This window comes from Intestinicryptomonas porci (assembly GCF_033971905.1).
In the GTDB taxonomy this organism is placed as follows: domain Bacteria; phylum Verrucomicrobiota; class Verrucomicrobiia; order Opitutales; family Intestinicryptomonadaceae; genus Intestinicryptomonas; species Intestinicryptomonas porci.
This window is the reverse complement of record NZ_JALBUT010000008.1, coordinates 1-115343: the sequence shown is the minus strand read 5'-3', so window position 1 is coordinate 115343 and position 115343 is coordinate 1. Positions and strand designations below refer to the sequence as shown.

Sequence of the window (115343 nt, the reverse complement as noted above, 5' to 3'; positions counted from 1 at the left end):
TTTCGGCACAACCTTAGGCGCGGGAGAATTTGCAGTGCGCATTCCTATTTCCAAAGTCAAGTCTTCGACAGCCCTTGCGGAATCCTTGTCGCCCTGCGCGGCAGACGCCTGAAAGAGAACAAGCGCGGTATTCTTGTCCTGCTCGACACCCTTTCCGTAATAGTATGAAAAGCCCAAAAACCTCTGCGCGTCGGCATCTCCCTCTTCGGAGGCGGCAGTCCAAATATTCGCCGCCATTTTCATGTCTTTTGCTACCCCTTCGCCCGAAAAGTAGCAAAGCCCAAGCATCGTCTTTGCGGGCAGATAATTTTCCAGCGCCGCCCGCTTCCACAGCTCAAACGCGAACTTGGGGTCCTGCTTTACGCCCTCACCCCTCGCATAGCAAAACGCGAGATTATGAACCGCCCTTATGTTGTTTTGGCGCGCCGACTTCTGCCACCAGTATGCCGCCTGCTCCATGTTCTTAAATATGCCGTTGCCGCCGACCGAATAACATGTGCCCAAAAAATACTGCGCCTGCGCGTTGCCCGCAACCGACGCCGCCTTCCAGTATTCGACCGCCTTGTGCCTGTTGCGCTTCATGATTCCGCCCTCGAAATAAAGCTCTCCCAACCTGCACATGGCTTCGGGATTTTTTCGCGTTGCCGCCTCATACCACCAGTAGGCGGCAGTGCGCATGTTTTTTTCGATAATGTCGCCTTCGGCATAAGCGTCGCCGACTTTGTTTTGCGCGACAGGGTCTCCCTTTGCGGCAAGCTCCAAATTCTTTTCAAACTCCTGAACTTTGACGCGCTTTTCATCTTTAAACCTAACCGCCTTGTTATAGGCAATGTCCGCCAATGCCTGGGCAGACAAGGGTTTGCCGTCGGCGTCCAAAATCTCTCCCCCGTCTTGAGCATGCGCAAAAGACGAACATGCCAATATCACAAATGGAATTATTCTTTTCATCAATTAAACATATAGATTTTTTGTTTTCAATAATCAAGCCTTTGATTTCCCGCCGCTCCCATTTTTTCGGGACTTCAAAAGCTCCTCGATATTTCCGAAAGCGGCGGTGCTTTCGCGCCACTTTTTTCCGCTTTCGCTTTTTACGTCTTCAAATTTCCGCGCCAGCATCCTTGAAGCACTTTCCGCCCAGCCGAAAAGCTGAAAGCTCGTAATGCTTTCGACCTTGAACCCCATGGCAGTCAACCTTATCAAATTGTCCCTGCTTGCAACAGTAATGTTGCGCGGATTTTTTGAAGTCGCGCACATCTGTTCTATCAGCTCGTCGGCAGTCATGCAAGACGGAGTGTAAACTTCGGAAAATGTTTTTGAAAGCCCGATTTTTTCCACGTTGATGTCGTCGCCCCTGCCGTCGTAAACGATTGTGACGCGGTAGCCCAAAATGTCGTGAATAGGAGATAGCATGTCGGAAAGCATTCTCTTTGCCGCGTCCTGCCCAAGCTCCTCAAAGGCGCGCGCCATATCCTTGTGAGCGCGGATGATATTCCAGCCGTCCACCAAAAGATGCTTGCGCTTTATGTCGGGAACACTCATTTTATTTTCAATTTGAATGTTGAAAGTTGGGCTTGGGTTATTTTATAAATGAAGATGTAATTTTTTTATAAACATGAAAAGACTTTCAAATATTTTCGCTTTTGCAATTTTTATTTTTACGGCGGCATTTTTTTCGGGGTGCCAAAGTCCACGCTACAAGCCGACAAAAGAGCCGCAAATAATGGAAGGCAAAATGAAATGCACCATAAGCCGCTTTACCCATGAAAAATACGCCAAGCCGTATCTTTACGCATTTTACGACACCGACGGCAATTTTGTCTCCTACATAGACTTTTCAAACATGGTAATGTCGAATGTTGAGCAATACATGGATAGAAACGTCGTAATCCGCGGGGTGCTTACCGGAACGCAGGACGGCAATGTCCTAAAAGCCGACATGATTAAATTTTCAAGATAAACATTATGCCAAACTTAATAGACGGAAACAAAATTTCGGAAGAAATACACGCAGAACTTAGCGAAAAGCTCGCAAATATTTCGGGGCGCAAGCCGTGCGTCGCGCTAATCAGGGTCGGAGACGATCCCGCATCGGTGTCTTACGTCGCAAAGAAGAGCAAGGTCGCCGCAAAAATCGGAATAGAAAGCAGGCTCAACATCCTGCCCGAAACGACAACCCAGTCTGAGCTTGACGCGCTCATCGACAAACTTAATTCAGACGACGGGGTTGACGCGATTTTGGTTCAGGCTCCGCTTCCAAAACATTTAAACGAGCAAGCCACATTCAACAGGGTCGCGGCATCGAAAGACGTTGACGGATTCAGCTTCTCGAATTTGGGCAAGCTCTGCCAGGAAAACAAAACTGCGTTCGTCGCATGCACTCCTGCGGGGATTATCGAGCTTATAAAGCGTTCGGGAGTTGAAACAAAAGGCAAAAAGGCGGTTGTCATAGGAAGAAGCCTGATTGTCGGCAAGCCCCTCGCGCTTCTTCTGATGCAAAAAGGCATAGACGCAACCGTCACCGTCTGCCACTCAAAAAGCGAAAACTTGAAGGAAATTTGCAAAGAGGCTGACATTCTGATAGCGGCGGTAGGCAGACCCCTGACTGTAACCGAAGACATGGTAAAGGAAGGCGCGTGCGTAATAGATGTCGGCATAAACCGCATTCCTTGCGCCGAAAAGAAGTCGGGCTACCGCCTCGTCGGAGACGTCGATTTTGAAAACGTGGCTTCAAAATGCTCGTTCATAACTCCCGTGCCGGGAGGCGTCGGACCGATGACAGTCGCAATGCTTATGTCGAACACGGTAAAAAGTTTCCTTTTAAAGCAGGATAAACATTAAAAATCGGCTCTTATCGGAAATTTGAAAAAAAATATAAAGAAAATTTACGGAAAAGCTTGACAGATTTTGCCATATAGCATTTTGTTTTAACTTTTCCTCAAAATCAAAGTTGAAGAATCATGAAAGTAGTATCATCCATTAAATCTTTGAAGACCCGTCATCCGGACTGCAAAGTAGTGCGCAGAAAGGGTCGTGTGTACGTAATCAACAAGACAAATCCTCGCTACAAGGCAAAGCAGGGTTAATTAAATAACGGAGAGGTTTTTACAAATGAAAGACAAAATTCATCCAGATTACAAGCCTGTTTGCTTTGTTGACGTTTCGACAGGCGCGCGTTTTTTGACCCGCTCCACAATGAGAAGCAAGCAGGTTGAAACCATCGACGGCGTTGAATACCAAATGATTGTGCGCGACATCACCGCAGACTCTCACCCAGCATACACGGGTGAAAAACGCTTCGTTGACACCGCCGGCCGCGTTGAAAAGTTCCAAAAGAAGTTCGGTCGCCGCCGCGCATAATTTTCTACTTTCATGCTTTTAAACCGACGCCTGCTTGAAGCGGGCGTTTTTTGTTTACACAAACAAAATTTTGTTGCAACCGCGCCAAAATGCGGCAATTTTTTTAATCGTGAAAATTTTAGACTTCAATTCAAAAAATTTCTGGAAAAGCCTCGCCGAAGCGGCAAAACCCGTAATGCAGCTAAAAGATGTCTCCGAAATAGTGGAGAAAGTTCTAAGCGACATCAAAGAAAACGGCGACAAGGCTCTAATCGAATATACTCATAAGTTCGACAAGGCGTCACTCACCCCGAAAACTTTGAAAGTCAGCGAAGACGAAATAAAAGACGCCCTTAAAAAAGTTCCCGCAAGCGACAAGCGGGAAATCAAAAACGCGATTAAATGCGTGAGATTTTTCCATAAGCACACAATGCCGAAGAATTGGAGGGCTAAAAACCCGCACGGCGCAATCATAGGCGAAAATTTCTATCCGATTAAGCGCGTGGGGTTGTACATTCCGGGAGGTCAAGTTCCTCTCGTATCGACAGTGGTAATGACCGCAACTTTGGCAAATCTCGCGGGATGTCCCGAAATATGCGTCTGCACCCCTCCATCGCCCGAAGGCAAAATAAACGCGCACCTTCTGACCGCGCTTTACTTTTCGGGAGTGAAAGAAATCTACAAAGTCGGCGGGGCGCAAGCAATCGCCGCAATGGGCTATGGTACAAAAACAATAAGGCAGGTCGAAAAGCTTTTCGGACCGGGCAACGCTTTTGTGATGGAAGCCAAGCGCAGGCTCTTCGGGGAAGCGGGCGTTGACTTGCTCCCGGGTCCAAGCGAAGTAATGATTATAGCCGACGAAACCGCAACCGCAAAGAACGTCGCGGCAGACTTGCTTTCGCAAGCCGAACACGGTAGCGGCAAAGAAAAAATTTACCTTGCAACAACCTCAAAAAAGCTTGTCGAAGAAATCCCGAGCGAATTGAAGAGGCAGTCAAAGCCGCTTTCGCACGCCGACAAACTCGCGAAAATAATCGAAAACGGTTGCTTTGTAATCTTCGTGCCAAACCTCGAAGCGGCAGCCGAAGTCGCGAACTTCATCGCCCCCGAACACCTTGAATTGCAAGTCGAAAAAAGCAAAATAGAAACCCTAACAAAGGCAATCACCACAGCAGGGGCAATCCTGCAAACGGAAATGACCCCGACAGTTTTGGGCGACTTCACCGCAGGTCCGAGCCACACCTTGCCTACTGGAAGGACTGGCAGATTTTCGAGCGGCTTGCAGCTCGTTGACTTCATGCGCCGCTCCTCCGTCGTGAGATACGACGCAAAATCAATAAAAAAAGCGCGACCGACCGTCAAGGCGTTTTCAAAGATGGAGTCGCTCGACGCGCACGGCAACAGCCTTTTCATCAGGGAAGAGCAATGAGATTGCGGAAATTTCCGCAGGAAAAGCTTTCGATAAAATCTTGCGGAATTGCCGCAAGATTTTCTTTTGCAAACTCGCGCATTTCCGCAACCTTAAACTTGCGCGGATAGAGCCTGAGCGGATAGTCGGAACCGAACGCGATTTTTTCAAGGACGCTTTCAGGCAATTTCTCGTAGGCTTTAAATCCATATAAAAAAGTGTTTGCGGCGCAATCGTAATAAACATTGGAAGGCGGGCTGAAATTCTGCTCAAAAACATCGCCGCCGCCAAAATGGGCAAACAAGAATTTTGTTTTGCCGTTTCGCCTTGCCGCCTCATAAGCAGAAGAATTGCGGGTCAAAACCTTGTTTGGATAATCCTTTGTGCGAAAGTCCGACAAATGCAAAGACACGCACCAGCCATGCTCCCCGCAAAAGCGGCATAATTCGTCAAATTCGGGAGTGTCGAAGCCAAACCCCTGAACGCCGTCATGAAGCTCGCCAACGCCCGAAAACCCCATATCGAAAGCTTCCCGCAAAACTTTCTCAAAACCTTTTTCGGCACAATTTAATGACGCCAAGGCCGAAAGCCTGTCCCTGTGTTTTTCGATGGCTTTTGCCGTCTGCAAATTCCAATGCCTGCAACTTTCCAAGCGCAAAAAATACCAGCCTTGAATTGCCGCCCTCTCGACTTGCGCCTCGTCCATTTTGCGCAAAAAATCGTCAATGCTCGGAAACGATTGCAAACTCGGCTTTAAATCAGGCCGCCTGCCCATGAGCGCACCCCAATGCAATTCCCCGTTTTGCGCCGCCCAAGAGGACGGGTCAAGCGACATGTCCTGAGGATACCAATGCGTATGTGCGTCAAAAAGCATTAAAGTAAAAATATGCGACAAGAATAGCCGCAAGTAAAATTCTGTACCACGCAAAAGGCGCAAGCCCCCTTCGGTTTAAAAATCCGACAAGCCATTTAGCCGCAACAACCGAACTTGCAAAAGCCACGGCAAAGCCTATTGCAAGAGGCATTACAGGCAGAGCCGCAAACATATTAACCCCGTCTGAATAAATTTTGAAAACACTTGCGGCAGAAAGCGTTATAAGCCCAAGCAGAAAACTGAATTTCGCCGCCTCCACCGGTCTTAGCCCAACCATATACGCGCCGATTATGGTAACCATCGATCTGCTTGTGCCGGGCCATAGCGCAATACATTGAAACATCCCCACCAAAAAAGATTTTTTTACCGACAATTCGTGAAGCTCAACGGCGCGAGTTGCAGTATTGAAAGACTTGCCGTATTTGTCCTGCACAAAAAACATCGCAAGCGCGCCCATAATAAGCGCGTAAATAACGGGCCAAACAGAAAACAAATAATTCTCGATTGCCCTATGCAGCAAAAGCCCGGCAACCACTGCCGGAATAAACGCCACAGTCAAGTTGCGCAAAAGCTTAAAGCCTACAACGCTCTTGCCGACAAGCCCAAGGAGCATGCTTGAAACGTCTTTCCAATACACGAACAAAACAGCGGCAATCGCGGCAATCTGTATTACAATGCAATACGCGTCAACAGCGTCTTTTACAGTGTAATATCCGTCGCCGCTTTCGCTTTTTATGAACTTGCCGTTTCCGTCAACGGCAGGCTCGTCGGAATTTAGCCCCAAGAGATTTCCCGCAAGAATCAAATGCCCCGTGGAGGATACGGGAAGAAACTCCGTAAGCCCCTCAACAAGCCCCAAAACCGCACCGTCAAAGTTCGACATGGGGCTTTCAAAAACAACCAATTCCTCTGCCTTTATTTCAGGTTCATTTCCCGAAATTTCAACGGATTGGGAAAACAAAAAAGCGGGCGAAAGTATAAAAAAAAGGATAAGTAAAAATCTCATGGCAAACCATTCTAAAAGACCTTGCGAGATGCAAGCGCGCTTTTTATAGTTCCCGTATCGGCAAAGCCAAGCTGACTTCCGTTCGGAAGACCGAAACCTATTCTCGAAAGGCTTATTCCGAACTTTTCGGCAATAGCCTTGGAGATGTAATGGCAAGTCGCCTCGCCTTCCATGTCGTTTGAAAGAGCCAAAACAATTTCCGAAATTTCACCCCTCTGCGCCCGTTCTTCAAGAACTTTGAAATTTAAATCATTTGGAGTTATGTTTTTTATGGGCGATATTTTTCCGCCCAAAACATGATAAGACCCTCTCCATGCCCCCGATTTTTCGATGGCAGCCATGTCGGCGGCAGTCTCCACCAAACAAACGCTCGAAAGATTGCGGGAAGAGTCGGAACAAATTTCGCAAAGAGCGTTGTTTTCGGAAATCCCGCAACATTTGGGGCAAGGCGTGAGAACGTCGAGCGCGCGGCGAAGATTTTCAATCAAAATCTCCGCCTGCTTTCTGTCGGCAAAAGCAAGATGAAGCGCGGCACGCTCCGCACTCTTGCGCCCCATGCCGGGAAGCCGCGCAAAACTTGCGCACAAACTTTCAAACGCCTTGTTCATTCAATCAGAATAAGCCGGGCATTGAAAATCCGCCCGTGATTTTCGACATTTCGGCTTCGCTTTCGCTCTTTGCCTTTGCGCAAGCCTCGTTTATGGCTTCCAAAATCGCGCTTTCGACAACTTCCGCGCCCTCTTTCAAAAACTCTCCGTCAAGCTTCAAGCTTTTTACCGCGCCATGCCCGTCAACCACGACTTTAACCGCGCCGCCGCCCGACGACACTTCTATTTCCTTTGCGGACAAGTCGGCTTGAACCGCCTCCATTGCCTTTTGCATTTTCTGAGCCTGTTTTAATAATTTACCTACACCCGGCATAATGTTTATCCATTCTATTTTGAGTTTTAACTAAAAAAAATCAACCAACGCGCTTTATTGTAAGAAGAGTGAAATCGTCGTCCGTCGGACGCGATTTGCAGGAGAATTTTGCGACTTCGCGCGTTACAAATTCGTTTATCTCGTCCGCCGCAAGCGATGCGGTTTTTTCGAGAACGTTTTTCAAACGCCCCGTTGAAAATTCTTCGCCGTCGGGATTTACGGCTTCGGTCACTCCGTCCGAATAAAGCATCATCACGTCCCCAACGCCGAACGGTCGCTCCACGTCGTAAATCGCGCAATCAAAAATTTCGGAAGAAACCATTCCGATTGCAATGCCCTTCGACTTCACAAAGTCCGCAACGCCTGCTTCCGCGCTGAAAACAAGGGGCTTCTCATGCCCCGCCCTCGCAATAGACACCTTATTTTTGGTGGTGTCGAAAATTGCGTAAACCATTGTGACGAACATATCGGAACGCATTGCAACCACCATTTCGGAATTAAGTGCTTTCAGCGTTTCGGATGGCGAAGAATAACGGCTTGCCAAATAGCGCAGTTTTGACTGGCATATCGCCATAATGATTGCGGCTGAAACGCCCTTTCCTGAAACATCTCCGATAACAGCCCCGATTTTCCCCCTGCCCAAATCAAAGGTGTCGTAAAAATCCCCTCCGACTTTCTGCTGGGGCATATATCTTGCCGCGCTGTCAAAACCGTTTATGCTACACAATTTTTCGGGAAGAATGTAGCTTTGCACGCTTTTTGCAAGAGTCAGGTCGCTATCCATTTTGCTCTTTTCGACAAGCTGGTTAAAGGCGTTTATACTGTAAAGAGAAAGCGCGGACTGGTCGGCAATGGAGCAAGCGATGGAAAAATCGAGATCTGAAAAATACTCGCCGCCTATCGGGTTCGCCAACGCCAAAACGCCGTAAAACTCGCCCCTGAACATCATCGGAATTGCCATAATCGAGGTAATTCTCAAAGCCGCGTCCTTGTGGTTTACGACCCTTGCACTGCTCTCCGCGCGCTTGATGAAAACAGGCTCACCGCTTTCCGACGCCTGCCCGATTATGCCCTCATAGGGCTCAAGCTCCTCGCCCTTTAAAATTTTGTCTATGAAATCCGCCCTCGATCTTGCGGTTTTCAGCATTAGCGGATTTATCTCGCGCTGGGGCGGGAACAAGCCGTCGCTTTCGACAGCCACCAAATTATTTTTTGAGTTACGCTCGTAAATGCACGCGCTCGTCGCGCCGCAAGCCAAAGTAATCGAGCGCAAAATGCGCAAATACACCGAGTGCTTGTCAGCCCCCGAAGCGACTTCGGCAACGATTTTGTGCATGAAGTCAAGCACGATGTCATTTTCTTCGCCAACCGATTCAAGCTCTTTTCTAAGATCGCGCACTTCCTTGTCTTTGCGCCACAACATCCACGCAAAGAGGATTGCAAAAACCAAAACCGTGCAGTAAGCCCCCGTCGTCATTGGCCGCCGCGCTCCAACTCTTTTTGCATAAACTTTACAATGTCCTGAAAGTCTTTCGCGTTTGCGGGATTTGCCTCTATCAGGTTTTTGTGGGCATCCAATATTTCAGGCTTTGAAACGGGATTTGGTGTCAAGCCTTCCCTGCCTGAATTAAAATCCGCGCAGTCAGAAATCTTAACGATGCTATCAAGACCGAGATTTTCAATAAGCTCCAAATTGCGCCCCTCCAAAGAGCAGAGATTTACGGCGTCAGGCTTGCCGTTTTTTGCAAGCTTTAAGGCAAGACCTGCAATCATACCCATAAAGGTGCTGTCCATTCCGGTGCATTTTGAAAAATCAATGAAAAACTCGTCGCAACCGCGCGACTGCGCAAAGTCGAAAAACTCCCCGACAGGCTTGCAGTTCAAATATGTGGCGCGACCTACAACCTCCAAGCAAGCCTTGCAGGAATCAATCTTGACCAAATATTTTGCGGAGTTCTCCATAGACTTCTACTTTTCCAAAATCTTTTTGAGGACATACGGCAAAATGCCGCCGCGCTTGTAGTATTCAACTTCAACAGGCGTATCAATTCTAAGGAGCAGATTTGCAAAATCGACAGTTCCGTCCTTACGCTCGATTTTAAGCTTCGCGCTCATAGCCGGCGTTATGCCGCCTTCCAAACCGGAAATCGAGAAAGTTTCAGTGCCGTCAAGCTTAAGCGTTGAAGCGTCCTCTCCTGACGCGAACTCAAAGGGAAGGATACCCATTCCAATAAGATTGCTGCGGTGTATTCTTTCAAATGACTTTGCCACAACAGCGCGAACCCCAAGCAAAGACGTACCCTTTGCCGCCCAGTCGCGCGAAGACCCCATGCCGTAGTCGCGCCCGCCGAAAACAATAAGCCCGCGGTTTTGAGCCGCATAAGCTTGGCATGCGTCAAAAATGTAAACATTTTCGCCCTCTCCGTCGATTTTCGTGTAGCCGCCTTCAACGCCGCCTGCAATCAAGTTTTTAATTCTTACGTTTGCGAAAGTTCCGCGCGCCATTACCCTGTCATTGCCGCGCCTCGAACCGAAGGAATTAAAGTCCTTCACTTCCACGCCGTTTTCGCGCAAATACCTGCCTGCGGGGCTTTCGGGCAAAATCGACCCTGCGGGAGAAATGTGGTCGGTAGTAACCGAATCCCCGAAAATTGCAAGCGCGCGCAAGGAATTCAAGCTGGGCAAGGTCGTCTCGCCCATGGTGAAGGCGTCAAAGAACGGCGGATTTTGAATGTAAGTGCTTTTTTCGTTCCACTTGTAAAGCGCACCTTCGGGGCTTTCGACAGCCTGCCAAAGCTTGGGGCCCGACATGTCAGAGTAGCGTTTTGCAAACATCTCTTTTTTTATGCAGTTTGCCATGCACTCTTCGACTTCCCTGCTTGAAGGCATTATATCCTTCAAATAAACAGCCTTGCCGTCTTTTGAAACGCCGACAGGCTCGCTTTCCATGTCAATATCGACCCTGCCCGCAAGGGCGAAAGCCACGACAAGCTGCGGACTCATCAGATAGTTTGCCTTGATTTGCGCATGGACGCGGGCTTCAAAATTGCGGTTGCCGCTCAAAACGCTCGCGCAAAGCAAATCGTTTTCCTTGACCGCTTTCGAAACGCTTTCTTCAAGAGGTCCCGAATTTCCGATGCAAGTCGCGCACCCATAGCCCGCGAGATTAAATCCGATTTCATCCAAATATTTTTGCAGACCCGCGCATTCAAGATAGTCGGAAACCACCCTCGACCCGGGAGCAAACGAAGTCTTTACATAGCTCGGAGGCTTCAATCCGAATTCGCACGCCTTCTTTGCAAGCAACGCCGCCGCGATTATAACCGACGGGTTTGAAGTGTTCGTGCAGCTTGTGATTGCCGCAATCAAAACGCTTCCGTTTGAAATTTCGCCCTTGTTGGTGGAAACTTTTTGGGAGGAGCTTTTCCCCGACTGCTCCAAAAGCGCGGAAACGCTCTTTTTCAGGTCGGGCAATTCTATTCTGTCCTGCGGGCGTTTATGACCCGCGACGCACGGGCGTATTTTTGACAAGTCCAAATCGACAACTTTCGTATAGTCGCATTCGCCGTCTTCGCGGATGCCGAATATGCCTTGCTCTTCAAAATAGTCTTTGATGAGCGAAATTTGCTCTTCGCTCCTGCCCGAAAGGCGCATGTATTCGAGCGTTTTTTCATCGACGGGGAAGTAGCCCATCGTAGCCCCGTATTCGGGAGCCATGTTTGCGATTGTCGCCCTGTCTGCAAGAGGAAGCATCTTCGCACCTTCGCCGAAAAATTCAACGAACTTGCCTACGACTTTTTCATTTCTTAAAATCTGCGTCACGGTAAGGGCGATGTCCGTCGCGCTCACGCCGTCATTTAACTTTCCGAAAACGCGCACGCCGATGACTTCGGGAACTTTGAATGAAACAGGCTGACCCAGCATTCCCGCTTCCGCCTCAATGCCGCCCACACCCCAGCCGACAACGCCCAAGCCGTTAATCATTGTCGTATGCGAATCCGTACCTACGAGAGTGTCGGGGTAAAACAAAGTCTTGCCATCGACTTGGCTTTCAAAAACAAGCCTTGCAAGATATTCCAAATTTACCTGGTGGATAATTCCTGTTGACGGGGGAACCACTGAAAACGTCTTAAACGCCTGCTGACCCCATTTCAAAAATTCATAACGCTCAGAATTGCGCTTAAATTCCAAGTCCAAATTGATGTTGTAAGAATTTGCACTGCCCGCGCTATCCATTTGTACGGAGTGGTCCACAACCAAATCAACGGGAACGAGAGGCTCGACAACCGATGGGTCTTTGCCCTGTCGCGCCGCGGCGTCGCGCATTGCCGCCAAATCCACCAAAAGGGGAACGCCCGTAAAATCCTGCAATACAATTCGCGAAACGACAAAAGGCACTTCATAGTCGCCCGGCTGTTTTGCGTTCCAGTTTGCCAAACGCTTTACGTCGCCTTCATTTGCCAAAACCCCGTCGCAGTTGCGAAGCACGCTTTCAAGAACGATTTTTATACTTACGGGCAATCTCTTCAAATTGCCGATACCCTGCTTTTCAAGCTCTTTTAAACTGTAAATATAACCCGATTTGCCCGAAGACAAAGATTTAAATTCCTTTAAACAATTAAGTGGATTTTTCATAAATAATTTTTTGCAAATTTATTGAGACAAAATATTGCCAAAAGCCCCCAAAAAATCAAACAATATTTGATATTTTTTTGCGCAATGAAAATGGGGCAAACTTCAAAAAAATTCGGCAAAAATAAACTAAAAAAATTCTAAAAATTTCAAGTTCTTCTATGCGGTTGTTTTTTCTGAAATAAATTAAAAATTTTTAAACAAAAAATATTTTTCAAGGCTCTTCCCATATCTCCAAATAGAAGATATAAAAAAAGACTCCCCAAAAGAGGAGTCTTTTTATAAAATTCTTTTTCAATTAAGCTTCGGGAGAAATACCCTTACCGTCTCCAACTGTATCGTTTACCGAATCATTGGTGGTTGAAATTGCTTCCTGTGCGTCGGGAACTGAAACGGGAGCCGCTTCAGTCTGCGAAACAGAAGGCGTGGAAGCTGTTACGTTTGAACCGCCAACCGTGCCTGAAACACCTGCAGGAGTTGACTTGACATCAACAGCAGTCGATGTTTTTGCGCCGCGTTCGTCAGTTACGACAACATCGCCCTTAACTTCGCCCGCAGTTGTGATTTCCGGAGCAAATTCAACAACGGACTTGCCAACCAAAAGTTCCAAATTCGGATTGCCCGCTTTCGGGAATGTTGCGTTCAAAGTTACGGATTTTCCACCCATTTCACCCAAGTTCAAAGTCGAAACGGAAGCCGCAAAAGCCTTCAAGGCGTCTTGATGCTTAATATCGTCAGTAATAGACATTACAACGGCAACCAAAGTGTGTACAAGTTCAACTTCATTTACTTTTGCGGGCAAGTTCGGAGTTACGACAGAAATGACGTCAGAATCGACGCCTTTAATAGTCGTAATTTTGAGTTTACCGAATTTTGTATTTACTGTAGTTGAAACCGCATTGGAAGCGGGCTGGACAGCCGAAGCTTCGGGAGCCGCTGCCGCAGGCTGAGCCTGCTCCTGCGCAAAAGAAGTGAAAGCAGCAGCAGAAAGAGCCGCCATCGATACCAAAGTAGTTTTTAAGTTTTTCATTTTATTCCTTTCAAAAATATTTCGTCTTTAAGACTAATTTTGATAAAAGATTAGTTGCTTGAGCTTAAATATTCAAGTTTTTTTTTCAAAAAAATCAACTTTCCGATTTTGCGAAATCGATTTGCCGCTTAAACAAATCGACAGATTCCACATAAACCTTAATTTTATCGCCTGCCTTTATGGTTTTGCCCGTCTTGCGCCCGCGCATTACAGTGCCTTCGGCATTCAGGCGGTAAATATCATCGTGCAAGGTGTGGGTATGCACGAAACCATAAGCCATCGACTCCGTAAGCTCGACGAAAAATCCGTGCGAAGACATTGCCGTCACCACCGCCTCGAAAGTTTCATTGGTTCCTATCTTGCGCTCGAAAAATTCCAAAAGCTTTACTTTTTTGGATTCGCGTTCGGCGTCCGTGGAATTTTGCTCCGTCTTTGAAATATGGTTTGCAATGCCTTCGAGAGCGGCTTGGGAGTCCATAGACATTCTGCCTTTCGGCGCAGTCGCAAGCTTCATTTTCTGCATGTAAAAGTTCAACGCCCTGTGGACGGTAAAATCGGCATATCGTCTTATCGGAGAGGTAAAATGGGCGTAATAGTGCTTCATAAGCCCGAAGTGCCCGTCGGGAGATGCCCTGTACACTGCCCTTTTTAAGCTCTTTAAGAACTGCGTCTTTAAAATATAGCTTTGCGGATGGCTTGAAATTGCCGCAAGCGTTTTCACGATTTCCCTGCGCCTTGTCAAATCCCCGCAAAAAATTCCGAAAGGCTCCAAATATTCGCGCAAGTCCAAAAGCTTCTCCTCTTCGGGGTCGTCGTGGACGCGCGATATGAACGGAATATGAAATTCAAACAGTTCGCGGGCAACCGCCTCGTTTGCCGCAAGCATAAACTCTTCGACAAGCTGGTGGCTTTCGTCATTTTCCCTGCGGACGATTTTTTGGGCATAGCCCTGCTCATCGCAGAAAATCCTGATTTCGGGCATTTCCAAGTCAAAGCTTCCCTTGCGCATACGTTTCTTGCGAAGAATGGAAGCCAAGCCCCACATCTGCCTTATGGTTGTGCGCAATTTCTGCAAAAACGCGTCATCAAACTCGTCCAATGGCTTTCCCGTCGAACCCGTGGAATATTCCGCAGGCGGGCGGACTGCCTTTATTATGTTTAAGTCGTTTTCCTTCAAGAAAGCGTAAGCCTGCTCGTAAGTCAAACGCTTGGAGCTTCGTATCACGGAATTTGCAAAGCGTACTTTCTTGCAGTCCCCCGCGGCGTCAAACTCCAAAAAGACGCTCTTTACAAGCCTGTCCTTGTCTTCGACCAAACTGCATAATCCGTTTGAAAGCTCGAATGGCAGCATCGGCAAAACCGTGCCAACGAGATATGTCGAGTTGCCCCTGTTGCGCGCTTCCTTGTCAAGCGCGGTCTTTGGCTTTACATAGTAAGAGACGTCGGCAATGTGGACGCCTATTTCCAATATGCCGTTTGGCAGGCGCTTGAATGAAAGGGCGTCGTCGAAGTCCTTTGCATCGCTCGGGTCGATGGTAATTACAAACTCGTTTCGCAAGTCCAGCCTGCCCTCGATGTCTTTTTCAGAAACTTCTTGCGGAAGAGCTTTCACTTCGTCCAAAACTTCGCTCGGAAATTCCGTTTCAAGCGCGTACTTAATCAAAATCGCCTTGTATTCCGACATCGGAGTGTGGCTCTTGCCCAAATTTTCTACAATTTCCCCCGAAGGATTTATGTGCTTTTGCGTCCATTCAAAAAGCTTCACCACAACCTTGTCGCCCTCTTCGGGAACAGGTTTTATGCCGCTTTTTTTGGGGTCTGCCACTATAATGTCGTAAAAGAATTTGGGGTCGTCAGCCACAACGTGCCAGAAATTCATCGAACGCGCCAAAGTGCCGATTACGGTCGTGAGCTTGCGCTCGATTATGCGGATTACCCTCGCATATTTCTGCGAAACGGGCATTTCCTTTTCCCTGTTGCGGAACTTGCGGCGCGAACCGAACCGCTCGTCCAAAATTCGCGCAAGCACTTTGTCTCCGTTTAGCGCGACACCCGTGTCTTCGCTTCTCACTGAAATTGTTTCGCCGTTTTCAAGACGGATTTGCGCCCTGCCGCTCTGCTTGAATTCTATCGTTCCCGCGACAAGCCCCAAGTCTTTTGTGGCGCAGTACCTGTCTCCTTTGACGTGGGCGACGGTGCCTTCTTTTACCATTTTTTCGATGGTGTCGCGAAAAACAGGAAAATCCTTGCGCTTCAATTTGAGCGCGGCGGCTATGCCCGCGAGATTGGACGGAGCGTAGCTCTTGCTTTTTAGAAGCGACAAAATATTTAAAGATAGCATTTCCCTGTTCATTGCATTGTCCTCATTTCAATTGGAATTAAAAGCAGTATTGAAACCGCGAAAAGCAAAACGCAAAGCCTTGCGTTTGTAATATCGGTCAAAAATTTCGAAAAAAAGCTCAAAAGAAGCATCATCAAAAACAAGACGCCCCCCGCCGCCAACTTCAGCGCGGCAAGATTTTCACTCCCAGCGCCCAAAGCCGCAAAGCCTCCCGCCAAAATCGAAAAAAACATAAGAAACGTTGCCGAAAACAAAGCCTGCTTGCCAAGCCTCGCCACTTTTTCAAGAGAAAGATTTCCCCGCGCCGCAAGGCTGTTTGACTTTCCCTTTATAAGCCGACGCGAAAGCATGTACATTCCGCCAAGCGACGCCGAAAATGCCAAGAGCGCGTAGCTTGAAACCGCCAAAACGACATGCACAGAAGACAATGCGCCCATCGCGCGCCCCGCCGAAACGCCCTCGAAAAACTTTGGGCATAATACGGGCAAAACCGAAAACGCCGCCGCAAACAAATAGAACAAAAACGCGCCTATCTTCATCCTGAAAAAAAGAGATGACGCCATGAAAAAGAAAACCGAAACACAAACTATCGCCTCCGACAATTCGTAAGAGGTCGCAACGGGCATTCGCCCGAACTTAAAGGCAATAAAGCCCAAGCCGAAAGTCTGCGCCAAAAATCCCGCAACCGAAAAGCCCCACACGGCGGCGCGGGTTTTCTTCAAGTCGGAAAAGCTCCCCGACGCCGAAAGCAAATAGCAGATTGCGGCGGCGCAAAAAAGGAAAATCATAATTTCTGGCATTATAAAAAACTTTCTCTTTTTATGATTTCGGCAAACAGTTTAAGCTGGTTTTCCGAAGAGTTCAAGCAGTTTATGTATGAAAATTTTTCTCCGCCGCATTTCAGGAAATGCGAGCGCAAGTCTTTGTTTATATCAAGCAAAGTTTCAATGCAGTCGCAAAAGAACCCGGGGCAGACAACCGCAATGTTTTTCGCGCCCTCTTTCGCGAGTTTTTCGGCAACGCAAAAAACGTCGGGGCCAAGCCATTTTCCGAATTTCATTGCGGACTGGTAGGCAAGCTCGACCCTGAAATTAGCAAGCCTTTCGCGTATTTTTAAATGCGATTTTTGGCATTCATCTTCATAGTCAAAAATTTTAAGCTGTGATTTCGGAACAGAATGAAAGCTTGTTATGACGGCGTCGAAATTTTCCTTTTTTTCCAAGACGGAATTTGCGATTGCCGACGCATACTCCGACATTTCCGCATAACTTGCGGCGATTTTAAAATCGACAGCATTAAAGTGTTTTTTAATTTCTCTAATGGCGGGGAAAACCGTCGAGCTTGCAACCTGCGGATAACACGGGATAAAAAGTATTCTGCCTTTTGATAAATTTTGCGCGTCCATTTTTTTACGCAAAGACGCAAGGTTTTCGCCGCCGTAAACGCCCGCTTCAAAAACCCTGACGCCCAAATTGGCGGAAAGCTTTTTTGCCAAACTCTTGGCGTGGGAAAGCGACGCGGGCAAGACCCCGAAATCGTCGGAATTTTCCGCACAAGCCTTCAACTTTTCTGAAAAACTCCCCGCGCGTTTTTTCGCGATGCGCCAAGCCAAAAATTTGCGAAGGGGATATGGAAGGCTCAACACATTCCCGTCCCCCAAAAATTCGCGCAGGAAAATTTCACACTCTCCGCGCTCCATCGCGCGCGGGCAACCCAAATGCACAAGGACTGCCGCGTCGAAACTCATTGGCTTATTTTGCCTGCAAGCGCAAGAGCGTTTTCAATGCAGGAGCTTACGCCGACGCCACCGCGGTACGCGCCCAAAAGCTTGATTGTGGGAAAATCTTTTTCAACTTCGCGCATTTCTTCCAATATGTCTCCATAGCCCACATTGTACTGCGCGATTGCGTTTTTGTGGCGGAAAATCCTCTTAAAAATAGGTTTTCCTTTCAAGCCTATAAGGGCTTCCAAATCCTCCATTGCAATGGACTCCAATTCCTCGTCGCTCTTGTCGAAAAGCGAAGGATTGCGCATTCCGCCGATATAGCAGGTAATGGTTGCGCAATCTGCGGGCGCGCGCCCCTCAAAGACGCTCGAAACAAACAATGCCCCCAAAATTCTGTACTTGCTTTCAAGCGCGGGAACAAGCGCGCCAAAACCGTCGAGTTTGTGAGAAATGCCGCTTTTTTTAAAACCGAGAGTAAGCGACACCACGGGCGCGTATTCGATTTTATCCAAAAACGCCAAACGCGACGAAAGCGCGCCCGGAAGCGGAAGTTTTGAAATCTCCTTTGCGGGTACGGCAAAAACAATTTCGTTAAACACGTCGCAGTCGTCGGAGCTTTCGTTTGTCCAGCAAACCTGCCACGAACCCATGTCGTAATCTACGCTCGCGATTTTCGCGTTCAGAACAATGTCGTCCTTCAAGCTATCCTTGATTTTATCGACAAGCTCGACAAGCCCGTTTTTAAAGGAAATCATTATGGGCTTAAAGAAGTTCCCCGCGGCGATTTTTTCCTTCCGCGCCTTCATCGCGCCCTTGATTATCGAGCCATACTTCTGCTCCAAATTCCAAAACGGGGGAAAGGCGTGCTTCATCGAAAGCTTTTCGGGGTTGCCGCCGTAAATTCCCGCCATGAAAGGATTCATTCCGTAATCCAACGCTTCCTGCCCCAAGCGGTCTATGGTAAACTGCGCGACACTCGGATCTGAATCAGGGCTATGCTTTGCGATTTTCGGCTCCTTCAAAAAGCGCAATTTTCCCGCAAGCGAAAACAAGGGGCTTAGAAGCATTTTCAAGGGGCCCATAGGGACTTCGCAAATTTTTCCGTTTTTTACGAAAAAACGCTTCTTTGAAACTTCGCTCGAATTTGCGATGCGCGGAGCCAAACCGAGCTCTTCGATGAAATCCAAAGTTTTTTCGCTCTGCACCATGACGGAATTTGAACCGCTTTCAGCCCTGAATCCGCTTTCGTTGAAAGTGTTGATGACGCCGCCCGCCCTGCTCTTGGATTCCAAAACGACGACCTCAAAGCCTTTTTTCTTCAATGCGTAAGCCGCGCAAAGCCCCGAAATGCCCGCGCCGACAATTAAAATTTTCTTAGCCATAAAACACCTTGTTTTCTCTATTTTAAGATGACACCAAAAAAAGAATGTTCAATATAAAAATAAAATTCCCAAATGCCGAAACGCGCAATAAAATCGAATGTCTCGGAAATGAAATTTCTTATTTGCATCATCGTCAAAAAAGGCGGAATAAAAAGCTTTTTACAACTCGCTCGGGGAAAGCCACCTGAATGAAACGATTTTGAATTTGCGCCCGAAAGCCCCATGGGGGGAAAGCTTGTCGTCGCCGCTTTCAACGGGTTCGACCGAACGCTGGACAACGGCCTCGCAATACATTTTTGCGGAAGAGTCGGACATCGGGTTTTTGTATTCGCCAAACGCCCTGACAGTGAAAGTGTCCCCTCTCGCCGTTATGATGGGGCCTATCGCGTTTAAAATTTGCGACTGCTTCAAAACCGCGCCGGGAAGCCCCATGAAACGCTGGTATTTCTTGCCCAAAACGGTGCTGAATGAATTTTCCGCAAACTCCTCGCTGTTTTCGTACTCCTTAAAAACCTTGTTCACATTTGTAAGAGATGTGAGGGCTTCTCTTTTTTGGTAATTGAAATCGGTGTAAAAAGTACCCTTTTTGTTTGAATTTAAGTCATCGTTTTCCAGACGGTCGATTGCGGCGGATATGGTTCCCATGAGCGACTGGTAATTCAAACTCTCGTCGGACTTTGCCTGTGAATACGGGATAAGGCGGCGGTTCACAAAGTCGGCAAGGCTGAAAAACGGCGCCCTGCGCTTGACTTCGGCGACAATCTCGCGCGCAAGGCGGTCGATGTCGGACTTGCTGATGTTGCGCCCTGCCTGTGCGTCTCTAAATCCGAAGTTGAAAGTTTCATCTTGCGGAGACAAGAGCGGATTTAGGTTGCCGGGATTCGGCATGTAATATTCGTCGGGATTGGAAGAATTTACCGACTTTGGATAATCGCCTTCAAGGACAGATTTTTTTTGAGTTCCCAAAAGCCCGCCAAGCAGTGCCCTCCACGCCTCGTACGAAGTTGAATTTACGTTGAACGCGCCGTCAACCGCAATAAATCTCGCGGCGTTTTTAAGAGCGTCCTCCGAGCCGTACAGCTCGGATTTGTCTTCGGGCACAGACGCCAAAAAATTGCGGGTGTTGGGAAGGCGCATTCCCGCCTCTATGACAGACGGGGCGTTCTTTTGCGGGAAAGTCGAAAGGAAAAACCTGTCCCAAACAGAAGCGTTTAGAAGGTAAGATATGTCTATGAGCTCGTTTTCGTGAAGAACGCTGTCAGCTTTGTTTATGACCGCGTCGCGCCTTACGAACGGATTTGCAAAGCCTTCGGCAAAGGCGAAAGTCGGCTGCCAGACAAACATTGAAAGATTTGCGTTTGAAAATGCGGCAAGGCTCATCATGTCGTCTTTGTTGCGCGGATAATCGAATATCGGAATTACCAACGCCCAGTCTGTATTGTTCAAAGAACTGCCCGAAATTTTGCAGTCCATCAAAACGGGAGCAGTGTATCTGTCGGAAGAAGAGTACCTGTCGCCCGTGTTTCTATAATTTGAAATCCAGTCCATGCTTCCCCTTACCGCACTGCTATTCGGTATTTTTCCGTTCTCGTCAATGAGATTGTAGCTGTTCCAAGTGCCGCTTGAAATTTCAAAGTGAGTTTCGCTCAAAAGCGATTTCCGCGGAGGGTCGCTTTGCAGGCAGACAAGAGGCGCAACCATTCCGTGCGGCTTGTAAACGCGGCACGCCTCGCCGCTATCTCGCATGAAGTTTGAAAGCATCGGCCACGGCCACACTCTTGAAGAATTGTATATTCCGCCCCAGCCCTTCGGCGCGGAATAAGAACACATCGCCCATGAATGGGAAATCATCAAAATACTTTCTTTTTTGTCGGAATTTTTTGCGTTGTGGGCGTCGTCATAAGTGATGGAGTTTCCCTCTTTCAGCATTCCGAAAGGCTTGTTCGAACCGCTGCTTAAATTGTAGTATGGCGCGACACCCAAAGCAGTGTTGGCTTCCACATTCGATACAAAAGAAGTCCCGTTATTAAAAGTGTTGACTCCCAAAGCCCCGCCGACAAGCTCGCTTTTTTTCGGAATTCTCGGCAATATGCAATCGGGCATCGCCCCGTTTTCCCATTGGTAAATTCCGCTATCTTGAAAGTAGCCCGCAAGCCCGTAGCCTATCGAGCATGCAATTTGATACCAGCCGCAATTTGAAGGCTGCGCCAACGCCCCGTATCTGAAATATCCCCTGTACGCTGAAGAGCCTGTCCACTCTTTCATTATTGAATTGTCCCAACCGATAACCGTCGAAAAGCGGTAAGGCATGAATACTGAATTATGCTCGTTCTGCCCCTCTACAAACCAGTAGTCATTAAAGAAGCCCTTGCCGTTTGCGGTATTCGGATTTCCACCCTCGTTTAACGCGGTAAAATCCATCGAAGTCAAAAACTCGGGAGCGTTCTTGCCCGAAACCCGCCACAATTCACAGCTTGGGCGCGGAGGGAATTTCGTTTTCTCCTGCTCCCTTACGTTGTTTAAAAAATACGACGGGACAACCCTCCAGTTCGCGTGGAGAGTTTTAAGCTTTGAAGCCTGCAACACGCTCGGCTTTAAGATGCTGAAAGGATCGCTGTCCCAAACGGAAGAAAGGCTTTGCTTTGAAATGGTTGTGGAAACCCTCGCCCCAGAATTTACGGGAAAATACGCCCCCCCCTTGTTTGCCTCGATGGTGCGCGCGCTCGGGTGCGCCACAACTCCGGGCTCAAGCAACGGAAGCGAATTTATGTTTGTCGAACGCACCATGCCGTCGGCATTGCCGAACGAGGAATCGCGAAACTCCGCGGTTTTCTGAATGGTAAGCTCGACATTTTCGCCCGGGTTTAACGCGAGATCTTTAATGCCAAGCGAGATGGCGGGCATTCCCTCGTCTTTTAAATTGCCGCCGCTTCTGACGCCCTTTCCTCTCTTTAACATTCTGTTTTTCAAAACGTCTGTAAAATGCTTTTCAAAAGTTCCGTAAGACGAGCCTGCGCTGAAAACGGCATACGGATTATAATAATATGCAGTTTCCGCATTTTGAGGATCAACCAAATAGCGTTCTGTGTCGCCGCGGGCAATCAACGCTCCTATTCTTCGGTTGCTGCTTCCGTTAACGAGGCTTTCGGCGGCGAACACCTGTATGGTGTACGGCAAGCCGATTTTTAAAATATAGTCGGACCTTTCAAGCCTCACGCTGTGCGGATTCCAAATTCGGACGCGCGGATAGAACATGAGGTATAAATTTATGTTGTTGTCGGTTGACAAATTGTTGTCGTAAAAAAGCTGGAAGTGGTATGTTATGGCGGAAACCACGGGGAAAATACCGTGCTGAACCTCCGACGGGGTTGATTTGTGCCCGAGAGGCTCAACTGCGGTTTCAAACTTCGGGGTGCGCCCGTTTTCGCCGTCCGAAACCAAATTTGCAAAGCCTTTCAAAAGCCCCATTCGCGGCATATTTTGCGAATAGTCTGAAATCCCGAAATCGACGCCCGTATAGTCGGGGTCGGAATCTCCGCTTCCGCGTATTATCGGGTCGGAATCGTTAAGCCCTTTTCCCGTCTGCAAATATACGGTAAGATCCTCTTTAAGCCTGCCGTTTGCAACGTCAACGGGCAAGCCTGCGGATACCGCCGTATAGTCGCCCTTGTTGTCCTTTGCCCAATCCTTCAGGCTTGAATCGAGAATTGAAAATTCGTCCAAAGAGCTGATTTTTCTAAGAGCCAAGGCGGATTCTTTGGAAAAGGACGGCAAAAACGGATTAAGCTGCAATCTCGAAAGGCTTTCCAAGAAATCCAAATTTGAAATTTGCGCAATCCTCGCATCTGCGGGAGCGGAAAAAGACGCGGCATCTCCCATGTCCTCGCCGTCAAGATAGGTGTCGGGACGTGTCAGATTTATCTTCGCCTTGACGCTCTCGTCGCTCACCCACCAGGCGTAAGAGCCGTTTTTAAGCGGAATTTTTCCCGCCAAAACCTCTACTTCCCCCAACTTCGAAGAGGCTTCCACAAATCCTCCAAAGTCGCTCGGATACTCTTCAAGCTGCTTGTATTCCGCAAGCTTCACGACCTCGCCGTTAAGTTCGCGCAAAGACTGCGTTGCGGGATTTCTAACAGGCGCATTGCTCGAAACAAGCCAGCTTACCGCGTTTAAATCAAAAACAGACTCCCTGTTTTTCAGCCTGTCGGCATACTCCCTGTTTTTTTCCTGCAACTCAAGCGGAGTGGAAAATTCATCGCCCCTGTTTACCTTGAAAGCCCCCACCAAAAACGGAGAGCGGACATCGTCTATTTTAACTGTGTCGGGATCGGCGTCCAAAATCGTGGCAGGAGCTGAAACTGCCATGTCGGGGCCGAGAGACTTCTGCAAACTTGAAACCGCCGCGCTCAATCCAAGGAGGGCATTTGCGCGCGCCATGCGCTGTTCTTTTTGGGCGTTTAAAATGCGCAATTTTGAACTTATTATCGCCGAAAGCGTAAGAGTGAGCAAAACCATAAACGCCATCGCGCCTATGGCAAGCACAAGCGCAAACGCCTTGCGCTTTCTAACGTTTTTATATTGCATGATAGTAATTGGTATGGTAGTAAAAATTTATTTAATGTATAGTAAATACATATTTATATAATAAATCAATGAAAAAATTGCTACTTGCCATCTTGACAACATTGCCGCTGCTTTGTTTATCGGCAGAAAAAAGCAGAGTATTGGAAAATTATTCCTGGCCAAAACCAAACGTAAACACAACCGCATTTCATTTGATTTGGCTCGGGGAAGAAAATTCACAGCCCGCCCTTTACGCGCAAGTCGGAGAATACTATGCGCGCGTTCATTTCGCGCCCAAACAACAGCTTGGAGAAAAATACACCGTCGCAAAAAACAAAAAGATAAACCTTTTTTACAGGAAGCTCGAAGACGGTAAGGAATATTTTGAAAAGGCGGCAACTTTCAACGCCTCATCAAACAGCCTTGTATTGGGAATTATCCCCGAAAAAGAAAAACTCGAAACCAAAGTTGCCGACATTTCTTTTGAAAACATACCAATCGGCTCCTCCGCAATAATAAATCTGTCCCCTTACAAGATTGGGGCAACATACAAAAACAAGCTGCATTTTTTGAATTCGTTTGAAATTTGGAAAGCGGACTTCCCGATGAGGGGAAAATACAAAATGGGGCTTATTTCAATATTAGACACAAGAAAAAAGCCAAAGCTCATGATTCAAAGAATGCTCGGCGGAACCGAATCGGAGCGCGCGATACTCTATGTGTTCTCAACCAACATTCCGAAATCAGAAAGCATTCCGCTTGACACAAAACAGATTTTGCCGGTCGTTGAAAATTAAAAGACGCCCCCGCGCAAAATTTTGTATTTGAAAAAGAGACAGTTTTGAGTAAGACTGCGGTCAATCATTAAAAAAATATCCATGAGCGAAATTCCATACAAAATTTATTTAAACGAAAAAGAAATGCCTAATGCGTGGTATAACGTGCGCGCGGACATGAAAAAAAAGCCCGCCCCGCTTTTGAACCCGCAAACATTAAAGCCCATGACGGCAGGCGAACTCGAAGCAGTCTTCTGCGGCGAGCTTGTAAAGCAGGAACTCGACAACACAAACCAATATACGGAAATCCCCTCGGAAATTTTGGATTTCTATAAAATGTACCGCCCGTCCCCGCTAATCAGAGCATACTTTTTAGAAAAGGAGCTGAAAACTCCCGCAAAAATTTACTATAAATTTGAAGGCAACAACACCTCGGGAAGCCATAAGCTCAATTCCGCAATCGCGCAAGCCTATTACGCGAAAAAGCAGGGGCTGAAAGGCGTGACAACCGAAACGGGCGCGGGACAGTGGGGAACTGCCCTTTCAATGGCTTGCGGATTTTTCGGGCTGGACTGCAGAGTTTACATGGTTAAGTGCTCATACGAGCAAAAACCATTCAGAAGAGAAGTAATGCGCACTTACGGAGCGTCGGTAACGCCTTCGCCCTCAGACACCACGCAGGTCGGCAGGAAAATTTTGTCGGAACATCCCAACACTTCGGGAAGCCTCGGTTGCGCGATTTCGGAAGCGGTGGAAGCCGCAACAAACACCGACGGCTACCGCTATGTTTTGGGCTCGGTGCTAAACCAGGTTATGCTGCACCAGTCGATAATTGGGCTTGAATCGAAAATCGCGCTTGAAAAATACGGCATAAAGCCCGACATAATAATCGGATGCGCGGGCGGCGGTTCAAACCTCGGCGGATTGATTGCGCCGTTTATGGGCGAAAAATTAAGGGGTGAAGCCGATTACAGATTTATCGCAGTAGAGCCGGCATCATGCCCAAGCCTTACGCGCGGCAAATTTGCATATGACTATTGCGACACGGGCATGGTCTGCCCGCTTTCCAAAATGTACACGCTCGGTGCTGAATTTATGCCGTCTGCAAACCACGCGGGCGGATTGCGCTACCACGGAATGAGCCCGATATTGTCCCAGCTTTACGACGACAAGCTGTTGGAAGCAGTTTCCGTTGACCAGACTTCAGTGTTTGAAGCCGCCGTTAAGTTCGCGAGAGTTGAAGGAACTTTGCCGGCTCCCGAAAGCAGCCACGCAATCAAAGCGGCAATGGACGAAGCCTTGAAATGCAAAGAAACGGGCGAAGCAAAAACAATCCTCTTCGGCTTGACAGGCACGGGATATTTCGACATGTATGCCTACCAAAAGTACAACGACCGCCAAATGACCGACTATATCCCGACGGACGCGGAATTGCAGGAAAGCCTCTCTCGCCTGCCGAAAGTCGGCTGATAAATGCAAATTTTCATGGCGCGCGTTTTTGCGCGCCTTTTTTTGCGCCGTCTGCCCTGCCCGAAACACTGCGCCAAAGCATATTCATCCTGTCTTTTGCGTCTGCCAAAGCCCATTCTTTTTTTGCGGACAACTCCGAGAACGAATTAAGCCAAACCGCCGCCCTGAAACAATGCAAATCGCAAGGCTTTACATCGCCAAAAAGCTTCTTGAATTCGCCCGACTTCAAAAGCTCTAAACGGATTGCGTCGGCTGAAAGCCGTTCATCGTTTATTTTGGCCTTCCAGTATTCAAATTCAGAAAGGGAAGGCTCGCGGCAAAGCATTTCAAGATACGCGGTTTCTATCGCGCCCTCCGCCTCAAAATCTCCATAGCCGTACATTCTGAATCCGCCCAAATCTTCGCGCTTCTTACCAAAATTGCACGCAAGCAAATGAATGATATGCGAAACGCTTTTCTTGAATTCAGGCTGCAATTCACAGCCTTTGACAGTTTCAAAATCATATATGAAAGCGCACGGACCATCGGGAAGTTTATAGCGCAAGCCGTCTCCAATGCGCGAATATTTGGCAGTTGAAACATTTCCCTTTACAATGAAATTTTCAGCCCCCGAAACCGCAATGCCATAACCCATGCACTTGCCCGACATCTCGTTTTCCAAAAGCTCCCCGCCAACCAGGACTATGCCCGACTTCCCCGCATTCTTGCCCGGTCCCCAAATGTGCTTTCCTATCGGATACGCGATATGAACGCGCGCCCCCAACGCCTCCACAAAATTTTCCCTGACGCAAACACCTCGGTAATCATATTTTTTGTCGGAAATCAAATAATGTTTAACCGCGTCAACCATGTTTATCCCGCCCAAAGCCTCCCGCGAAACGGCGGCGACAGCATTTCTTTTAACCAAAGAACCCGACGCGCAAAAAACCACAATGCCGACATCAGTGGGATCTATGATTATGTTACCCTCGACTTTGGAGTTTTTCGAGGCAAGCGAAATTCCGTCGCCCCAAACAGGCAAAAACTCTCCCGCATGCGCCCCCGACCCGCGGCAATCCGCGCCCGACGAAAAGAAAAAATTGTCAAAGATGCCAATGTTCTTGGCAGGCTCGAAAACGTGCAACATCGACCACCCCCTGGAATTTAAAAACACACAGTTTTGAACAACCTGATTGTCGCCGCCGCGACCTCCCATCTGCACCAAACTATCGCGAATTCCAACCTTCCTGTTTTCGGAATACTTCGAACCGTCGAAAACAACATTTTTAACGACAACTCCCCGCACGCCCAATCCGTTTAAAAGCCGCGACTGAACATCCGAAACAAGCCTCAACACGGCATACTCCGAAGGATTTTTCGCGCCTTTTGTGTAAAGCTTTTGATTTTCTTTTTTGAAATTCAACGCACCGTCAAGCTCATAAACCACGTTCGGCTCCAAAACCAAATCCTCCCCCGAATTTAAAACCGACTGCAAAACCTCGCGCATGCCTTCTTTCACAACGGCTTTCGCAAACACCGGCAACATAAACAAGCTTGCAAACATAACAAGCAAAAACCTAAAAACCGCCATTGCATTAAACCAATTTAAATTGCCATACACCATAAATAAATATTCTGTAAAAATTTCCGCAAAGAACAATCTTAAAAAAACGGTTTGATAAAAGCAAAAAATAAGGAAACGAAATAGCGCGAGATTAAAAAATTTTCTTGATAGAAGAAAAAAAGAGGGTATAAAAGAAATCTTTAAAAAAAATGGGAGTGTAGCTCAGTGGATAGAGCAGCGGTTTTCTAAACCGTTGGTCGTGGGTTCGAGTCCCACCTCTCCCGCCATTTAAGAAAGCCTGCAAACAAGAGCGTTTGCGGGCTTTTTGTATTAAAGAGGTGGGACGAGAAGCCACGAAGTGGGTTCGACGACGAGGGCGGCGTATCGCGCTAACCCGAGACGGTAGCTTTTTACATCGTAAAAAGACCCCGAAGGGGCGAGCCGAGCACTAAGTGCGAGCGAGTACAATCCCACCTCTCCCGCCATTTAAGAAAGCCTGCAAACAAGAGCGTTTGCGGGCTTTTTTGTCGATAAATAAAGGGTTTCAAGCCAACTGCCCGAAAACAAAACACTCTTTATTTTTTCCCTGAAAGGAATTTTGCCGCGAGATCATTTAGAACTCTTTTTATATATGTCTTCAAGTTCATGCCTTCTTTCGACGCAAGACGGTTCAACACGGCAACGTCTTCCGTTTTCATTATCAATTTTATCTGAATCTTTGGAGAATTCATGCACTCTTGTTTTTTATTTTTCTTTTGGCATTTACGAAAGCAATTTAAAGTGTTAAACCATATTTTATCATAAAATGCAATCGCTTTTTAGTTATTTTATTGTTTTATTTTTAGACTAAAATAATATTTATCATTTTAAAAATGGTTTATTTTCATAAAAAAATCCCGTTTTCTCGGGATTTTCTGAAATGAACGCAATCCTTTGCTAAATAAATATGTAAAGCCTGTCGTTTTTGCGAAGTTTCTGCGGCACTTTCACGGATATTACATCGCCTTTTTTTGCGGATTTCACAGGCACTCCCGCACACAGCATATTTTGCGGCAAAAAGCGCACAAAACCCGTGGCGTCGCCCTCGACCTGCACTTCCTGACCCTCTTCAACCGAGGAATTGTCGATTGAAATTTTTGCGACACCGAGTTTTGAAAAATAGTTCAAGACATGCCCTAAAATCGTTTTGCGCTTTGAGGCATGATTGCCGAACGAAGTCCAATCTTGGGTGGGTTTTCCCATATAAAATCCCGACGAAAAGCCACGGTTAAACACGGAATTTAAGCGGTTTTGCAACTCCCCTTTTAAGGCTTCAAATTTCTCGCCAAAATCAGGCAACTTGCGGTTTGCGAAATAGAAATCGACGGCTTTTCTATATGCGCCGACGGTTTCAAAAACATAGTCCGCGCTTCGGTTTCTGCCTTCGATTTTAAGAGAATTAACGCCCGCTTCAATCAGCTTTTCGATAAACGGCAGAACGCACAAGTCTTTGGGGCTCATCACATAACCCTTGCCGACCAAAAAGCCTTCGTTGTCGCCGCGACCGTCGCTTACGAAATATTCCCTGCGGCACGGTTGCAAGCACTCGCCCCTGTTCGCGCTCTTTCCGCATTGGAAAAGCGACATAAAGCATCTGCCGCTCACCGAAACGCACATCGCCCCATGCGCAAAAACCTCGAAGGTGATTTCTTCCGCGACTTTTTTGCCCAGAATTTTTACGAGAGAAGAGCGTATCTTTTTTATGTCTGAAATAGAGCATTCCCTCGCAAGCACGAAACGTTTTATGCCGAAATTTTTATGGTACAAGGCAATGGCTTCGGCGTTTGAAACACTGGCCTGCGTTGACAAATACACCTCTATTCCAGCTTCGTTTGCGAATTTCAGCGCGGAATAGTCCCAAGCTATGATTGCATCGACGCCAGCTTTTTTTGCGGCGAAAACCGCGCGTTTAAGCTTAGGCATTTCGCTTTGGTAATAAATTGTGTTAAGCGTAAGATATTTGCGGACGCCTGCCAAATCGCATTTTTTGCAGAGCCTGCGCATTTGCGGAATGCTGAAATTCTTTGCGCCTGCTCGCATGTTCAAGCCCTCAATTCCGAAATAAACGGCGTCAGCCCCCGCCTTGATTGCCGCGTCCAAACATATCATATCGCCCACGGGCGACATCACTTCGGGTTTTTTCATCCTCATATTGGCATAACACCCTACTTAAATCGGATTGTCAACATATCTAAACAAAATAAAAATTGAAAAATCCGCAGTGTTGTGCAAAAAAATATATTAAAAACATGGAACTTTCCCAAAACATAAAGCTCGGGCAAATTCAACGTCCTACGCTTAAAATGTACCAGAGCTTGAAAATACTCCAAGCCTCCGCGCTCGATTTGCAAACGCTCATAAAAAGCGAATTAAACGAAAACCCGATGCTTGAAGAAATAAAGCCCGACTCCGAAACGCTTTCGCTCGACGGGCTGGAAAGCGGAGCGTCAACCCCTGACGCCCAAAAAGCCCACGACTATCTTTTGAATATCCAAACTCAAAGCGAATCGTTCGAGGAGCACCTGCAAAAACAGGCGGCGATGGAAATAAAAGACATTGAAATTCTGCGCGCGTTTTTGTTTTTGCAAAACCATCTCGATGAGCGCGGATTCTTGGAAGCCGACGCATTCGAGTGCGGAACCCGCGAAGGGCTGAAAAAACAAAATCTCGAAAAGGCATTGGAATTCATGCAGTCCTGCGAACCTGCGGGCGTAGGCGCGCGCGACTATCGCGAATGCTTTATGATTCAACTGCGCCAAAAAAGGCAGGAAAATTCTTTGGCCTTCAAAATTTTGGACAAGGCATACGAACTTTTGCAAAAGCGCAAGATAAAGGAAATCGCGCGCATGCTCGGCGCAAGCCCAAGCGAAGTCGAGACTGCAATTTCGCAAATAGCAACGCTTGACTTGGCTCCCGCAAAAAATTTTCAAACAGAAGAAGCCAAGGCGATTTTTGCGGACGTGAAATTTGAAAAAATCGGTGGAAAATGGCAAGCGTCTCTCACTAAGGAATATTTGCCAAAGCTTGCCATAAACGATTCCTACCGCCAAAAAATCGCAAGCGGGGCTATTTCAAAAAAGGAAGATAAGTCCTACATAAAAACAAAGCTGCGCGACGCAAAAAACGTCATAGAGGCAATCGAAAAACGGCAATCCACCCTGCTAAAAATCGCGAATGTCATTCTTGAAACGCAAATAGATTTCTTTGAGCATGGCATAGCCTATTTAAAGCCGCTCACAATGAAGAGCGTGGCGGAAAGGCTCGGACTGCACCACACAACAATAAGCCGCGCCATTGCGGAGAAGTACGCGCAAATTGAAACGAAACTTCTGCCGATGCGCTACTTCTTCTCAACGGGATACGCAAAAGAAAACGGCTTTGTGTCGAACACCTCGGTAAAGGACGAAATCAAAAAAATTGTAAAAAGCGAAAATCCGCGCAAACCCTATTCTGATTTGCAAATAGCGGAAATGCTAAACGATTCTGGACTGAACATTGCCCGAAGAACCATCGCAAAATATCGGGAAAGCCTGAATATTCCGCCAAAAAATTTGCGCAAGAAAGAAGCATAAAAAAAGGACGCCAAATTCACGGCGTCCTTTAATTTTTATTTTATGAAATTACTTTCTCCTGCGGTATGCCGCAAATGCGAGAGCAATCGCGCCGAATATCGCCGCGTATGTTGACGGTTCGGGAATTGTCGAAACATAGCTTATAATGAGGCTCTTGCTGTCTTCTGAAAGAGACCAGCTAACAATATCGCTTTCATCTCTTTTTATGAAGTTGAAAGAGTCGTTTGTAAACAAATCGGCAAGCGAATTGTTAGACTTCAAAATTGTGAATTCTGATTCGACTTCATTTAAAAGAATTTGCGTAAAGTCAACCGTTATGATGCCTTCAAAAACGGAAAACTTGTTTGCAAACAATGTCGATATGCCCGTATCGTCAATATTAAAGCGAAGTTCGCCGCCTACGATTTTGCCGTCAACAATGCCACTTCCGTAAACTTTAAGGTCGCTGTTGACATTAATGGTTGAACCCGAACCCTCAATCAGCAAAGTTGCCTTGCCACCAGTTGCGCTTGCATTAAACAATGTCGCGTTCCAAATTGAGGCAAAATTATTTGCGCCCTTAACTTGGAAAGAGGCTTCGCCGCCCGCAGAATTCGAGTCGGTTCCGATATTCAATGTAATGTGGGCTCCGCCGGGACGCTTAAATTCGACATTGCCGTCCAAAATAACCGCCGACGTCATTGTGGCGTCAGACTTTTTTGAAAGGTGAATGATCATTCCGCCGTCCTGATAAAAACCCGACTGCGCGCTACCCGTACCTTTGGCATACACAAATGTGTCGCCGGCAGAAGCATTGTTATTCCCGATATGAGAATCGCCATAAACGTACATCGCATTGTTTTCGCCGACCATCTCAACTTTTACCGTGCCACCTGTGGATTGGGTGGAAGTGCCGTTTTTGCCGATGTCAATACCGCTCTTTGTCCAAAATTCGGCATTGCTTCCGATTTCAAAGCTGTTCACCAAAGTGGAATTTTCCAAGCCCGAAAGCCCCATTTCCAGCTTGTCGATATGGACATAGCTCTTTGAAGAAGAATCTTCGTTGTAAAGTTTGGTCTGAACTTTGCCGCTTTCAAGTGCTCCAAAGCCATTTGTAAGCTGAATCCAGTTACCGCCGATGGCTACGGAAGAATTCCCACTAACTTCAATTGTCGCGTCATAAGAAGAAACATTGTTCCAACCGATTCTCACGTTTGTCCCGTTGGGATTTGAGGCAACCCTGCCCCAAGTAAGCGGATTTGCCTCTTTATCTCCAACCAAAACCGCGCCGTTTACGACAGTACCGTCAGTAAAGGCGATGTCGGCAGTCCTTGAATCTGCCCAAAATATGAAAGAACCCGTATTTGTTCCTTCCGCAAAATTAAATATCGTGTCCGAATATCTGTAATTATTGTTATTCGACGATATAAAATTGCCTCCCGATACCGTAATTTCCTGCGCCGCAAAGACGAGGGAAGTCGCCGCCAATGCAGATGCCGCTAATACATGCTTTTTCATGATTATAGGTAATTTATATATAGAATTAAAATAGAAAAATAAAACTTTTATAAAAGTATATCTGAGATTGACACAAGTCAAGAATTTCCGAATTTTTTTTACAAATTCAAAACAAAAGTTCACCTTTTCATTCCTTAATAATAATTGTTACCAGTATTACATTTCATTGCGCAAAAGAATAATGAGTACTGCACCATTTTTACAAAACCGCGTAAAAACAACCGCTTAATAAAAAAGCGGACAAGATAAAAATCTTGCCCGCTTTCAGAAACAATCAAAATTACTTTCTTCTGCGATATGCCACAAATGCGAGAGCAATCGCGCCGAATATCGCCGCGTATGTCGATGGTTCGGGAATTGAAGAACCAAGCGAAGCCACTTTCAAGAACAATGTGCTGTCTTCCCAGAAGAGATTTTCGCCTTCCGCCAAACTCCAAGTTTCGCCCATTTTGTCGGAATTTGCGATTGATATATTTGAAACATCAAAAGGTTCGAGTGTTTCCGTAAGCCTTATGAGAGCAACCACATATGTTTCGCCTGCATCAAAATCGCCATCAACCGAAAAATTTTCCAAATCGAGCGTGATTGTGAAATTATTCACATTTGCCAAATTCTTACCTGTCAAAATTGCGTCAATGGAATTATCCACAATAGTGTCATCAGCCACAAGCGACATTTTTGCAAAATCGACATCCTGCATTATGAAGTTCAAGAAAGAATTGGAGCGGTTTGCCTTAACTTCACCCGTGGAAACAGTCGCGGAACCGTAAATATTGATTGTTGACTGCGTACCCGCAGAGTCTGTCGTATAAATTCCGGCGGATGTCAAATTGCCCTTAATATCCCAAAGAGCCGTACTGTTTTGACCGAGAGAATGCGTACCGTTTACAGTAAGCAATGTCCCCGTTTTAAAAGTTGAACCTTTATCAATAAAAACAGTGGTATTGGAATTTTTAGTGCCCACACCCTGCAAATGGTTCCAAGTATTTGACGTAATCGTAAAAGTTGAATTACCCGTAATTTTCAAATTCAAGTCGGTATATTGCTCGTTTGCGAAATACGCCATCCAAGTGGTAAGGCTTGCGCCGTTTTGCAAAGTAACATTTACAGTGTTGCGGTTATCTTCCGTTGCGGCAGTTGCGTTGGCATTTGATACGCCGAAATTCACTCGGTTGGAAACATTTATCGTTGCTCCATCCAATACCATATTTGCAGACTTCAAATCAATTCTGGTGGCTTTAATATTGCCCAGGCTTGAATCTAATACGGTTGTGGAACCATTTGCGGAATCTAAAAAATACCAAGTATTATTATTTCCAATTCCCGGAACGGAAGTTGCAGGAGTTGTCCCTTCAACATCGGTCGTCCAATTATCAAGATTGGACCAATCAGTATCTGCATTGCCAGTTCTGTAAAAATCAGCGAAAGCAAAGCTTGCAACGCTTGTCATAACAAGTAGTAATATCAGTTTTTTCATATACATATAGGTTAAATAAGTTTTAATGAATTTTAAATTATAAGACTCTCAACAAATTACAAGCATTTTTTCATTTTTTTATTAACTGCCCCATATCCCCTCAAAAAAATACAAATACCGACTTTCAACGAACATAAAAAAACGGGCAAAGTTAAAAAAACCTTGCCCGTTTTCAGAAACAATCAAAATTACTTTCTTCTGCGATATGCCGCAAATGCCAAAGCCAGCGCGCCGAATATCGCCGCGTATGTGGAAGGCTCGGGAACATATGTCAAAGAAAGCACAAGATTTCCGTCTTCAAATGAAAGATTGTCCAAACCGAAATCTTCCCAATCTGCCAAATTTGTGTTGTTTTTAAATTCGATAATGCCTGCAATAGATTCCGCATTAGTAAAATCGAGAATATCATCGTTTAGCGTCGCATCGCCTGAAACTGTCATTATAACAAATTCAGCAATATCGCCTTCCGACAAACCGCTGACTTCTCCAAGATTTGCGCCGTCAATCACAAATGGATTTGAAACAGTGTCGGCGGTCTTGTAAACTGCAAGATTCTTCGTAGAGAACATCGCAGTTGACGCATAGTTAATATTTGAACTATCCAAAACAAATGTCATCTGTGCAGAATCTTTGATAGATGAAAAACCACCTGCGGTATTTGCAAGTTGAGCACCTGTATGAATTTCAACAATTGCGGAATTGCCCGTATATTTATCGCCATCAGCAACATTCATACCGAGAGAGAAAAGATAATTTGTATCGTTAGTATTTGTTGCTTTTACAAACGAACCGGCGTCTTTAATTATCAAAGTTGCTTTTGCGTTTGCACCGCCTTGTGCCATTCTAAACGAACGTAAAATTGCAGAACCGCCATTTGAAACTTCAAATCGACCTGTTGAATTTGCAGCATAAGCGAGATTTACATCGCTCGAAGCGCCGGTACCCGCCGAATTTGCAATCTTGCCGTTATTTAAAATTAAGGTTGAATTTGCGCCGCTCGCGCCGCCGACATAGAAATTCGTATTGGCAAACCATTTGCCGCCGTCTGAAATTTCCAAAGTACCGTTGCCCGAATTCATCCACAACTGCGTATTTTTTGCGCCGTTTGCCTGTTGGTAAACACCGCCATTTGTAATTTTAAGATTTGCAGTAGCGGTTGAGCTGTTTGCGACATAGATGCTAAAGTCGGAATTAGTGGCAGTCAAATTAAACGAACCACCGTCAACCGTGAAGCTTGCCGTTTGATCCGCCTTGTTACCAATAGCCAAAGTAGATCCCGTTAGAACATTGTACGAACCGCCTTCGTTTACCAAAACATTGTTGTTCTGAACTTCAACACCTGCATTGCTGTTAAATACGCCGCCGTTATTTACAGTCAAGCCGCCATTAATTACAAAAAAGCCGGAAATTGAATTGAATGTTCCGCCGTCGTTTACGGTTAAACCGCCATATTGCAACTGCGTATATGCGGAATTGATTACGCCGCCGTTTGAAGCAGTTATACCCGCGCTCGAATTTGCGTTTCTGCCGACATAAATTGTGCCTGTGGAATTCCAAACCGAATTTTCGCCCGAAACGTTGATTCTGACGTCATTAGTTGCATTCTGCCCCATATTGATGTTGCCCGTTGTGGTCATCAAACCGCCATCAGAGACATTGATTTCAGAATATGTGGTAATACCCCTGTTGCTCGACTGGTTGCCCAAATTCATATTTGCAAGCGAGAAGCTCCCGCCGGCAACGTTTACTGTAAATTTCTGAGTGTCAGCATTATTATTACTCCTGTCCCAAGTGGTCAAAGTTCCAACGTTTTCAACTTTCGCGCCCTTATTAATATTGATGACGGTGTCTTCTCCGCGAAAATTTACAATGTTGAAAGTTCCAGTACCTTCCTTTGAAGTCAAAATTGAACCATTATAAAGATTAAGCGTGGTTTTTGCACCCATAGAATCGCTGTCGCCAAAACGCAATTCCTTGCCCGCGAGCATGTAAATCGTGCCGTAATTTTCAATAGTATTTTCAACGGGACCACTGCCCGTACCCCACTTAAAGGCGTCATTTGCAGTAAAATCCAAAACCGCACCTTCTTCGATTTTCAAGTTGTAGTTGATGCCGTTATTGCCCGTAAGCGTGAGAGTCGCGCCCGACTGGATAAGGGTATTACCTTGAAGCGCAGACTGAGAAGCGTTCTCTGAAATTACTTTATCATATGTAATTTCTTGCGCAAACATTGCAGAGGACGCAAGAAGTATGGTTAATGGAGTGACGTATTTCATTTTGTAAGCTAATTTATATAGATATATTTAAAATAGAAAAATAAAAATTTTTATAACGGGTATATCAAAAGCTGACGAAATTCAAGCATTTTTTTTAATTTTTTTGCAAATATTTCAAAAGCCACAATAACTTGTAAAAATTGCCAATATGTAAAAAGACGAAAAAAACGCCGAAAATCATAGGAATTTTCGGCATTTTGAAAAAATTTTCCGCTTGGCTATTTAATGTCGTCTTTTGTGATGACGACCTTTTTTTGCGGATTATCGGGCAATCTGTACATTATGTCAAGCATCACGCCCTCCATAATCGAGCGCAAAGCCCTCGCGCCCGTGCCGAGCGCAATCGCCTTGTCGGCAATGGCGGCAACCGCTTCATCGGTAAATTCAAGCTCGACGCCGTCAAAGGCGAAAAGCTTGCCAAACTGGCGCACCAAAGAATTTTTGGTTTTCGTCAATATATTTATCAAATCGTCGCGCGAAAGCTGGTTCAAGACACTTACCATCGGAAGCCTGCCGATAAATTCGGGAATGAAGCCGAACTGCGTCAAGTCTTCGGGCTGAACGTTTTTTAAAACGTCGCACCCGCTGTCGGAATCGGAAACGCTTTCGTTAAAGCCCAAGACCTTGTTTGCGGAGCGTCTTTCCACAATTTTATCCAGCCCCACAAACGCCCCGCCGCAAATAAAGAGAATGTTGCGGGTATCAACGCGGATATACTCTTGGTCGGGGTGCTTCCTGCCGCCCTTTGGCGGAATGTTGCAAACAGTACCTTCCAAAATCTTCAAAAGTGCCTGCTGGACGCCCTCTCCGCCGACATCGCGGGTAATGGAAACATTTTGGGTTTTTCTGCCGATTTTATCGATTTCGTCAATGTAAATAATGCCGCACTGCGCTTTTTCCACATTGAAATCCGCCGCGCGCAGCAAATTCAAAACGATATTTTCGACGTCTTCGCCGACATAGCCCGCCTCGGTAAGCGTAGTTGCGTCTCCTATCGCGAACGGGACGTCGAGCATTTGGGCAAGAGTGCGGGCAAGGAAAGTCTTGCCGCTCCCCGTAGGACCTATCAGCAAAATATTGCTCTTTTCAACATCTACGTCCTTGAATTTTTCAAGGAGCTCGTTCGACTCTCCGCCTTCAATCTTAGACTTCAAGCGTTTGTAGTGGTTGTAAACCGCAACACTCAAAACTTTCTTGGCGTCGTCTTGCCCGATTATGTACTCGTCCAAAGCCCTCTTTATTTCGGAGGGGCTTTTCAGATTGAAATTCAACATCTGTTTCTGCTCTTCGCGCTTGGACTGCTTCATGTACACTTCAAGCATATTATGAAGTGCCTCTACGCACGAGGGACATATCAAAGACCCGTCCTTGCCTGAAAAGAAGTTCGATACTTCGCTTCTTCCCCTGCCGCAGAAACTGCACCTTGGCTCGTTTTCCTTGTCCATGTTTATGAGCGCGGCTTGGCTTCTATAACCTTATCAACAATGCCGTAATTCAAGGCATCGGAAGCCGACATAAAGAAATCGCGGTCGGAGTCTTTTTCGATTTGTTCGACAGACTTGCCTGTGTTGCGCGCAAGAATTTGGTTCAAGGTTTTGCGCCAGCGCAGAATTTCATTTGCCGCAATCGTAATATCGGAAGTCTGACCTCCCGCACCACCCCTCGGCTGATGAATCATTACGCGCGAATTAGGCAGAGCATACCTCTTGCCCTTCGCCCCCGCCGAAAGCAAAACCGTCGCCATGCTCGCCGCCTGCCCTACGCAGTAAGTTACGACATCGCACTGCAAGAAGTTCATCGTGTCGTAAATTGCCATTCCCGCAGTGATGGAACCGCCGGGGCTGTTGATGTAAAGATGGACATCTTTTTTTGAGTCCTCCATTTGCAAGAACAGCATCTGCGCCACAACCGCATTGGCGACATAGTCGTCAATGGGAGTGCCGATGAATATAATTCTATCCTTCAACAGGCGCGAATAAATATCCCAAGTGCGCTCGGTTCTGCCGTCGCGCTCGAAAACGTATGGTATGTTATAATAACTCATGTCTTTTGAGATTTTCTATTCGGCAAAAAATCGCTTTTGAAAAGCTATTTCTTTTCAACGATTTTAACTTCCGCTTTTTCAGCGATGAAATTGATTGCCTTCTGCAAGAGAGCGTCGGAGCGCATTCTGTTTATGCGCGCCTGATCCTTTTTGAGCTGCTTTATAAGCTCTTCGGGACGCGTGCGGGTGCGCACGGATTCCTGCCAGAGCATGCGCTGCATGTCTTCGTTATCAACCTTCAAGCTGTTTGCAACCGCAACCCTGTTTAGGAAAATGCGCATTTTGGCGCGGGGTTCCGCTTCTTTTGTGGCGTTTTCAAAAAGGCTTTCCTTGTTCTTTTCCAAGTCTTCCTTCGTCGCTCCGGAGGACATGAAGCGCATCATCATTTCCTGCAAAACCGACTGGCGTTCTTCTTCAAGAGCGGATTCGGGGAGCGGGAAATCGACGCCTTCCATAAGCTTGTCAACCGCGTACTGGCGTTTTAAAACTTCGTTGTGCTGAGTCTTTTCGGCAGTGATGTCCTTTGCAAGGCGCGCGCGGAAATCAGCTTCCGTCTTGTCGCCCATATCCTTCAAAAACGCTTCGTCAATTTCGGGAAGCTTCTTTTCGCGGATTTCGTTAAGTTCGAGTTCGTAAACCGCAGTTTTGCCCGCCAAAGCGGCTTCAGGGAAGTCCGCCGCGAAAATTTCTTCGACATTCTTCTTTTCGCCGACTTTCATTCCGACAACGCCTTCGATTATGGAGCGAACGCCGGGAACGTCGGTATTGCCCGCTTCTTCCCAAGTGCCCTTTTGCTTTCCGTACATGGCGGGCTTTTCAACAAGCTCGTCAATGCTTTTGCCGTCGATTTTTCCTTCGTAGGAAACTTGCACGAAATCGCCCTTTTGAGCCGCGCGGTCTTCGATTTTGTTATACTGAGCGCGCTGGTTGCGATAGAAATCAACCGTCTTTTGGATTTCGTCTTCGGTGGCTTCAACGGGTGAAAGTTCGACTTCGGTCTTGTAGTCTTCGGGAAGTTTTACTTCCGGATAGATGTCGGCAGTGAAAGTCAACGCCGCGCCTTCCGAAGATTCGATGTCGTTGTTTTGCAAATCGACAACAGCAAACAAGTCAAATTCTTTAATGCCGTTCAACGCTTCCACAGCCTTGTTTGTTACAACGCGTTCGAGCTGCGCCTTAATGTCGCCTGAAAAACGCTTTAAAACCATGTCTTTTGGAGCCTTGCCAGCCCTAAAACCGGGGATTTTAGCATATTGAACAAATTCCGCAACCACGCCTTCTTTTTCTTTTGCAACTTCCGACGAGTCGAAAGAAACCACAATTTTACGCCTTGTATCGTTAATTTTTTCGATATTTGTTTTCATAATAAAAGTTCTCTACTGTAATAAATAAGAGGGAAATGTTAGGGCTATTGGGTATGTTGTCAACTTTTAAAGAAAGCAAAAGACACACAAAAGAAAAGAAATTTAAAAAAAATATTTAAAAAGCCTTGACATATCTCCGAAAAAATAATCTTATTTGTACTTTAAATTTTGCCTGGATGGCGGAATTGGCAGACGCAACGGACTCAAAATCCGTCGAGTTTTGGCTCATGTGGGTTCGACCCCCACTCCAGGTATTAAAAACGTGCTATAACAGAAATAATCAAATTTTTCAAATTTTAAATTATACAGCCAACGCATCCGTAATAGGATGCTTTTTTTATTTCTTTGCCCTCTATCATTGCTTTCATGTAAACTTGCGGGCAGTTCAAAACTTTAATTTCTAATTATCCAAAACATAGAAAGCAATTCTAACTTGCTGTTTTTTGTTGATAAAAATTTTTTTTGAAACATACTAATATTGTTTTATTGTTATTATGAAGAAGAAAGCTCTCATTACAGGAATCACGGGTCAAGACGGTTCATATTTAACCGAACTTTTAATTTCAAAAGGCTATGTCGTCCACGGAATAATTCGGCGTTCAAGCTCTTTTAACACGCAAAGAATTGACCATTTGTACAATAATCCCGCGCTAAAAGACAGCCTCTTCCTGCATTACGGAGATTTGACAGACTCTTCAAACTTAAACCGAATACTCGAAAAGACGGAGCCTGACGAAATCTATAATCTCGGCGCGCAATCGCACGTCAAGGTCAGCTTTGAAGTTCCCGAATACACCGCAGATGTGGACGCCATTGCAACCCTCAGATTTTTGGACGCCATAAAAGACGTCGGTCTTGTGAAAAAGACAAGATTTTACCAAGCATCGACATCTGAGCTTTTCGGAAAAGTTCAGGAAATTCCGCAAACGGAAAACACCCCGTTTTATCCGCGCAGCCCCTATGCCGTAGCGAAACAGTACGCCTACTGGATTGTAATCAATTACCGCGAAGCCTACAATATTTTCGCAAGCAACGGCATTCTCTTTAACCATGAATCCGAACGTCGCGGCGAAACTTTCGTAACGCGCAAGATAACCCGCGCCGCGGGCAAAATCAAGCTGGGCTTGCAAGACAAGCTCGTTTTGGGGAATATGGATTCTAAGCGCGACTGGGGATACGCCCCCGAATATGTCGAAGGCATGTGGCGCATATTGCAGGCTGAAAAGCCGTCTGAATATGTCTTGGCGACAAACGAAACGCATACGGTAAGAGAATTTGTGGAACTTGCTTTCGGCAGGCTCGGAATGGAAATCGAATGGAGCGGGAAAGCCGAAAACGAAAAGGGAATAGACAAAAAAACGGGAAAAACCGTCGTCGAAGTTTCTCCAAGATACTACCGCCCGACGGAAGTTGACTTTTTGTTGGGAAATCCCGAAAAAGCCAAGCGCGAACTCGGATGGGAACCCAAAACCACATTTAAGAAGCTCGTGGAAATAATGACGGACGCAGACTTTGAACTCGCTAAGAAAGAGGCAAAATAACAAATGAAAAAGTCTGATAAAATTTTTGTCGCAGGTCATAACGGAATGGTGGGCTCGGCAATAGTCCGCGCCTTGCAAAACGCAGGCTATGAAAATCTTGTCTTGCGGGCGCACAAAGACTTGGACTTGACAAGCCAAACTTCAACCGAAGATTTTTTCAATGCGGAAAAACCCGACGCGGCCGTAATTGCGGCGGCAAAAGTCGGCGGAATTTTGGCAAACAGCACTTACCCCGCAGAATTTATTGAAATCAATCTGGCAATCGCGCTAAATTCGATAAGAGCCGCGCGCAAGGCGGGCGTAAAAAGGCTTTTGTTTTTGGGAAGCACCTGCATATACCCGAGAATGGCGCCTCAGCCGATTCCCGAAAGCGCGCTTCTTACAAGCGAACTGGAAAAGACAAACGAAGCTTACGCCATTGCGAAAATTGCGGGGCTTAAACTTTGCGAATATTACCGCAAGCAATACGGGCTATGCTATCACAGCGCGATGCCGACAAACCTCTACGGTCCGGGGGACAATTACCACGAAAAGAATTCCCATGTGTTGCCCGCTTTAATACGCAGATTTCATGAGGCAAAGGTTTCAAATGCCGAAAGCGTCGAACTTTGGGGAACAGGCACTCCGCTTAGGGAATTTCTACATGTTGACGACCTTGCAAGCGCATGCGTCCACCTGTTAAATTTAGATAATCCCCCCGATTTGGTAAATCTCGGAAGCGGAGAAGAAGTTTCCATAAGGGAGCTTGCCGAAATCGTGGCGGAAACAGTCGGATTTAAAGGCAAAATAATCCGCGACGAGACAAAGCCCGACGGCACGCCGCGCAAGCTGTGCGACACAACGTTGCTACGCTCTCTCGGGTGGATTCCAAAATATTCCATAAAAGACGGTGTTAAATCCGCTTACGAGTCGTTTTTAAGCGAGCTTGAAAGCGGCAAAATAAGGATATGACAAAAAGATTTTTGTACGTTTACGAATTTGCCGACAAGGCAGGCTTAAACGAAGAAAAAAATACAGACAACCTTTGGTTTCACACGCAAAAATATTTGCAAAAAGAATTTGATATTCAAATAAAAATTGCGAATGGTCTTTTTGTAAACAAAAGAAAAAACAGCCTTGCACCTGACAGGCTGTTTAATTTTTTCTATATGCACATTTGCGCGCCGTTTGAAATTTTGCGCTCGAAAGCCGACGTTGTTTTCGTGCGCTCAACGCCGCCTCTAATACAAATTACATATGCCTTTTGGGCAATGCTTCTAAGGCGCAAAAAAATATTTTGGCTGATGGATTACCATCCTGTTTTCGGTGTCAGAACCACAAAAAGAGGCTCTTTTATAAATTTTATATGGCGTGTCCTTGATAAAATCGACAAATTCTTTTTGAAGAAATTTGATTTGGTTGTATGCCTTGACGAAGCCATGCAAGAGCTTGTAAAAGAGCGCGCGCCAAATGTCGAAACATTTGTATGCCCGACTTTCTCCCTCCAAAATCCCAAATGGCTCGACCTTGCAAAAAAAGGGGAAGCAAACGACCCCGTAAGGCTTTTGTATAACGGAAATCTCGGAAGGGCGCATTCGACGGAAAACCTGAAAATATTTTTAAAAGAGCTTGTGAAGTTAAAAAGCGTAGAATTTTGCTATTGCGGCGAAAGCAAATATGCAAAGGAAACTTTTAAAAATATGTGCCGCGAATGCAATGCCGAGTTTAAAACATTCGGATTTGTGAAAGACTACAATGCGCTTGGAGAGTTTTACAGGCAAAACGGTTTCGACTACGGAGTGGTTCTTTTAAACGATGAATTAAAAGGCGTCGTAAGCCCGAGCAAATTTTCAGGATATACATCGTTCGGGCTTCCCGTAATTTACCTTGGGCCAAGCGGCACAAACGCCCATTTTGTCTGCCAAAAATCAGGCGCGGGAATTTGCGCGGAAAATCCCGAACAAATTATGGACGCCGCGCAAAAGGCAAGCCTTTTTAAAACCCAAAAATCCTGCGCCGAAGCCACGAAGCAAACAATCCGGTATTTCAGCCCGAATGTCGCGCAAAAGCTTGCGGTTAAACTCGCCGAATTTTGCGGGAAATAGTTTTGTCTTGAACTTTCGCGCGCGTTTGGTTGTACTTAAAGAAATTGTAAATTTTTCAGGCATTTAAAATGGATTTAAAAAAGGAATTTTCCGCAAAACCTTACGCGCTCGCAGGAGTATATGCCCTGCTTGCTTTTTTATCTCTTGCGGGAGCTTTTATTTTGAGGTTCGATTTTAATTTTGTTGAAATTTGCAAGTTCCTTTCGCCAAAGACTTTCGTTTTAATAATTGCCGCAAAGCTGTTTTTTTTGGCGATTTTCGGGCAATTCAACATTCTGTTCAAATTTTTCCACAAGACCGACCTCGCAAACCAATTTTGGGCGTTTACGGCAAGCGCGGCATTCCTGCTCGCATCAAGCCAAATCCTGATTAAATTCGGGTGGGTAATTCCAAGGGGCGTAATTCTAATCGATTATTTTTTATCCATAATTTTTTTTGCCGCCATAAGAATGTTTTTCCATGGAAAAAGAGAGCGTTCACAATCTAAAATATTTCACGGCAACATAAAAAAGAGGGTTGCAATCATCGGCGCGGGAGATGTAGGCGCAAGCCTTGCGGAAAACTTGTTTTCACACAAATCAATGGGAATAATTCCCGTTGTGTTTTTGGACGACGACCCCCAAAAGGCAGGCTGCACGATTTCAGGAATAAAGATATTGCCGCTAAAAACCGACTTAAAGAAGGTTGTCCAAAAGCTTAGCATAGACCAGGCTATAATCGCAATATCAAGGCTTCCGCAATCGCGCATAGATGAAATCACGTCGGAATTTTCCAAACTCGGCATAGAAACAAACATAGTGCCTTCATACCAAGATCTCGCGGCGGGATACGCAAAAGTCTCAAACTTGCGCAAAGTTTCAATAGAAGACGTGCTTGGAAGAAAACAAATTCCCCTCGATACGGAGGAGCTTGAAAAACTGATACGAGGAAAGCGAATATTGGTAACGGGCGCGGGGGGCTCAATCGGCAACGAGCTTTGCAGGCAGATTGCCATGCGCAAGCCCTCAATGCTTATACTGCTCGACCAATGCGAAGTACAGCTTTTTAACGTCCGCGAAAATATTTGCGCAGGCAATTTCGGCGTCGATGCAAAGCCCGTAATCTGCAATGTGGCAGATGCGGAGAGAATCCGCCAAATAATTTCCGAATACAAGCCGCAAATCGTTTTCCACGCCGCCGCGCACAAACATGTCCCGATTATGGAGTACCAAGCGGGAGAAGCCCTCAAAAACAATCTTCTCGGCACTTGGCACACTGCGGTTGCGTCATCTGAAAACGGCGTTGAAAAATTCGTTCTGATTTCCACCGACAAGGCGGTAAACCCGACAAGCGTAATGGGCGCAAGCAAACGCCTCGCTGAAATTTTAATTCAATCTTTCCAGACAAATCCGAAAAACAAAACGCGCTTCATGGCGGTGAGATTTGGCAACGTGCTCGGCTCTTCTGGCAGCGTGATTCCGATTTTCAAGCGTCAAATAGAAGCGGGAGGCCCGATAACCTTAACGCACCCCGACGCCATGCGCTACTTCATCTCAATCCCCGAAGCCGTCGGGCTTGTGCTCCAATGCGGCTCTCAGGCTCTCGGCGGAGAAATTTTCGTTTTGGACATGGGAGAACAAATTAAAATCATCGACCTTGCAAAACGAATGATAAAGCTAAGCGGCTTTGAGCCGGATGTTGACATAAAGATAAAAACCATAGGGCTTCGCTGCGGAGAAAAGCTCCAAGAGGAAGTTCAAAACAAGGCGGAACATCTGAAAAAAACAAAAAATCCGCGCATTCTTGCCTTCGTTTCAACGCCTGTTGCCTTTGAAAAATCTCTGGAAATCGTCGAGGAAACAAAACGCGCAATTCTCGAAAAAAACAACCGCGAGCTAAAAGAATTCATCAAAAAACACGTCCCTGAATACGAGCCGCAACAATAGCAACCTTGCAGCTTCATTTTCCGCCGCCGCGCTCTTCGCATAAGGAGCGTTCATTGGGCACGCAGTTTACGCCTTCGCAGCGCAGGACTTTTTTTAGCGTTAAAACAGCGATTTTCAAATCCGACAAAAACGAAACGTTTTTCACATATTTTACGTCGAAAGCAAGTTTTTCGTCCCACGATATGCAGTTTCTGCCGCTCACCTGCGCAAGCCCGCTTATGCCGGGTCGCACGCTGTGGCGCGATTTTTCCTCTTCGGTATAATACGGCAAATACTGCGGCAAAAGGGGTCTTGGACCTATAAACGACATCTCGCCTTTAAAAACATTCAAAAGCTGCGGAATTTCGTCAAGGCTCGTCTTTCGCAGAAACTTTCCAAGCGGCGTCAGGCGGGCTTCGTCGGGCAGAAGGTTTCCGAAAGAATCTTTGGCGTTATCCATTGTGCGGAACTTCATTATGTAAAAAATCTTTTCGTCCCTGCCGGGGCGCGCCTGTTTAAATATGGCAGGGCTTCCCATTTTCAGGCGGATTAAAAGCCAAACTGCAAAAAACACGGGCAAGAGCAAAACTATCAAAACCGCGCTGAAAACGAAGTCAAAAAATCTCTTAAAAAAGTTTTTATACATTTTTATTTTTGGGCTTTTCCTAAAACATCTTCAATAATTTCGCAGGCTTTCTTCAAGTCGGCTTCGGAAATAGTCGGGTGCACAAGGAACATCAAAGACGAGTTTTTCAGCAAATATGCGTTTGGAAGCTCCTCTTTCGGCTTCGTCCATCCTCTGCCTTCAAAAGCCTTTTCGGCTGAAACATTCCAGCAAGTTCCCGAAAAGCAGGGAACGCCGCGGGACGATATTTCGGCAATAATTCGGTCTCTGTCCCATCCGTCTTTTAAGTTTTCGGGGCGAACAAACGAGTAATATTTGTAAAAAGAATGGCGGACATCTTTCGGAACTTCAACAAGTCTTATGCAGGAAAATTTTGCGAGGGTTTCCGAATACGCATTTGCATTGCGGTTTCTAAGCCCGACCCAGTTCGGCAGTTTTTTATACGCTTCAACGCCGAGAGCCGCCTGCATTTCAGTCATTCTCAAATTCGTGCCGAAACTTTCAACAAGCCATTTAAACCCCGCCGATTTCGATTGGTCTGACACTGCGGAAAAACTCTTGCCGTGGTCTTTATACTCCCACATTTTGCGCCAAAGAGTTTCGCTGTTTGTAGTTACCGCACCGCCTTCGCCGCCTGTCGTTATTATTTTATCCTGGCAAAAGCTCCAAGCGGCAACATCTCCAATCGAACCTACGGGCTTTCCCTTGTAAACTGCTCCGTGAGCCTGTGCGCAGTCTTCAATCAAAAACAAATTGTACTTTTTTGCAAGAGCCGAAAGAGAGTCCATATCGCACGGAAACCCCGCATGGTGCACCGCGATTATGGCTTTTGTCTTTGAAGTTATACACTTTTCAACAGTTTCCGAAGTTATGTTTTGGCTGTTTAAATCGATGTCCGCCACCACAGGCTTTGCGCCCCTCATGACCGCGCAGCTTGCGCTTGCCACAAAAGTTCTGCAACTTGTTATTACTTCGTCGCCCTCGCCCACTCCGCACGCAAACAAGGCAAGCTCCAGCGCAACAGAGCCGTTTGCGAGTGCTATTGCGTATTTTGCGTTGGTCGCGGTCGAAAGGCTTTCCTCAAATTCGGAATTTTTTGCGCCCGTCCAACGGTTGACCCTGCCGGAGCGCAATACTTCGCCTACGGCTTTGATGTCGCCGCCGTCAAAAAATGGCCAATTCGCAAAACTTTCCAACATACCAAAAACTAAAAAGACATATTGTAAAAAATACAACAAAAAAGAGGCGCGCAAGTTTTTGCAAGCCCCTCCATTTAAAAGCTATCCCAACCGCTATTTTAACGCTTTTTTGTTAAGAATTACGGAATGGACTACAGAAACCACAATTATGCCAATGCTAAGCGTCGCCGCTACCGCCTCAGGGACTTCCTCGACCGCAGAGCGCATCATTACAAGAGCCAGCGCGCCGATTGCCCAATATGCGCCGTTTGTGATGTAGCGCATTTTTGAAAGGGTTTGCTTATCGACAAGAACAAGCGTAAGCGAGCGAACAAACATCGCCCCTACGCCAAGCCCGACTATAATAACCACAATATCCTTCGTAAAGGCAAACGCGCCAAGAACGCCGTCAAGCGAGAAAGACGCGTCTATAAGCTCCAAATACATAAACATCGCAAACCCCGCAGTGCCCGTGAGCCGGACCGCGCCTTCTCCGACATGCTTCGATTCCAAGTAATGCGAAAGCGAATCTATTGCCAAAAACAGCACTATTCCCACAAAGCCCGACAATGCGCAAACTTTGCGCTCGTGTTCGGGCAGAAAATAAATCAAAACACCCAAAACAACAAGCGCGATAACCTCATTTACGAACTTTACTTTGGCAAGATGCGCCAAAGGCTTTTCAATGGGAGAAATCCAATGGTCCTTTTTGTTTTTGTCGATAAAGAACTTTAAAAACAGCATAAGCAAAAACATTCCGCCGAAAGTTACGATTGCGGCGTGCGTCTCGTGCAAATGCCTTACATACTCGTCAGGGTTTGCAAATGCAATTTTTATTACTTCAACAAACGAAATATGCGCAAATATCGCGACTATCAAAACAGGGAACAAAAATCTCATTCCGAAAACCGCGATGAATATGCCCCACGTCAAAAACCGCCTGCGCCAAACCTTGCTCATCTTTTCGAGCTTGTGCGCATTCACCACTGCGTTGTCAAACGAGATTGCGACTTCCAAAAGGGAAATCGCAAATGTCGTAAGCATAAAGGCAACGCCCGACGCCCCCACGGATTCGCCTCTCCAAAATGCAAGACAAAGCCCGATTATCACGCAAACAATAGAACCTCTGAAATTTTTTAGCATTTTTATTTATGTTTTGATTTTAAAATAAAAAAGGAAAATTCATTTTGCGCTTTTTGCAAACAGTAAATTAAATTTTTGAAAACCAGAGAATTTTCTTTACGGCGGCGCAATAATAATTAAATTTCAATCTATGAAAAAATTTTTCAAACACTGTTTTATATTTTCAACAATATTTATTGCAATTCTCTCGGCAGGCGCGGCTGAAAGAATAAGGGTCGCCTGCATAGGCGACAGTATTACCGCGGGGGCGGGCGTGAAGGGGCGCGAAAATTTCTATCCGTCAAAACTCCAACAAAAGTTAGGAGACGCCTATGAAGTCCGCAATTTCGGGGTCAGCGGAAGAACTATGCTAAGCAAGGGCGACAATCCCTACATAAAAGAAAGGGCATGGGCAGAAGCCCAAAAATTCAATCCGAACATTGTAATAATAAAGCTCGGAACAAACGACACAAAACCGCAGAACATGCGCCACTTTGCAGAATTTGAAAGCGACATGAAAAGCATGGTTGAAACCTTGCAGAAGCTGCCCGCAAAACCCAAAATCTATCTATCCTATCCCGTTTGCGTAACAAAAATGTGCTGGGGGATAAATGATCCGTCGCTATTTTTAAAGGTAATTCCCGTCATCGACAAAATCGCGAAAGAAAAGAATTTGGAAATCATAGATTTCTACAATCCGACTTTCGCGCGTTTTGAAATTTACGCGGAAGGCGTGCACCCCAACAACTTCGGGGCGGATTTGCTTGCCGAAATCGCCGCGAGAAAAATCTTGAAAAATCCTCCGCTTCCTCCCGCAAAACGCGCATTTATGGGGCAGGCGGAGCTATGGAACGGCTTTTTGCGCCATAACGGAATATTCTCGGACGGTGTAATTTCAAAAAACATGATTATAGTCGAGCCGAAACTCGCGGCTCCGTCAAAACCGTGGATTTTGCGCCCCGCATTCTTCGGGCATGAACCGCAGGCGGACTTGGCTTTGCTAAAATCAGGCTACCATGTAGCATATCTCGATGTCACCAACGAGTGGGGGGCTCCCGAATTTGTGGAATTTGGCAAAACATTTTTCGACTACATGACGCAAGTTTACGGTCTTTCCAAAAAAGTAAACCTCGAAGGCTTGAGCAGGGGCGGTTTTTACTCCCTTAGATTTGCCCAAACCTATCCCGAATGCGTCGCCTCCATCTATCTGGACGCCCCGCTTTGCAATCCGCTATCGCTTGCAAAATCATCAGACGCAAATTTGATAAAAGATGTTTTAAAGAAATGGAACGCCACGGAAGAAAACTTTGAGAAAATAATCACCCCCTTCCTCCCGTCCAAAAATCTCGCGGGGCTTGCAAAGAACAAAGTCTCGATTTTAAGCGTCTGCGGAGATGCCGATACCGTTGTGCCTCTCGAAGAAAATTCGGCGGAAATTGAAAGGGAATACAAAAAACTCGGCGGAAACTTCAAATCCATCATAAAAAAAGGCGTAAACCACCATCCGCACTCATTGAAAGACCCGACGCCCATTGTGGATTTCATAACCCAAAACGAACCGAACTACGACAAGGAAAAATATTTGCAAAGCCTGTCGAACTTCAAAGAAAAACCGTTAGTAAGTTTCGACTTTTCAAAGTATTTGAATTTGCGCGGCACTCTCGACAATTCAAGGCTGAAATTTGAAAGCGGCAACGCCACTGTCGCATTTTTGGGAGGCTCGATAACAGAAATGAACGGCTGGCGCAACTTCGTGCAGGAGGAACTTAAAAGACGCTACCCCACAACAAAATTCACGTTTATCGACGCCGGCATTGCATCAACAGGTTCGACGCCCCACGCTTTCCGCCTTGAAAACGACATTTTAAAAATCGCAAAGCCCGACCTGCTCTTCTTTGAAGCCTCTGTAAACGACCACACAAACGGCTTTTCAAAAGACGAACAAATAAAGGGCGTTGAAGGGGTAATCGCCCACGCGCTTAAAGCAAACCCAAATATGGACATAGTTTATCTCCACTTCATCTATGAACCCACGCGCGACGAGGCAATGCTTGGCATTGATCCTGAAGTTTACAAAAATCAGGAAGAAGTCTGCAAACGCTACAACATTCCGTCCATCAACTTAATAGGCGCAATTTGCGACGCCATGAAGCAAAATCTCTTAAATTGGCATGAATTCGGAGGAACGCACCCCGCCCAATTAGGGCATAAATACTACGAAAAAGCGATTTTCCGGCTTTTCGACAAGCTTCAAAGCGGCTCAAAAAACATAAAGCCCCACAAAATGCCAAAGTCAAAAATCGATAAATTCTCATACACAAAAGGCAGATTTATCGACATTAAAAACGCAAAAATCAAAAGCGGCTTTGAAATTTCAGAAAACTGGCAGCCGACAATGAAATCGGGAACGCGCAAGGGATTTGTAAACGTGCCGATGCTTTCAGCAAGCCAACCAAATGCGGAGCTTGAACTAAAATTCAAAGGCACTGCAATAGGCATATTCTGCGCGACAGGCCCCGATGCGGGCGTAATCGAATACTCGATAGACGGCGGCAAGTTTAAAAAGCTCGATACCTGCACAAATTGGAGCCCGCACCTCTATATTCCGTGGGTGTTTATGCTTGAAAAGGAATTGCCTGACAAAAATCACACGCTCGTTTTGAAAATTTCGGAAGACAAGAACCAAAGGAGCAAGGGCAACGCCGTGCACATCAGAAATTTCGTGGCAAATTAAAAATTGCCGCAAACAAAAAACCGAAGGAAAAATCCTTCGGTTTTTTTGCGTTTATTCAACTGTGACGCTCTTTGCAAGATTGCGGGGCTTGTCAACATCGCAACCGCGCTCAACCGCAATGTAATAAGCAAGAAGCTGAATGGGTATTGTGTCGATAATCGTCCTTACAGCGTCATGCGCTTTCGGGATTGCGATAACATCGTCAGCCAAGCCGCTTTCAATTTCGTCGGGAGAATCGGTTATGAGAATAACGGGGCCTTTGCGCGCTCCGATTTCTTTCGCGTTTGATATGACTTTTTGGAAAATTTCTCCCTGGTTTGCAAATATCACTGCGGGGCATTCGGGGCATACAAGAGCGATTGGGCCGTGCTTCATTTCAGCCGCAGGATAGCCCTCCGCGTGTATATATGAAATTTCCTTTAATTTAAGCGCGCCTTCAAGGGCTATCGGATACTCTTCAAGCCTGCCCAAGAACAGAAAGTCCGGGAATTTGGAATATTTTTTCGCGATTTTCCTGACGACATCAGCCTGCTTTAAAGTCTCGTCTATCAAATCGGGGAGAGCCTTGATTGCGGAAACAATTTCCTTGCCGTCGGCGAATGACAAGTCGCGCATTCTGCCCAAATAAAGCGCAACCAAAAGCATTATGATAATTTGAGAAGTAAACGCCTTTGTGGACGCCACGCCGATTTCCTTGCCCGAATACTGGTACAAGCCGCCGTCGCTTTCGCGCGCAATAGTGGAACCTACCACGTTTGTTATCGCAAGCGTCTTAAAACCCTTGCGCTTAGATTCGCGCAACGCCTCGAGAGTGTCGATTGTCTCGCCGCTTTGGCTTATCACAAATACCAAAGTGTTTTTGTCAAGCGGAGGATTGCGGTATCTGAATTCGCTCGCGTACTCGACTTCAACCGGAATGCGCGCGTAGCGTTCTATAAGATACTCGGCGACAAGGCACGCATGCCACGCCGTGCCGCAGGCGCAGAGCAAAATCCTGTCGATGCTCCGCAGCTCGTTTGCGGTGATGTTAAGCCCGTTTAAAACCGCCGTGGACTGGTCGTCGGAAAGCCTGCCGCGAATGGCGTTTTCTATTGCCTTGCGCTGCTCGAAAATCTCCTTTTCCATGAAGTGCTTGTATGAACCAAGCTCGGCGGTTTCCATTTCCCAGTCGATTTCTTTTATTACGCATTCAACCTGCTGCTTGCCGATGGTGAGAATGTCGCAATCGTCTTTCGTTATGCTCGCAACCTGCCCGTCTTCCAAATAGATGACATTTTTTGCCCTGCCCGAAAAGCCGGATACGTCGCTTGCAATGAAATGTTCGCCGTTGCCTATTCCTATAATCAATGGAGAGCCTTTTCTCGCCGCAATGATTTCATTCGGGAAAAGCGGAGATATGACGGCAATGCCGTAAGTTCCCTCCACATGCAACAATGCCTTGCGCACCGCCTCCAAAAACCTGTCTTCGTTGTAGTCTTTCGTGCGCTCGTCAAAATGGTAGGCGATGAGGTTTACGAGAGCCTCGGAGTCCGTTTCCGATTTGAAGGTATAGCCCTTGGAAATCAAAAACGAGCGCATATTTTCGTAATTTTCGATAATTCCGTTATGGACCATTATAAACCTGCCGCAACTTGAAACATGCGGATGCGCATTGGTGTCGGTTACGCCCCCGTGCGTCGCCCAGCGCGTATGCCCTATGCCCACATGAGCCGAAAAATGATCCGCCTCGACCTCGGAAGCCACAACCGAAACGCGGCCTTTCCTTTTGCGTATGTCCAGCTCTTTTTTGCCGTTTATCATCGCGACGCCTGCGGAGTCATAGCCGCGATATTCCATTCGTTTAAGCCCGTCTATCAAAATAGGGGCAACTTCTCTCTTTCCTATATAGCCAATAATGCCGCACATAAAACTGCAATTAAAATTAAGATATGAAATTAGCTGAAAACTAAAAAATTACAACAATAAAAACTACTGCGCCACCTGTCTGCCCTTAAAGTATTCGGCAAACATTTCCCTCATTATGGGGCCCGCAGTCGCCCCGCCGCTTGCGTCCCCGGGCTCTTCGCCCTCCACTATGACTGCCGCCGCTATTTCAGGATTTTCAACGGGAGCAAAGGCTATCATCCAAGCCAATGTCAGCTTGCGCCCCTTCACCATGACCTGCGCGGTTCCCGATTTTGCGGCAATTTTAACCCCATCGATCGCCGCGCGGCGGCATGTTCCGCGTTCAACCGCATTTACCATTCCCTCTATAACTGCGTCATAGCCCGATTTCGGGATGTCCAATTTTTTCGCGCCGTGGTACTTCATGTCGGTCTTTCGCGTCGTATCGTGCAAAATTGACGGTTTTGTGCGCGTTTCCCCCCTTGCAAGGCTTGCGGCAAAACACGCCATTTGAAGCGGTGTCTGGCGCAAATCACCCTGCCCTATGGATACGTTTGCAGTGTCCCCCTTGCTCCATCCGCTCCCCTGCTTTCGCTTAAATTCGGGAGTAGGAACAATGGTAAGGCGCGTGGACTCCTCGTGAAGCTCTATACCCGTCGGGGAATCAAGCCCCATTTCCTTCGCGGTTTTAGCAATTGAGTCAATGCCCATTTTTTGCCCGTGTTCGTAAAAGAAGACATTACAACTCTTTTCTATCGCCTGCTGCAAATTAACCTCGCCGTGCCCGTAACGGTTGTGGCACGGGAACTTGCGCGAACCCACTTGATAATACCCGTCGCAATAACTAACCGTGTCGGGACCGATGACCCCGCTTTTTATGCCCGCAAGCGCGGTTATTATCTTAAAAGTGGAACCAGGAGGATACAGTCCCTGCGTCGCCCTGTTCAGCCACGCGCCCCTGTCGCGAATGTCATTATAAATCGCATGCGTCATTGTCGGGAAAAACGTGTTGGGGTCGTAGCTCGGACGGCTTACCATCGCCAAAATCTCCCCCGTTTTAACGTCGAGCGCGACTGCCGCCCCCTTGCGGTTGGGGAAGGCGTCCTCTATCGCGCCCTGAAGCTCCATGTCGAGAGAAACCTGCATGCTTCCGCCCTTGCGCGGAGGCTTTGATTCTATCTTTTCAAACGTAAAGCCGTTGTGGTCAACAACCCAGATTTCAGCCCCGGTCTCGCCCGCAAGCCTGTCTTCAAATGCTTTCTCAACGCCGGACTTGCCGATTTTCCCAAGAAACGAAAACGTACGCAAATCGTCCCCGGGTATGTCGGGATCGACCTGCTCGATTTCGGGGCGGATATATCCCACCGCGTGCGCCGCCCTGTCCGCGTAAGGATAATAGCGGTAAGTATCGGTATAAATCTGCACTGCCGAATTATCAACTCTGAGCTTTTCGGCAAGAATTGCGTGCTGGGATATGCTTAAATTTTTTACAAGCGGAAGGGGCATCAGCTGCCTGCCCGAAAAATGCCTGTTAAAATCGGCGTCCAAAACAAAGTCAGTCTTCAAAATCGAATTTATTTCGTCGATGTAAGACTGCAAAACGTTTGTACGGGCGGCGATTGCAAGCTTTGAATAATCGAAAGGCTCTTTATTTTGCTTGCGCAGTTTGTTAAGCCTCGCGTACTCTTTGCGGAAATCAAATCGGGCGTCGTTAAAATATACAACGGCGTCAAAAACGGGGCGGTTTCCGACAATCAGCCTGCCGTTTCTGTCGTAAATATCCCCCCTTGCCCCGGGCTGAATAATTCTGCGCTGGGTCTGCAACATTCCCTTTTTGTGGTAGTAGCCGTACATGAAAATCTGGCGGTACGCCAAGGCTCCGAGCAATATAATGAACATCGCCCCGAATATGTAATAAAGTACATACAACCTCTCGTTGCGCTTTGCGTCCGACTCGAATTTCTTTTCAGCCATAAACTAACTAAGCGTTATCCCCCACATTTAAAGAAACTCCCAAAAGATAGGCGACGGATTTGTTTAAATTTACGACGTAGGCAGAAAAAAGAGCCGCAACCAAAGACGAGAACACGGCGTCGAAAACAACGCGCAAGAAGTACGCCCAAGCCCCCGAAACACCTATCGGAAAGATGAACAAAACCGACAATAAGTACATCGACATGTTTACCGACCAAGTAAGCCACGTAATGCCGAAAGAATCGAGACTCCTGAACTTAGCCCTCAAACCGTACACGACAAAAGACGCCGTGACAAACAATGCGGGAGTCAGCGCATTGTCAAGCGGAGTTTGGGCTTCAAACAAAAACCCGAAGAAAACCGCCATAAACATTGCCTGAAAAAATTTCAAAAACAGAGAGCTTGAAACTATCAAAAACGCAGGAATATATATGTATGCGCCGACCGCGGAAAGGATGTCCCCCAAAATTCCCATGAGGAAAAAAAGCGCGGAATTTACCCCGAACACTATGAAAAAACGCGCGTCCATATCCTTGAAAAGCGTCATTTTTTCTGCTCCGCCTCGATTGGCACCAAAACCAAAACTTCGTTCAACGCTGAAAGATCCGTGCTTAGGACAACCCTTCCCGTCTTAAATATGCCGTCATAGTTCAAAGTCAGGTTTGAAACCGTCCCGATTGGCAATCCCTCGGGGAAAACTCCCGCAATCGAAGAAGCCACAAGCTTGCGCGGCTTTGAAGCGGAAGCCGTCATGTCGGCGTAAACATCAACCACTTCTCCGCATCCCTCCCCGAAGGAAACCTGCCCGACCCCTTGATAAATCACGGGCCTGTCGTCCCCTTCGAAAACCGCCGCCATTCTGAAATTTCTGCTCGAAACAAGCTCAACCACGCTCGTGAAAAGCCCGACTTCCTTAATTCTGCCAACGACTCCGCCGCCATAAATGACAGCGCACCCCTCTTTTATGCCGTCAATCGAGCCTTTGCGGATTACAAGCTGCTGCCACCAGGCATTCAAGTCGCGACGGGCAACGCGCGCAACATGTTGCTTGTACATGCCGGCAGGAGGGATTGAAAAAATGTCTTCGTAGCGTTTTATACGCGAACGCAGAGTTTCGTTTTCCAACACCCTCAGCTCCAAGGCGGCGTTAAGACGCGCCAAGTCCCTACCCGCCTCTATCAAATCGCGCTTGGAATGCGAAGAGAGCGACCAGTACTTTTGCAAATCGCGCAAATGCGACGGCAAAATGTCGAACGGGGCGCGAAACTCCCCGAACATGTCCGAAACGAAATTTTTGACGCCCGATGGCACAATCAAACACAACGCCAATATCGCAATGAAAACTCCGATATTAAGCCGCGCTGTGTTCTTGTGAGAAGATGCCAATGCCCCTCCTAAAATCAGGAGTTCTCGTTAGCCCACCATGAAAGGTCGTTTAGAACTTCCCCCGTACCGTTAGCCACGGCGTTCAAAGGCTCATCGGCGGTAAAGCACGGAATTAAAGTGCGATCGGTAATTCTCAAATTCAAATTTCTTATCAAAGAGCCGCCGCCCGCCAATACTATGCCCTTGTCAACCAAGTCCGCGCTTAATTCAGGCGGGCAGTGTTCCAAAGCTTCGCTTATGACGTCGGTGATTTTGTTGAAAGTTTCGTCTAACGCTTCGCGGATTTCCTGCGAAGTTATTTGGAGAGTTTTTGGAAGCCCCGCAACGCAGTCGCGACCTTTCACTTCCATCGACAATTCTTTATCGAGAGGGAATGCGGAGCCGATTTTTATCTTTATTTCTTCCGCCATCCTGACGCCAATCATCAGGTTATAGGCACGCTTCATGTATTGGATAATCTCGTCGTCTATTTTATCGCCGCCAACTCTCACGCTCTTTGCAAACACAACGCCCGCCAAGGATATGATGGCTACTTCCGTGGTGCCGCCGCCAATGTCAACAATCATTGAAGCGGTAGGCTCCCAAACGGGAAGTCCGACGCCGATTGCCGCCGCGAGAGGCTCGTCCAAAAGGTAAACCAAACGCGCCCCCGCCCTTATTGCCGATTCTTTTACAGCCCTGCGCTCGACTTCGGTAATTCCCGAAGGCACTGCCACCACAACGCGCGGAGCGGTAAATTTAAGATGGGTGTTTGCCTTGTTTATGAAATAGCGCAACATTGCTTCGGTAATCTCGAAATCGGCAATTACGCCGTCTTTCATCGGGCGCAGAGCCGTGATGTTGCCGGGGGTTCTGCCAAGCATTCTCTTCGCCTTTTCGCCGACAGCCAAAACCTTTTTGGAATTATTGTAAACCGCGACAACGCTCGGTTCACTCAATATAACGCCCCTGTCTTTTGCATATACCAAAGTGTTCGCCGTCCCCAAGTCAATACCTATGTCGTTTGACAACAATCCCTGAATGAAGCCTGCCATTTTTTGTCTTTCTGCTTTCTAAAAAAAATTTACTTTGCGAATTTGTGAAACAATAATCTTTATAAATTGTCGATTTGTCAATATAGTATAAACGTTAATTTTTACAAATGAGAACTTTTTTATTTTTTATATTGTCGATTGCAAGCTGCCTTGCGTCAACCGTGAATTTAAGCCTGAAAGCAGAAGCTCAAAAAGTTGCTCCGAACGAAGAATTTACGGTTTTGGCAAGCTTTGAAATTCCACAAGGCGCGTATATCTACGGCAAAAGCTCCGGAGAAACGGGGCTGCCCACCAAGCTCGAATGGGTGCTGCCGCAGGGTTTTGAAAAAATATCCGAAGACTGGCAAAAACCCGAAGAAAAGATTGAAGAAGGCTTGAAAGCCCTTATTTACAAAGGAAATATGCAAGTCTTGGCAAAATTCAAAGCAGGCAAAGACTTCTCAAAGCCGCAAGAAATTGCCTTGAAAGCCTCATGGCTTAAATGCTCCAGCATGTGCATGCCCGAATCAAAAACGGCGAAAATTCTGATAGAACCCGACTCAAGCTCCTCAAATGCCTTGGCATTCACAATGCTTGGCGCGTTTTTGGGAGGGATTATCCTAAACCTTATGCCCTGCGTCTTTCCTGTAATCGGGCTTAAAATCCTCTCTTTTGCAAAAGACGCCCAAAAAACGAGAAAGACAGCACTCATTAACGCCGCCTTTTACAGCGTCGGGATAATTATAAGTTTCTGCGCCCTCGCGGGAATTTTGACATGGCTTAAAAGCCTCGGCAATTCGCTCGGATGGGGATTCCAGCTTCAAGAGCCCCTTTTCGTGGTGTTTTTGATTTTGCTTTTCTTCGCAATGGGGCTTGCATTCGCGGGCGTATTTGAGCTTGGCGCAAGCTTGTCTTCCTTGGGAAACCTCACAAGCCAAAAAGACGGCAAGGGCGCGGCGTTCTTTTCGGGCGTCCTCGCAGTCTTGGTGGCAAGCCCCTGCACTGCCCCTTTCATGGGTTCAGCCCTCGGAGTCGCCCTCGCCTCCAATGCCTCGATGTCGGCAACTTTTTCGATTTTCATGTCGATAGGATTGGGCATGGCGTTCCCGTATGTTTTGCTATCCGCGGTTCCACGGCTTGCAAGGCGCATTCCAAAACCGGGCGCATGGATGGAAACTTTCAAACAATTTTTGGCTTTCCCGCTATTTGCAACGGCGATATGGCTTGTCTGGGTGTTTTTGAAAGAAAGAAACGCCGACGCTTTGATGCAGATGCTGTTTTCAGCCCTCATTCTTGCGTTTGCACTTTGGATTTTCGGAAAGTATTCTCCGCCTGTAAATTCGCGGAAAAAAAGAATGTTTGCATTCGCAAGCCTCGCCATTTTGGGAGCCGTTTCAGTCGCGCTGGCGGTCAAAAGCGCGACTTTCAAGCTTCCCGAAACTTTGGCTGCGCAAAACCACTCGATAGAAAGCCAAATAGAAGAACTGCGCAAATCGGGAAAAATCGTCTATGCAGATTTCACGGCTTCGTGGTGCATTACCTGCATTGCGAACAAGAAAGCGGTTTTGCACACAAAGAAAATAGAAGATTTTTTCAAGGAAAACAACGTCGCTCTTCTTACTTTTGACTGGACAAACAAAAACGCGCAAATCGGGGAGTTTTTAAAAAAATTCGGACGCTCGGGAGTGCCGTTTAACATTGTTTATCCGGCAGACTTAAAAAAAGAGCCCGTCATTCTTCCCGAAATTTTAACGCCGAATGCGGTGATTGATGCGATTGACAAAGCAAAGAATTAGTGTAAAGTGCGCAGTATATTTATGGAAATCGAAAAATTGCACTTTTTGACACCGATTTCGGCAAAAAAAATTGCCGAAGAGTTTTCAACACCATGCTATGTTTATAGCGAAAAAGCCCTTATGGAACAAGCGCGCAAAGTGCTTGCCTTCCCAAACGCCTTCGGGCTTACCCCCCGATACGCGATGAAGGCTTCGTCAAACGCAAACATCTTGAAGCTCTTCAACAAGCTCGGAGTGCATTTCGATGCGTCAAGTTCGTATGAAGTCCGCAGGGCGATAAAGGCGGGCATTGAGCCAAGTCATATTTCGCTTTCAAGCCAGCAAATGCCAAGCGACATCGCTGATTTGGTTTCGCTCGGAATAAAATTCAACGCATGTTCCCTGCACCAGCTCGAAGAGTTCGGCAAAAACATACCAAACGGAGAACTCGGCGTCAGGATAAATCCCGGGCTTGGCTCGGGGGGAACAAACCGCACAAATGTTGGCGGGCCCGCTTCGTCGTTCGGGATTTGGCACGAATACATACCGCAAATTTTCGAAACTGCAAAAAAGTATGGGCTAAAAATCATAAGGATACACACGCACATAGGCTCAGGCTCAGACCCTCTCGTCTGGCAAAAAGTAGCAAAAATGAGCCTCGACACCGTGCGGAAGTTCCCCGACGTTAAAATCCTCAACATGGGCGGCGGCTTCAAGGTCGGCAGAATGTCTTACGAAAAAAGCACCGACTTGCAAGTTGTAGGCGCGCCCGTCGCGGAGCTTGTTAAGGAATTTTTCAAGGAAACGGGCAGAAAACTGCATTTTGAAATAGAGCCCGGAACATTCCTGCTTGCAAACTGCGCCTGTCTGCTTGCGATAATCCAAGATATTTGCGATACGGGCGAAAACGGATATTCTTTCCTAAAACTCGATTCGGGCATGACGGAAATTCTGCGCCCCTCTCTTTACGGCGCACAACACCCGATTATAACGATACCCCAAAACCCGACAGGCAAAACAAAGGAATACATTGTTTCGGGACACTGCTGCGAAAGCGGAGACATCTTAACCCCCGCAAACGCCGACCCAGAAGCCCTCGCGCCGCGCATTCTCGAAGAAGCAAAAATAGGCGATTTGTGCGTCATTGAGGGAGCGGGCGCATACTGCTCTTCTATGCCCGCCAAGAATTACAATTCCTACCCAGAAGCTCCCGAAGTGATGCTAAAAGAGGACGGATCGGTAAAACTCATTCGCCGCCGCCAAACACTCGAACAAATAATTCAAAACGAAGTTCAATGATATCTTCCGAAACAAAAATCAGGGTGCGCTTTGCGGAAACCGACGCCATGCGCGTTGCCTACCACGGCAACTACTTTGCGTGGTTTGAAGCCGCAAGAATTGAGATGCTCGATTCCATCGGTCTGCCTTACCGCGACTTGGACGCGCAAGGCTGCCACCTGCCCGTTTTGGAAGTGTGGGTAAAATACATCCGCTCCGCGCGTTTCGACGATGTTTTGACGATAAGAGCCTCCATAAAAGAGCGTCCAAGCGTCAAAATAAAAGTCGAATACGAAGTACTTTGCAACGGACAAAAGTTGTGCGAGGGATATTCGATGCACGCATTTGTAAATTCGCAGGGCTGCCCCATAAAGCCCCCATCGGATTTCATAAACAAAATGCGCCAATATTTTTAATTTCATGAAAAAGTTTTCCGCCATATTTTTTTATGTCGTTCTTGCGGCGGCAATGCTATTTTGCATTCCCGCCGCGCTTAATATGCGCGCAAAAAACGCCGAAAACAGAGCAGTCCACGCCGACGAGGGAGAGCAGACATTCACGTTCGCAAAACTCCATCAAAATAACGACTACAAGTACAACCCCGAAGGCCCGCACGGCCCCGTGCTTTATTATTGGGCTGACATCATGCTCCCGAAAGAAAAAGCGCAAACTTTCGAGGTTCAGGACCTGCGCAAAACGCTTTATCCCGTTTTCTTTATTACGCTGGCTTCCGTCTTCGCTTTCGGGCTTTTTTGCGGAAGAGAAAACAATCCAAAAGACAAGCGGTTGCAGATGTTTTCCTCTGCGGCGTTTTCGGCGGCGTTTATAATGTTTTCGTCGCTTTCGCTCATATACTCCACCTACTTCGTGCAGGAGACGTTTTTTGCCCTCTTTTCGCTGTGGCTTGCAGGCTCTTTTTATTGGTTTTTAAAAAGCCGCTCCGCGTTTTCTGCTATAGCTCTTGGCATAAGCATGGGGCTTTTGCAGTCAGCAAAGGAAACTTCAATTATAGTTTTGGCAAGCGCGTTTGCGGGATTTGCTCTCCTTTTGATTTCGCAAAACAAGGAGGAAAATTCAAAATTTATCGCCGATATAAAAAAAACGGGCTTTCCCAAATGCCTGTCGCTTGTTTTTTTGGTTTTTATTTGCGCGTTTGCAATCTACGTGCCGTTTTACTCGTCTTTTGGCTGCAACTGGCAGGGAATATCAGACGGAGTAAAAAGCTACGCCCACTTCTTCCACAAGTCGGGGGCGGTTGCGCACACAAAGGATTATTTCTATTACATAAAGCTGATGTCGGGACAGACTTGCGAGGGTGTGCTCTTTGGCGAAACGGCAATATTCATACTTTCGATTTTGGGTACGATTATCGCATTTTTGAAAAACAATCCGTTTGTAAAATACCTTGCGGGATTTTCATGGGCGAATATTTTGATTTTAAGCTTTATCGGCTACAAGACGCCGTGGCTTCTGCTCTCGCCGATTGTTTCCGCTTCGATTGTCGCGGGATACGCAGTTTCGGTTCTTCTCTTTTTCAAGACGCCGAAAATTCCAATCTACGCAAATGCCGCAGTTAAAATTTTGATTGTCGCCATAATTGCCTGCCTTTTCAATCTGCAATACAAAGAAGCGCAAAACGCGGCGTTGAAATATGCAAGCGCGCCCCGCAATCCGTTTTTGTATGTCCATACCGTAAAAAATTCCGAACGCCTTGTAAGACGCGTTAAGGAATGCTCAAAAGCGGCAAAATCGCTCGGCGAGGAATTCAAGGTTTTGGTTCTTACAATGAACTCGCCCTGGCCTTTGCCATGGCAGTTAATAAGGGTTGACGGAGTGAAGTTTTCCCAAAATGAAGAAGACGCCAAAAATGCGGATAAATACTCCATGGTGATATTCGACGACGATTTTGAATACGCTTTCAAAAACAAATTTCCCGAAAGCGAATGGGTTGAGGAATATTTCGGGCTTCGCGAAAATCTGCTTCTTCACGCCTATTCAAAACGTAAAATTTTCGACAAGTCAATCGAGTAAAATTTATGTGGCGCAAAATCACAACAGCCATTTTTGCGGCGGGTATTTTAATAGCGGCACTTTGCTTTGCATTTTTTGCCTTTCAAAAATCATTGGTGCTTTCCGCACTGAAATCGTCAAATGAAAGCAACGATGTCGAAAAAGTTGAAATATCTTTTTTCAAAACCGAAATCGAGGGATTAAAACTCGCCCTGCCTAACGGATTTGATTTGAAAATAAACAAGATTTCGGCAAGCCATGACTTTATTTTAAAGTGCCTGCTTTTAAAAAATGTAGCGATTGAAAATCTGAAAATCGAAGGGGCAAACTTAACACAACAAGCTTTACAAGAGGAGATGGCATACAGACCATCTGCCGCCGCAAGCGCGGAAGTCCAGCCTGCCTCAGCCCCATCTCAAAACCATCAAACATCAAAACAATCTGCGCCAATAAAAGAAGAGAAAGATAAAGTTTCAAAGCCAAGCTTCCTTTCAAACTTCGACATAAAAATAAAAAATATTGAAGGAGATTTTAAGCTTAATTTAAATAATGGCGCAAAAATATCCGCAATTCTAAACTCCGAAAATTGCGCCCGAAACCTCGTCTTGCACGACCTGTTTAAACTCGCAAGCCTTGATTTACAGATGCCCATTGCGGCAACGCAGGGCGAAAGGCAAATAAACGCAAAATTGCGCATTCTCGCGCAAGGCTCGAAAAATAAATCAAACATTGCCCTTGCATTTTCAATCAGCGGAAAGGAAATTTTAAAATCGCAAATAAAAGCTTCCGATTTTTACGGAAAATTTGAAACGCAAACGCAAATATCCTTTGATTCGGACGACCTGAAAGCATTCTTTGACGATCTGCCACAATTTTCGGCAAAACTGCACGCAACATCGAATTTCGATTCAAGCTTTAACAGCGCGGACTGCAAGGCGTCTTTCAGGGCGGACGCCCGAAATCTGCAAGAAATGTCGGTATATCTCGACGAAGTGCAAACCGCGTCGCTTGCAGGAGAGATTGAAATAAAGAAAGAGCATTCCTCTTTGGATGTTGGAAAATTAAACTTCGGGCTAAACATGAACGAAAGCAACGTCTGTTCTGTAAAAAGCGCGAAGCGTTTTCTTTTGGATACGTCAAATCTTGAAAAAATCCCCGACGGCGAACTTTTCAGGTTTTGTCTCAACAAATTTGATTTAAACCATCTTAACGCCTTTATAAAACAAAACGGCTTTGAAGCGTTTTCAGCACCGATATCCGCGGAAATTTTAATCTCGAAAAATTCCGAAAAAATAGAGGCAAAAAGTGAAAAACTAATCGGCATAAGAAATTTAACGCTAAAAAGAAACGGTGTGCCGCTCTTTAACGAAGCCTCGTTTAACCTGTTTTTATCGGCAATTACCGACTTCGGGAAATCGAAAATTTCGGCGCAGCTTACGCCCGCAAAAAGCCCGTCAAACTTCTCGGCCACAATCGAAACGTCTTTTGCAAAAGATTTTGAACGGGCGGATTTCGCATTTGAAGCCACGGGCAACCCGTCCTCCCTCTTTCCCCGAATAAAGGAATGCGGTGTTGAAAAAATCGACGCTTCCGCCGCCGCGGCGATAAGCGGAAATTTGGCGCGCCTAAAAAAGCTTTCAGTAAGCCTGCGCGGGAAAAACGGCGCGGACGTTTTGGAGGCAAACATAAAAAACGAAATTTGTTTAAATCTTTCAAGCGGCAAAGTTTCGTCAAAAGACGCGGAAATAAGCATGTCTTCGGCAGACTTGCCCCCTGAAATTTTAAAGGCACTCTGCCCCAATGCCGACGCCGAAAAGATTTCCATGCTCGCGAACGTGAAAATTTTAAGCGCGGAAGATATTGAAGCAGATATTTCAGCAGAAGCGAAGAATTTAAGCGCAAAAAACGAAAGCGGAGAAATCCTAAAAAACATAACCTTGCAAGCAAAATCAAACATTGCACTAAAAGGCGGCATTCTCGCTTTTGACATTCCACAGTTTAGAGCTTTGGAAAACGCAACCGGAATTTTGACAGGGAGCGCGAACGCCAAATTCGACGTAAACCGACCGTCGTTAATAAGCTTAAACGCGGACTTTTCGGCAAGCGTTCCAAAGCTTTTACAGCAGCCGATTCTAAAAAAGTTCGACAATGCCTCCAACGGGATGCTGGAAGTCAAACTAAATGCCCGAAGCGCAGATGAATTAAATGCCGACATAACTCTCTCAAACCTGTCTGTGCGAGGCTCTCCCGATTTAATCGAAAAAGCGGAGCTTAAAAGCGTTTTGAAGTTCGGCAAAAATTGCTTGAAAAATCTAAGCTCAAATCTAAGGATTGCCACGACAAAAGGGGAATCGCTCGCAAGCGCAAACACGTCATTTGGCGAAAAATTCACCATGGACGCCTGCGCACAAAAAATAATCCTCGAAGACTTGCAAACTCTTGCCCGCGCGTTTCAAAACAAACTGCAAGCGCAAAACGAAAAGGGCAAGACAAAATTGATGCGCCCGCGCGATGTTGAAAACGCAAAAGAGCTTCCTTCCGCGAAAGAAATCCGCTCAAAAATAAAGCATAATCTTCTTCCGCACGAAACCGATTTTTCAGACGGCGAAAAATTATCCGAAACTCCCTCCTTCCCTATTGAAAAAGTGGAAGTCAGCATAAAGGAGCTTCCGCAGGAAAGCGTTGAAGAATTGCGGGCGGCTTGGGATTTCGGAAAGGACGCGGAAATAAAAATATCGGCGCAAAAAATTTTAAGCGGAGGAAAGCCTATGTTTGAAAACCTGAGAGCTGAAATTTCCGCAGACAAAACCTCGCTTAAAGTCGGCAACGCAACCGCCCTGTTTTACGGCGCGCCAAGCAGCCTTTCATGCAGTGTTTTCTTTGCGCAAAACGGCGTTTATGAATTAAAAGACTCAAATATTAAAATCGAAAATTTGGAAATTCAAAAGCTCTTAAAAAGAAATGGCGAAGGTTTTTCTTTCATCGAGGGGGCGTTTGACATCGAGGCGGATTTTTTTGCAAGCTCAAAAGATTTGGGTAATCTGCCGCGCATAATGCGATTTAACGCAAGCGCGAAAACAAAAGGCGGAACAATGCATCTCTTGGACAGGACTTCCGAAATTTGGGAAGCGGCAAGCATAGGCGCGGGGCTTTTAAAGATAGGCGGCACAATCTTCGGCGGGAAAGTCCGCGAAATCGGAGATATGACAGACCTGATGGAGCTTCTCGCCTCAATAGAATTTTCAGAAACCGAACTAAACATAAGAAGGGGCACGGACTTGAACATCGAGCTTCTCCCCGCAAAAGTAAAAGCGCAAAACGCATTGATTTCAATGCGCGGCTCCATAAGCTACATGGAAAGGGAAAGCTTTGACAACATGCCGATTTTCATGCCAATCAAGCTTGACGCGACAGGCGGCGCGCTCGCGCTCGCACTTCAAAAATTGGGATTTGAAAAGACGCCTGAAAACATCGTATCAGGGCCCGAATTTCAAATTTCAGGCACTTTATCAAAAACAAAAAATAATTTGAGGGAAATACTTTCAAAATCCGCGCGCTCCATTTTCAAGATTAAAAACTAAAAACAAATTTGATTTTTTCGCGCAACGGCGCAAAATCAAAACAACATTTGATTTTCAAAATGAAGAAAAAAACCGTCAAAAACATTCTCGAAAAAAAGGGCACTGAAAAAATCGCCGTCATAACCGCGTATGACGCCATATTTGCGCGGCTTGCGGACAAGGCGGGCATAGACGCGATTTTAATAGGAGACTCGCTCGGCAACACTTTCATGGGGTTTGATTCCACCGTGCCCGTCACGATGGACGACATGCTCCACCACGTCAAAATGGTGGCGCGCGCAAAGCCGAATGCGCTGATAATCGCAGACGTTCCGTTTGCCGTTGCCCACAAGTGTTTTGACAGCCTCTTGGAAGACTGCGCAAATTTTTTGAGGGCGGGAGCCGACTGTGTGAAAATAGAAGGCGGCGCATTGCTTGCCGAAAAAATCAAAAAATTGGTAGATGCCGGCATTCCCGTCATGGGGCACATAGGGCTTATGCCGCAACAAATATTAAAGCTCGGCTCTTACAAAACTTTCGGCAAAACGCAAGAAGAGCGCGAAATGCTTATTGAAGACGCAAAAAAGCTCGAAGAAGCGGGAGCATTTTCATTTGTTATCGAAAAGACAGACCCCGAAACTGCAAGGGAAATAACAAACGCGGTGTCAATTCCAACCATCGGCATAGGAGCGGGAAACGGCTGCGACGGGCAGGTTTTGGTTTCGACCGACGTTTTGGGGCTTGGCGAGTGGATTCCGCCGTTTGCGAAAAAATACGCCGACCTTTCAGCCATCGTCTCCAAGGCTTTTGAAGAATACGCATCCGACGTAAAAAGCGGAAAATTCCCAAGCTGAAACCATGGACGAAAAGAAATACGTTGTAAAAAAATCCGACATTCACGGCAACGGCGTCTTTGCCGCTAAAAAGATAAAAAAAGGCGAGCAAATTTTAAAGTATTTGGGCGAGAAAATCACAAAAGAAGAATCGAACAGACGCGGACTCGAACAGGAAGAGCGCGCAAAAACTTCGGGAGAAGGCTCCGTTTACATCTTCGAACTTGACGACGAATTCGACATCGACGGCAACTTTGAATATAACGATGCCCGCTTCATAAACCACGCCTGCCAAACTAATTGCGAAGCCGAAAACATTGATGGGGAAATAGTCTTTACCGCCACAAAAGACATAGCAGAAGGCGAGGAAATTTTATACAACTACGGCTACGCTCTCGAACACTTTATGCGCCACCCCTGCAAGTGCGGAAAGCCGGGTTGCGTTGGCTACATTGTCGCGGTCGAAGACAGAGTTAAGCTAAAAAAAATACTTGCGAGAATGAAGAAAAAGAAATTCGCCTCGCACAAATAGCGCAAATTATTTTCCGCCGTCTTTTAAAGTCTTCAGCGCGCAAAATGTCGCAAAAAACGAAACGAGCGTCGCAAACATTGCAATCTCAAAAAATCCGACAAAGCCGAAAGAGTCTTTCAAATATCCGCTGACAGCCCCGGGCAGCTGCAATCCGAGAGCCATAAAGCCCGTGCATATCGCGTAAAACGCAGTCTTAAACTCCCCTTTTGACGCGAAAATGAGATACATCATATAGCTTGAAAATCCAAGCCCGTATCCGAACTGCTCCGCAAAGACACATCCGCCTATAAAAAACAAGTTTTGCGGCAGATAAATCGCAAGGAAAAGGTACAGCAAATTCGGCAAATTCATCGCAAACGCCATCGGCACAATGCACTTTTCAAGCCCGAATTTAGAAATCAAAAATCCGCCCAAAATTCCGCCGCACAAAAGGGCTATCGGGGCGTTTATCCCCTGTATAACCCCTATCGTTTCAAGGCTTAGCCCAAGCCCGCCCTCCGAAATTTCCGACTTCAAAAAAATCGGCATAATCTTGCAGAGCTGGGATTCGGCAAAGCGGTAAAAAAGGATGTAGCACATCATTAAAAGAATGCCGCGCCTCAAAAAGAATTTCTTAAAGCAGGCAAAAAATTCGTTTAAGGGAGGCGATTTCCTTGCTGCCGCCAAGTTTTCAGGGCTTGGCAAATACTTTGAAAACCAGAAAAATCCGATTAAGGAAACAATGGCGCAGACAAAAAACGCTGTCGCCCAGCCCCATTTTTCGCCTCCGAATTTTCCGCCGGCAAATCCCGCAATGTACAAAAGCCCGCCGTTTCCGAAAATCATTGAAAGGCGGTAAAACGAATTTCGTATGCCGACAAAAAACGCCTGGTTTTGCGTTGATAGCGCAAGCATATAAAATCCGTCGGAAGCAATATCGAAAGTCGCCGAAGATATGCCCAGAAGCCAAAACCCCGCAATCGAAAGCATTGTCCAATTTTCGGAAAACGGAGAAAGCGACAAGGAAAAGAACGCAAGCGCAAATGCGAGCGCGCATGCCAAAATCCATTTGCGCTTTGTCGAAACAGTATCGACAAGCGGGCTCCAAAAAGGCTTGATTGCCCATGGCAGATAAAGCGCGCTGGTAAGCGCGGCGGCGGACGTCGCGCTCATTCCAAGCGATGTGTAAAACAATACCGACACCGTCATTACGACAGTGTTAGGCAAGCCTTCCAAAAAATACAGGCACGGAATCCAGCTCCATGCCCCGACTCTGTTTTCTCCCATAAGAAAAATCTTTTAGCAAAAGAGCCTACGTTTGCAAAATAAAAAGCAGAAAAGTTGTAAAAACCGCTGTCAAAATCAGTACAAGCGCGCTCATTGCCGCCTGCTTTTCGCTGACTTGCATGCACTTTGCAGTTCCTATGACATGGCTTGTAGAACCTATTGCAAGCCCTATTGAAATATCGTCTTTTATACCGAACATTTTTAGCAAGCCATGCCCGAAAGTCCCGCCGAATATTCCCGACACAAACACGCTTGCAACGGTAATGCCCAAAATTCCGCCCGTCATCTTTGAAATTTCAATCGCGACGGGAGTAGTCACGCATTTTGAGGATATGGAATTTATTATGTCTTCGCCAAGCTCCATGAAAGAAGCGATGACAAATATCGAAAAAACGCTCGTAAAAGTGGAAACCAACGTGGCGCAAAATACTTCGAGCGCATTTAAGCGTATCAGCTTCGTATTTTTGTAAAGGGGATAGGCAAGGGCTACCGTCGCGGGATAGAGCAGGTACACAATCAAGTCCCCGCCTTTGGCGTAGCCTTCGTAAGTCGCGGAAGTATTTTCTATCGCCAAAATTATAATCAGCGACGAAACAATTATCGGCGGCATAAATCTTAAAAGCTTTGCCCTGCCCAAGAATTTCGCAAACGAAAACGCCACAATTGTGGAGCAAATCCCCGCAAGCGCGATGAAAAAATCGCTTTCAAAGTATTCTTTCACTTTGTTTATCCTCTTTCTCTTTCGCGCCGCACTTGCGCTTTTGCAAAAACTCAACGCAAAAAGCCGTTGCAAGCATTGTTATTGCCGCGCTTAAAACCAAAGCGGACAATATCGAGCATATCTTGCCTGCGAGAAGCTCTTTATAGGTCATTATCCCGACTAAAATCGGGACAAAGTAAAGCGGCATAAATTTCAAAATAAACTTGCAGGCGTCTTCCACCACCCAAAGCGGAATAATTTTAAAAAGTAGCAGAAAATAAAGGATAACCATCGCCACAAGCGATGACGGAAAGGTTATCGCAAATAAATCGAATGCGCGCGACACCGCTTCATAAAGCCCGACAAGCAATGCAAGCCCGCCGCAAACGCGCAAAAATTTGTTCTTGTATGAAAGTTTCATGAGTTAAAACCGCGCATCGGAAGACACGCGCCAATCTACAATGGTCGCCTGCGGAGTTTTGCGCTTATTCCACCTGTTCCATGAAAGGTGCATCGCAAAATCAATTTTTGTGTTCACCGGCGGAAGATTGCGCCCCATTCTCCAAGCGACCGCGCTAATCCAAGTTCCGTTGTTGAGCGGAAGCTGGAATTTAAAGTTCTGCCCGCCGCCGAAAACTTCGACGGGCTTTTCCAAGACAACTTCCCTTATCGCAAAAATAGGCTCTTTGTTGCCTTCCCCGAAAGGATGCAAAATTTCAAGTTCGTCCAAAAGCTCAAAACAGATGTCCTCGTGCGCAAGCTCCAAAGAAACATGGAGTTCCGGCTCAAAAGAAACCCCCTCTTCAAGCCTTTTGCGGATTACGGAATTAAGCTTTGCCTTAAATTCCGCCATCTTGTCTTCTTTAACGGAGACGCCGACTGCCATCGGGTGCCCTCCCCAGCTGCCCAAAAACTCCGTGCAGTGCGACAGGCATTCAACCAAATCAAGACCCGCAATACTTCTGCCCGACCCCTTTGTGTAGCCTTCGTCAGTTTCGCCAAAGACAATCACGGGGCGGTTAAATTCGCGGCTAAGCTTGCCTGCGATAATGCCGACAACCCCCGGGTGCCATGTCGTGTCGAAGACGATTATGCAGGGGTCGTCAGCCAAATTGCAGTCGGAAATCTTTTTCATTGCCGACTCGAAGACGCCCCTTTCAATTTCCTGGCGTTCCTTGTTGATGTCGTTTAACTCGCAAGCGGCTCTGAAACAAGTTGTGAAATCATCGCCCAAAAGCATATCCAAAGGCAAAGACGCGTCGGCAAGCCTTCCGCTTGCGTTTATGCGCGGCCCGAGCCTGAAAGATATGTCAACGGGCGTAATTTCATCGCCCAAAGAAATGCCGCTTGCCTGTATTAACGCCTGAATACCCTTGCGCTTCGTGCTTTTTAACCTCTTTATTCCGTATCTTGCAAGTATCCTGTTTTCATCGACAAGCGGAACCAAGTCGGCGATAGTGCCAAGAGACACCAAGTCGAGAGATTCTTTCAAGTCGAGAGTCCAAGAGCGGGGGTCGTCGCGCAGGCGCATTTCCTTTACGAGAGCGTGGACAAGCTTAAAGACAAGCCCAACCGTGCAAAGATTGCGCCACGGAGCGGTGCTCAAATCAAAAACGTGCGGATTTACCAGAATATAATCCTCTTCGGCGGGATTGTCTTTCGACTGGTGATGGTCAACAACTATCAAATCGATGCCCTGAGAACGGATATAGTGAATCGCCTCCATTGCGTTTGTTCCGCAATCCAAGGCAACGAGCAAGTCCGGCTTTTCGTCTGCAAACGCGCGCTCCAAAGCCGCCTCGCTCAACCCATAGCCTTCGTCCATTCTGCGCGGCACGAAGTACGACGGATTGCAGTCGAAGTGACGCATTGCATTCACAAAAAGCGTCGTGCTTGTGATGCCGTCCACATCGTAGTCGCCAAAAACCAAAACCTTTTGATTTTTGGAAATTGCCTCAATCAGCCTAAGCGCGGCTCTTCGCAAATTTTTTACGCGGAAAGGATCGCCCAAATTTGTGAGCTTGGGCTTTAAAAACATTTCGGCGCGGATGGGGTCGGAAAAGCCACGTTCAAGCAGCAAGGACGCAAGTATCGGGCTTACGCCCAAATAAGAGCCCAAGTCTGCCGCAAGTTTCGCGTCGTATTTTCCGATTTTCCAATCCACGTTTCAATGCTCTTTTTAATTACAATCTGCGGCTTTTTGCGTCCTGCAGAATTTGTTCAACGGCTTCTTCCGCAGACTTCACACCCTCAAACTCCTTGCGAAGGCGCGAACGCACCGAAACCATTTTGCATTCCGCCTCTTTTTTGCCGATGACAAACATGTGCGGAACTTTTTCAGTTTCAGCCTTGCGGATTTTGGCTCCGAGCTTCTCGGAAGAATCGTCCATTGAAACTCTAAGCCCCGCTTTTTTGGCGAGTTTGTAAACTTCGTCGGCATATCCGATTACGTCTTCGCCCAAAGGCAAAATTCGCACCTGCTCCGGAGCAAGCCATGTCGGGAAGTTGCCGCCGAAGTGCTCGATAAGAACGCCCGTAAAACGCTCCAAAGAGCCGAACGGCGCGCGGTGAATCATAATCGGACGGTGCTGTTTGTTGTCGGGACCCGTGTAGGTGATGTCGAAACGCTCAGGCAAATTGTAGTCAACCTGGACTGTGCCAAGCTGCCATTCGCGCCCGATTACGTCTTTTACGACAAAGTCAATTTTGGGGCCGTAAAAAGCCGCTTCGCCAAGCTCTTCGGTAAACGGAACACCGAGAGAGCGCGCCGCCTTTCTGATGGCGTCTTCGCTCTTTTGCCAGTTTTCATCGCTTCCGACATATTTGTCGCTATCAGGGTCGCGCAAAGAAATTCTCACGCGGTAGTCTGACATACCGATGGTGGTAAACACTTTCTTTACCAAGTCCAAGCAACCTTGAATTTCGGCGTCGAGCTGTTCGGGAGTGCAGAATATGTGCGCGTCGTCCTGCGTAAAACCCCTTACGCGCGTCATACCGTTTAATTCGCCCGACTGCTCCCAGCGATACACGTTGCCAAACTCCGCCAAGCGGACGGGCAAATCGCGGTAGGAATGAGCGTCGCTTTTGTAAATTTCGACATGGAACGGGCAATTCATGGGTTTTAGCAAAAATCCCGAAACGTCGCCGTTTTCGATTTTTTCCTCAAACTGCGAAACGGGAACATTTTGAGACGCCAAACGCTGCAAGTCGTCGCGCTCGACTATCGGAACAAACTGCGATTCCTTGTAATACGGGAAGTGTCCGCTCGTCTTAAAAAGGCCGAGCTTGCCGATATGCGGAGTGAACACCTGGCTGTACCCCTGCTCGCGCAAAAGCTCCAAAATGAAGTCCTGCAACGACTGGCGCAAAATTGCGCCCTTCGGCTTCCACAAAATAAGCCCCTGGCCTACCCTGTCGTCGATTACGAAAAGCCCCATTTCCTTGCCGAGCTTGCGATGGTCGCGCTTTTTGGCTTCTTCGAGTTGCGTCAAGTAGTTTTGCAAGTCTTCCTTGCTTTCAAAAGCGGTGCCGTAAATGCGCTGGAGCTGTTTGTTGTTTTCGTCGCCGCGATGGTACGCGCCCGCGACAGTCAAAAGCTTGAATGCCTTTATGCGCTTTGTGTAGTCAACATGCGGACCCGCGCACAAATCGCAAAAATCGCCGTTTGTGTAAAAAGTTATCTTTTCGCCGTCGGGGATGTCAGCCAAGCGTCCGAGCTTGTACTCTTCCTGCCCGCGCTCGCGGATAAGCTTTTCGGCTTCTTCGCGCGAAAGTTCCCTCTTTTCAAAACGCTGGTTTTCGGAAATGATTTTTTTCATTTCAGCCTCGATTTTTTCCAAGTCTTCGGCTGTGAATTTGTGGGGCAAATCAAAATCGTAATAAAAGCCCGTTTCGGTTGCAGGACCAATGTCGAGCTTTGCGTTTGGGAATAAGCGCAACACCGCCGCCGCCAAAACGTGCGATGCGCTGTGTCTTATTTTATGCAATTCTTCGTTCATAATAAAGTTATTAAATATCTGATTATAAAAAGCGTTTGTAAAGCTATTTTTACCGCGTTCAAGCTTTTAAAACCGCGCAGAGAGTGCGGAAATTCGGCAAAATGCGCTGAAACTGCGAAACTTCTTCAAATTCAAGCACTTCCCCGTCCAGTATTTCCCAGTCCGAATGGCTTTCAAAAACCGATTTCGCCCAGTCGAAGTATTCCGAATGGTCTGTTCTGAAAAATAATTTGGCACCGCTTGCCAAGCAATCCTTCAAGGCGTCCAAAAATTCGGGCTGAATAAGCCTGTTTTTGTGGTGCCGTTTTTTAGGCCACGGGTCGGGGAAAAATATGAAAACCTTTCCGAACTTGACTTCGCGCGGCATTGCTTCAAGGAACTCCCCGCTCTGCGCCTTTATGAAATACACGTTCGTGTTGCCGAGCTTCTCGTTCTTGCGCTCGCCATCGCGTATGCGCGATGAAATAAGGTCGATGCCAACGCAAAGCTCGTTTTTATGCGCAGCCCCGTACGCGCTCAAATAATGCCCCTTGCCGCATCCGATTTCAAAAGTTATCTTGCCGCCGAAATCTCGTACGGGAAGAGAGGCAATTTTTTCTTTCAAGTTTTCAATACGCGCCGCCCTGCGCGCCAATGCAAGTTCCAATCCGTTTTCCATTTGTTTTTGAAGATGAACTTTCGCACATTTTTTTCAATTCCAAAAATCTGCCGTCTTCCAAATGCGGGCATTCCGCGATATGGTTTATTATGCTGAGCCATTCAAGATGCGCCCTTTCGATGTCGCCCTTATGCAAAAATTCGTCTTCAAAATCAGCAAAAGACGCGCCGCCGGCTATTTTTCGCATAATTTCGGAAGCCCCTTCTCCGTAGCCTGCGGGAATGCCCTTGTGCAGATAGCCGTCGATGTCGCAAATTCCGTATTTGATTCGGCAAATATCAGCAAGGCGCGAACTTGGAGAGCGGATTTTTGACGACAAACCAAACCTCGCGCCCGCCCTCAAATTTGCAATGTCGTAAAAGATTTCTCCAATGCCGTACGACTTGTCTTCGAGAGCCGCCGCAACCGCAAGCCCCTCTCCCGAATTGAAAAGCGAAAAAATCCTGCCGCGCATCGTTGGCTTGAAATGTTCGTCCACAAGCCCGAATTTGAGCCACAACTCCGCAACCGTCGAAGCAGTGCCCGCAAAATCTCCGCCGCCCGACAAGGCGTCGAAGTCATAGGCGTTCTTCACCAAGACTTCGCGCATTGGCGGATTGAAAAGATTTTTCCCCGCGCCGTCCTTAAAAGTCTTTGCGGCGCAGTTTCGGACGCTAAGTTTTGCAAACAGCCCGCCATTTTTTATCTCCAAAAACTCGGCAAACGCCCCCGAAAACAAATCGGGCAAATACTTCAAAAAACGCCTGCGCAATGTTTTCAAAGTCGCGCCGCTTTTGGAAACCGCCGCCCTGTCTTCATTTTTAAGAATCGGCTTTAACTTGGAAACAAGCGACTTGTTCAGCCTGAAAATTCCGTCTGATATTTCGCTTGCAATGCGGATTTCCACCCCGTATCCCCCCGACGGCAATTCGCAAACCGCACCCGTTTTGAGAAGCGAAACCGCCTTTTTGACATCCAAAAAATTGCGCCACTTTTTGCCGTCGAAAAACAGGGCGTCTTTTAATGCGCAAGTAGAAGTCGGAGTTCTTCGCTGCCACAAAAAATCCGAATTTTGCATCTCAATGCGAATGCCGTCTAAACTAAGTTTTTGCCTCGACAAATTCCTCTTCGCGGATTCAAAACCCAAGTCTGTTTTATCTTCCGTAAACAGCCTTTTTGCGAAGTTTTTTGCCGCCAAGACATGGTCTTTGCCCTCGCTTGCCGCAATGTCCATTATGCGCAAAAATGCGCCCCAATCCAAAAACTTTGCGCGCGACAAAACAATTTCCTTAGCCTCCGAAAAGCGCGGCTTTGAAGGAAGGCATATTGCGTACCCCGACTTGTCAAGCCCCCTTCGCCCCGCCCTGCCGTACATCTGCAAAAGCTCGTCTGGACGCAACTTGTAAACCTTGCCAAGAGCCTCGTATTCCCCGTCGGCGACAATGACGCTTCTCATGGAAAAATTCACCCCCGCACCCAAGCCCGTCGTGGCGACGACAACTTTCAGCCTGCCCGATTTTGCCATGTCTTCAACCAAATCGCATCTTTGATGCGCGCTAAGACCGCTGTGGTGGAAAGCAACGCCCCTCTTCAACAATCCTCCGAGTTTGCGCCCCGCCATGGAAAGTTTTTGGCGGGGAATTTCCAACATCGGCTCGTTTTTGAACGCTTCGGCTATCTTGGAAGCTATTATTTCCGCCTCAATTCTCTTCGGCGCGAAAATCAAAAGCGGAGTCATTTCAAGGCTCGATATTTTTCGCGCAAGCCTTCCCCAAAATCCCATTCCCTTAAAAGAAACGCCTTTTAAAATCGCCTCCGAAAAAACTTCTTCAAGGGGAACGGGACGCTCCCCATGCTCGACCAGCACCGCGCGCCTGCCAAGCCTTTCAAGCCATGCGGCGACTTCCAACCGGTTTGCAACGCTTCCGCTTAAAAGCAAAAGCTGGACATCTTTGCCCGCCGCGGCAACGGCAACTTCGTAATTAGCCCCGCGCCTGAAATCAGAAATGAGCTGGTATTCGTCTATTACGATTAAATCCGCGCACCTGCCTTCCAAAATCCTCGACTTTTGCGTTTCCAAAGTCGCGACAACCAAGGGGGCGGAAGTGTTGAAAGAATAGTCTCCCGTGGCAATCCCGACATTCCAGCCAAGAGCCCGCCATTCCCTGAATTTGTCGTTTGCAAGCGCGCGAGTCGGTACGGTGTAAACGGCATTTCCCTTGAAATACCTCGTGTAAAACAGCTCAAAAACGTAAGTTTTTCCAGCCCCCGTAGGGGCGTGCAAAACGACGTCGCAACCCCTGCAAAGCGCGCCGACCGCTTCCTGCTGCCACAAGTCAGGTATTTTTACGTTCTGGGAAAATTCTTCCATTTATCCGAAAACAGGCAATTAAAACTTGGAGTTTTTCGCAAGAGATTTTTTCGCGTTAAAATTTTTTTATTTTTTTTGTTGACGAAACCCAAAAAATATAGAGACTGAAAAACTTTCATTTATGGCCGGGTAGCTCAGTTGGTAGAGCAGAGGACTGAAAATCCTTGTGTCGGCGGTTCAAACCCGCCCTTGGCCACCATTTGAAAACAGAGGGTTTCCGCTTGGAAACCCTTTATTTGTATAGATTTTTGGCGGTTGCTTTTTGAGTCAACGCCAAAGGTTGTAAAATTGCGATTTTTTGACAATGTGTTTTTCGCACAGAGCATTGCAAGGATTTTTCCTTCTTTGCCCTTCTTTTTTATACATTCCACAACTCTTGACGTAGAACGATTTTATTTAAAGGCATCAATGTTGAAGTGAAGGATAAACCACAGCAATCAAGAATGAAATTACCAATATCCCCGAAGCTGAAATTATAAGAAAAAGCGCATTTTTCTTAACTTGTTCGCTTGTATTAAAACTTTTTAAAGCAATTTTAAACGCAAAAGGATAAAGCAATCCAAACGAATAAAGATACAAAATTCCCCAAAGCAATTTCTCTGCAAATGAATATTTTTTAGGAAATGTGCGTAGCGCAAGATATAAAAATGTCCCAACCCAAATTATCTCTAATGGAATTTCAAAATAAAAACAGATTGCATTGCCCGGAGGTGTAAATATCGCTACGGTTACAAGAATTGCCCCAACAAAGCAAGAAAGAATATATGTGTAAATCAACCGATGCATTTCAAATCTACGCCTATCTCAAATTCGATAATGCTCTCAAAACGCTTGATGGCAAGATATTTTAAACAATGCAATCTGGGGCAAATTTTTTGGTTGATGGCGCAAAAACTTGTGCCGATAATTGCATTATATGAAAAAGATTATTTCCGCACTTTTAACGCTCATTTGCGCCCTGCTTTTTTCCTGCCAAACGATGCCCGAAAAGCAAGTCTCGCAAATGAAAAACTATTTCCTTGAAGCCCCAAGCGGAGGAAAAATATTTTTTGAAAAATATGGCGAAGCAAAAGACTATTACAATGCGGCAAGTTCTGAAATAGAAAGAGAGCTAAAAGAGCTGGGCTACAATCGGGTTCAAAATGCAAAAGACGCCCAATTCGTGCTGTCGCCGCGTTACTTTACGGAAAGTTTCGACTATCCCGACCCATTCGCCCACAAACCAGACGAAGTCAATTTGAATACAAAGCAGAGCTTGGCGTTGAATTTCACAATCCGCGCAAGTTCTAAGGAAGGCAAGTTTTTGCTAAGTTGCGACACGAGGGTTAAAATCATTCCCGAAACCTTGAACATTGCAAACATCAAGCGTCAGGTTGAATGGTCGCTTAGGCATTTCCCGAAGCATGACGCAAAAACCGCAAAATAAAAAATCTCGACCTTCCGCAATCAATGCATTCTAATTGAGAGCAAATTTTTTTATCATGGCTTTTGACGCAAAAATCATCCGCGAAGAATTCCCCATTCTCGACCAAGAGGTCGAGGGCGGCAAGCTCGTCTATTTCGACAATGCCGCAAGCGCGCAAAAACCCCTTAGCGTAATTGAAAAAGAAGCGCAGTTTTACAAAAAAGACTTTTCAAACATACATCGCAGTGCGCACGAACTTAGTAGGCGTTCAACAATAGCCTTTGAAGAGGCGCGAAAATATGTTTTGAAGCATTTTAATGCTCCGAAAAACTACACTGCCGTTTTCACTCGCGGTGCGACTGAGGGCTTAAACATCGTGGCGCGCTGTTTCGGGGAAAAATTTTTGTCGGAAGGCGATGAAATTATTTTAAGCGAAATGGAGCACCATGCAAACATTGTGCCGTGGCAGCTGTGTGCCATGCGCACGGGCGCAAAAATAAAAGTTGCGAAAATTTTGCCTGACGGCTCGCTCGACATCGAAAATCTTAAAAGCCTTGTCGGCGCGCGCACAAAGATTATTTCCATTGCCCATGCCTCAAACGTGCTTGGGACAATAAACGACGTTGCGGAAATTTCGCGCATCGCAAAAAAAGCGGGAGCGGTTTTCTGCGTTGACGGGGCACAATCCGCGCCGCATTTTCTGGACGACATTTCTGAAATAGAATGCGATTTCTTCGCATGTTCCGCGCACAAATGCTATGGACCCACGGGGGAAGGCGCGCTGATTGCAAAAACAGACATCTTAAATGAAATGGACGTATGGCAGGGCGGCGGGGACATGATTGAAAACGTCTCGTGGGAAGGAACTACTTTCCGCAATGCGCCCGAACGCTTTGAGGCGGGAACGCCAAACATTGCGGGTGCAGTCGCTTTTGCCGAAGCATTAAAGTTCATGGACAGTCTCGACAAAAGCGCGGTAAGGGTCTATGAAGACGAGCTTCTGAAAAGGGCGACAGACCATCTCATGAAAATAGAAGGCGTGAAAATTTTGGGAACGGCTCCGCAAAAAGTTCCGCTAATCTCATTTGTGTGCGGCAACATACACCATAACGACATTTCCACAATGCTCGACGCAAACGGCATTGCAGTGCGCTCGGGGCACCACTGCGCGGAACCGCTCATGAATACGCTCGGTATAAAAGGCTCATGCAGGGCTTCAATGGCGTTCTACAACACTCTTGAAGAAGTGGATTATTTCGCGAAAAAGCTAAGCTCTATCGTAAAACTCTTCGCCTAAAAATAATCAGGAGCGCGAAAATTCCCGCAAATGCCGCAACAAAAGACGGCTCCGGAATGACGGAAAATGCAATGGCGTATGTTTCAGAAGACGGCATTTCCCCGTATGCCATGTTAAAAAACGTCACGCGCAGCAAATACTCGCCCTCGGTTGCAAGCTTCAAATAAAGATGTTCCACATTGTTGTATTCCGTGTCCGAAACCGCGACCAAATTGTGGGAACCGTCAATTACAGTCCAAAGTTCAAGCCCAAGATTTGAAAAGTATAAATTGTCGATTTTCGCCGACTCGTTTGATATTTCCGAAACTTCGCCATTTACGTTCCAAACCAATGTGGAAGTCAAAAACTTCCCCGCTTCAACAAGGCCCAAATTGTACCACAAGGAACTACCAGAATTTACCGAATCCAACGCCCAATACATGGATTGGGTCAAATTTAAGACATGCTTTAACGCGCCATCCGCATTTAAAGAACCCGCGCCATAAACATAGTCAAGACCCTGCGTCGTCAAAATCACGTTCCCATACGTTGAAGTTATTGAAAAACCCGACATCTCGATTGTCGTGGTATAAGAAGACAGTGTTTGGTTGTTCGTCCAATCGGAAGGCTTTTTTGCGGAATTTAAAAGAATTGCCTTTACAACGCGGGCATCGCGCTGTTTTTCAAACAAATCCCCGTAAGCATCACCGTAGGCTTCCGCCAAAGAATAGCTTGCAGACTTCATGAGGCTTGCAACTCCGCTTACAATGGGAGCTGAAAGGCTTGTTCCACTCGACCATGAAAACAGGTCTTTTGAATCAGGGTTTTCAGGGTCGTAAACAGCAAAGCTTATATTTTCCCCCGGAGCTGATATATCTATTGCGGGACGCACGCTTTTTACCGTTTCTTTGGTTATAGGATTATAAAAATCCGAAGGAGAGCGCGAGCTGAAATCGGCAATCGAATCATAAGAATTGGCATTGCCAAGCACGCCGACAGATATCACATTGAAAGCCAAAGCCATCGACTGGACGGTATTTTCCCCCGGACCCGAATTTCCCGCGGAAACAACCATGACGGTATTCGTGTTATTTGCGGCAAGAGCATCTATTACACCGGAAAAAACATTGTTCGCAAGCGTACTGTCAGGCCCCCATGAACTGTTTATGACGTCGCTCTTTCCAAAGAAATGCGAATAGACCCCGTAGAAATCGGCAAGTTCGACGCTGACGCGCTCCCCTGAAATATCGCGGGCGACAGCTCCCGCAGAAAGCTCAGCAGACGGCGCAATGCCTAACGACGCCAAATAGGCAAAGTTATTTGAATTATCCGAATTATACCCCGCCAAAATATGGGCAGTCCCCGTGGCGTGCGAAGAATACAAAGAAGAGACGTCAACACCCTCGGGTACATACACTTCCCCCAAATTCGAGTTTTGGAAAACATAATGCTCATTCCAATACACGCCAAGCTCGATGTTTGCAATCTTAGTGTTTTGCCCTGTGATGCCGACATTCCAAAATGCCTCCGTTCCGACAATGCTGTTCACAACGTCGGCGGAATTTTCCTCCGAATTGTACGACAAAACAAAAGTTTGCACCTCGATGTCATCCGCAAAAAATCTTTCAGCCAAGAGCGGATTTGAGGAAAAACAAACACAAAATAAGATTGATAAGAATACTTTAAAATATCTCATGTCAGGTATAAACAGGATTTTACGCCGCTTTTAACTATGCAAAACAATAGAGGATTTTACAAGCTTTTTGCGAGTAAATAAAATAAAAAAGGCGGAAAAATCCGCCTTCCCCAAAAAATGCCAAAAGCTAAATCAAATTGTAGCCCAATCGCTCTGAAATCTTATCGGCATATCCGCGAATGATTTTCCCAACTTCGTCAAATTTTTCCCTCGGAAGCCTGCTTGCGGGCCCCGTAATCCAAATTGAAGCAACGGGATAGCCGTGGGCGTTGAAAACGGGCGCGCCCAAACAGTGGACACCCGCGATTTCTTCTCCATAGTCCGAAGCATAGCCGAGAGCGCGGACATTTTCCAGCTCCTTCAAATAATCGCGCTTGTTTGTTATGGTGTTTTCAGTGTACTTCACAAACTTCATGCTCCCCACTCGCTGGGAAACCTCGTCGCCCGACAAATACGCCAAAATCGCCTTTCCGGGAGCCGAAACCTGCAATGAAATTCTCATGCCGATTTCGCCCAAAAATTTGAAAGGAAACCTGCCCGGAGCCTGCTCAATCATCACGCATTCGTCTTGAAGCAAAGTGCCAAGCATTGCAGTTTCGCCAAGTTCGTCGCGCATTGCGCGGATAATATCCATGCTTTTTTCGACGATATTGGATTCTCCAAAACCCGCATAACCCAACGCCGCCAATTTGCGCGACATCACAATTTTTCTGCCATCGTTATCCTTTACGACATAGCCGCAGTCTTGCAGAGTGCAAATAATGCGGAATATGCTGTTTTTGGAATATTTCGTCGCCGCGCTTATTTCGGAAAGCGTCAGCCCCGAATTATTCTTTGCAAGCAGCTCAAAAACATCCAATGCCCTCTTCAGATTAGGAATGTGATAGCGTTCGTAAGAAATATTTTCTCTTTTCTTCATAAAAATTCTCTGTCTTTCAATAAAAGTATAAAATTTAAAACAATTTGCAACAAAGTCTGTATAAAAATCTACCTATATATTTTATATATTAAACTCACAGTCAAGAATTTTCTTTTAACGACGGGAAAGGGCATTTTTAATTTTATTGACGAATTCCATGGAATTATTAAACTTAAATTCCTTATAACTTAACAATGGGGAAAATATGTTTAAATCAATAATTACTTTAAGCGCAATTTTCATTGCTTGCGCCTCCTTTGCTGATATCCGCTTTAAAAACATATACCAAAACAATATGGTTTTGCAGGCGGGAGAAGAAAACGCCATAGCAGGAAAGACAAACCCCGAAGAAGCGGTGGAGCTTTCCGTATCGGCAAAATTAAAAGACGGCAAAACAATCCAAAAAACATTAAAAACTAAATCCGACAAACAGGGCAAATGGCTTGTTAAAATTCCGCCTTTCCCCAAGCGCACAAACTTGGAGCTTGCGGCAAAGAACGCAAGCGGGGAAAGCGCAAAAATTTCAAACGTCATAACGGGGGAACTTTGGCTCGGCTCGGGGCAATCCAACATGGAATGGCACTTCGGCAACAATACGGTCGAAAAGGAATTTCTTGAAAAATACCAAAAAGACGCCGACGCAACCAATGGAGATGTCAGAATTTTCACCGCAAACAGATTTATTCTGCCCGAAGCCGTTGACGAAGTATGCGGAGACTGGCGCATTATCGACGGCAAAAATCTGCGCCACGGAATAAGCCAGATTTGCTACATCGTCGCAAGCCAACTTTCAAAAGCCTTGGATACGCCTGTTGGATTTATAAATTCCTCATGGGGCGGCTCCCGCATCGAGCCTTGGATTTCAAAAGAAGCCTTTAAGTCTTCGGGAGTAAGCTTCAATTCCTCAAACAACACCGAATTTAAGAATTGGCAGGAATACGAAGAATTTACTTCAAACTATGCAAAACTTCGCGAAGAATACATAAAGAATTTTCCGAAATGGATTGAACAAAACCCAACGGGACATTTGCAAAATCAAAACAGAGCTTCGCGCCCGAAGATGCCAATAGACGTCCTCGCAAACGATCACAACCCAACAAACAAATACAACTCAATGATTTGCGGCATCGCCCCGCTCTCTCCGAAGGGTGTTTTGTGGTATCAGGGCGAATCAAACGCGGGTCAGCCGTACTTTTACGGCGATTTGCTGAAACTCTTGGTAAATTCATGGCGCAAACATTTTAAGCGCGATTTCCATTTCTACTATGTCGATCTTGCCGCAATAAACGACTATCAAAACCAGCCCGTACATTACGGCTCATGGGGCGGAATTCGCGAAACAATGGCGGAAGTCTTGGCTCTTCCCAAAACGGGAGTGGCGACCTCGATTGACAGCGGCGGCTCAAAAATGCAGGGGCTTGGAGACATACACCCGCCACACAAAGAGCTTGTTTCAACCCGCATAACCAATATGGCTCTTGCCGACGTTTACAAAAAGGGAAATCCGAAAGCCGCGCGCTCTCCGCGCTATGCAGGCGAATTTAAAGTGGAAGGCAACAAGCTCATCGTAAAAATCGCAAACGCGGAAGGTCTTCGCAAAATGCAAGGCAAAGAAAAGCTCACGGGATTTGCCATCCGCGGCGAAAATCCGCGCGACTGGAAATGGGCGGACGCCGAAATCAAGGGAGACACAATCATCCTTTCAAGCCCGGAAGTTCCCGAACCGAAAGCCGCAAGATACGCATGGGCAAACCGCCCGCTTCTTTCGGTTGAAAGCAAATACGGCTTGCCGATGCTTTCATTTTCGACCGACAACGGAGCTTACGTTGACTGGGGCAGACAAAAGAAATAATTTCCCGAATATAAATTCATTGCAAAAAAAACACACCCAAACAACGGGTGTGTTTTTTTAGACAAAACTTCAAAACACTTGGCATAAAAACTTACAACCCATACGCCTCTAAAAAATTAAAATCATAAAAATTTAACTCACACGAAAGATATAGAATGGAAACATTGGCACAATTTCCAAAACTGCGACAATTTGAAGTTAATATAGATATATCTTAAATTTCAACAAAGCTACTGTTCAAAACATTGTAATTATTACAAAACATCGCGATTTTTATTCGCATCAAACCAAGCTAAAAATCGTCCGCAACCATTTTGAAAAAGTCGGGATAAGGCGATGGTTTTCACTAAATATTCAAAACATGAAAAAAATTCCCCAAAAAGACACAAAAAGGCGGCGATAAAAATACCGCCGCCGTTAAATAAATGCCGCAATTTTACTTGCTTATAATAAATGACACATCGTCAATATGCCACCCGAGAGACTCGTTACCATTTTCGCGGAACAAAACCTTGACGGTCTGACCCGACGAAATATTTGGAATATCCAAACTATTTTTTGTCCAAACACCGTCTCTGCCTTCCAATTTCTTGGAAGCCACGCGCTTTGCGTTAACGAACACAGTAACGGTTGTATCCATGCGCTTGCGCGGCCAAGCCTCAAACGTAAGTTTTCCCTTTGCCTTTGAATAGCCTTCGGGGACACGGAACGTCTGCCATACGTCAAACGGGGCAACTCCGCCTTCGGCAAGCTCTATCTGTCTGCCTGTTTCTTTGCCCTGCGAATTGAGCTTCGGAGAGCCGTGTTCACCCGTGTTCCATACTTCAAAAGAGCCTTTATTGGTCTTCCATGCAATCATGTCGCCGGAGCTTACATTACCGCCGTTCCTAACGGGATAATCAAAGCCGCCGTTTATTATCATTTCGTTCGGGTTTGAAGATTTGTACTGGCTTAAATCCACGTCATTTTCCTCTGTAGAGCCGAACTTTAACGGCTTTTTGGGAAGCGGAGCCGCCTTTTCCAAGACTTCCGCCGCCTTCTGCGGGTCGTTAATCACCACGCGGAAGCCGACATTGTAAACGCCCTGCCAATCGGGGTAAGCCCTGCGGACGGTGACACGCGCCCACTTTGACCTGTCTCGCCAACTTCCACCGCGCGCGACTTTCATTCCTTCGACTTTTTCACCGCCGATAGTCTTTGTATAGTCATTTAACGCCCATTCCGCGACATTGCCGTTGATGTCGTACAAATTGAACGGACTCGGTGCATAAGAACCTACGTTTGCCGTGACAAGCTGACCGTCGTTAAAGTCCAAATCGGCGGGAACAAACGCCATTTGCGGAGATGGATTCCTCATCGGCTGGGGGTCGACGCCCATGACCGCAAACTTTTTTGAAGAGAAGTCGGAAAGATTTTCGTATGCGGAAAAGTCCGCTCCGATGTTGCCGAACCAAAAATCTCCGTCCGAACCAGCTCGCGCCGCCCATTCCCACTGGGTTTCTGTCGGCAAAGACACTTCCAAGCCGTATTTTTCGCTCATCCATTTGCAGAACTGCATGGCTTTCTTCCAGGAAACCCTGACGACGCTCTGCTCGGGCAGATTTGCGGGATAGCCGCGGTTTACGTGGTCTTTCCAATGGCGGTCAAAAAACGCGGAATTGTGATTTTTGTCGAAAACCTTATACTGGGCGTTTGTTGTTTCAAACGTTGCCATATAGAAAGGTTTGTCAACTTTTACGGCTCTTGCGGGGCCTTCGTCAAAATACCAATCGTTTGTGCCCATCACAAACGAGCCTGCGGGAATCAGCGAGAAACGCATTGTCTGCCCGTCGCCCAAGTCGGCAACCAATTCTTTCGGCAGTTTTACAGCCGCGACCTTGCGCTTTGCCACATCTTCGTCAAACGGGAAACCCGCCGCCTTGACTTCCTTTTGCGGATGCTTCTTTTCGGGCTTGGGAGCGACAAACTCCTGTTTGCCGGGGTCCCAGTCAATCACGTCGGGATCGTCAAAGCGGTTTGCATACAAAGCAAGGAATTTTTTGCGCTCGACGTCGCCGTTATTCGGAATTTCCTTGCGGACTTCCTTCCACGAACCGATAAACGGAACGTTCAAGTCAATCCAAGTGTAGAGAACCGACCATGCGTCATCGTCAAGCTCCACGCCATGGTGTCCCTTTTTAAGCATTTGCACAAGCTCGCTTGTGTTCGCCTTAAATTCAGAGGGCGGCAGCAAGTTCTGCGTGCTTTCGGGCCCGGAGCGGCGGACAAACGGATGCAACGCCATATACGCGCTCGTAAAATGCTTCCAAACGGGATTTCCGCGCGTAAGCACGGGGCGGTCGTTGTTCGTTCCGTCATGGCAACCGACGCAGTATTTGTCCAAAATCGGCTGAACGTCCCTTACGAAAGAATAACCGCGAATAGGTCCCCTGAACGGAGTAATTTTTGACGGCTTCTTGCGTGCCGCCATAGCGGTCGCTGAAATCGGCGTCATATAATTTGCCTCGTGGCAACCGACGCAGCTCTGGACTTCGCCCGGCATGACGGTGAGCCATGAACGCATGAGAGCAAGCGCATTGCCATTCTTATCCAAAGGCTGCAAGGCGATTGGGCGGTTTGCGGGCACTTCAAATATCGCCGAACCGTCGGGTTCAACGGGAACGGTGCCGTGAATGCGCTTTACGTCCCAAGAGCCTTCCTGCCCGATAACGTCGTGCGCGCCCATGTTGCGGTAGGCATAGTTGTATTCAAATATGCGCAAAGCCTTTACCGTTCCGCGCGGAACACCTGCAAGCCCGGGCCCCTGATAGATGTCGTTTAAGAACAAAGTGCCCGTATCGAGCTTGGGATTTGCCTTCAAATTCTTTTCGACAAGGCTCGGAATTACAGAGGGCTTCTTGCGCTTTGCAACAGGCATTGGCTCAAAGTAGCTCCAGCCCTGCCCCGAACGCTGCAACATCGTCATATTGTCGAATTTGTCAACCAAATATATCGACCACCCCTGCTGCGGAGTGCGCGCCGAAACGACAGCCAAGCCTTCGTTTATCGGATACGGATGGAGCATTTGCGGCCATACGCCGTCAACCAAGGTATCCTTTGTTTTGGCGACATATTCCCTTCCATAAGTCGGGAATTTATGCACCCTGCCCTCGTCTTCAAACGTGCCCTTTGAAGTGTCGAAAAGATGAAGCTCTCCAGAACGGCGCGTGCCGTGGTGCCCCGAAACAATCGACATGAACTTCGTCGAAGAATTTGGGATTTGGCGCGAGTAGAAAATGGAATTCGGCCAGAAGCTCGTTGAGCCGTAATAAGAAGCCTGCGACGTTCCGTCGGGATTCATGCGCATCAAAATGCGGGAGAAGTAGTGGGAATTGTCCGTATATTCCCAGCGCGTGTACATAACCCTGCCGTCGTTCATAACAGTTGGCATCCAGTCGGCGTCCTGCTCGAATGTGAGCTGGCGTATGGATTTGTCAACCTGCTCGGGAGACCCCGCATTCGGATCCATAACATAGAGGTTCGCAACATAGTCGGAACCGCTCACGCAAGGAACGCCGACATGGCACGCCGTATAGCAGAATATGATTTTGCCGTTAGGCAAATAAGTCGAGTCATAGCTATCGACATTTTCGTGAATGCCCGGAGTCAGCATTTTTGCAACGGGCATCGCGCCTTTTTTGTCAAGCTCGATTTCGTAAAGCTGCCAGCGGTCTTTTTTGTCCAGACCCGAGAACATCAGCTTTTTTGCGTCCCAGTCGATTTCCATGTCGGTAATGGCGGGAGTTTCTTCCTTTGACGAATAAAGAAGTTCGGCTTCGTTCGGCTTTGTGATGTCAAACGACCAAATTTGGTCGTTCCAGGCATTGCGGTTTTTAAGAAGGGGATTTCCCTGCCAGTTTGACGGCAACCCCTCAAACGGAGTTCCCCAGGCGCGCTTTAAGAACACCCAATTCTTGAACTTTTTAAGCGCGGGATTTGCAAGCAAGGCTTCGTCGGCGAGCTTTTTAAACTCTTCAATCCTGCCCCTCTTTGAGAAGTTGCCCGCAATAAATTCTTCTTTTATCGCGTTGAATTCGGATTCCCACTTATTTATTTCTTCAAGATATTTTTTCGGATACGCCTTATAAGTCTTGGAGATTTCCGAAACGGCGGCCTTCACATTTTTAATGTCGTAGCCCATTTCGCGCTCCGCCACGCAAGTCTTTACGGCTTCTTCAAAAATTTTAAGCCATTCTATCGAAGTCGGATCGACTTTCTTTTCGACCATTTCGTTGTAGCGTTTTTCAAATTTGCCTGCGGAAAAGAGAGATTCTTCTATGACTTTGCGCATTCTCTCTTCGGTATTTTTATAAAGGTCGGGATTTTCAAAAATCGCAGTTTTGTCGCCGTCAAGCGCACTCATGACATGCCCGTAATTTTGCCAGAACTTTTCCCTTATTTTTCTGATGGGAGAGGCGTACGGATAAAATATCTGCGTATAGCGGAAATTCCTCTCGAATTTCACGGTCTTCATTTCAAGGATATTTTCGCCCTTTTGCAAGTCGAGGGTAAACACCTTTTCTTTTGTCTGGTTCCAGCCTTTGTTTTCGTCGAGCTTTTGCCCGTTCAAATAAAGCTCTGAATACATCGGAAGTGAAAGCGTTACCCCGACTTTCAAGGGCTTGACGCTTTTTATCACTCTTGTAAAGACGTATGTGCCGTCCTTTTGGCGAACCTGACGCCAAGAGCCGAAATCGACCTTCGATTTTTTTACGAACGCCTCCTGCTCCTTTCTGAATTTTTCAAACTTGGGATACAACGCCTTGTATGTTTCAACAAAGCTTCCCTTTTTTTCAAACATCTGCTCTGCCGCATTCTTTGCGTCATTGTCGCTTACCGACATCGCCGCAAAAGAAACAGCCGCGCAAAACGCCCCCATTAACATTGCTATTATCTTTTTCCTCATCATAAAATCCTTTCAAATAAAAATTCTCAAAAAGAAAATGCCCTTCTGCGCAATCTCTCACGGCAAACAGCCCTTTTTATCAGGTTTTGCATTTTATTATTTCCGAAAAATGATTGATTTCAAACTTAAAATACGTTTTATATTTTAAATATTATTCTAAAAGTCAAATCTTTTTTGCTTGAAAACCCAAAAGTTTTTTGAATAAATCGTAAATTAAATATACCGAATTTTTTAAATATAGGGGATTTGTAAAAATACGGTGCGGGAACAGAAAAGAAACATTATGAGGAAACTTGTTTTTATATGCGTTGTATTCTTTGCCTTTGTGGCATTCGCGGAAAGAGAAAACAGATACTTCGGAGACATAATAGATTATGGAGCGGAATATTTGAGCCCCGAATACATATCTGTAGCCCCCGACAACACAATCGCCGTGGGATGCAAAACGGGAGATGTCGTGGTTTTCGTAAAAGAAGACAAAGTCGCAGGCAAAGTGCCTCTCGGCGGCAGGGTTTCTGGCGTATGTTTTGCAGGAAGTGAAATTTTGTACGCGACTGTTCTCGGAGAAAACGGCAAACTCGTTAAAATAGACGCAAAGAATTTAAAAGTTTTAAATTCTTGGAACGTAGGGCATTTCCCGACTGCGCCAGCGGTTTCAAAAGACGGGAAATTTGTTTATGTGGCAAACCAGTTCACAAATGAAATCCGCAAAATAAATTCATCTACGGGAGAGCTTGCGGCAAAAGGCATGGCAGTTCACGAACCATACGCAATGAAGCTTTCCCCTGACAACAAAGAGCTTGTCATCGCAAACCATCTTCCCGAACCCAAGGGCGGTTTGTACGAAGAAAACATCGCCTGTGCCGTCACGATTTTAGACGCGCAAAATTTAAAAACTCTTGCAAAAATCGAGCTTCCGAACGGCGCAATCAACTGCAAAGACATCGCCATTTCAAAAGACGGGAACACCGCATACGCAACTTACGTTCTCGCCCGATTTAACGTGCCGACAACCCAGCTCGACAGAGGCTGGGTAAACACCAACGCCGTTGCAATCATCGACTTGAAAAACCGTGCGCGCAAGACGAGCTTCCTCTTGGACGAAAATACGCTCGGGGCGGCAAACCCATGGGGCATAGCGATTTCAGACGATGAGAAAACCCTTGCAGTTGCAAGCGCGGGCACCCATGAAGTCAGCATGATTGACCTCGAAGCCCTGCATGAGCGCATAAACGCACCGAGAGCCCCCAAAGCTCCCGCGATAGAAGACGACTTAAATTTCCTTTCGGAAATACGCACCCGCGTTGACTTGGAAGGGTTGGGCGTGCGTAACATAGCATGGGTCGGCAACAAGCTTTATGCCGCAGAATACTATTCGGACGACCTCGCAAGCATAGACGCCGACATGGACTACGAAGTCGAGCATATCGACATAGGCGGGAATTCCGAAATGACAAAATCGCGCATGGGCGACCTCTTCTTCAACGATGCGCGGATGTGTTTTCAGCAGTGGCTTTCGTGTGCGACTTGCCACCCCGCAACCCGCTCAGACAATCTGAACTGGGATTTGGTAAACGACGGCATTTGCAATCCCAAGCAGTCAAAATCAATGCTTTTTGCCCACTTCACTCCGCCAACAATGATTACGGGAGTCCGCAAAGACGCCGAAACCTGCGTGCGCGCGGGACTGATATACATACAATTTGTCGAAAGAAGCGAAGAGGACGCGCAATGCGTCGATGAATTTATGAAACGCCTGCTACCCGTGCCAAGCCCCCATGCCCCGCAAGGCGAGCTTTCCGAACAGGCATTAGACGGACAAATTCTATTTGAAACTGCGGGATGCTCAAAATGCCACAAGGGCGAATACTTTACCGACATGAAATTCCACGACTTAAAAACCGCAGAAGGCCCCGATGTCGGCAAAAAGTTCGATACGCCGACTCTGCGCGAAGTCTGGCGTTCAGCACCCTACCTTTATGACGGAAGGGCTAAATCAATATTTGACATGCTTAAAAATTTCAACAAAAACGGACTTCACGGCAATACAAAAGACCTTTCGGACGATGAGCTAAAAGCACTTGAAGCCTACGTTTTAACGCTGTAAGTATTGAAGTTAAGCCTTCTTAGAGTTTATCTTTCAGTCCTTTCCCCAAAAGCATATTTATTCAAAAAAAAGGCGACGCCATTTTTTTTCGGGTGTCGTCTTTTTAAATAACTTTTGCAAACATCTTTGCAATTTACGGCTGTTTCCAAGTTATTCGAATTGCAAATTCGGATTTGTTTTACTGTTTACCTTTGGCATAGACAAACACGCAAAAGTTAAAACCGCATTAAATTGTATTTCAAAAAAATCAGCTTCCTAAACTATTGTAATTTTCTCGATTTTTATCGAAAGAAATATACGATTGCGGCTATTTCACAACCCCGTTAAGGATAAGTTTAAAACCGCGAAAAGGACTAATTACAAATTGAAATTCACATATTGTCATCAGACAATTTTCCAAGATGTAAAAAACATGAAAACCCTTTGCAAGCCAATCACGCATTAAAATACTCTCTTAAAGCGCCATAAATGCCACAAAGTATAATCTCTTTTTTCATATAGCACAAATTCGTAATCTAAACCGCATTCCTCCGTCTGAAATATAGCAACCTCTTATTCAAAAAAAAGTATTTATTGCGAGGCTAAAAAAATTCCAAAATCTTTTCGGCAAATTAAGATACAAAAAAACCGCAACACAATAATTTGTGTTGCGGTTTTTTGTTAAGAAAAATTCTTAGTACTTGATTGAAAGCGATGCAGAAACAAGGTGCGCCATATAAGACGAGCTCTGCAAGTTTGAAGAATTGTCATAATATGTGTAAGACAATGCAAGGCTACCCCACTTTACAGGAGCATAGGAAACTCCAACGCCTGCAAAAATCTTGTCGTCTTGACGACCGGAGGGAGAATTTACATAGTCAACATATCTGTAACCGCCGTAAGCATAGCTTGTGATATATGAAGACAGGATGTAATTTACACCGAAGTCAACACCTGTGCTTTCGGAATTCTGACGCTGTGCACCATTGCCGAAGTCTCTCAAACCTTTAACATATACGCTTGCCTTGTCGGAAACCTGATAGTTAAACTTTGCGGAGAAAGTGAACATCGTGTCATCGTTATCGAGAACGCCGCCCGAAGAATCGCGGATTGTCGCGCCAACATAAACTTCCGAAGAAAGTTTTTCTGTCAATTCGCCGCGAAGAGTAAGACCCACAAAGTGGTCCTGCGTTCTGTCGCCATAGAGCATTCTCGAATAGAGCTTAGATGGGCTCATATCGGAATTGTCGTAATTTGTCTGGCGATACTGGTATGACAAACCCGCGCTCAACTTGTCGGTAATTTTATAAAGCAAGCTTACGGGAACGATATATGCGGTTGAATCCGTATAAACATTCTGTTGGTTTGTATAATGAATATCGACATAGTCAAAACCTGCGTCAACAATGACCTTGTTGGAAATGACATAAGAACCGTTTACACCCGCCTTGATTGTGTTTGTGCGAGCCAAATTTTCATCATTAACGGTGGTGTCGGTATTCTGAGCTGCCTGAATGAAAGAGAAGTGAGCATTCGCGTTGAAAGCGTCGGACTGGTATGCTGCTTTTACGATGACATTTGTGAGATTGGAATCGAAACGTTCATGCTGCATATAACGGTTTAAATCTTCATAAGCCCTCGCAGTAACGGTAAATGCCTTGTTTTTCCCGTAAACGGCTTCGCCGCCGACACGCGTTGTTATGAGATAATCGTCATAAGATTTATATGAATTCCAAGTAACGTTATTTGTCCATTTCCCGATAACGGAACCGATAAATGAAACATCCAAATCGTCGCCGACTTGGAGAAGGGGACCTGCATATGCGGTTGCGCCCATAGCGGCGACACTTGCTAACAATGATAGTTTTTTCATGTAATTCCTATTCTTTGTTTAATCGAAAATTTTTGCTATAATGACAAGCAGTAAAATAGTTCTTCGGACTTTTGTCAAGTAATATTCTGTTTTTTTTCAAAAAAATGCGTTAAAGACAAAAAAATTTAATAAAACAAAAACTTCTTGCATAGATTTAATTTTGGGCTATTAAAATATTTAAAGAAAAATTATTTATATTTTAAATTCCAAGCAAACAAAAAAAACACAAAAATGCCCGAAGACAAAATAATTTCCCAAAACAGCCAAACAAACTCACCGAAAAAAGAAATAGCGCCGCAAAAATATCCCACAATGTTCGGAATGGCTTACAGGTACCGCAAGCCGAACGGAACATGGGCGGTAAAATTAATGTTCGGCAAAATATTTGCCGTTACGTTTTCACTCTTTTTGATTCTTCTCTTATTTAAGAGCATATTTATATACGCATTTTTCAAATACCAGCGCGATTATTCGGAAATGTCGGTAAAAACCGCCCTGCTTTACCCGCTGAACAGATCAGCAACCAACACCGCGATTGGCGATTACAATATAAAAACGGCGAAAGAACTGCTCGCAAAAGGCGAATTCCGCCAAGCGTTTGAAAATCTTTTGCGCGGGGTAAACCGCTCCCATAAAAACATTGAAGGCAAAAAGATGCTCGCCCAGTTCTTTTTTATGATGAACAAGCACGACGACGCGATGAATGTTTTAAAGAGGGGCTTGCCCTACGCCTACGAAGACCTCGCATACATGCGCCTTTACACCCAGCTTTTGATTTCCAAAATGGAAGACGAAACGCTAATCAACGTCTGCAAAAGCATTCTTGAAAAAAATCCGAAAAACGAGCAGGTCAAAACCTACCTTGCAATGGCAGTAGCCACAGTCTATTCAATGCACGGAATGTATAACGACAGCAAGGAAATGATTGTGAAATACGGTCTCGACAAGACAACGCCGGGAATACTGCGCCTTTCCAAAAACGAATGGGAACAGGGCAACCGCGACGAAGCCGTAAACATCATCGCAAACAACATAAACCTTATGCGCGACCTCGACCCCGTGTATGCCCTGCTCGTAAACTATTACATTTTGCTTGGCGACTACGCGAAAGCGCGCCAATACGGGTCTTTGAGGATTCTCGAAAAGCCGCTTGAAATTGCACCGAGGGTTGACTATCTCCGCTCAATCGCAAACAGCGGCGACAAGAAAGCCGCGGAAGAAGAGCTTAAACGCCTCTTTGAAGCCAATAAATCTGATGAAAAGAACTTAATACACATAGCAAACTACGCGGCGGATTCCGGAAATTTGGATTTGATGCGCAAGATTTACGACAACGCAATCGAAAAGGGGTTTTCAAACACGGCGCAATACTGCATGCTTTTGCTCGAAACTTTCATAACCTGCAAAAAATACGACGACGCAATAGCATTTTCCGAAGACATAATAAAAGCTAACCCCAAATGGTTAAACCGCAACGAAAATGTCTTTACGTCTTTGCGCGCGGTTGCGTATCTGGCAAAGGGCAACACCAATATGTCAAACGCCCTGATAAACGAAATCATAAAGCGCGGCACGGTAAATCCGCGCACATTGGTTGCAACGGCAAGGCGTTTTGCGATGCTCGGAGAACCGAAAACCGCGCACAAATTGTACGTCGCCGCAGTCGAAAAAGACCCGATGCACCAATATGCACTGGTAAGGCTGATACAATTCGAACTGGACGCAGGCAATTCTTCGGATTTAAACAAATACATTTTCCGCCTCATCAACATGCGCCGCCCGCCGCGCGACATGATTATGAGTGCGCGTAAAAAACTTTTGACAGACCGCTTCATATTCACCGCCGAACGCGAAAAAATCATAAACGCAATAGACGCGGTGTTCGACATGGAAAAAGCCTCCGGCAACCGTATTTTCTCCGACTTGCCCTCGGACTACGACAACGAAAAAATCCTGTCAACATTCTAAGCATAGCCCATTTAACAGAAAATCAAAATTGCCGACACCTGCATAAAGTGGCAATGCTCAAAAGCTCTAAACAAAATTGGAGCTTTGTTTTTTTTGTGCATTTTATATCCTACTTAGGCATGTAAAAACTCGTTTTTTTTATTCTATTCTCCCCCCCTCCGAAGCAAAGCATCAAGACAAAAAAGTATTAAAAATCCAACAACAAAAAAGACGGCATCTTTCGATGCCGTCTCCTGCATAAAAACTGTTTTTTAACAGACCTTTTAAAAGGCTGCCACCTTACTTTGCGAGGCGTTCCAACAAAGCTTCGCGCTGAATTTTGAGAGCGTTCGGAAGCTGGTTGTACAACTCTTCGGAAAGCGGCTGCGTTGCAACTACCTGCGGATCGTATGTCATCAAAGCCTTGAAGTCTTCTTCCGAATAGTCAAGACCTTCCCAGTTGATGTCCTTATAGTCGGGCATCAAGCCGATTGCAGTTTCGTTTGCGTGCGCTTCGCCGTTTACGCGCTTTACAATCCAGGAAAGGACGCGCGCATTGTCGCCAAAGCCGGGCCACATAAACTTGCCTTCCGCATTCTTTCTGAACCAGTTTACATGGAAGAAGCGCGGAGTCATAGAAAGACCCTTGCCCATTTCAACGAGGTGACCGAGGTACTTCGCCATATTGTAGCCTGCGAAAGGCAACATAGCCATCGGGTCGGAGCGGAGCTTGCCCAAAGTGCCTTCGGAAGCAGCGGTGAGTTCAGAACCCATCATTGCGCCCAAGTAAATGCCATGAGCCCAGTCAAACGCTTCAAATACCAAAGGTATGCCGTTTGCGCGGCGGCCGCCAACGATAACAGCGGAAACGGGAACGCCTTCCAACTTTTCCGCATTTTCGTCGATGCAGGGGCAGTTGTAAAGGGGAGCCGTAAAGCGGCTGTTCGGGTGCGCGGCGGGAGTTCCCAATTCGGGAGTCCAGGGATTGCCGTGCCAGTCGGTGAGGTTTGCGGGAGGTTCTTTTGTCATGCCTTCCCACCATACGTCGCCGTCTTCAGTTAAAGCAACATTTGTGAATATTGTATCCTTGCGGCAGGACTGCATTGCGTTGTGGTTTGTCTTGTCGCTTGTGCCGGGAGCAACGCCGAAGAAGCCGTTTTCAGGATTGATTGCGTAAAGCTTGCCATCGGGGCCGGGTTTAATCCAAGCGATGTCGTCGCCGATTGTGGAAACCTGCCAGCCGTCCTTCTGCAATTCTGCGGGAGGAATGAGCATTGCAAAGTTAGTTTTGCCGCAGGCAGACGGGAATGCCGCAGTAACGTAAGTTTTCTTGCCTGACGGGTCTTTTACGCCCAAGATGAGCATGTGTTCCGCCATCCAGCCTTCGTCGCGGCCCATTGCGGAAGCGATGCGCAAGCTCAAGCACTTTTTGCCCAAGAGAGCGTTGCCGCCGTAACCCGAACCGATGGAAATGATTTCGCGAGTTTCGGGGAAGTGCGTAACGTATGTGTTTTCGGGATTGCAGGGCCACAAAACGTCTTTCTGACCGTCCGCAAGCGGCATACCGACAGAGTGGAGGCAGGGTACGAATTTGCCGTTTTCGCCGAGAACGTCGAGAACCTTCGGGCTTACGCGAGCCATGATTCTCATGGAAACGACAACGTACGGAGAGTCTGTGATTTCAACGCCGATTTGAGAGATCGGGCCGCCTATCGGGCCCATGCTGAACGGAATTACGTACATTGTACGACCCTTCATGCAACCCTTAAACAAACCTTCGAGCTTTGCGCGCATTTCTGCGGGGTCCATCCAGTTGTTGGTGGGGCCTGCTTCTTCTTTTGTCTTTGCGCAAATGAAAGTGCGAGCTTCCACACGAGCCACGTCGCGCGGGTCTGAGCGGAAGTAATAGCTGTTCGGGCGTTTCTGCTCGTTTAGCTTGATGCACATTCCCTTTTCAATCATCATTTTGAAAAGAGAGTCTGCTTCAGCCTGAGAGCCGTCGCACCAGTAAACTTTGTCAGGAGTAGTGAGGGCGGCAACTTTGTCAACCCACGCTACAAGAGCTTTGTTCTTTATTGTTTTTGGATCTATCATAGTATAAACTTTCTTGAGCTTTTCCCAATGGAAAAAATCGATATGAAACAATGCGGATTTGATTTTCAAAAATCAACAAAAAAATTTCAATAAATCCCCAACCGCAAGCTTTTCGGGAAAAAAGACACTTTTGGCGCAAATTGCCGCCACTCAAAAAAATGTCTTCACTTTTACGGGCAAAAAATCCTTAATTTAAAAAAATGACGCAAAAGTACTACAAAATTCTGAACGCCGACGGATTTTCGCCAACAACAAAGTTCGACTACAACCCCTATCTGCCAAAAAACGGAACGGCGGGAGAATGGCTGCCCGAAATTGCCGAAAGAGTCCTGCACGCATCGGGCTACCACCTCACAAAATACTGGAACATGTGGTACGAAAAGGGCGCGAGAATTTACGAAGCCGAATTTAAGGGAAAGACAGAACCGATAACCTTCGGCGTTGAAGAAAAAATCACCTGTGCCCAAATAAGATTATTGCGCGACATAACAGAAGAGGCATTGCAAACGTTAAACAAAGAAGAATTTTCGCCCGAAAGCTGGAACATCGGTAAAAACAATACGGGAGTGCGCAACATCGGCTCAAACAATTCGGGAAATTACAATACCGGCAACCGAAACACAGGCAACCGAAACACGGGCGACTACAATACGGGAGACGCAAATTCGGGCATAGACAACGTCGGCAACAACAACAAAGGCTCGTCAAACGTCGGTTCAAACAACATAGGGCACTCAAACGCGGGAGACGGCAACAAAGGATATTTCAATGTCGGCAACCATAATGTCGGAAACGGCAACATGGGCAGCTTCAACGTCGGAAACAACAATATCGGGAAATGGAACAAGTCGAATTTAAACATCGGTTTTTTCAATACGGAAAATTCGACCATCAAGATGTTCAATAAACCCACAAACCTAAAACTGGGACAAATAATCTTGCCCGCATTCCTGCGCAAACCCGACGCAAAAGAAGCATTCAAGTCCGCCTCAAAAGAAGAAGCCTTAAAAGCCCTCACCCTGCCAAACTTCGACTACGCAATATTCGAAGAAATCACGGGGATTTCAAAAGCTGACTTCGACAAAAAGCTAAGCGAATAAATTTTGCAATACAACATACTACCCAAAATACTGTGGCATATACATACAGATATAGTACACGACTATTACAGCATTCCTTGTAAAACGGAGCATCGAAGGCAGTTTCACTTTCTTAAAACTTTATCTCACTGTAATATCCGCGAAGGTAGGTAAAACTGCCGTTCAGGCGAGAAGTAAAAAGACTGCGGTAGGAGTGTGTACACTTGGTACATGACTACTGCAGTATTTTTTGTAAAACGGAACATCAACAGCAATTTCACTTTCTTAAAACTTTATCTTACTGTAATATCTGCGAAGGTAGGTCAAATTGCCGTTCAGGCGAGCATTTGCAAAAAGACTGCGGTAGGAGTGTACACTTGGTACATGACTACTGCAGTCTTTTTGTAAAACGGAGCATCAACGGCAATTTCACCTACCTGAGAATTTCACGAGGAGCAGACGGTCCATTATCAGGACCAACAAACCCCTTGTCTTCAAGCTCGTCCATGATGGAAGCCGCGCGGTTATAGCCAATCCGCAATTTGCGCTGAATGAATGATACGCTCGCGCGCTTGGCGTCTTTCATCACCTTGAAAGCCTGCGGGGTAAGCTCGTCGTCCCACTCGCCCTCTATGCCGAAAGCACCGTCACCTGCGGCTTCAAGCTCGTCTTGCATCGCGCTTTCAAATTCGGGTTCGCCGTTTTCGGCAACAGCCTCGACAATCTTTTCTATTTCACCGTCCGACATAAACGCACCCTGCGCCCTTATTAAATCGGAAGAGCCTGGCGGAATGAAAAGCATGTCGCCCCAACCAATGAGAGTTTCCGCGCCTTTTGAATCCAAAATCGTGCGGCTATCGGTCGCGGAAGCCACTCTGAAACCAATTCTTGTCGGCAAGTTTGCCTTGATAAGCCCTGTTACGACATCGACTGACGGACGCTGGGTTGCGACAAGCAAATGAATGCCCGCCGCGCGTGCAAGCTGGGTAAGGCGCGCAATTGCTCCTTCCACTTCCTTGCCCGCAACCATCATCATGTCGGCAAGCTCGTCGATTATGCAAACGATGTAAGGCATTTTCTTTTTCGGAATTTCGATTTCGTCGCCGTCGCCTTCCAAATCGTTTTCCATCGCGTTCATGCTCATTGCGCGCTCTTCGGGGGTCTGCTCGGCTTCGAGTTCCTTTGCGCGCTCCTGCTCCTCTTTGTCCTTCAAAATTTTCGCATTGAAGCCGATTATGTTTTTCACGCCGACTTTCTCGAAAATCTTGTAGCGTTTCATCATTTCTTTCACAAGCCAGTTTAAGGCTGTCGGAACTTTTTTGGGGTCGGTTACGACGGGAACAAGCATATGCGGCAGGGAATTGTAAACTTGAAGTTCGACAACTTTCGGGTCAACCATCACAAAGCGCAGGTCGTCGGGAGTGCATTTGTAAAGCAGTGAAGCCACAATTACATTTATGCAAACACTCTTGCCACTTCCCGTAGAGCCTGCGATAAGAGCGTGCGGCATCTTTGCCAAATCCAAAACAACGGGCTTTCCCGTAACGTCTTTACCCAAGACAACAGGGATAGACGCCTTGCTTTCGTTCCACTCGCGCGACTCTATAATCTCGCGCATCGACACGTTTTGGCGCACCAAATTCGGGACTTCGATGCCGACAGTTCCCCTGCTTGTGGTTGAAACTCTGACATGGGCGGTTTTAAGCCCGATTGCAAGGTCGTCTTCCATCGCGATAATCCTGCCGACCCTGACGCCCGGATTGGGCTTTACCTCGTATCTCGTGATGACAGGTCCCGCGAAAACTTCCGATGGGGCAACGCCGATTTTGAATTCGTCAAGTGTGCCGATTATCTGCGACATTCTCGATTCGTAGTCTTCCGCCTTTGCATCTTCCTTTTTTTGCGGAGCATTTAGCAATTCAACCGACGGGAACTTATAATTGCCCTTCTTGATTTTTTGTTTCGGAGGCGTATATTTTTCCTCTTCCAATGTAGAAACTTTTAAAGACGGCATGGGCGGCGCGACATTTTCTCCCACTTCCGCAAGCGGACGCTTTTCAATCTTTGCACCCGCGCCCAAAACTTCTTCAATGGCGGCAGTCCGTACAGGCGGAACTTCCTCTTTTTCGGGAATGCGCAAAGTAATATCCTCGTCGTCAAGCTCCTCTTCCTCCGTCTCCTCCAAATCTTCTTTTCGAGGAGAAGCAAGAAGAGCATTGTCATCTTCAAGACCGAACTCGACCTCCTTTTTGGAGCGAGGTTTTTTCGTGGGAGCTTGAAATATTCCCTCGTCCTCTTCTTTCCTTTTTCTTTCAAACAGAGAGAAAAACGCCTTAAAAACACGCAAAATTCCCTTGCCGACGCAAACCAAAATTTTTACGGCAAGACGGGACGTTTCCTTTACCAACTCAAGCGGGCTTTCCGTGAAAGAGGCAATAAAGGCGAACGCATACAAAACAGGCAAAATAATCGCGCTTCCGAAATAATCAACCGCGGGATGGACTGCATGCAAAAACAAGAGCGTGCCGATTTTTCCGCCCCAGCCCGAACTGAAATATTCGGTCGAATAAATACCGTTTAAATAATCCTGAATAAAAGCCGCCAAAACCGAAAGAAGCACGACGGCGGCAAGCATTGAAAAAAGCGGAGCCAAACGCATGAGCTTCGGCCTTTTCAAAAAACACAGCACGCCGACATACGCGACATAAACCAAAATGAGCCATGTGGATACACCGAAAACCGAAAGCATGGCGTTGCAAAAAGTTGCCCCGATTTTTCCACACAAGTTGCTTGCGGGAATGTCGGTTGAATTTATGTGCATGGGATCGTTAAAGAACGTCTCCTGCCCCGCGTCGTAGCCCGCAAGAGCCACGGAAAAGAATATCGCAGCAATCAAAAGGGCAATGCCCGCATAAACGCGCCTGTTGCCGGAAAGCTCCCCGATTTTCTCGGAGCGCGGTTCTTTCAAATTTTTTTTGGATTTCGCCGAAGCCATGATTTTAAGAAATTTTTGAAGTTAAAAGCTCCCTTGCGTGGGTCAATGCCGAAGCGGAATTTCTGTCGCCAAGCATTCGCGCAAGCTCCGAAACCCTCTCCTCGGAATTCGGATTTAATTCTGAAATTTTTACACTCGTAAACGAGCTTGTCTGGAATTTTTCAACCAACAAATGGTTTGCGCCGAACGCCGCGACCTGCGGCAGGTGGGTCACGCACAAAACCTGATGCTCTCCCGAAAGCTTTGCAAGCTCGCCGCCGACTTCCGCCCCGATTTCCCCTCCGACGTTCGCATCCACTTCGTCAAACACAAGAAGCGCGGTGTGGTCGGCGTCCGCCATGGTGGTTTTTATCGCAAGCATTACCCTTGCAAGCTCCCCGCTTGAAGCGATTTTTGCAAGAGGAAGCGGTGCCTGCCCCGGATTTGCACTGAATTCAAACTCGCAAACACTGCCGCAATCCGCTCCCACGACTTCTGACGCCGTTATGCGGACTTTGAAGTCGGGATGTTTAAACCCCGTCTTTTTGAGAAGCGAAACCACTTTCTTTTCAAGCAAAGCCCCCGCTTTTTCGCGCTCTTTCAAAATTTTTTCGGAAATGGGGAAAATAAGAACTTTCAGCCTTTCGATGTTCTCCTCCTCCCTCTTAATGGAAGCCTTGACGTCTCCTTGAAGGGCGATTTTCTGCGCCATTTCATCTCTGATTTTCAAGACTTCCCGCACACTCGAACCGTATTTTCTGCGGATGTTCAGCCACGCGTCCATTCTCTCGCGGATTTGGAGGGCGTCCTCTTCGGTAAAGGAGCAATTCTCTGAAAGCGAAGAAAATTCGTCGGATATGTCTGAAATTTCTATTGATACTTCGTTTATGCGGCGGGCGAGAGCCGATGCTTCCGCGCACGAATTTGAAATTTCGCCCGAAAGCCTTATGGCGCACGCCAGCTTGTCGCAAACGCCGTCTTCGCCGCCAAGCATTTCGGCGACCGCCTGCGATTTTTCCAAAACTTCGCGAGAATTTTCCATGAGCTTGTAGGAATTTTCAAGCTCGGCTATTCCCTCTTCGGATAAACGGAGCGCGTCTATTTTTTCTATTTGCGATTTTGCGAACTCCATTTCGTCCGCCGACATCTTTTTTGCGCCTTTAAGCTCCGCAATCCTTTTTTCCGACGCCAAAATTTCCCCGTAAAAAGCCAAATATTCCGCCTTCAATTCTCCGATTTTTGCAAAATCGTCAAGCATCATCAGCTGGTTTTTTGAAGAAAACAGCTTTTGAGGCTCGTTGGAGCCGTGGAAATCGACCCAAAATTCCCCTATTTTTTGAAGGTTTGCAAGAGTCGAAAGCGAGCCGTTTACAAAGCATTTGCCGGCCTTGTTTCTTTCAATTATTCTGCGAAGAACTAACGCGCCGTCCTCGCAGACGGGCAAGCCGCAGTCTTTTAAAATTTCGTCGATGCGCCCAGTTTCGGTAAAATTAAGCACGGCTTCAACCGAACATCTTTCGGAATTTGAGCCGATAATTTCCTTTCCCGCGCGGTTGCCCGCAAGAATTGAAAGCGCGCCCAAAAGAACGCTTTTGCCCGCACCTGTCTCGCCCGTGACAACAGTAAATCCGCGCTTGAAGTCAAGTTGCGCGCTTTTCAAAAGCGCAAGATTTTCTATTTTTAAAAATTCCAGCATTCTTTTTCGTGTTATAAAAAAATTCCATTTGGGTTTTAGGGGAATTTGCCAAAGTTGTCAAACACGGCTAAAAAATATTTTCACTTTGCGCATTTAATTTTCTCCGCCAACAATCTTTAAGGCTATGTTCCTGTGGCGAAGCGCGCTGTTTGCGTCCCCCCGCCAGTCATACTGCCCTTTCGGGCAAGAACCTTTAAAATCCTTGATTTCTTTCGCAAGCCTTGCGATTTCCCCCGCGGCGGCTTCAATCGTGTTTTTCAACTCCCCGCTCTCAAATTCCCCTCCGCGCGAATAAAGACGCGCGCCGAAATACGCCTTGCAGACTTCCGAATGAAGCGAAGCAGTAATGTATGTCCTTAAAAAAAGCGGATGAATTTTCGCATAATCGGCTTCTTTTAAATGAGGTTTTGCGCTTTCGACAAGCCTTAAACTCTCCTTTGCGAGATTTGAGGCATAGTATTTTTCGGAAACAATATCGCGAAAAATCGTCCAATCCATGCACTCGCGCTCCTCAATCAGCCCATTTTCAAAAACATCTTTTATCTCCCTTTCATAAACGGAGTTGCGCTTCTTATATCGGACAGGGGCAATCTTGTTTACGACATCTTCCCAATAGCGGAATTTTTTATTTACCGCGCCCCCGACAAAAACTTCGGGCGGATTTAGCCACCTGCCGGACACATGGCGGTTATAAGCCCACTGGTTTTCGGCATAATTTAACCGCGAATGATCGGCAGTATTCGTGCCGAGAGTATAGAGGCTCGACTTTGCAATTTCCAAGGCGTTTTCAAACGCGGGCTTCAAAAATTCAACTGCATCTTTTCCGTAATTTTTCGCAATAAATTCGCCGTAAAGCCCATTGAAACTTGTTTCGCCGCCAAATGCCTTGTCCAGCGCGAACAACTGAATTTCGTTTGGAGTGCCGAATATAGACGTGTCGCCATAGCGGTCGATGCGTGCGGCATAGCCAACCACGTTTGTATTTTTCAAAAAATTCTTCATCCTGCGCGCCTGCGGTTCAACCCAAGTATTTGCAATAACGCCCTGCCCGCTGTATTCATTGCCCAAATCAAACTCTACAACCATAGGTCGGTCTAATTTTGCGATTATCGGATTGTCGGGATGAGTCAAAAAGAAGTCGTGCGGAGTTTCTTTCACCATCAAAATTATTTCGGGATACTCCAATCTGCCAATACATTCGGTTATGTTTCGATACTCATCCTTAGAGTAGGCAAAAGTTCTGATGTAAAGCTTCTTCTTCATTTCGCCGACAACGACGGATGCAATTTCGTTTACGGCTTTCGCAAGCTTTTCTCCTGTCGTTTTCATTTTCGATGAATGCTGGGCTTCGACCCTCGCGCCCGTTTCGATAAAGGTAAGAACAATCCCGTCAATGTCGGGCGCGCGAGACATCATTTCCCGATAGTCGCTCTTAAACCATTCCCAAAAATCGGGATTGTCCAAGTCTATCCTGCCGCCCGCCGCGCTTCTGAAATTCTTGGGATAGTAATCAAGCCCGTACAAATTGTGGTCCCATGCAAGGACTTCTTTTATGCCCTTTTGATGTGCGAATTTAGCAAGGCGCGCGACGTTTTCGCGGACTTTCGGGGCGCGAATTTCCCTCAAATTGTGTATTATGTCATGAGAAAGCTGAATTTGCGTTGCGCCGTATTCCTCTGCGGATTTTTCTATTGCAAGCTCCGCAAGAGGAATATTGTCGGATAATATCACAATAGAACGGACTTTCCCTTCGCTAAAAGCGTCCAAAAAAAACAAGCAAGCTAACAATGCGGCAAAAAATGTTTTCATATGCGAAACTTCCCTTTTATGGAAGCGAACGGTTTTCTTTTAGTAAAGCAAAAAATATATATTGCGTTTTTTATTGCTCCAAGCTTATTTTTTAAACTTAATGTTTTTACTATTATGACTGGTAAAATTATAGGCGGAATTATCGGCGCAATGGTGGCGGGCCCGTGGGGAGCGGTTATAGGGGCCACAATCGGGCATTTTTCGATCGATTCAAAATCCGGCGAAGGCGCGGGGCAGAACCAATTTCTGATTTTAATGTGCGAGGCGTCCGCAAAAATCGCAAAATCAAAAGGCGTCATAAAAAAAGAGGAAATAGCGGAACTTGAAAGCATATTCAAAGAACTTCGCCTCGACAGCGAAGCGCGAAAGCGCGCAATCGGATATTTCAGAAGCGCGAAAAATTCCCCGCGTTCGCTAAATGAAATCGCCGAAGACTTCGCGGCACACTTCCCGTCTTTGGACGCGCGCCAGACATTTATCACGGTTTTAATCCGCATTGCGCTTGCAGACGGAGCCTTGCAGTCGGAAGAGATGCGCGAACTGCGCATGGCGTGCGCCGCACTAAAAATCGACCCTTCCATTCTAAGCGGACTTGGCGGAACAAGAAACAGCTCGTCGTCCGCGCATTCATCATCGGAAAGCCAAGACCTTGCGGAAGCCTACGCCGTTTTGGGAGTCAAACCCGACGCCTCTTTGGACGAAATAAAAACAATATACCGCAAGAAATGCAAAGATCTCCATCCCGACGTTTTGCGCAGCAAGGGACTGGGTGAATTTGCAATGAAGGCAATAGAAGCGGAACTTGTGAAAGTAAACGACGCCTATGAGCGCATAATGAAAGCGAGACGCTAAAATGAAAAAAATTAAAATCACGGCAAACGGAAAGCAATTTGAAATATCGGAAGGCAAAACCATATCGGAATTTGCAAAAGACATGGGGCTAAACCCAAAAAGATGCGTCGTGGAGCTTAACAAAAAGGCGTTGAAATTTTCGGAATTTGAAAATCTGAAATTAAACGGCGGCGACATTCTTGAAATTTTAAACCTTGTCGCGGGCGGATAAAAAATCCGAATGAAAATTATTGTTTAGAATTTTTCACCGCTCAAAACAAGATATAAAAAAACATTTATGCAGGAAATTCCACCAGAGTTTGAACGCTACCAAAGGCAGATTGCCCTTGAAAATTTCGGCATAAAGTCCCAAAAAAAACTGCAAAATTCAAGCATCGCCATAATCGGAGCGGGAGGAGTCGGCTCCGCGGCACTGCCCCTTTTGGCGGGAAGCGGCATCGGCAAAATCAAAATCATAGATTGCGACAAAGTTTCGCTTACCAACCTCCACCGCCAAACAATTTATTCGGAAAGCGAAACAGATAAACCCAAAACCGACGCCGCCAAAGAAAAACTTTCAAAGCTGAATTCTTCCATAGAAACAGAGGCGTTCAACGTAAAAATAAGCGGCACAGACACTCTGAAAGAAATTCTTAAAAATACAGATATTTGTATCGACGCAACCGATTCCTTCAATACCCGCTTCATTGTTTCGGATGCCTGCAAATCCTTGCAAATGCCTGAAATTTACGCAAGCGCACAAGGCTATGTTTCGCAGAATATCCTGTTTTTCAAAAATTTTTATCTGCGCGAATTTTTAGAAGAAGAAAATTCCGCGCAAGGGAAGCCTCAAAACCTGCCGATATTTCCGCCTGCGGCGCATTTAAGCGGAATTTGGGCGGCGGCAACCGCAATAAAATATCTGGCCGGCATTGAAGATATTAAGGCGGGATTTTTTAAATCCTACAATTTTTCAGACGACAAATTCACGCGCCTTGAATTTTAAAAAATAAAATTTACCTCATAAAAAAACCGCCAGCAAAAATAGTTTTGCGGACGGTTTTTAGCGGAAGACCGAATATTTCTTTCAATATCCGTTCCTATTCACATATAAGAGGTATTTAACGATACATCTCAAATACACCCAATTTTACATCTTCAAACAACTTTCCTTCTTTTGTTTTTCGGATATACCAGCCATTGGGCTTGCCGTTTTCATCGTCAAAGAACATTGTCACTTCCTCGTCAATAGTTGTTTTATCGATTTTATACGAGAAAGTCAAAATAGCAACCTTATCAGTTTTTTGAACATATTTACAGCTTAACTCATAAGAATCATTCCTAATGTCAACAATGCACTTCTTATTGTTTATCATAGATAAATTTGCCCATTCTGATTCAATAGAAATATTGCCAATGTCAAAATCTATTCCGCTAACTGCATCCACATCGTAAAACCTGATGCCAGTTCCAAGAGTTAAAGCTTTTGGAGCAGAAGATTTTGTTTCCTCATAAAGGGATATTTCTAAGTCGAATTCTCCGTTTTTAGACTTTAATGTTCCGAAGATTATACCGTCTTCGTAATTTAGCACGCCTTTATAAGACCCTTTGTCAACAGCGCGCTTATTATTATACAAATCTTTTTCGCGGGTATATTGCAATGAAATATCCGCGCTTGTAGGTCCTTTGCGCTTGTATGAATATGTGCTGGAAGTCAACGCGTCAAAAATTTCTTCTGTATTAAATTTTACAATGCGCATTTGCTTCTTGTCTTGAGAAATTGATATGAAAGAATTTTCCTCATTCCAATATCCGTCCAAATTATGATGGGTTGTGATAAATAAGCCTTTCCCCACAAAATTTTCGGGCATTGGGCATTTTTCCACTCTCACGCAGAAATACATATTGCTTGAAGTTCCATCGGCATATCCCAATTTCTTTGTGCCGTTTTTAACTTCGCACCGATAGTATCTCACAATATTGTCTTTATTGTATTCAAGCTTCTTAAACGAGAGCTTCTTCGATGTGCCGCCTTTGGCAATCGGAACCCCTTTATCGTTCACTGAAGAGCATTCATACCACTGATAGACAAGCGATGCTCCCGTTGCAGTTACAGATAAGTCCAACGGGTATTCACTGTAAGCGATATATGCCCCGCTTTCAAAATCGCACTCAGCCTTATTTTGAATGACGCTCCAACCTGTTATTTTTGCCGCGCCTTTTAACGTAAGCTTTGCCGCACTTGACACAACTTCATATTGCCCGCTTGAAACCAAGCAAACGTATTGCACAGATTCGTCAACATTTTCAAGAATTAACTTACTCGTTTTTGCCGACGCATTATCAGTAATCTTTTCCAATGTTTTTCCTATTTTTTTATACCATTGGTATTTGAGATTGTTTCCGTATGCTACTACTTCAAATTCAACATTTTTGGTTTCAAAAGTAGTTTTGCCTTTGGGAGAAACGCCAATAATGGGCTTGCCATTCACTCTTAAAGTTGTAACAGCAGAAGATTTTGTTTCTTTATCATCGGAAACCAAGCATTTATACTGCCAACCGTTCATCTTGACAGTTGGTTTCTTTACGGAAAGTTCTTCTTTATTGCCAATGGCAACGAACCCTTTGCCGTCTTGTTTGTCCACACGCCAAGCATATTTTAATGCCTTGCCATTAAAATTGTTTGCATAGACTTTTAGTGTTATATCTTCCCCTGCATTGCATTCTGTTTCCTCTTCAATATCTTCCATGATAACAATGCCAACGGAAACTTCATTTGTTTCTATTGAATACTCTCCGCTTGAAATATTGCACTTATAAATAAATGAATCTGCAATATTTTCAATAAGCAGCTTATTGGTTTTTGCGGATTCATTATTCGTTATTTTGCGCCAGCCACTCCCATTATTTTCATACCATTGGTATTGAAGATTGTTTCCATAGGCAATTATTTCAAATTCGACGCTTTTCCCATCAGATGTTTTATTCATTTGTATGGATTCAATAAGAGGATATCCCTCAACAAAAAGAGCCGTAGCTGTGGAAGTCTTTGATTCGTCACTGGTTGAAACCGTGCATTTGTACTGCCAGCCGTTCATCTTGACATTGATATTTTTAATTGTAAGCTCCGCATTGTTTCCGACGTTTACGAAGCCTTTACCGTCCTGTTTATTGACATACCAAACATATTTTTGAGGCTTATTCTCAAAATTTTTCGCATTTATACTCAACGTAATATCTTCTCCGGCAGTGCATTTTGTAGTTTTTTCAAGGTCATTTAACAATACGATGCCGACAGGATATTCATACGCTCCAATAGTTGACATGTAAAGATTGCGTTCATTCCCGCGCGCATCATAATACGGGACGGACAATCCAACGGAATTCCCTTCAAGCGGAGTAATTGCCATGCCAATTGCGGGGCTGTTTTTATCCACTGCAATGGTTTTCACATACCCGCCATTATCCGCAAGGGCATCAAGTTGCGGATTTGCACTGATTACATCAGCCAACATCACGCCCTCAACTTCAAACTTGTAATCTTCGTAATATTTGCCTGTTTCGTAATCCCAATATTCGCCGTAATACCATTCAAGATTTTCAGTATTTTGAATTATGCAACTCGAAACATTGGCGGGAGTAAGCCTTTCCCCATAATCCCAATAGTCATCACCATTGTATCCCACATCAATAGCGGCAGGCTGCCCCTTGTCATTCCAGAATATGCAATTTACTATATTTGTTTTGCATCGGGGCGAAACATACAAGATGGCTTTTGCGTCTTCTTCATAATAAGGATCTTCCCCTTCGTTTGATATGACATTGTTATAGAATGTACAGTTATAAATATCTACAACTGACTCATAATCATAAAATTCTCCATCATTACTGATATGAACAGGCTTATTATCTTCATTAAACATAGTTCTGTTATTTGCTATTGTGCAATTTTTCATTGCAAAATAAGATGCATAAACATCAAGAAAATTTGAAGATTCCGACGATTTAAAACCTGATATTGTACAATCTTTTATCAGCAGACTTGAATTAAATGCCTCAAAGCTTATATTTTCAAACGTACAATTTTCAACTGAAATTAGATCTGCGAAATTTCCCTCACCACGATCATCATTTGATGTGTATATAAAAGAACATTCTGTTGCATTTGTTTTAAAATGAATGCCATTTAAATTGCCACAAATATTATATTCATATTCTCCCAAAATAATAATTGTTGGATTTTTACTATCGAGTTTGCGTTCTTCCAATGTTTTTTCAGTACCATTAAAACCGCCGTAAATAGATACATTGTTAGGTGAACGTTCACCCCATTGATAAGTTCCGGACTTTAACATAACAACGCCGCCATATCCGGAATCATTCTCGCATTCTTCCATTGCCCTATCGATTGTCTTAAAGGCACTACTCCAAGATTTGCCATTATTGTTATCATTTCCGCTTGGACTTACATAGAAAGTTCTCTTTGAAGTATCAACCGTAAGCTTGGTAGGCTCTGTATAAACTATCTTGCCGTCTTCTGTTTCAATAACTGCTCGATACTGGTTGCCGCTATTATATACAAAAGCCCTGACAAACAAAGACCCATTGATAACGCCCATGCCCCAGTCTTCATAATTGTTGTTTATGTCAATCCACTTTCCGTCAACTAACATTTGCCAATTTACATAAGCGTTGTCAGGAGCGTCTGTGCGAATAAGAATTTGATTTACTTCGCCATCGCCATTAAACATCGGCACGTCTTCATAGTTGCCAATAATCGAATATTCCTTTGCAACATCTTCAACAATAAGTTTTGCTCCGACATACTTCGTCTCCTTGCTATCGGAAATTTTGCAGCGATAAATTGCGCCGCTATCGCTTTCTTTAATATTGTTTACCGAAATGGAATTTTCAGACGAATTGGTGCTTGCCCAAGTATTGCCATCAGTAGATTTTTCCCACTTATATGAGAGAGTTCCCGAGCCCGCCTTTGCAGACACGCTAAAACTTGCGCTTTCGCCTTTCTTTACAACCGCGTCTTTCGGATAGTCCAAAATAGAAATCGAGCTTGTCAATTCCCTGCCGACATATACCGTCGGAGACGCTCCAACCGGCGTTTTTAATGAAGTTGCAAGCAAGTCAACCGCGTAAACCTGCGCGGAAGAATTTGGCAATGCAAGCGACTCTTTTGAAGAAGAACCGCTTAAATTTTTGTCATAAATTTTCTTTGAGGCTGCATTTTCAAGATCTCTTACCAATAGTTTGTAAGCACGCCCATTGCCGTTTGCAAATTCAACACTTGCGCTTTGAGCATTTTGTTTAATTGCCACAGCTTTGCTTGAAATATACGCAGGGGCAGATTTTTCCGCGGCGACATCAATTTGCGCAAATGTTGCCCCCGACGATGCAGGCGCACTGTCAAAAAAGCGGTGCGTATTGCCAAATATCAAGAAATTCGACGCCTTGCTTGTCGGATATAGTTGAAAATGCTTTGGATAATCATCAAGATCATCCATGGCATACTCGGCAATTTTAGTTGTTTTGCCTGTTGAAATATCGTAATTATACCAAATGCGGGAAGCACTATTAATATCATCCGACATGAAAATAATGTTATATCCGTCCGGAGACAAAAATGCGACGGGACAATATTCATTGCCAATAAAATAAGGATTTCTAAATTTAATTTCTTTTTCCGTGCCGCGATCCAAATCTCTAAGGATTGCATTGAAAGTATAATAACAATGCCCATAATCCCAAGCATATTCAATGTCGCTCCTTAACACTAAAATTTTATGCCCATAGTAATCTATTCCGGCAAAATCACCGTTAACGACGGTACTATTAACCTTATCTCCATTGATTATATTTTGAATATCTTGATAACAATAACCCCCATCAAAAAATAATCTTTTGGAATCTCCCGAAAAGAATGCTTCATTATAGTTGTTATATCCCGGGAGTTCATATTCTTTATTTTTCTCAATATCGTATAATTTTTTACAATAATAATCATAGTATTCATCATACCATTCATTGCCATCGGATAAAACAAGATATTTGCCATTCGGCGAAATTACGGCATCTATATAATCTAAAAATTTTTTAATTTCACCCGTTTTAACATTTGCCAAAACGACCCTCTTTTCAGGGACAAACGAAACTTTACATTTATTTATGCGTATCTTTACATTGCCTTCACTATATAAATATAAACGAATTTTTGTTGGCTGAAAATCTATTGTGCGATCACAATACTCCCCATCATACAAATAAAAATCCATGGTATTGCCATTTGCATCTAATAGTTGGCATCTATCAATATAAACATAATTCCAATAATAATCGAAATATGGATTATTTTTACCCTCAATTTCAGAATAATCTATTTCAACTTTAACCTTTTCTGCATACTTGCCTTTTAAAGTGCGCGGGAAAGAAATCGGCAATTCTATATAATCTCTTCTTTCATCTGTTTTATTATTATAAAGATCAAAAACGATTGGTAAATTTGCAATATTTGCCGATTCGGTTGCAATTTCGCTTCCGACAATCGAGCTATCCCTTGAAGTAAACACAACATAGTCGCCGCCAATCGCATTTTTATTTTGTTTTGAATCTTCGTCGTATAAGCCAGGTTTGGATAAAGATGCGCCCGCACTCAATCCCTTTGAAACAAGAGTTATTGCGCCTGTTTTGCCATCGAGCATATAGACGTCGGAAACTCCGTTCGTATCTTCAGAAGAATAAGATGCCTTTGTTTCAAAAACATACCTATCGGTTGATTCGTCATAAGAGGCTTGTTCAACGCCGGTAATTCCATAACGCATTAACGGATACTGAATGGCAGTTTCTAATTTGTTCCGCTCTGTTACATATTTATTAAAGTATTTTTCTTTAATTATGCCCTCTTCAACAAAACCTTCGATTATGTCTTTTGACATATTTGGGAAAACACCTGAGAGAGTAAAATCCTTTATAGAAGACAAAATAACCCTGTTTTTTATCAGGTTTGGCAAGTCTTCTCCGTCGATATTTCCTGCAAATACTGGCGCAAGGTTTAGATCCAAGTTATAGTTTAGATATTTGGATGTATCCAAGCTGACAGTTGCATTTAAAGAAGCGGCAAATTTATCAATGTAGTCAAGAGCGGGAGTTGCCTCTTCCTTTGAAACTGCAAAAACATAAGAAGATCCGCTTTTTCTGTCGGCAAGATTGTTGATTGCATTTTTTAGCAAAGTGCAGGCGGTTTTGAAGTGGGCTTTTGCCTTTGCAAGATTTTCTTTCTCTTCAAAAGTTGCCAATTCAGGGAAAGCTCCAAGAGCCATTTGGGCCGATAAATCATTATATGTTTCAATAAACAACGACGGTTTTACATCCAAATTGTAGCTTGTCGCAAAATAAATGGCACCCGTTGCAAGATTTGCCAACCCCTTGATAAACTCCACATCCGCATAGTCAATGTATAGAATTTCAGATTCATACAAATCAAACCCCAAAATACTGATTTCCTTCGTATGAATTACCATTTTTTTCATAGAAGAATCTATGTCTTCGACAAGTTTTAACGCCTCCAAAAGTTCGGGCAAAACCGCATTTTTAAGATAGTCAATATCCTCTTTTGTGCGCCAAGTCTTAGAAATATCCTCAACGCTACTAACCTCTCCTACGTAAAGATTAAAGAGATTATCATTATATACGGGGAAACCTATCGAACGTATTAAATAAATAAACGACTCATTTTGAAACGGCGCGATAACTTTTGTAATTGCCGCCATGACCTTTGCAGACGATGAATTTGGCTCGTCTAACAAGGCTTTTTCAAACATCGCCTTGGCAAGTGGAATATTATAATTTAGCAACGCATCATGCCCAAGTTCCTAATGGCTTTTTGTTTGCGCGCCGGCAAAAGTTAAAGCACAAAATGCTGCGCATGCTACAATGATTGTTGTTAACTTTCTCATTTTCGTGTATTATTTTTTATTAAAGTTATGCACCGTCCGTCTGCATTCAAAATGACGTTTGACGTATCCATCGTTAAGACTGCGTCTTTAAATTTATAATCTATTCCGTCACGTGAAAGCGATGCGTTCTTCAAGCGAAAATTTAATCCCTCCCCCTCCATGAAACTTGCTTTTTGTGCGCAAAGTTTGCCATTGGAAAATTTTCCGCCCCAATCAACAACAAAGCCTTCTATTTGCACAAGAGACGTAAAATATCTCGACTTTATTTCGTTTAAATTTTCAGATATCGGGTTATCCGCATAAATTTTAAATTTCAAAATCTTTAATATTGTTTCCTTTGCAAAATTACAGGAAAGGAACCCCATTTTTTTGGTTTTACGCAAATTTCTTCAAATGAAATTTCCACACTCGGAAGACCATTTTCCGCAAATAAAACGCTGCTGAAATTTTTTAATGTGTCGTGAAAGACTTTGACGTTTGCAAACGCGAAAGAAAAGCACTGCAATATTTCCGAAAAGAACAATGCAAACAAGAAATATAAAATATTGTGCCTGAGCTTTGTCAAAATTTTGTTTAGCAGAAACAAACGGTTAAATATTTTTAAATAATAAAAGCGCCAAGGGGAGGTTTCCCCTTGGCACTCGCGAACAAAAATTATCCCTATCTATTAAAATCTGTACTGTGCGCCCAAGTTTAAGTTATGCGAAAGGTCGCTGGAAAACTCTACGGCATAGTCGAGATATATTCTCCAGTGCTTATCGATATTGTAACCTGCGCCGACTCCGAATAAGCCTGTATCTCTATCGAAATTTGTGCCTCTTGAACGGAGCATTGTTGCCGTCGAATTTAAGTTCAAGAATGAAGAATCGATATCGTAAGAGTCATCTGCAAATTCGTGCGCATACAAGAGTTTGCCGCCGAATGTGAACTTTTCATACACATAGGTTAATTCGACGCCAAGTATTGATTTTACGCTTGCATAGTTGTCAGACTCAATTCTCATCAAGTCGCTGCGAGATCCGCTCTTTTCGTCAATATCAGGATTCAAGAGCAAAGTCGCATTCAAACCTATAATTGGCTTTACGAAGAACTCCGTATTGAAATATGGTTTCCATGAGTATCTCAGACCCGTGAAGCCGTTAATCATATGGGAATTCCAATCGCTCTTGATTTTGTCGCCGGAGAGATTTTTGCGTTCCGCATCAGTCATGCCGAATGCGTACGTGATACCGAGATACCAGTCAAAGTTTTCCGCACATGCATAATCCAAGTATGCATTCAAAAGAACACTTTGAGTTTCTGCATCGCCCGCATTGTGCTTGCCGTTTGACTTTGCGTTAAACCCGCCGACGCCAAATCCTGCGAACAAATCCTTGGTTGCGATGTATTCAACATTTGCCAATCCTCCATAGATGAAATCATTTGAGCCTGACATATTTGAATCGCCGCTGTAAGAAGAGAACTTGTTGATACTGCGAATAGAAGCGGTTGTTGTACCCTGCACAATAGTTCCCGGACGCCCGCCCTTAGTCAATCTCTTTTGCGGAGAGAGCGCATTTAGCAAATCGCGCGTTTGGCTTACTCTGTTCAACGTGTCAAGATGTACGATATGAGCCAAATCCATATTCATGCGGATTGCGTGTGAAGTGGATTGTGGCAAGACTGCACCCAATGTTCCATTGCCGGCATTATTCATGAAGTCTTGTTTGAGCTGAAGAGCTTCCGAATTATTACCGTTTGAATTGTATTTAAGGTTGTCGTATATTTTTGCAAGTTGATTTTCGTTAGCCGTTTTCGCAAATACATCTTGCAAATACGTATTTTTCTTGATGTCGAAAGAAACCTTGGAATTATCCGAACCTCTATTATTGTACTCTACAGTGATGTATTCGTGGGCAACGGTCTTGTTGCTTACATCAAGTGTTGCAGAGATTGAATCATCATTGTGATTGCCAATAAGGGTATTTACGCCCGTTGCATTTTCATCAAACTTGTATTTGCCATTTAACAATGAGTCAACAAAACCAGTTGCACCATTGCCCTTCAAGCTACCGGCTGTAATTTTAGAAACAGTAGGATTATTGAATGTAATATCCTTACCGCTGGCATTTACAGTGATATTTTTAGTACCTGCATTAATGTTACCTGCGATTACAGCGTCTGAACCTTCAGAACCTAATTGGATATCGCTATTGATGTTGATGTTGTTAACAGTGCCATCAAGAACGAGCTCACTATTATTTGAAGATGCAATATTTATATCACCTTCAATATTACCAGCTGTAACAGTATTTTGAGCATCTTTAAATGTTACATCGCCAGTCAAGTCATTTACATTGAGCTTAGAAGTATTTTGTGCAAATGTAACATCACCTGTGAAGTTCTTGATAGAACCATCATTATTAATATCGTCTTTAATTGTTAGACTCTTAACAGATGTTCCGTCAACTGCAAGTTTATCGAGTTTACCATTTACAATAACGTCTGTTTCTTTTGCATTTTCAAGAGTTGTTTGAATATCGCACTGCGTTAGCAAGTTTGTTGCAGAAGAATTTGTCAATGTTTCATCGCCTTTTGTGTTAAGCGTAAGCTTTTCAACATTCGTCACTTCAACAGTGCCCTTGGAACCAGTACCGATTGCGGTATCTGCCGCGCTGATTTCAACTTCACCCTGGGCGTATTCGTTTCTTACAGTAACTTTTGTATTAGCATCTGCGCCGTTCAAGAATATATTGAGCTTGTTTTTAAGCGACTGCCAAATCGAAGTACCGCCATTGGCATTCAGCGTGTTTTCACCAGAATCTGCAGTATTATTAACCGTCGTTTCACCTGCACTCGCAGTTACTTCTGCACCATTGCCAATATTTTCGATTATCGTTGAGCCTTCATTATTAACTTCAATAGATGCATTATCTACAAGTTCGTTAATAGTTGCATCAGCATTACCGGCTATGACAGCTTTAGAAGTTACTTTTTCTGCATTTAAAGAAGCATTATCTTCAAGAGTGATGTCAAGTGTTTCAACTTCAATAATTGTTACATCTCCCTTAGCAGTTGTAATTGTTGTGTTCTTTACTGTACCCAATTCTACTGCGCCTGTTGTAGTGCCAACTGTTACATTTTTAACTGCCCCTGCCGTAGCGTCAATACCATTGATTGTTGCATTTTCTGCATTGATGTTGCCCAAGTCGCCCGCTGTTATCTTGCCTGCGCTT

At 45.7% G+C, this 115343-nt stretch carries 81 protein-coding genes and 3 tRNA genes (1 of these 84 running past the window's edge); 32 read left to right on the top strand and 52 right to left on the bottom strand.

Features of this window, described 5'->3' with window-relative positions:
* Together MOX91_RS07670 and MOX91_RS07665 are read right to left on the bottom strand one after the other, a co-directional pair.
* Positions 1-948: the 5' portion of a tetratricopeptide repeat protein gene (locus MOX91_RS07670; protein WP_370397498.1), read on the bottom strand. Its footprint begins 120 nt before the window's first position; 948 of the gene's 1068 nt are visible here — the first part of the coding sequence; its start codon is at positions 946-948; its stop codon lies off the left edge, out of view.
* Between the two features lie 33 nt (positions 949-981).
* Positions 982-1539 (bottom strand): NYN domain-containing protein, encoded by a 558-nt coding sequence (locus MOX91_RS07665; protein WP_370397497.1) that lies wholly within the window; start codon positions 1537-1539, stop codon positions 982-984.
* A gap of 73 nt (positions 1540-1612) precedes the next feature.
* Between MOX91_RS07665 and MOX91_RS07660 the strand changes: the two genes are divergently transcribed.
* The 5 genes from MOX91_RS07660 (at position 1613) to hisD (ending at position 4765) form a co-directional block, all read left to right on the top strand.
* Complete coding sequence (locus MOX91_RS07660) at positions 1613-1957, top strand: hypothetical protein (protein ID WP_370397496.1); 345 nt, start codon at positions 1613-1615, stop codon at positions 1955-1957.
* A gap of 5 nt (positions 1958-1962) precedes the next feature.
* Positions 1963-2838 carry a bifunctional methylenetetrahydrofolate dehydrogenase/methenyltetrahydrofolate cyclohydrolase FolD gene (folD, locus tag MOX91_RS07655; protein WP_370397495.1) on the top strand — a complete coding sequence of 292 codons (876 nt, stop codon included), beginning with the start codon at positions 1963-1965 and terminating at the stop codon, positions 2836-2838.
* 119 nt (positions 2839-2957) lie between these two features.
* Entirely contained in the window at positions 2958-3083 is a 126-nt protein-coding gene (ykgO, locus tag MOX91_RS07650) for a type B 50S ribosomal protein L36 (protein WP_370397494.1), read from the top strand.
* Positions 3084-3108: 25 nt separating this feature from the next.
* A complete protein-coding gene (locus MOX91_RS07645) occupies positions 3109-3357 on the top strand; it encodes a type B 50S ribosomal protein L31 (protein WP_370397493.1) in 249 nt (82 codons plus the stop codon).
* A 109-nt stretch (positions 3358-3466) separates the two neighbouring features.
* Entirely contained in the window at positions 3467-4765 is a 1299-nt protein-coding gene (hisD, locus tag MOX91_RS07640; RefSeq protein ID WP_370397492.1) for a histidinol dehydrogenase, read from the top strand.
* Here hisD and MOX91_RS07635 read toward each other — a convergent pair.
* The 13 genes from MOX91_RS07635 to MOX91_RS07575 all read right to left on the bottom strand — a co-directional run bounded on the left by MOX91_RS07635 (position 4749) and on the right by MOX91_RS07575 (position 23240).
* Positions 4749-5618 (bottom strand): amidohydrolase family protein, encoded by an 870-nt coding sequence (locus MOX91_RS07635; protein WP_370397491.1) that lies wholly within the window; start codon positions 5616-5618, stop codon positions 4749-4751. The two genes, hisD and MOX91_RS07635, sit on opposite strands and share 17 nt — an antisense overlap.
* The gene (locus MOX91_RS07630; RefSeq protein WP_370397490.1) at positions 5608-6579 is read right to left on the bottom strand and encodes an undecaprenyl-diphosphate phosphatase; all 972 of its coding nucleotides are present in this window, start codon (positions 6577-6579) and stop codon (positions 5608-5610) included. Before MOX91_RS07630 ends, MOX91_RS07635 begins: the two co-directional genes overlap by 11 nt.
* A 56-nt stretch (positions 6580-6635) precedes the next feature.
* Positions 6636-7232, bottom strand: coding sequence for a recombination mediator RecR (gene recR / locus MOX91_RS07625; protein ID WP_370397489.1), 597 nt, complete (start codon positions 7230-7232; stop codon positions 6636-6638).
* 4 nt (positions 7233-7236) lie between these two features.
* Positions 7237-7545, bottom strand: coding sequence for a YbaB/EbfC family nucleoid-associated protein (locus MOX91_RS07620; protein ID WP_370397488.1), 309 nt, complete (start codon positions 7543-7545; stop codon positions 7237-7239).
* A 40-nt stretch (positions 7546-7585) separates the two neighbouring features.
* Positions 7586-9022 carry a PP2C family protein-serine/threonine phosphatase gene (locus MOX91_RS07615; RefSeq protein WP_370397487.1) on the bottom strand — a complete coding sequence of 479 codons (1437 nt, stop codon included), beginning with the start codon at positions 9020-9022 and terminating at the stop codon, positions 7586-7588.
* Positions 9019-9507, bottom strand: a complete 489-nt coding sequence (locus tag MOX91_RS07610) for an STAS domain-containing protein (protein ID WP_370397486.1) — start codon at positions 9505-9507, stop codon at positions 9019-9021. The genes MOX91_RS07615 and MOX91_RS07610 overlap by 4 nt, the downstream gene beginning before the upstream one ends.
* A gap of 6 nt (positions 9508-9513) precedes the next feature.
* The gene (gene acnA, locus MOX91_RS07605; protein WP_370397485.1) at positions 9514-12180 is read right to left on the bottom strand and encodes an aconitate hydratase AcnA; all 2667 of its coding nucleotides are present in this window, start codon (positions 12178-12180) and stop codon (positions 9514-9516) included.
* A 295-nt stretch (positions 12181-12475) separates the two neighbouring features.
* Positions 12476-13207: a hypothetical protein gene (locus MOX91_RS07600; RefSeq protein ID WP_370397484.1), complete on the bottom strand. Its 732-nt coding sequence runs from the start codon at positions 13205-13207 to the stop codon at positions 12476-12478.
* Between the two features lie 94 nt (positions 13208-13301).
* On the bottom strand, positions 13302-15560 hold the full coding sequence (locus tag MOX91_RS07595) for a ribonuclease R family protein (protein WP_370397483.1): 2259 nt from the start codon (positions 15558-15560) through the stop codon (positions 13302-13304).
* A complete protein-coding gene (locus MOX91_RS07590; RefSeq protein ID WP_370397482.1) occupies positions 15557-16336 on the bottom strand; it encodes a hypothetical protein in 780 nt (259 codons plus the stop codon). Before MOX91_RS07590 ends, MOX91_RS07595 begins: the two co-directional genes overlap by 4 nt.
* Positions 16337-16347: 11 nt before the next feature.
* Positions 16348-17295 (bottom strand): ferrochelatase, encoded by a 948-nt coding sequence (hemH, locus tag MOX91_RS07585; RefSeq protein ID WP_370397481.1) that lies wholly within the window; start codon positions 17293-17295, stop codon positions 16348-16350.
* Complete coding sequence (hemG, locus tag MOX91_RS07580; RefSeq protein WP_370397480.1) at positions 17292-18656, bottom strand: protoporphyrinogen oxidase; 1365 nt, start codon at positions 18654-18656, stop codon at positions 17292-17294. Before hemG ends, hemH begins: the two co-directional genes overlap by 4 nt.
* Positions 18657-18815: 159 nt before the next feature.
* Positions 18816-23240: a hypothetical protein gene (locus MOX91_RS07575; protein ID WP_370397479.1), complete on the bottom strand. Its 4425-nt coding sequence runs from the start codon at positions 23238-23240 to the stop codon at positions 18816-18818.
* 68 nt (positions 23241-23308) lie between these two features.
* Here MOX91_RS07575 and MOX91_RS07570 point away from each other — a divergent pair, with 68 nt between their 5' ends.
* Together MOX91_RS07570 and MOX91_RS07565 are read left to right on the top strand one after the other, a co-directional pair.
* The gene (locus tag MOX91_RS07570; RefSeq protein ID WP_370397478.1) at positions 23309-24016 is read left to right on the top strand and encodes a hypothetical protein; all 708 of its coding nucleotides are present in this window, start codon (positions 23309-23311) and stop codon (positions 24014-24016) included.
* A gap of 75 nt (positions 24017-24091) precedes the next feature.
* A complete protein-coding gene (locus tag MOX91_RS07565; RefSeq protein ID WP_370397511.1) occupies positions 24092-25465 on the top strand; it encodes a TrpB-like pyridoxal phosphate-dependent enzyme in 1374 nt (457 codons plus the stop codon).
* A gap of 13 nt (positions 25466-25478) precedes the next feature.
* Here MOX91_RS07565 and MOX91_RS07560 read toward each other — a convergent pair whose 3' ends face one another.
* Positions 25479-27035 carry a DUF4214 domain-containing protein gene (locus MOX91_RS07560; protein WP_370397477.1) on the bottom strand — a complete coding sequence of 519 codons (1557 nt, stop codon included), beginning with the start codon at positions 27033-27035 and terminating at the stop codon, positions 25479-25481.
* Between the two features lie 184 nt (positions 27036-27219).
* On the opposite strand from MOX91_RS07560, the gene MOX91_RS07555 reads away from it, so the two are divergent.
* A tRNA-Arg gene (locus MOX91_RS07555) sits at positions 27220-27295 on the top strand.
* Between the two features lie 43 nt (positions 27296-27338).
* Here the strand turns inward: MOX91_RS07555 and MOX91_RS07550 are convergent.
* The 3 genes from MOX91_RS07550 to MOX91_RS07540 all read right to left on the bottom strand — a co-directional run bounded on the left by MOX91_RS07550 (position 27339) and on the right by MOX91_RS07540 (position 29192).
* On the bottom strand, positions 27339-27482 hold the full coding sequence (locus MOX91_RS07550; RefSeq protein WP_370397476.1) for a hypothetical protein: 144 nt from the start codon (positions 27480-27482) through the stop codon (positions 27339-27341).
* A 101-nt stretch (positions 27483-27583) separates the two neighbouring features.
* On the bottom strand, positions 27584-27739 hold the full coding sequence (locus MOX91_RS07545; protein WP_370397475.1) for a hypothetical protein: 156 nt from the start codon (positions 27737-27739) through the stop codon (positions 27584-27586).
* 205 nt (positions 27740-27944) lie between these two features.
* Positions 27945-29192 carry a peptidase U32 family protein gene (locus MOX91_RS07540; protein ID WP_370397474.1) on the bottom strand — a complete coding sequence of 416 codons (1248 nt, stop codon included), beginning with the start codon at positions 29190-29192 and terminating at the stop codon, positions 27945-27947.
* 104 nt (positions 29193-29296) lie between these two features.
* Here MOX91_RS07540 and rpoN point away from each other — a divergent pair, with 104 nt between their 5' ends.
* Positions 29297-30619: an RNA polymerase factor sigma-54 gene (gene rpoN, locus MOX91_RS07535; RefSeq protein WP_370397473.1), complete on the top strand. Its 1323-nt coding sequence runs from the start codon at positions 29297-29299 to the stop codon at positions 30617-30619.
* Positions 30620-30667: 48 nt separating this feature from the next.
* Here rpoN and MOX91_RS07530 read toward each other — a convergent pair whose 3' ends face one another.
* From MOX91_RS07530 to tig, 6 genes are all read right to left on the bottom strand, one after another.
* Positions 30668-32116 (bottom strand): PEP-CTERM sorting domain-containing protein, encoded by a 1449-nt coding sequence (locus MOX91_RS07530; RefSeq protein WP_370397472.1) that lies wholly within the window; start codon positions 32114-32116, stop codon positions 30668-30670.
* Positions 32117-32396: 280 nt separating this feature from the next.
* Positions 32397-33593, bottom strand: a complete 1197-nt coding sequence (locus MOX91_RS07525) for a PEP-CTERM sorting domain-containing protein (protein ID WP_370397471.1) — start codon at positions 33591-33593, stop codon at positions 32397-32399.
* Between the two features lie 188 nt (positions 33594-33781).
* Entirely contained in the window at positions 33782-35869 is a 2088-nt protein-coding gene (locus tag MOX91_RS07520; RefSeq protein ID WP_370397470.1) for a beta strand repeat-containing protein, read from the bottom strand.
* 218 nt (positions 35870-36087) lie between these two features.
* Complete coding sequence (clpX, locus tag MOX91_RS07515) at positions 36088-37314, bottom strand: ATP-dependent Clp protease ATP-binding subunit ClpX (protein ID WP_370397469.1); 1227 nt, start codon at positions 37312-37314, stop codon at positions 36088-36090.
* A gap of 2 nt (positions 37315-37316) precedes the next feature.
* On the bottom strand, positions 37317-37913 hold the full coding sequence (locus tag MOX91_RS07510) for an ATP-dependent Clp protease proteolytic subunit (RefSeq protein WP_370397468.1): 597 nt from the start codon (positions 37911-37913) through the stop codon (positions 37317-37319).
* A gap of 44 nt (positions 37914-37957) precedes the next feature.
* Positions 37958-39277 carry a trigger factor gene (gene tig / locus MOX91_RS07505; RefSeq protein ID WP_370397467.1) on the bottom strand — a complete coding sequence of 440 codons (1320 nt, stop codon included), beginning with the start codon at positions 39275-39277 and terminating at the stop codon, positions 37958-37960.
* Between the two features lie 170 nt (positions 39278-39447).
* Here tig and MOX91_RS07500 point away from each other — a divergent pair.
* The 5 genes from MOX91_RS07500 to MOX91_RS07480 all read left to right on the top strand — a co-directional run bounded on the left by MOX91_RS07500 (position 39448) and on the right by MOX91_RS07480 (position 44827).
* Positions 39448-39531 (top strand) — tRNA-Leu (locus MOX91_RS07500).
* Between the two features lie 240 nt (positions 39532-39771).
* Positions 39772-40818 carry a GDP-mannose 4,6-dehydratase gene (gmd, locus tag MOX91_RS07495; protein WP_370397466.1) on the top strand — a complete coding sequence of 349 codons (1047 nt, stop codon included), beginning with the start codon at positions 39772-39774 and terminating at the stop codon, positions 40816-40818.
* A 3-nt stretch (positions 40819-40821) separates the two neighbouring features.
* Entirely contained in the window at positions 40822-41769 is a 948-nt protein-coding gene (locus MOX91_RS07490; protein ID WP_370397465.1) for a GDP-L-fucose synthase family protein, read from the top strand.
* The gene (locus MOX91_RS07485) at positions 41766-42902 is read left to right on the top strand and encodes a glycosyltransferase family protein (protein ID WP_370397464.1); all 1137 of its coding nucleotides are present in this window, start codon (positions 41766-41768) and stop codon (positions 42900-42902) included. The genes MOX91_RS07490 and MOX91_RS07485 overlap by 4 nt, the downstream gene beginning before the upstream one ends.
* Positions 42903-42970: 68 nt before the next feature.
* Complete coding sequence (locus MOX91_RS07480; RefSeq protein ID WP_370397463.1) at positions 42971-44827, top strand: polysaccharide biosynthesis protein; 1857 nt, start codon at positions 42971-42973, stop codon at positions 44825-44827.
* A gap of 13 nt (positions 44828-44840) precedes the next feature.
* Here the strand turns inward: MOX91_RS07480 and MOX91_RS07475 are convergent, their stop codons facing one another.
* From MOX91_RS07475 to MOX91_RS07465, 3 genes are all read right to left on the bottom strand, one after another.
* Complete coding sequence (locus tag MOX91_RS07475) at positions 44841-45452, bottom strand: sugar transferase (protein ID WP_370397462.1); 612 nt, start codon at positions 45450-45452, stop codon at positions 44841-44843.
* A 2-nt stretch (positions 45453-45454) separates the two neighbouring features.
* A complete protein-coding gene (locus tag MOX91_RS07470) occupies positions 45455-46630 on the bottom strand; it encodes a DegT/DnrJ/EryC1/StrS family aminotransferase (RefSeq protein ID WP_370397461.1) in 1176 nt (391 codons plus the stop codon).
* Between the two features lie 93 nt (positions 46631-46723).
* Complete coding sequence (locus tag MOX91_RS07465) at positions 46724-47752, bottom strand: DUF475 domain-containing protein (protein WP_370397460.1); 1029 nt, start codon at positions 47750-47752, stop codon at positions 46724-46726.
* 130 nt (positions 47753-47882) lie between these two features.
* On the opposite strand from MOX91_RS07465, the gene MOX91_RS07460 reads away from it, so the two are divergent.
* On the top strand, positions 47883-50465 hold the full coding sequence (locus MOX91_RS07460; RefSeq protein ID WP_370397459.1) for an SGNH/GDSL hydrolase family protein: 2583 nt from the start codon (positions 47883-47885) through the stop codon (positions 50463-50465).
* A 51-nt stretch (positions 50466-50516) separates the two neighbouring features.
* Here the strand turns inward: MOX91_RS07460 and glmS are convergent, their stop codons facing one another.
* The 5 genes from glmS to MOX91_RS07435 form a co-directional block, all read right to left on the bottom strand.
* The gene (gene glmS, locus MOX91_RS07455; protein WP_370397458.1) at positions 50517-52370 is read right to left on the bottom strand and encodes a glutamine--fructose-6-phosphate transaminase (isomerizing); all 1854 of its coding nucleotides are present in this window, start codon (positions 52368-52370) and stop codon (positions 50517-50519) included.
* A gap of 63 nt (positions 52371-52433) precedes the next feature.
* The gene (mrdA, locus tag MOX91_RS07450) at positions 52434-54323 is read right to left on the bottom strand and encodes a penicillin-binding protein 2 (protein ID WP_370397457.1); all 1890 of its coding nucleotides are present in this window, start codon (positions 54321-54323) and stop codon (positions 52434-52436) included.
* 7 nt (positions 54324-54330) lie between these two features.
* On the bottom strand, positions 54331-54870 hold the full coding sequence (locus MOX91_RS07445; RefSeq protein ID WP_370397456.1) for a hypothetical protein: 540 nt from the start codon (positions 54868-54870) through the stop codon (positions 54331-54333).
* The gene (mreC, locus tag MOX91_RS07440) at positions 54867-55709 is read right to left on the bottom strand and encodes a rod shape-determining protein MreC (protein WP_370397455.1); all 843 of its coding nucleotides are present in this window, start codon (positions 55707-55709) and stop codon (positions 54867-54869) included. The genes MOX91_RS07445 and mreC overlap by 4 nt, the downstream gene beginning before the upstream one ends.
* A 14-nt stretch (positions 55710-55723) precedes the next feature.
* On the bottom strand, positions 55724-56743 hold the full coding sequence (locus MOX91_RS07435) for a rod shape-determining protein (RefSeq protein ID WP_370397454.1): 1020 nt from the start codon (positions 56741-56743) through the stop codon (positions 55724-55726).
* A 107-nt stretch (positions 56744-56850) separates the two neighbouring features.
* Between MOX91_RS07435 and MOX91_RS07430 the strand changes: the two genes are divergently transcribed.
* Genes MOX91_RS07430 through MOX91_RS07400 form a run of 7 tightly spaced genes read left to right on the top strand, consistent with a single transcriptional unit; the run spans position 56851 to position 66710 of the window.
* Positions 56851-58518, top strand: a complete 1668-nt coding sequence (locus MOX91_RS07430; RefSeq protein WP_370397453.1) for a protein-disulfide reductase DsbD family protein — start codon at positions 56851-56853, stop codon at positions 58516-58518.
* Between the two features lie 21 nt (positions 58519-58539).
* Positions 58540-59796, top strand: coding sequence for a diaminopimelate decarboxylase (locus MOX91_RS07425; protein ID WP_370397452.1), 1257 nt, complete (start codon positions 58540-58542; stop codon positions 59794-59796).
* Positions 59793-60191, top strand: a complete 399-nt coding sequence (locus MOX91_RS07420) for an acyl-CoA thioesterase (RefSeq protein WP_370397451.1) — start codon at positions 59793-59795, stop codon at positions 60189-60191. Before MOX91_RS07425 ends, MOX91_RS07420 begins: the two co-directional genes overlap by 4 nt.
* A gap of 4 nt (positions 60192-60195) precedes the next feature.
* Positions 60196-61806 (top strand): hypothetical protein, encoded by a 1611-nt coding sequence (locus MOX91_RS07415; RefSeq protein WP_370397450.1) that lies wholly within the window; start codon positions 60196-60198, stop codon positions 61804-61806.
* A gap of 5 nt (positions 61807-61811) precedes the next feature.
* On the top strand, positions 61812-65366 hold the full coding sequence (locus tag MOX91_RS07410; RefSeq protein ID WP_370397449.1) for a hypothetical protein: 3555 nt from the start codon (positions 61812-61814) through the stop codon (positions 65364-65366).
* 59 nt (positions 65367-65425) lie between these two features.
* Entirely contained in the window at positions 65426-66199 is a 774-nt protein-coding gene (gene panB, locus MOX91_RS07405; protein WP_370397448.1) for a 3-methyl-2-oxobutanoate hydroxymethyltransferase, read from the top strand.
* Positions 66200-66203: 4 nt separating this feature from the next.
* Entirely contained in the window at positions 66204-66710 is a 507-nt protein-coding gene (locus tag MOX91_RS07400) for an SET domain-containing protein (RefSeq protein WP_370397447.1), read from the top strand.
* A gap of 6 nt (positions 66711-66716) precedes the next feature.
* Here the strand turns inward: MOX91_RS07400 and MOX91_RS07395 are convergent, their stop codons facing one another.
* From MOX91_RS07395 to MOX91_RS07365, 7 genes are read right to left on the bottom strand one after another with little or no spacing between them, the layout of a single operon-like run.
* The gene (locus MOX91_RS07395; protein WP_370397446.1) at positions 66717-67976 is read right to left on the bottom strand and encodes an MFS transporter; all 1260 of its coding nucleotides are present in this window, start codon (positions 67974-67976) and stop codon (positions 66717-66719) included.
* Between the two features lie 25 nt (positions 67977-68001).
* Positions 68002-68697, bottom strand: a complete 696-nt coding sequence (locus MOX91_RS07390) for an LrgB family protein (RefSeq protein WP_370397445.1) — start codon at positions 68695-68697, stop codon at positions 68002-68004.
* Positions 68681-69097 carry a CidA/LrgA family protein gene (locus tag MOX91_RS07385; protein WP_370397444.1) on the bottom strand — a complete coding sequence of 139 codons (417 nt, stop codon included), beginning with the start codon at positions 69095-69097 and terminating at the stop codon, positions 68681-68683. The genes MOX91_RS07390 and MOX91_RS07385 overlap by 17 nt, the downstream gene beginning before the upstream one ends.
* Positions 69098-69100: 3 nt before the next feature.
* Positions 69101-70840, bottom strand: a complete 1740-nt coding sequence (gene recJ, locus MOX91_RS07380; RefSeq protein WP_370397443.1) for a single-stranded-DNA-specific exonuclease RecJ — start codon at positions 70838-70840, stop codon at positions 69101-69103.
* Positions 70841-70859: 19 nt separating this feature from the next.
* A complete protein-coding gene (thrS, locus tag MOX91_RS07375; protein ID WP_370397442.1) occupies positions 70860-72674 on the bottom strand; it encodes a threonine--tRNA ligase in 1815 nt (604 codons plus the stop codon).
* 58 nt (positions 72675-72732) lie between these two features.
* Positions 72733-73332: a tRNA (guanosine(46)-N7)-methyltransferase TrmB gene (gene trmB / locus MOX91_RS07370; protein ID WP_370397441.1), complete on the bottom strand. Its 600-nt coding sequence runs from the start codon at positions 73330-73332 to the stop codon at positions 72733-72735.
* Positions 73283-75682, bottom strand: a complete 2400-nt coding sequence (locus MOX91_RS07365) for a DEAD/DEAH box helicase (protein WP_370397440.1) — start codon at positions 75680-75682, stop codon at positions 73283-73285. The genes trmB and MOX91_RS07365 overlap by 50 nt, the downstream gene beginning before the upstream one ends.
* A gap of 123 nt (positions 75683-75805) precedes the next feature.
* Between MOX91_RS07365 and MOX91_RS07360 the strand changes: the two genes are divergently transcribed.
* A tRNA-Phe gene (locus MOX91_RS07360) sits at positions 75806-75881 on the top strand.
* Between the two features lie 206 nt (positions 75882-76087).
* Here MOX91_RS07360 and MOX91_RS07355 read toward each other — a convergent pair.
* On the bottom strand, positions 76088-76459 hold the full coding sequence (locus tag MOX91_RS07355) for a hypothetical protein (RefSeq protein ID WP_370397439.1): 372 nt from the start codon (positions 76457-76459) through the stop codon (positions 76088-76090).
* Between the two features lie 139 nt (positions 76460-76598).
* On the opposite strand from MOX91_RS07355, the gene MOX91_RS07350 reads away from it, so the two are divergent.
* The gene (locus MOX91_RS07350) at positions 76599-77108 is read left to right on the top strand and encodes a hypothetical protein (RefSeq protein WP_370397438.1); all 510 of its coding nucleotides are present in this window, start codon (positions 76599-76601) and stop codon (positions 77106-77108) included.
* 55 nt (positions 77109-77163) lie between these two features.
* On the top strand, positions 77164-78384 hold the full coding sequence (locus tag MOX91_RS07345) for an aminotransferase class V-fold PLP-dependent enzyme (protein WP_370397437.1): 1221 nt from the start codon (positions 77164-77166) through the stop codon (positions 78382-78384).
* Here the strand turns inward: MOX91_RS07345 and MOX91_RS07340 are convergent.
* A complete protein-coding gene (locus MOX91_RS07340) occupies positions 78362-79996 on the bottom strand; it encodes a S8 family serine peptidase (protein WP_370397436.1) in 1635 nt (544 codons plus the stop codon). The two genes, MOX91_RS07345 and MOX91_RS07340, sit on opposite strands and share 23 nt — an antisense overlap.
* A 190-nt stretch (positions 79997-80186) precedes the next feature.
* On the bottom strand, positions 80187-80978 hold the full coding sequence (locus MOX91_RS07335; RefSeq protein WP_370397435.1) for an IclR family transcriptional regulator: 792 nt from the start codon (positions 80976-80978) through the stop codon (positions 80187-80189).
* Positions 80979-81183: 205 nt separating this feature from the next.
* Between MOX91_RS07335 and MOX91_RS07330 the strand changes: the two genes are divergently transcribed.
* Positions 81184-82830: a hypothetical protein gene (locus tag MOX91_RS07330; protein WP_370397434.1), complete on the top strand. Its 1647-nt coding sequence runs from the start codon at positions 81184-81186 to the stop codon at positions 82828-82830.
* Between the two features lie 436 nt (positions 82831-83266).
* Here MOX91_RS07330 and MOX91_RS07325 read toward each other — a convergent pair whose 3' ends face one another.
* The gene (locus MOX91_RS07325; RefSeq protein ID WP_370397433.1) at positions 83267-87778 is read right to left on the bottom strand and encodes an SUMF1/EgtB/PvdO family nonheme iron enzyme; all 4512 of its coding nucleotides are present in this window, start codon (positions 87776-87778) and stop codon (positions 83267-83269) included.
* 280 nt (positions 87779-88058) lie between these two features.
* Between MOX91_RS07325 and MOX91_RS07320 the strand changes: the two genes are divergently transcribed.
* A complete protein-coding gene (locus MOX91_RS07320) occupies positions 88059-89882 on the top strand; it encodes a c-type cytochrome (protein ID WP_370397432.1) in 1824 nt (607 codons plus the stop codon).
* A 673-nt stretch (positions 89883-90555) separates the two neighbouring features.
* On the opposite strand, the gene MOX91_RS07315 is transcribed toward MOX91_RS07320, so the two are convergent.
* Positions 90556-91734, bottom strand: coding sequence for an outer membrane beta-barrel protein (locus tag MOX91_RS07315; protein ID WP_370397431.1), 1179 nt, complete (start codon positions 91732-91734; stop codon positions 90556-90558).
* A gap of 231 nt (positions 91735-91965) precedes the next feature.
* Between MOX91_RS07315 and MOX91_RS07310 the strand changes: the two genes are divergently transcribed.
* Positions 91966-93702, top strand: a complete 1737-nt coding sequence (locus MOX91_RS07310; RefSeq protein WP_370397430.1) for a tetratricopeptide repeat protein — start codon at positions 91966-91968, stop codon at positions 93700-93702.
* Positions 93703-93981: 279 nt separating this feature from the next.
* Here MOX91_RS07310 and MOX91_RS07305 read toward each other — a convergent pair whose 3' ends face one another.
* The gene (locus MOX91_RS07305; RefSeq protein ID WP_370397429.1) at positions 93982-95775 is read right to left on the bottom strand and encodes a phosphoenolpyruvate carboxykinase (GTP); all 1794 of its coding nucleotides are present in this window, start codon (positions 95773-95775) and stop codon (positions 93982-93984) included.
* Between the two features lie 200 nt (positions 95776-95975).
* On the opposite strand from MOX91_RS07305, the gene MOX91_RS07300 reads away from it, so the two are divergent.
* Complete coding sequence (locus MOX91_RS07300) at positions 95976-96875, top strand: pentapeptide repeat-containing protein (RefSeq protein ID WP_370397428.1); 900 nt, start codon at positions 95976-95978, stop codon at positions 96873-96875.
* Between the two features lie 412 nt (positions 96876-97287).
* Here the strand turns inward: MOX91_RS07300 and MOX91_RS07295 are convergent, their stop codons facing one another.
* The 3 genes from MOX91_RS07295 to MOX91_RS07285 all read right to left on the bottom strand — a co-directional run bounded on the left by MOX91_RS07295 (position 97288) and on the right by MOX91_RS07285 (position 103333).
* Positions 97288-99849: an FtsK/SpoIIIE family DNA translocase gene (locus MOX91_RS07295; RefSeq protein WP_370397427.1), complete on the bottom strand. Its 2562-nt coding sequence runs from the start codon at positions 99847-99849 to the stop codon at positions 97288-97290.
* A gap of 4 nt (positions 99850-99853) precedes the next feature.
* Entirely contained in the window at positions 99854-101524 is a 1671-nt protein-coding gene (locus MOX91_RS07290; RefSeq protein ID WP_370397426.1) for a DNA repair protein RecN, read from the bottom strand.
* A 93-nt stretch (positions 101525-101617) separates the two neighbouring features.
* Positions 101618-103333 carry a hypothetical protein gene (locus MOX91_RS07285; protein ID WP_370397425.1) on the bottom strand — a complete coding sequence of 572 codons (1716 nt, stop codon included), beginning with the start codon at positions 103331-103333 and terminating at the stop codon, positions 101618-101620.
* A gap of 114 nt (positions 103334-103447) precedes the next feature.
* On the opposite strand from MOX91_RS07285, the gene MOX91_RS07280 reads away from it, so the two are divergent.
* The 3 genes from MOX91_RS07280 to MOX91_RS07270 all read left to right on the top strand — a co-directional run bounded on the left by MOX91_RS07280 (position 103448) and on the right by MOX91_RS07270 (position 105170).
* The gene (locus MOX91_RS07280) at positions 103448-104185 is read left to right on the top strand and encodes a TerB family tellurite resistance protein (RefSeq protein ID WP_370397424.1); all 738 of its coding nucleotides are present in this window, start codon (positions 103448-103450) and stop codon (positions 104183-104185) included.
* A gap of 1 nt (position 104186) precedes the next feature.
* Entirely contained in the window at positions 104187-104396 is a 210-nt protein-coding gene (gene thiS / locus MOX91_RS07275; RefSeq protein ID WP_370397423.1) for a sulfur carrier protein ThiS, read from the top strand.
* Positions 104397-104462: 66 nt separating this feature from the next.
* On the top strand, positions 104463-105170 hold the full coding sequence (locus MOX91_RS07270) for a HesA/MoeB/ThiF family protein (protein WP_370397422.1): 708 nt from the start codon (positions 104463-104465) through the stop codon (positions 105168-105170).
* Positions 105171-105285: 115 nt separating this feature from the next.
* On the opposite strand, the gene MOX91_RS07265 is transcribed toward MOX91_RS07270, so the two are convergent.
* From MOX91_RS07265 to MOX91_RS07255, 3 genes are all read right to left on the bottom strand, one after another.
* On the bottom strand, positions 105286-111993 hold the full coding sequence (locus tag MOX91_RS07265; protein WP_370397421.1) for a choice-of-anchor Q domain-containing protein: 6708 nt from the start codon (positions 111991-111993) through the stop codon (positions 105286-105288).
* A 131-nt stretch (positions 111994-112124) separates the two neighbouring features.
* On the bottom strand, positions 112125-112445 hold the full coding sequence (locus MOX91_RS07260; RefSeq protein ID WP_370397420.1) for a hypothetical protein: 321 nt from the start codon (positions 112443-112445) through the stop codon (positions 112125-112127).
* A 350-nt stretch (positions 112446-112795) separates the two neighbouring features.
* Positions 112796-115343, bottom strand: a 2548-nt coding sequence (locus MOX91_RS07255; RefSeq protein WP_370397419.1) for an autotransporter family protein, incomplete at its 5' end; no start/stop codon positions are given.

What these genes read in the sequence shown, in the direction of transcription:
- MOX91_RS07540 (WP_370397474.1), bottom strand. Translation starts at nt 29,192, where the DNA reads ATGAAAAAACCCGAAGTGATGTCGCCCGTGGGCGATATGATATGTTTG.
- MOX91_RS07305 (WP_370397429.1), bottom strand. Translation starts at nt 95,775, where the DNA reads ATGATAGATCCAAAAACAATAAAGAACAAAGCTCTTGTAGCGTGGGTT.
- MOX91_RS07485 (WP_370397464.1), top strand. Translation starts at nt 41,766, where the DNA reads ATGACAAAAAGATTTTTGTACGTTTACGAATTTGCCGACAAGGCAGGC.
- MOX91_RS07270 (WP_370397422.1), top strand. Translation starts at nt 104,463, where the DNA reads ATGCAGGAAATTCCACCAGAGTTTGAACGCTACCAAAGGCAGATTGCC.
- MOX91_RS07330 (WP_370397434.1), top strand. Translation starts at nt 81,184, where the DNA reads ATGTTTAAATCAATAATTACTTTAAGCGCAATTTTCATTGCTTGCGCC.
- MOX91_RS07615 (WP_370397487.1), bottom strand. Translation starts at nt 9,022, where the DNA reads ATGACGACGGGGGCTTACTGCACGGTTTTGGTTTTTGCAATCCTCTTT.
- MOX91_RS07595 (WP_370397483.1), bottom strand. Translation starts at nt 15,560, where the DNA reads ATGAACAGGGAAATGCTATCTTTAAATATTTTGTCGCTTCTAAAAAGC.
- MOX91_RS07365 (WP_370397440.1), bottom strand. Translation starts at nt 75,682, where the DNA reads ATGGAAGAATTTTCCCAGAACGTAAAAATACCTGACTTGTGGCAGCAG.
- MOX91_RS07435 (WP_370397454.1), bottom strand. Translation starts at nt 56,743, where the DNA reads ATGGCAGGCTTCATTCAGGGATTGTTGTCAAACGACATAGGTATTGAC.
- MOX91_RS07465 (WP_370397460.1), bottom strand. Translation starts at nt 47,752, where the DNA reads ATGCTAAAAAATTTCAGAGGTTCTATTGTTTGCGTGATAATCGGGCTT.
- mrdA (WP_370397457.1), bottom strand. Translation starts at nt 54,323, where the DNA reads ATGGCTGAAAAGAAATTCGAGTCGGACGCAAAGCGCAACGAGAGGTTG.
- recR (WP_370397489.1), bottom strand. Translation starts at nt 7,232, where the DNA reads ATGAACAAGGCGTTTGAAAGTTTGTGCGCAAGTTTTGCGCGGCTTCCC.
- MOX91_RS07635 (WP_370397491.1), bottom strand. Translation starts at nt 5,618, where the DNA reads ATGCTTTTTGACGCACATACGCATTGGTATCCTCAGGACATGTCGCTT.
- MOX91_RS07295 (WP_370397427.1), bottom strand. Translation starts at nt 99,849, where the DNA reads ATGGCTTCGGCGAAATCCAAAAAAAATTTGAAAGAACCGCGCTCCGAG.
- MOX91_RS07660 (WP_370397496.1), top strand. Translation starts at nt 1,613, where the DNA reads ATGAAAAGACTTTCAAATATTTTCGCTTTTGCAATTTTTATTTTTACG.
- thiS (WP_370397423.1), top strand. Translation starts at nt 104,187, where the DNA reads ATGAAAAAAATTAAAATCACGGCAAACGGAAAGCAATTTGAAATATCG.
- MOX91_RS07415 (WP_370397450.1), top strand. Translation starts at nt 60,196, where the DNA reads ATGAAAAAGTTTTCCGCCATATTTTTTTATGTCGTTCTTGCGGCGGCA.
- MOX91_RS07510 (WP_370397468.1), bottom strand. Translation starts at nt 37,913, where the DNA reads ATGAGTTATTATAACATACCATACGTTTTCGAGCGCGACGGCAGAACC.
- thrS (WP_370397442.1), bottom strand. Translation starts at nt 72,674, where the DNA reads ATGAACGAAGAATTGCATAAAATAAGACACAGCGCATCGCACGTTTTG.
- MOX91_RS07590 (WP_370397482.1), bottom strand. Translation starts at nt 16,336, where the DNA reads ATGATTTTCCTTTTTTGCGCCGCCGCAATCTGCTATTTGCTTTCGGCG.
- folD (WP_370397495.1), top strand. Translation starts at nt 1,963, where the DNA reads ATGCCAAACTTAATAGACGGAAACAAAATTTCGGAAGAAATACACGCA.
- MOX91_RS07560 (WP_370397477.1), bottom strand. Translation starts at nt 27,035, where the DNA reads ATGGCGGTTTTTAGGTTTTTGCTTGTTATGTTTGCAAGCTTGTTTATG.
- trmB (WP_370397441.1), bottom strand. Translation starts at nt 73,332, where the DNA reads ATGGAAAACGGATTGGAACTTGCATTGGCGCGCAGGGCGGCGCGTATT.
- glmS (WP_370397458.1), bottom strand. Translation starts at nt 52,370, where the DNA reads ATGTGCGGCATTATTGGCTATATAGGAAAGAGAGAAGTTGCCCCTATT.
- MOX91_RS07525 (WP_370397471.1), bottom strand. Translation starts at nt 33,593, where the DNA reads ATGAAAAAACTGATATTACTACTTGTTATGACAAGCGTTGCAAGCTTT.
- MOX91_RS07445 (WP_370397456.1), bottom strand. Translation starts at nt 54,870, where the DNA reads ATGACGCTTTTCAAGGATATGGACGCGCGTTTTTTCATAGTGTTCGGG.
- MOX91_RS07400 (WP_370397447.1), top strand. Translation starts at nt 66,204, where the DNA reads ATGGACGAAAAGAAATACGTTGTAAAAAAATCCGACATTCACGGCAAC.
- MOX91_RS07490 (WP_370397465.1), top strand. Translation starts at nt 40,822, where the DNA reads ATGAAAAAGTCTGATAAAATTTTTGTCGCAGGTCATAACGGAATGGTG.
- MOX91_RS07610 (WP_370397486.1), bottom strand. Translation starts at nt 9,507, where the DNA reads ATGGAGAACTCCGCAAAATATTTGGTCAAGATTGATTCCTGCAAGGCT.
- gmd (WP_370397466.1), top strand. Translation starts at nt 39,772, where the DNA reads ATGAAGAAGAAAGCTCTCATTACAGGAATCACGGGTCAAGACGGTTCA.
- MOX91_RS07345 (WP_370397437.1), top strand. Translation starts at nt 77,164, where the DNA reads ATGGCTTTTGACGCAAAAATCATCCGCGAAGAATTCCCCATTCTCGAC.
- MOX91_RS07665 (WP_370397497.1), bottom strand. Translation starts at nt 1,539, where the DNA reads ATGAGTGTTCCCGACATAAAGCGCAAGCATCTTTTGGTGGACGGCTGG.
- MOX91_RS07310 (WP_370397430.1), top strand. Translation starts at nt 91,966, where the DNA reads ATGCCCGAAGACAAAATAATTTCCCAAAACAGCCAAACAAACTCACCG.
- acnA (WP_370397485.1), bottom strand. Translation starts at nt 12,180, where the DNA reads ATGAAAAATCCACTTAATTGTTTAAAGGAATTTAAATCTTTGTCTTCG.
- MOX91_RS07350 (WP_370397438.1), top strand. Translation starts at nt 76,599, where the DNA reads ATGAAAAAGATTATTTCCGCACTTTTAACGCTCATTTGCGCCCTGCTT.
- MOX91_RS07530 (WP_370397472.1), bottom strand. Translation starts at nt 32,116, where the DNA reads ATGAAAAAGCATGTATTAGCGGCATCTGCATTGGCGGCGACTTCCCTC.
- MOX91_RS07475 (WP_370397462.1), bottom strand. Translation starts at nt 45,452, where the DNA reads ATGTATAAAAACTTTTTTAAGAGATTTTTTGACTTCGTTTTCAGCGCG.
- MOX91_RS07285 (WP_370397425.1), bottom strand. Translation starts at nt 103,333, where the DNA reads ATGAAAACATTTTTTGCCGCATTGTTAGCTTGCTTGTTTTTTTTGGAC.
- MOX91_RS07290 (WP_370397426.1), bottom strand. Translation starts at nt 101,524, where the DNA reads ATGCTGGAATTTTTAAAAATAGAAAATCTTGCGCTTTTGAAAAGCGCG.
- MOX91_RS07320 (WP_370397432.1), top strand. Translation starts at nt 88,059, where the DNA reads ATGAGGAAACTTGTTTTTATATGCGTTGTATTCTTTGCCTTTGTGGCA.
- MOX91_RS07315 (WP_370397431.1), bottom strand. Translation starts at nt 91,734, where the DNA reads ATGAAAAAACTATCATTGTTAGCAAGTGTCGCCGCTATGGGCGCAACC.
- clpX (WP_370397469.1), bottom strand. Translation starts at nt 37,314, where the DNA reads ATGGACAAGGAAAACGAGCCAAGGTGCAGTTTCTGCGGCAGGGGAAGA.
- MOX91_RS07300 (WP_370397428.1), top strand. Translation starts at nt 95,976, where the DNA reads ATGACGCAAAAGTACTACAAAATTCTGAACGCCGACGGATTTTCGCCA.
- ykgO (WP_370397494.1), top strand. Translation starts at nt 2,958, where the DNA reads ATGAAAGTAGTATCATCCATTAAATCTTTGAAGACCCGTCATCCGGAC.
- MOX91_RS07430 (WP_370397453.1), top strand. Translation starts at nt 56,851, where the DNA reads ATGAGAACTTTTTTATTTTTTATATTGTCGATTGCAAGCTGCCTTGCG.
- MOX91_RS07575 (WP_370397479.1), bottom strand. Translation starts at nt 23,240, where the DNA reads ATGCAATATAAAAACGTTAGAAAGCGCAAGGCGTTTGCGCTTGTGCTT.
- MOX91_RS07325 (WP_370397433.1), bottom strand. Translation starts at nt 87,778, where the DNA reads ATGATGAGGAAAAAGATAATAGCAATGTTAATGGGGGCGTTTTGCGCG.
- MOX91_RS07335 (WP_370397435.1), bottom strand. Translation starts at nt 80,978, where the DNA reads ATGAAGAAAAGAGAAAATATTTCTTACGAACGCTATCACATTCCTAAT.
- MOX91_RS07470 (WP_370397461.1), bottom strand. Translation starts at nt 46,630, where the DNA reads ATGTTGGAAAGTTTTGCGAATTGGCCATTTTTTGACGGCGGCGACATC.
- MOX91_RS07385 (WP_370397444.1), bottom strand. Translation starts at nt 69,097, where the DNA reads ATGAAACTTTCATACAAGAACAAATTTTTGCGCGTTTGCGGCGGGCTT.
- MOX91_RS07420 (WP_370397451.1), top strand. Translation starts at nt 59,793, where the DNA reads ATGATATCTTCCGAAACAAAAATCAGGGTGCGCTTTGCGGAAACCGAC.
- MOX91_RS07480 (WP_370397463.1), top strand. Translation starts at nt 42,971, where the DNA reads ATGGATTTAAAAAAGGAATTTTCCGCAAAACCTTACGCGCTCGCAGGA.
- hemG (WP_370397480.1), bottom strand. Translation starts at nt 18,656, where the DNA reads ATGGCTAAGAAAATTTTAATTGTCGGCGCGGGCATTTCGGGGCTTTGC.
- MOX91_RS07410 (WP_370397449.1), top strand. Translation starts at nt 61,812, where the DNA reads ATGTGGCGCAAAATCACAACAGCCATTTTTGCGGCGGGTATTTTAATA.
- MOX91_RS07520 (WP_370397470.1), bottom strand. Translation starts at nt 35,869, where the DNA reads ATGAAATACGTCACTCCATTAACCATACTTCTTGCGTCCTCTGCAATG.
- MOX91_RS07425 (WP_370397452.1), top strand. Translation starts at nt 58,540, where the DNA reads ATGGAAATCGAAAAATTGCACTTTTTGACACCGATTTCGGCAAAAAAA.
- hemH (WP_370397481.1), bottom strand. Translation starts at nt 17,295, where the DNA reads ATGAGTTTCGACGCGGCAGTCCTTGTGCATTTGGGTTGCCCGCGCGCG.
- MOX91_RS07620 (WP_370397488.1), bottom strand. Translation starts at nt 7,545, where the DNA reads ATGCCGGGTGTAGGTAAATTATTAAAACAGGCTCAGAAAATGCAAAAG.
- rpoN (WP_370397473.1), top strand. Translation starts at nt 29,297, where the DNA reads ATGGAACTTTCCCAAAACATAAAGCTCGGGCAAATTCAACGTCCTACG.
- MOX91_RS07395 (WP_370397446.1), bottom strand. Translation starts at nt 67,976, where the DNA reads ATGGGAGAAAACAGAGTCGGGGCATGGAGCTGGATTCCGTGCCTGTAT.
- panB (WP_370397448.1), top strand. Translation starts at nt 65,426, where the DNA reads ATGAAGAAAAAAACCGTCAAAAACATTCTCGAAAAAAAGGGCACTGAA.
- MOX91_RS07600 (WP_370397484.1), bottom strand. Translation starts at nt 13,207, where the DNA reads ATGAAAAACTTAAAAACTACTTTGGTATCGATGGCGGCTCTTTCTGCT.
- MOX91_RS07265 (WP_370397421.1), bottom strand. Translation starts at nt 111,993, where the DNA reads ATGTTTGAAAAAGCCTTGTTAGACGAGCCAAATTCATCGTCTGCAAAG.
- MOX91_RS07545 (WP_370397475.1), bottom strand. Translation starts at nt 27,739, where the DNA reads ATGAATTCTCCAAAGATTCAGATAAAATTGATAATGAAAACGGAAGAC.
- tig (WP_370397467.1), bottom strand. Translation starts at nt 39,277, where the DNA reads ATGAAAACAAATATCGAAAAAATTAACGATACAAGGCGTAAAATTGTG.
- MOX91_RS07645 (WP_370397493.1), top strand. Translation starts at nt 3,109, where the DNA reads ATGAAAGACAAAATTCATCCAGATTACAAGCCTGTTTGCTTTGTTGAC.
- MOX91_RS07570 (WP_370397478.1), top strand. Translation starts at nt 23,309, where the DNA reads ATGAAAAAATTGCTACTTGCCATCTTGACAACATTGCCGCTGCTTTGT.
- MOX91_RS07280 (WP_370397424.1), top strand. Translation starts at nt 103,448, where the DNA reads ATGACTGGTAAAATTATAGGCGGAATTATCGGCGCAATGGTGGCGGGC.
- MOX91_RS07460 (WP_370397459.1), top strand. Translation starts at nt 47,883, where the DNA reads ATGAAAAAATTTTTCAAACACTGTTTTATATTTTCAACAATATTTATT.